The organism is Sphingomonas brevis, assembly GCF_023516505.1.
Classification (GTDB): domain Bacteria; phylum Pseudomonadota; class Alphaproteobacteria; order Sphingomonadales; family Sphingomonadaceae; genus Sphingomicrobium; species Sphingomicrobium breve.
The window spans coordinates 1,169,297-1,283,781 of record NZ_JAMGBB010000001.1 but is presented as its reverse complement, the minus strand read 5'-3'; the positions used below and the strand labels follow the sequence as shown (position 1 = coordinate 1,283,781).

Sequence of the window (114,485 nt, the reverse complement as noted above, 5' to 3'; positions counted from 1 at the left end):
AGTACGTCAGCCAGTTTCGCAACGCCGGCCCCGGTGGCGGCCGCCAGTTGTTCGGCGGCGCTCACTTCGGGATCGACAATATATTTGAGCACGATCCTCGGATCGGAGTTGGCGTTGCCGGCATGAATGCGGCCGATCCGGCCGGCACCGATCACTGCGATATTATGCATCGCCCATTACCCCTTCGAGCCTGATGCGCGTCCCGCTTTTGAATGATCGTTCTGCGGCGTCCGCCAGCCGGAGCGCCCGAAGCGTGTCATGCGGGCCAGTCGAAGGCGCTGCGTTGCCGTCGAGCACGTCAGCAAAATGGTCCAGCTCCGCCCGATAAGCCTCGGCATATCGCTCCGCGAAAGAAAATGGGAACGACGCCCCGTTTCCGCCCGCCTCATCGAGCTTGGAAACGGTCGTACCCGGCAAGTTATCGACGCGCAGGGCTCCCTTGGACCCGAACAACTCGACCCTCTGGTCATATCCGTAGCCGGTCCGCCGGCTATTGCTGATCAAGCAGAGCGTCCCGCCCGCGCTTTTCAAAATGAGTTTCGCCGTATCGATGTCACCAAGCGCGGCGATTTCCTGGTCGATCAAGCAGGCGCCAACCGCAAAAAGCTCGACGAACTCCTCTCCTATCAGCCACCTTGCTGTGTCGAAGTCGTGGATCGTGAAGTCCTTGAACAGTCCGCCACTTCGCGGAATGAAATCCAGGCGCGGTAACGCCGGATCATGATTGATGATGTGAATGGTCTCCAGCGAACCGATCAACCCACCGTCCAGCCGACTCTTCAAGTCCCGCAAGTGCGGATCGAAGCGGCGGTTAAATGCGATGAAGACCGGCTTGGACGATGCCTCGATCCCAGGCAGGGCGTCAGCGAGCGCGGCGGCATCAAGGGACAACGGCTTCTCACAAAAGACGCTTTTACCGGCCCCGAGGGCGGCAAGGACATTCTCGAGGTGCGAGCTGGTCGAACTGGCCACCATCACGGCGTCGATGTTTGGGTCACCCAAGATTTCGCCGTAGCTCGCCGCTGCCGAGGCCGTTTCGCGCGCGACGCTTGATGCCAATTGTTCATTGTGATCGGCGATAGCAGCCAGCCGGAAACGTGGATTGGAGGCGGCGTTCCGGGCGTGCAATTCGCCCATCCGCCCGGCCCCCACCAATGCCACATTATGAACTTTCATTGACCCCAGCCCCGGATTGGAACGATTGTTCCCTTAATTAGCGAATTTGGAATTGCCGTAAATGGCTTTTGATTTCCACGATGAGAATGAATATTCCAGAACTCGAGCGAGGGAATATGGGAAGCAAGATCCGCAAGCCGCCGGCCACCGCAGAGGAGTTCCGAACTCTTCTGCTGCAAGACTATGACGGCCTAAGCAAGCGCCTGAAACAGGTCGCGCGCTATGTGCTGGACGAGCCAAATGAGCTGGCCCTCGAGACGCTGGCGGTGATCTCGGAGCGCTGCGGCGTACAGCCGTCGGCGATCGTCCGTTTCGCCCAGGCATTCGGCTTTTCCGGTGCAAGCCAGATGCAACGGCTGTTCCGGGATGGCCTGCTGTCCGCCAACAACTCCATTGGCTATGGCGAGCGCGTGCGGCGATTCAGTGAATCTGTAAGCCGTACCGCCGCGGGCGAAGGTCTGCTCACCGAGTTCGTCGAGGGAAATATTCTTGCACTGCAGAACCTGAGCGAAACTGTCAGTGAACAGGAAATGCGCGGCGCAGTCGACCTCATTGCCAATGCAGCCGTGGTGCATGTTGCAGGATTTCGGCGCGCCTTTCCGATCTCCGCCTATTTGGCCTATTCGCTCCAGCAGCTCGGCAAGCATGTCCAGTTTATCGACGGCGTCGGCGGCTTGGCCCGGCCGCAGGCCAACTCGATCGACAATAAGGACCTGCTGATTGCTGTCAGCTTCCACCCCTATGCACCCGAGACGGTCGAGTTGACCGAAATCGCTGCTCGCAATGGGGCCAAGATTTTGTCGATCAGCGATAGCCGGGTAAGCCCTGTCGCCAAGTCGGCGAATATCGCTCTCCAGGTGCACGATTCCGAAGTCCGAAGCTTTCGCTCTCTTGCAGCTTCCATGTGCCTGGCGCAGGCCGTTGTGATTGGCTTCGCGTTCGATGCCGAAAGCAATCGCCGGCCCGTCCGCAAGAAGTGAAATGCTCGTTGCGGAATTTCTAATCTTGGAATAGTTGTTTCAAAGGAGCAATTGGGGGCGGCTGACAGCTTTGACCAAATCATTGGACCTGGTTGCCATTGGTCGGTCGAGCGTCGACCTATACGGCCAGCAAGTCGGAGGACGGCTTGAAGACATGGGCTCGTTTGCCAAATCGGTCGGTGGAAGCCCGACCAATACGGCAATCGGCCTTGCGCGACTTGGACTCAAGACTGCACTCATAACCCGTGTCGGCGCAGACCATATGGGCCGCTTCATTACCGAGCAGCTCGAGCGCGAGGGCGTTGAGACAGGGTGGGCCAAGTCCGACCCCGAACGACTGACTGCACTGGTCATTTTGGGCATTCGCGACCGCGAGCAATTTCCGCTTGTCTTCTACCGGGAAAATTGCGCGGACATGGCGCTCGATACGAGTGACATCGACGAGGAGTTTATCGGTTCGTCCAAGGCGGTACTCGTAAACGGGACCCACCTTTCGACGCCTTCCGTTTACGACGCATCTCGCAGAGCGATCGAATTGACCAAGTCAAGCGGTGGGAAGGTCGTCTTCGATGTCGACTATAGGCCGGTGCTTTGGGGCCTTACAGGAAGAGATTTTGGTGAAAACCGCTATGTCGCGTCAGCGGAAGTGTCGGAGCGACTGCAGTCCATCCTGCCCGATTGCGACCTGATCGTCGGTACCGAAGAGGAAATGCGCATCCTTGGTGGCCATGACGATACGATCAGCGCAATCCGGGCGGTACGGCGGCACACCGAAGCCCTGTTGGTTTGCAAGCTCGGAGCCGAAGGCTGTGCTGCCTTCCCGGGAGAAATTCCGACGGAGGTCGAAGACGGACTGTTGGTGCCGGGCTTCCCCGTTGAGGTCTTCAACGTTCTTGGTGCCGGCGACGCATTCATGGCCGGATTCCTGTCCGGATGGCTCAGAGGCCAGGACGTCGGACAGTGCTGCCGCCTCGCCAATGCGTGTGGCGCAATTGTCGTTTCTCGGCACGGCTGCGCCCCGGCGATGCCAACGAGCATCGAACTCGAGAGCTTCTTAAGCCGGTTCGATCTCCCATTCCGGCTCCGTGAAGATCATGACCTCGAGCAATTGCACTGGGCGACGACGAGGCGGACCGAATATCCAGAACTGTCGGTCCTCGCGATCGATCATCGCAGCCAGTTCGATGAGCTGATCCAAGAGCTAGGCTGTTCCCAAGCCCGCGTCAGCCAGTTCAAGCTGCTGGGGCTCGATGCGCTCGATCGCATCGCGGCCAGCGATAGCGGTTTCGGAATGCTTATTGACGATCGCTTCGGATTTGAGGCGCTTACGAAACTCGCGGACCGCAACTATTGGATCGGCCGGCCCATCGAAACGCCGAGATCACGGCCAGTCGAATTCCAAGGAAACGAAGACGTTGGGATTGAGCTTACAGGTTGGCCGGTAACTCACGTCGTCAAATGTCTGGCACATTATCATCCTGACGATCCCCCGGAACTGAGGGAGCGGCAGGAACGCCAATTGCTTCGCCTCTTCGCGGCGTGCCGTCAGACCGGACATGAGCTGCTTCTGGAGATCATTCCTCCTGCTGATTTGACGGTCGACGAGGAAACCACGGCGCGCGCATTGGATCGGCTCTACGATCTGGGTATCCATCCGGACTGGTGGAAGCTGGAGCCGTCCAGCGATCAAGCTGCGTGGGCGAACATCGTCGACGTCATTCAGAAGCGCGATCCGCTTTGCCGGGGTATCCTGATGTTGGGGCTGTCTGCCCCAATTCCTGACCTTATCGCGTCGTTCAAAACTGCCGCACAGTTCCCGTTGATCAAAGGGTTTGCAGTCGGCCGTTCCATATTCCACGACGTTGCGACCGACTGGCTCTCCGACCGGATCGGCGACGACGAAGCAACAGATATGATGGCATCGAGGCTTTCCGCACTTGTAGAGGGTTGGCGCTCGGCACGAGCAGAGTGCGGAGCTGCTCTATGAGCACGATCCGGCTTACGGCAGCTCAAGCGTGCGTTCGTTACCTGGCCAACCAGTATATTGAATTCGAAGGGACGGAAGTTCCCTATTTTGCCGGCGTCTGGGCGATCTTCGGGCATGGGAACGTTGCCGGTCTGGGTGAGGCACTGACCGACGTCCAGGACCTGCTCCCGACCTACCGGGCCCATAATGAGCAGGCGATGGCCCATGCGGCGATTGCCTACGCCAAGCAGATGCGGCGGCAACGGGCGATGGTTTGCACGTCGTCGATCGGACCGGGCGCGACCAACATGGTCACGGCCGCTGCGCTCGCTCATGTGAACCGGCTGCCCGTCCTGTTCCTGCCGGGAGATGTCTATGCCAGCCGCCGGCCTGACCCCGTGCTTCAGCAAGTCGAGGATTTCGGCGACGGCACAGTGTCGGCTAATGACAGCTTCCGCCCCGTTTCGCGCTATTTCGACAGGATCGTAAGGCCGGAGCAACTGCTCGATTCTCTTCCGCGTGCTCTCGCAACCATGTTGGACCCGGTGACCTGCGGTCCAGCGACCCTTGCCTTTTGCCAGGACGTGCAGGCCGAGGCCTTCGACTATCCTGACAGCTTCTTCCAAAGACGCGTCTGGCGCGTTCGCCGAGCCGCGCCGGAGCGTCAGGACATCAGGCGTCTGGCGGAAGCCATCCGGCAGTCCGCGAGACCGCTCCTGATTGCCGGTGGCGGTGTCCATTATTCCATCGCTTCGGACGAATTGGCGAGTTTTGCATCGGCGTTCGGCATGTCCGTTGCCGAAACCCAGGCCGGTAAGGGCAGCTTGCCGTGGGATCATCCGCAGTCACTAGGAAGCATCGGCGTCACGGGCTCCAGCGCCGCAAACTCAGCAGCTGCTGAAGCAGACCTGGTCATCGGGATCGGCACGCGCCTGCAGGATTTTACGACCGGGTCCTGGGCACTTTTCGAGAACCCTCGGGCGACCTTTGTTCAGGTCAATGTTTCCCCTCACGACGCGCACAAGCGCGGTGCATTCGCGCTGGTGGCTGACGCCAAGCTGGTGCTCGATGCCTTGGCGGATGAGCTCGGGGAGTGGCGGCCAAAAGATCGAAATCGCTACACTGGTGCCGTCGCAGCCTGGAACGCATCCTGGGAAACGGTAACAGCCGCCGGGAACGAAGAACTGCCTTCTGATGCCCAGGTGATCGGTGCCGTTTGGCGAACGGTTCCGGAAAACGCCATCGTCGTCGGAGCTGCGGGCGGCCTTCCGGGCGAGCTGCACAAGCTTTGGCGGTCCAGAACCAGCGACGGCTACCACCTCGAATATGGCTATTCCTGCATGGGTTACGAAATTGCCGGTGGCCTCGGAGTAAAGCTCGCCGCGCTGGATCGCGAAGTCGTCGTCATGCTGGGCGACGGTAGCTACCTGATGCTCAATTCCGAGATCGCGACCTCGGTCATGATCGGCGCAAAGCTCATCATCGTCCTGCTCGACAATCACGGTTTCGGGTGCATCAATCGTTTGCAACAGGCTACAGCTGGCGAGCGGTTCAACAATCTCTTGCCCGCTACGTCACGGATCGACTTTGTCGCCCATGCCAAGGCGTTGGGAGCAACTGCGGTGAAGGCAAGCTCCATCGCCGAGCTTGAAGCGGCGCTTGGCCGCGCCTTGGCCGCCGACCAGACCTATGTGGTCGTGATCGACACCGATCCGGAACGGAGCACCGACGCCGGCGGCGCGTGGTGGGATGTCGCGATCGCCGAAGTCTCCAAGCGCAAGAACGTGGCAGAGGCTCGCAAATCCTATGATGATCAGATTGGAAAGGTACGGCGGTGACCATCCGCTTTGGCGTTAGCCCGATTGCCTGGATTAACGACGACATGCCTGAGCTGGGCGGGGATACGCCGCTGGAAAGCGTACTCCGCGATGTTCAGGAGGTTGGTTTCGCGGGCGTAGAGCTGGGCGGCAAATTTCCGCGCGACCCTGCAGAACTTCAGGCGCTGCTCGGCCGCTATGGGCTCGCACTCGTTGGCGGCTGGTATAGCTCCAACCTCCTAGTGCAGGGCGCCGATGCCGAAATCGAAAAGCTGCGTCGTCACCTTGAACTGCTCCAGGCGATGGGCAGCAAGGTGTTCATCATCGCCGAAACCAGCAATGCAATTCACGGGGACCGCAGTCGCGCGCTCAACCAATCTCCGGATCTGAACGACGACGAATGGAATGCGTTCGGCGAGCGGATGACCAAGGTCGCCGATTTCATTGAGAGCGAAGGATTGCGGCTGGCCTATCACCACCATCTCGGAACGGTGGTCGAGAGTGGGGAGGAGCTGGATCGCTTCCTGCAAGTTACGGGTGATGCCGTCGGCCTGACACTCGACACCGGCCACGCCTCTCTTGGCGGAATTGATGCTGTCTCGATTCTAAACCGCTACTCGCAGCGCGTTGCGCATGTGCATTGCAAGGACGTTCGCCGTCGCGTCTTTGAAACCATATTGGGTGGTGGCAGCAGCTTCCTGGATGGCGTGCTCCAGGGAATGTTCACGGTTCCGGGGGACGGCGATCTCGATTTCCAGCCGTTGTTCGATGCACTTTCGAAGAAAGGCTATTCTGGCTGGGTAATCGTCGAAGCGGAGCAGGATCCAGCGCTGGCTGATCCCCGAGCGTTTGCAAAGATCGGACTGGGAACGCTTCGAACTCACGCCCGATTTGCAAGACTGGAGGCGGTCCAATGACGCTTCGTGTCAGGCCCCACACGCCCGCTCCCGACGGATCGGTGCTCGAGGTGACGCCGGAGTCCGCGGGTTGGTCGCACGTCGGATTTCAGGCCGTGAAGCTCGAACCGGGGCAACGTCATGCAGGCGGTGCGCGGGACAGGGAAGCCTGCCTTGTCGTCCTTGCCGGCACAGCTTCAATTCGCGCCGGCGATCTCTCCGTCGAGCGCGCCGGAACGCGGACCAGCGTGTTCGACGACATACCGCCCGCGGCCGTCTACGTGCCTGCGGGCATCGAATATGAGGTCACCGCCGAAACGCCGGTCGAGCTCGCGATCGGCTCGGCTCCCGGGATTGGCCGGGGTGAGCCAAGGCTCATCGATCCTGCTAGAATGAGTCGCGAAGTGCGGGGTCAAGGCACCAATCAGCGCTTCGTCCGAAACATCCTCCCCGAAACCGAGCCCGCCGAAAGCCTTCTTGTAGTCGAAGTTATTACGCCGGGCGGACACTGGTCGAGCTATCCGCCGCACAAGCACGATACCGCTACCGATGGCGAAGAGACCGCGCTTGAGGAAACTTACTATCATCGGCTCAATCCGCCGCAGGGCTTCGCAATCCAGCGCGTTTATACCGACGACCGGTCGATCGACGAGACGATCGCCGTTGAGGACGGCGACGTGGTCATGGTTCCCCGAGGTTATCACCCGACGGGCGCTCCCCATGGCTATGATCTCTATTATCTGAACGTGATGGCAGGGGCGGACCGGCACTGGATCTTCCGTAATGATCCCACCCATGACTGGATCGTTCGGAAATAGCGCCGATGGCAAATCACTCCCCACTCATTGCTGCAATGCTTGAAGCGGCGTTCGCGGCCGGTGAAGGCCTGAAGCGAGACTTTGCCAACATCGCGCAACTTGAGATCCGCCATAAGCAGGGCCTCGACGACATGTTCAGCGAGGCGGACCTGCGCGCCGAGCAGACTGTGCGCGAGCGACTGTCGTCCTTTCGTCAGGACTATGGCTTTCTTGGCGAGGAAGGCGGACTGGTTCCGGGTGCGGATCCCGACAATGTCTGGATTGTCGATCCGCTCGACGGCACGACGAACTTCCTTATCGGCTTGCCGCTTTTCGCCGTAAACATCGCCCTCGCTCATCAGGGAAAGGCCGTCGCAGGCGTTACGCACATTCCCCTGCTAGAAGAAACATTCTGGGCGGAGCGCGGCCTTGGAGCGCACCTCAACGACCAGCCGATCCGAGTGTCTTCCCGGAATAAGATGATCGAGGCGGTACTCGGCGTTGGAATTCCATTCGCCAGCAAGCCTCGCCACGAGCAATTCGCAACCGAGATGGCGCGATTGACACCGCGGGTGTCCGGCATCCGGCGGCTCGGTGCCGCCGCCGTCGATATGGCCTATGTCGCTTGCGGCCGGTTCGACGCCTATTGGGAGCAAAGCGTAAACGCGTGGGACATCGCCGCCGGCGTGGTGATCGTCGAAGAGGCAGGCGGCATCGTCACCGACACGCTCGGCCGGCCGCTGGTTCTCGACAACGGAACCGTGCTTGCCTCGGTCCCGCAACTTCATTCCGAGCTGGTTGGCGCGATCGCCCCGGTAGATGGCTAAACTTCACACCATTGCCCAGACAAAGCTGCTAGTTGCGTCGCTGCTAATCTGCGGCGCAGTCCATGCTCAGGCCCCAGACGCTGCCGGGACACAAGTCTTCGCTCCCGACTTCTTCGCCTCCTCAAAGCCCGCCGACGCCTACGACATGGTTCGCAAGCTGCCGGGGTTCGAGTTGATAGAAGTGGATGACGACGTTCGGGGCTACACAGGCTCAAGAGGGAATATCCTGTTTGACGGAAGGACTCCTTCGGGAAAGCAGGACAGCCTGGAGCAAATGCTGAAGCGCATTCCGGCCGCTTCGGTCCTTCGGATCGAGTTGATCCGCGGCGGAACCAAAGGTGCCGCAACCGGCGGGTTCGACCTCGTCGCCAATATTGTCCGACGACAGCAGGCGGCCAGTTCCGGTGCCGCATCGGGCGGCATCACCGCCTCTGATGAGATCGGAATCAAACCTGACGCCCGGATCGAATATTCGCGCGAGGGAGCCCGGAGCCGACTGGAGACCGCGATCGAATTAGCGACGGAAGTAGACGAAGATTCCGGTGCCGGAGCAATTGTGGAAACCGACCCAGACGAGGCTGTCTCTGAAGTCATTGGCCGTGACGAGCGGGAATATGTTCGGACATTATCAGCGAGCGCCGAGCACAATATTACACTTGGCGACGGCGAGCTCGTAACCAATTTAAGCGGGTCGCGAGCCGTCACGCGAGAGACAATTCGCTCCACCGAAGATGGAATCGAAATTGCGGCGCCGGAGCGAGAAAGGATCTGGAGCGCGGAAGTTGGCGCCCAATATGAGCGGCCGGTAGGCGGGGGCACGCTGGAAGCTATCCTGGTTCAGCGGACGGAATGGCTCGATGCCGACGCGGCAGAAGAGGACGAACTTTTTTCTGAAAACACGCGCAGCAGCGAAACGCTGGCTCGCGCGGAATATCGCCAAGACCATGGCAGTGCGCATTTCTTTGGAAGCATCGAAGGCGCACTCAATAAACTGACCGGTGATGCTAAACTGACGGCCGGGGGCGTGCCGGTACCAATCACCGGTTCCGACGTTGATGTCAGCGAACGACGCGCCGAAGCCGTACTCGGCGCCAACTGGCAAGCAAGCAGGACTCTGGCGTTGGAGACGAGCCTGCGTGCCGAATATTCCGCGATCCGTTCAACCGGCGATTCCTTGCAAGATGATGATTTCCTTTTCTGGAAGCCGCGGCTCCGCGTTTCGTGGGACAATCGCCGCACGCGTGTCCAGGCCACCCTGGAGCGCGAGGCGGCCCAACTCGACTTCGAGGACTTTGTCGCATCGGTCGAGCTGGATCGCGACGATGTTGTGGCGGGTGCCCCATCGCTGACACCGCCGACGACCTGGTCCTTTACGGCATTGGTCGAACAGCGGTTCTGGGACAGTGGCGCTCTGACACTTACCCTCCGCCGCGAAAGGATCGACGATGTCATCGACCGCGTCGTCGTCGAAAGTGGCGGAGAGTTCTTCGATGCGGTCGGCAATATCGGAAGGGGCAACCGGACCAGCTTGCGGGCCGAACTGACGGTGCCGCTTGACCGGATCGGACTCAAGGGGATGGAGATCAGGGCCGACCTTACCTTTCTGAAGAGTCGCGTCACCGACCCGGTCACGGGCGCGAAGCGGTCCATCTCGGAAGACAAGCCATTCGAGGGCGAGTTTCGCTTCACTCACGATCTCCCCGGCGGGAAGTGGAGCTGGGGGTTGGAGGCGTCCCTTTCGGAGAAGGAACGCAAATTTCGATTCGACGAGGTCCGGCGCGAACACACCGGAACTGCCCTTGCAATGCACGTCGAGTTTCGCCCGACGAGCCAGTGGAGGATCCGTGCCGAGATCGAGAATGTCACGTGGAAGGACCTGACCGACGAGCGCGAGAAATATTTAGGCCCGAGGACGTTTGATATACTGGAATCGATCGAAACAAGGCGTATCAACACCGATCCGATTTTCACTTTGAGCGTTCGCCGGGCATTCGGCGCGGGAGAAGGCTAGCGCGGCAAGATTCCAGTCCGCCGCGCGTAATGCTCGGTGGCTTCATGGACGTTGGCGCCGCTTCCATCGTTCGGAGTTGTGAATACGCGCGCCGTAGCCTGGTCGCCGTCAAGCGTCAGGTGGACGTAGCCCCAGATAAGGCCTTTCGCGTAGCTGGTCTTGAGCTCGGGATTGTTGCTGGCCTGGTAAGCCATGAAAGCACTGTTGACCGGCCGCTGCTTCGCTGCTGCGCCTGACACAATTTGCGGCAATGGCGGAAGGTTGCTGCCAGGTACCGCTTTCGCGCAGCTGTCGGTGTGCAGCTCGAGCGTATGCTCATGCCCTGCCAGGTACATGTCGGCATATTTACACATCGTGGGCAGGATCAGCCTGCGAAGGACTCGTGCCTGCTGGAATTTGCTCCCTGCCGACGACCAGATCGGATGGTGCCCCATGACGATCTTCCAACGCGCGGTTGATTGGCGAAGCGACTGCTCGAGCCAGGCGACCATGTTCCGCTCGCCCTCGTTCTGCGGCTTGGTCCACGGTTCCGGCTCTTCGAGCGAGCTACCCGGAAGTTCGCTTCCGTCATCGGCCAGCTCGGCCTCATAGACGGTCTCGCCAGCCAGGAGCACTTCAGTATCCAGGACGAAGATTTCGACGTCGGGCCGGCCCGGCGGGCTCACCCGATAGAAGAGCCCATCCATGTAAAATGGCTTGGTGCTACCCAGATAGCGGACCTCGGCCAGCGCGGCCTCTCGTGACGTCCGCCAGTCGTGGTTTCCCAAAGTCGCATAGATCCGGAAATCCGGCGCGATGCTACCGAAATCCTTGTACGGCTTGAGCAGGATTTCGTCGAAGCGCTTGGAGTCGCTGACGCCGTCGGCGCCTCCGGTCGGTCCGTTGGGGTAGATGTTGTCGCCAAGCATGACGGCAGAGTCGCACTGCGCGGTCTGACAATAGCTGCGCATTGCCTTTGCGACCGGAATCATGCCGCTGGCTGCCACGTAACCCCCAGTGTCGGCGAGCTTGATCATGGCTGAGGGGGCGAACTCTGCGGGCGGCCGCTTGTCCTCGGCCCACTCTTCACGCTCCAACGCAATTGCCTGCTCAAGTGTCAAAGGCGGGTTGCGCTCGTCCGCCTCGAGGTAGTCGAGATCATAGCCATGATCACCGAACAACAGCATCGCATATGGCCGCGATCCCTGAGGCGAGACAGTGTTAGGCGGAACGGTTGTGCAACCAGCGAGAAACAGGGCCGCGCCCAACATAAAGCCACGCATCGAGATTGCCCTTCCGATCATGATCAGTCGCGGAGACGAGTCCGCCAGAGACTTGCTGCAAGCAGCATCGAAACGACGGATGAGCCGATCCAGAACCAAATCACCGGCCCGAAATCGTATATGCGAGTGCCGCCGGCGATCACCATATTCTGGTCGATCAATATGCCCGAGACCTGCTCCTGGATTGCAGCGCCGATGTAGCTGAAGATTCCAACCACGCCCATCGCCGCTCCTGCAGCACGCTTGGGTGCAATATCGACCCCGAAGAGGCCGCCCAGGGACGTCACGAGGCCGGTCAGTCCCATGCCGAACAGGAGCATTCCGACAATCAGCATCGGAGTATTGGTCGGACCGAAGAAAATGATCGCGAGGCCGATCAGCTCAAGTATTGCGAAAAGCAAGTTTGCTGGCGGTCGCCTGGCGCCAAACAGCTTGTCTGACGTGAAGCCGAACGCCACTGCGCCGGCAATACCGGCCAGCGTACTGATCATCAGCAGCGTTCCCGCCATCGTCAGCGAATAGCCACGGGCTTCCTGCAGATAGAGGATGCCCCAGCTGTTGATACCGTAACGGGTGATGTAGGTCGTTGCGCTGGCCAGCGCGAGCACCCAGATCGCCGGGATTTTCAGGATCGAGAATTGGAGAGCAAGCGTGCTTCGCGCGCTCGTCTCGCTCGTCTCGGAATATTGATCTTTCTTCCATTCATTGACCGACGGAAGGCCGAGAGTTTGCGGCCTGTCCTGCATCAGCGCGAATACGCCCACCGCGGTTACAATCCCGATCAGGCCTGGACCCCAATATCCCCACTGCCAGCCAAGGTAGGAAACCAGCCCACCAACGACCAGGAAGGTGAGACCTTCGCCAATGGAGTGAGCCGTGCTCCACACGCCATATGCGCGCCCCCGTTCGCGGTTCGAGAACCAAGCAGTCATGGCCACTACGCCGCCCGGCGCTCCGAAGCTTTGGAACCAGCCGTTCAATCCCCAGATAATCGAGGCCGCCAGCACTGTCGTCGTAAAGCCCATGAGGATGTTGCAAATTGCCGTAAGCAGGAAGGCCGCAGCCAGAAAGCGACGGGCATTGGCATGGTCGGCCAGGAAGCCGTTGGTCAGCTTGCCCAACGCATAAGTGTAGAAAAGCGCCGAACCGATCGTTCCCAACTCGGTGGGAGTGAAAATACCCTGGTCGATCAGCGGCTTCTTCACCACGCCGATCGCCAGCCGGCACATGTAAATCAGGCCGTAGCCAATGGTGATTGCCAGCATCACCCGGATGCGATTGCGCCGGAACAGGCGATCAATGTCCGCCTGGTCCGAGATTCGGGGAGTTTCCGCGCCAGTAGCGAAAGAACGGAGAAGCGAACTCATCTTGCTTCTCCGCTCACGACCGCACCCCAACCCATTTCAGCACACTTTCCGAAATCAGAAGACCAGTCGAGCAGTCAGCATGACCTGAGGCGAAGTTTCCTCATGCTCAACCTCGAAATTGTCCACGTCGCCAGCCTGCTGGTTCTCGATAATTTCAAGGCCGGTATCGCCGTCGAAGTTGCGCTCCCACTGGCGGCTGCGTGCGTCGAGGATGTTGTTGGCGCTCAGGCGAAGCACGAAGTTCTTGCCGAACCGCTTTTCGACATAGGCCTCTAGATTGCCTTGATAGGTTTGGGATTCTTCTTCTCCCAGGAAGGTGCTGACAGACTTGCCCTGCTTGCGGAAGCTGAAGCCGCCCGACATGCCCCAGGACGGAATTTCCTGGGTCACGCCAAAGTTGTAGACATATTTGGGTTGACCATCGAACGACACCTTCATGCCGGTGTTCGGCTCGGTACGCTTCGACCAGATCCTGGTGTAGTTCGCAAATACGCCGGTATCATCGAGGCCAATAAAGCTTAGCGGCGCCGAAAGGTCGAATTCGAACCCGTAGACCTTGCCGTTCCCGACATTGTCATAGGTGTAGATACGCGCCCGTCCCTCATCGCTATCCGGATCCTCCTCGGGGAAGACCGGCACACCCGTATTCACCAATGAGATGAGATCGCGGACCTTGCGATAGAAGAAATTGACGCCGACAACTCCGCGCGGAAGCCGCTGCTCGAGCCCGATGTCGACACCCCATGACGTTTCGAACTTGAGCTCGGGATTACCGACGGTGATGTCGTTATCTTCGGGATCGTCGGTCAGCTGAAACGGTACCACCTGATCGACGTTTGGCCGGCGTACCGTCTTCGCCAAGCTCGCCCTGAACTGGGTGCCGCTTCCAAAGGGCAGCTGGAAATGCACCGACGGATTTAGGTGGAACTCGTTCGCTGACGCACTTTCCTCGTCGGCTTCCGTCAGGTCCTGTCGGATCTTCTGCTTTGACTTGGTGTATTCGGCGCGAACACCCGCCTGCATCTTGGCCTGACCGCCAAGCTTAAATTCGGCGAGCGCGAACCCATCCAGCCGGCTTTCACGATATTTGAATTCGCTTTCTACGATCGACGCATCTTCGTCGTCATTGAGATCCTCGCCGATAATCTGGCCGAACGTCCTGCGTTTCAGCTTGCCGGCAATGCCAGCCTTGATGCTCCAATTGGCCCATTGCTTCTTGATCGAAGCGTCGCCGGAAAACTCCTTATCCAGGATGTCGAGGGCATCGATTTCGATCAGTTCCGCATCATCGGTCAGTTCGAGATCCTCGGCCTCCAATGTGTCGAGATCGAACAGATCGTCATCCAGCTCATAAGTGTTATTCGAACTTTCCTCGTCGAACTGGGAATAGCGGACTTGAACCTCCGCGCTCATTCCGTCGCCCCATTTGGTTTCATAAAGGCCGGACAGACCGTAGTTGAGTTGCTTGAACGGCTCTTTGGCCACTTGGGTCGAGTCGATTTCCCAGCCCTCGTCGAGAATGGGATCTTCTTCATCATCCTCTGGCCGTTCAAGCTCCAGGGTCTGCTCTGTGTCCGTGCGCCTCGTCCGGATAAGGAATCCATCGAAACGAAGCTTGCTCTGCTCGCCTAAGAGGAAGGTAATGTCACCGTTCAATGACAGGTCGAAGCTGCGGCGGGTGTCGAGCTCCTCGGTGCGCTCAACAGCGATTGAGCCGTCGCGGTCGAACGGGCGAAACAGGTCCAAGCCATTTTCACTGTCTTCAAATCCGGGTGAATTGTCGTCGAAGACTTCCTGACGGGCGAGCTTGGGATTGTAGCGCTGCTGAGCGTCGACGGTCAGCGACCAGGCCACGGTTTCCGCTTGGTTGCGGCCTGACCAGGAGACCGCGCCGGATCCCTTGAACGTATTGTCATCCGGATAGAAAAGCAGGCCAGCGCGGGCAATCAGACCGGGCGGTAGGCTTGTGCCGTCTTTCAGAATGATATTGATCGTTCCGCCGATGCCTTGGCTGTCGAGGTCTGCGGTAGGCGACCGGATGATCTCGATCCGGTCGATGATTTCGGCGGGGATTCGGTCGACGAATACTGACCGGTCATTACCGGCTCCCGGAATTGGCCGGCCATTGACGAGGATTTGCGTAAAGCCGGCACCAAGGCCGCGAAGCGCAGGGGCGTCATATTCGCCAATGTCGCTCGTAAAGGCCACGCCAGGGACGCGCTTCAGGGAGTCGCCCACGGAGGTCGGTTCGAACTTCTGGAAGAACTCCTGACCGAACGTCAGCTCCGGGGCGATGGTGTCGGTGCGATTGCGGTATATCCGCGAACCGACGACTACAATGTCGCTCAGGCTGCGATCGTCAGCGGGCTCCAGACCCTGGCTGGTAGGAACGGCAGGCTCACCTTGAGCCTTGGCGTCACCTTCCGCCGCGGTTTCAGCGGCCGGCTCTTGGTCGGGCGCGGGCGGGCCAGCCGCTTGCTGAGCCATCGCTCCTTGCGCCACGAACAACGCGGACGAAAAGAGAAGCACCTGCAGGCGTTGCAGTTTGCGCATCATAGTCTCCCCCTCGTCTCCACTTCTCCGGTGGAGGCAGAATCATGATTGAACAGAAAATTCCAGAATGCAACTATTTTGGAATTGTCCTTGCACGGCGTATGCGTGACGATTAGCTATCGGGCATCTGTGACAGACCGGAGACGGCCAAAATGCGGGTTGGGGTGGGACTTGCCGGGATTGCCGGAATCGCTTGTTTGGGGACCGGAGTCGCGGCGCAAAATGCACCTGCCGTTCCGTCGGTCGAAGCATCGGCTACGATGACGACGCAACAGGGCGGCGCGAACCGCGCGGTCGTCGTCACTGACGGGCCAAGCTCCTCAATTGTCGGGACAGCGGAGTTGGCCGGTCTTGAGATTTACGACAGTGCAGGAAAGCGCACCGGCTCGATTCCGGCGGGCGAAGCGGTTGGAGTCGATGTCCGCTATGGTTCGCTTCCGGGATTTGGCTCCGCTGCTGTCCTGCTTGGTGCCGATGCCACCAGCAATAGCCTGCGCTTCTATCGTGCGCAGGGCGGCTCTCTCACGGAAATCAGCGCCCGCTCCGTGCCGCTCGGCATCGCGGTCGAAGGAGGCTGCCTCTATCGAAGCAGCCAGGACGGCTCGCTTTACGCCTTCGCTCTCGGTGACGGCGGCGAGATCGATCAATATCTGCTGTTCGAGCCTTCCGCTGGCCGCGTCGATGCTAAGCTGATGAGGCGGCTACATGTGGCTTCAACCGTCGAGCATTGCGTCGCCGACGATTCCACAGGGCAACTTTATGTATCCGAGCAGGCGGTCGGAATCTGGCGCTTCAATGCAGAGCCGGAGACCGAGATCCTGCCTGTCCTGATTGACGCGGTCCGGTTGGGCAAGATCAACGAGGAAGTGGGCGGCCTGGCATTATATGATGGCGGCGGTAGCGCGAGGTGGCTGATCGCCTCCAATGCATCGGCGGGCCAGCTTTACGCCTATGATCATGCGAAAGACGACGCCTATGTCGGCGCACTGACGGTAACCTCGGCTGGCGAAGCCGTTCGTGAGCCGGGCGGGCTTTTTGCGACGAGCGCGCCACTTGGTTCAAATCAGGGCGCGCTCATCATCGGTGACGAGGATGGATCGAATTACAAGATCGTACCGTTCGGTAAGATCGCGCAGGCACTCGGCATCAATGCGGGATCGCCTCAACCGCTGATTGCCGCGGTCGCGCCGACACTCCCCATCGTCCATCCTAGCGTTGAGACCGATCCGGTCACAAGCGCAGCTGACGCCGCCGACGACCCGGCAATCTGGGCCAACTCCAGCAACCCGGCAGCGAGCTGGGTGATTGGCACCGACAAGCAAGGCGGCCTTCACGTCTATGACATGCAGGGTAAGTCGCGATTCTTTGCCGCCGATGGAAAGATGAACAATGTCGACATTAGGTCCGACTATCGCTTGGCCGGGCGCGATATTGTCCTAGTGACCGCGAGCGATCGGACGAATAAGGCCATTGCAATTTATTCGCTCGACACGGAGACGGGCGCGCTCACCAATATCGCGGACGGCATACAGCAGACTGGCCTGTCCGATCCCTATGGCCAGTGCATGTACCGCAGCAAACGCGGAAGAACCTATGTCTTCATCAGCGACCCCGATGGACTGGTCAGGCAGTGGGAACTCGTTCCGACCCGCGGCGGAAAAGTTCAGGCGAAGCACGTTCGGGATATCAAGTTCAGCAGCCAGACCGAGGGGTGCGTCGTCGATGACGACAGCGGCACTCTCTATGTCGCCGAAGAAGACATCGGACTTTGGCGGGTAACCGCCGAGCCGGTCAAGAATGCAGCTCCCGTCTCGATCGACAGAATCGCCGACAACCCCAAGCTCAAGGACGATATGGAAGGCGTCGGGCTGTACGATCTCGGTGGAGGGCGGGGCTATCTGATCGTCTCGAGCCAGGGCAACAACAGCTATGCGGTTTACCGCCGCGAGGGCGAGAATGCCTATCTCGGCTCATTCTCCGTAATCGCTGATCCCGCCAAGGGGATCGACGGCATATCCGAGACCGACGGACTGGACGTTTCGAGCGCAAATCTCGGCCCCGGTTTTGAGCACGGGGCAATGATCGCCCAGGACGGTCGAAACATGCTTCCGGTTCAAAACCAGAACTTCAAATATGTCCCCTGGGCGACGATCGCCGCGACACTAAACCTGGAGTCCCGGCGCTGATCCTCGGAGGTGATTGGGGCAAGCCGACTGCCAGTATTGGAGTGACAAAGGGCCATCAGGCTTCATGATTCTAAAGGCCGCTTTCGACCCATTGCGGACATTGGTTTTCAACAGGATAGTGCGAATATGCTCGACCTTGCTCCGCTGGATCCCGGGATTGAGCTTTCCGTCGCCAGCCGCGGCATGTCGAAGGGCATTGCCCAGACCGAAGGGCCGCAACTGATCGTGAAGCCGTTCGTCAAGCTCGGTGACTTCCAAGTGGGCGCACAGTGGAAGAATGTTACCTCGACCGTCGCTGGCGGCGAGGGGGCAGTTTTCGTCGCCTTCGGTCGCGAAGTCGGCGGCTTCCAGCTGACCCTCCAGGCATCGCACAAGTTCCAGACCGGGGTGCACGAACCGACGGACGACCATAGCTGGGAGTTCACCGGTGGCCTCACCCGCAAGCTCGGCAGCATCACCCTGCGCGGCCAAGTCGTCTACAGTCCCGACGACCTGGGATCGGCGAAGCGCTCGCTCTATTGGGAGGCCGGCCCGGCGGTGGACGTCAGCAAGCAGTTCAAGCTGTTCGCCAACATCGGCCACCGCGCCCGCAAATTCGGCGATGACTACACCTCGTTCAATGCGGGCGCGTCGACCACCATCGTCCCCAAGGTGACGCTCGACCTTCGCTGGTACGACACCAACCGCCATGAGTTGGGCGAGAACTTCCACGGGCGGGCAGTTGTGACCGCCAGAATGGCCTTCTAAGTTCGTTTGTCGGTAATGGCCGCTTTCCACCCATTACGGTCATGAGCTGGACCGCGATCGGCGTGTCACGGGTTAATGCGCGGTCGGAAAACCCCACCAAGACAAAGTGTTCACATCGTGTTCGCTCGTCCACACGCCTTTGTCAGTATATCGGATCGCGCCGCTTCCGTTCGCCTTTCCCATACGTGCGAGGATCGCCAGGGTACGGGGGTCGATGATTGCGTACGTTTGATCATCGGTGGTGCGAAGCCAAATCCGGCCATCACCCGTGTCGATGTCGCCCCACTTGAGGTTCTTGCCGACTTTGACTCGGCCCGTCACGGTGCCGCTGGTCGGGTCGATGCGGGCCACGGTGCCGTCGCTCTGCTCTTGTACCCACACGGCTCCCTCGCCCGCGGCCAAAAAGCCGGGTCCTCGGCCAAGTGCGACACGGCGGACTACCCTGTTCGTCCGGGGGTCTATTTGCTGCAACGACTGCTGCGAACTGCTGACGGCCCACAAGGAACCCATACCGAAAGCGAGATAATGCGTTCCCGGATCGACCGACACCGAAGCGACCACCCGATTGCTCAAGGGGTCTATCCGCGCGATCTTCCCGGACGTTTCGCTCGGCACCCAGATCGAGCCCCCGCCGGCAACTACGTTGGTCTCACCATCGGGACTGGCGAGTCCGGTACGCACAATTGATTCTATTTGCCCGGTTCGCCTGTCAATTTTGTAGATAGCCATTTCTTTGCAATCTGCGACCCAGACAGATTGGGAGTGTATCGCCATGGTTCCGCATGGTTGGCGCAGTTGAACGGATGCCAGCCTGCCATCCGTTGACCAATGCTCGACCCGGCTTTCGTTTGTCGCCCACACAGTCGCGCCATCAACGGCCAAGAAGTCCAGGTAACCCGGTGCATTGAGCACGAGCGGCTCAGTTCCGATCTGCCGCGGCGTCGTAGATGCACAACTACCCGTTGCCATTGCAGCTAAAGCGATCGCCAATCTCATCGTACGCCCCCGTTCCATCCGACGAGCTAGCACGGACGGGCTGCTGACACGAATGACCGCTTTCCACCCATTGCGGCCATTAGTTTGACCGCTATCCTCGTGTCGTACTGGGGCGGAGCATGAGTTGAGCTACGATGAGCGACCTGACCTAACCGTCAACTGGAAGTGGCGGCTCGTTATTTTCGGAAGCGTCGTCGTGGTTCTGGCGTCGATTCCGGTGCTAGGGCTCCTCTTTTCATGCATTCGTGGCGACTGCCTCTAATGAATGCCCACATTCGACCCAATGTGGACAACATCGACTAAGGAAAGCGTCGGACGGGAAGGCCCGATCAGCCATAACAGCGGCGTGCCCGGGCCTCTGCGATAATGGGCAAGGTATGGGCCTGCCAGGATTCGAAGGCTTCCTTATATGGAGACTTCACGCCAGCCTTCTTGGCTTCCTCATCCACATATTGGACGATGTCATATTTGCACTTGGCCATGACGGCCTTGGACAATGCTTCGGGGCTGTCCGGGCCCTTCGCATAGAGCAGGGCGTACCGCTCGACGCAGCTGTAGACTTTTCGGGTGAGGTCGGGAGTTTGGGGCGGAAGCTGGGTATAGAGGTTCGGGCATTTGGGCCCGGCAGCCGTGGCAGCTGGCGCAGCCTTGTTCACGACTTTCTGAGCCTCGTTGGCGGATAATTGATTTTCGGTATCAGGCTGCTGAGCCTTACACGCCGAAACGCAAATCATTAGTGCCGCGCTCGCGCAGCATCCGATCCGACCCATGCTTCGTCCCCTTCAGGCAGCATGTTTGCCGTTACTCCGCGATGACAGCCGGACAATCGGGAAGATTACCTAAGGAAGGTGTTCGGACGGCTATCCTGCAGGAAGCGGCCGGGCGCCTGACGCTGGTGCTTCTCTCCGGAACGGCGGCTGCTTGCCGTAAGTCAAATATCGCCAGAGCCATTCTACCGGGCCGAAGTGGAAATGTTTCAGCCAGATCGGGCTGATCACGATCTGAGCCGCCCAGATTGCAAAGACGATGTAGTAAAGCTGGTGCCGTTCTAGCGTCCCCCAATAGCCCAGAAAGACGAAGATTATCAGCGCAACGGCCGAATGGGTCAGGTAGTTGGTCAACGCCATTCGACCGACCGCCGCCATGGCAGTCCTGAACCATGATAACATGCCTGACTTCAGGAAGAGCCCGAGCAGCCCGAGATGTCCGGTGGTTTGTGCCAGCCGCGCGAAGTCATAGGTGATTGCCGTCTGGTGCCTGGCAAGCCCCGAGAAGCCGTGGCTCATCAGCCAGTTCGCCTCGAAGAGATTTAGGGGCATGCCGATCGCGTAACCGCCGACCATCATCGCAAGATAGGTTCTTGTCCGTGCTTCCAGGGTCAGCACGCCCAGTTTGAACAGGGCCATTCCGATCATCATCATCCCGAAGATGTCGAAGAAATTGCGGTATGCGTACCAGGATTGGGCTTCCGCTATTCGCGGTGCTCGGACGCGCAGCGCACTAATGTAACCAGCCTGATTTTCTTCTTTCAGCTTGACGACCCTTTCCGGCGAAGGTCCGCCGCGGGATTCATTCGTCCACTGTTCGATGGCTCCCTTCTGCTGCTCCGATCGCTGGGCGGCCGGTATGCTTTCGGCGGCAACCGCGCGTTTGTGGAGGTCCAGCATATTGTAGGTATCAAGCCCGCTCCAGGCCGCGCCGAGGACGAAGGACGCTATGCCGAGGCCAAGCAATTTCTTGCCGGGCAGGTTGCGGAAGGCAAACAGGAATAGGGCCGTCAGCCCGTAGAAGTAAAGGATGTCGCCGCCCCACAACAGGATCCACGCATTGAATAGACCGAAGGCGATCAGCCAAAGGTTGCGCCGGAAATAGGCGTCTGTGGAATCGGGCCGGCTGGTGAAAAGGATCACGCCGGCTCCAAACAGGATCGAGAACAGGGCCCGCTGCGTGCCTTCAAAGGTCACATTGACCACGAACCAGGTCCAAAGATTGATCCCGGTGTCGCCACCCATCACCCTTGGATTGTCATAGGCAGGGCCCATGCCCATGCCGACGATGTTCATGATGAGAATCCCGAACAGCGCGCATCCGCGAATGAAATCTAGGGATTCGAGGCGCGTCCCGGTTGGCGCCGCAATAGAATTGACCATGGCATCGGCCCCCCTGCGGGACCAGCTATCGACTCATTGACGCTGCTTGGGAATTTAACTTTCGATAAGTGCCGGTTCTTGACAGGAAACAGACATCGGTAAGCGCATTTGGACCGGTATGGGCGGCCACAATCCGCCCATTGCGGACGCCAGAGTTGAATGAGATGTTCCCTCCACGGGGGACATCAGAATGAGCGCAACCGAACTACTGTTCAACCTGTTCACCCTGCTGCTCGGCTTCATTTTGGTTGAGGTGTTGAGCGGGCTGATGCGCACCTTCCGCGCTCGCCTGCCGACGGGGCCTGGCATCAAGGACGATATTCGCATCGGCTGGCTGACGCCGATGCTTGGCGCCTACACGATGCTCAACGTCCTCCAGTGCTGGATAACCTTCTGGGTTTACCTGAAATATCTTCCGACGGGTTACGATACGCTGACCCTCGGGGTGCTCCTTCTCAGCATCTATTATTTCGCCGCCTCGATGATCTACCCCGACAAGCCGCGCGATTGGCCTGATGTGGACGAATGGTTCTGGCTCCACCGGCGGCAGGTGCTGGGGTGCATCCTGGCGGTCAACATACCCTTCATCCTGCCCGACTATATTCTCTGGAAAAGCACCGTCAGCGAGATGGTCGTCAGTTCAACAGTTACGACCATACAGCTGGCGTCGATGCTTGCGGCGATTTTCGCGCGGAAATATTGGATCGTGGCGACCGCCCTGGCCGTGCTGATCGCGGTCCATTTGTCGTTTATTCCGCTGGAAATACTTCACCGGCACGGCGTTTGGTGACGGCGTCTCACCCCGCGGCCCGGTTCATCGCCTCGAGCTTCTCGCGGAGGCTGACGTTGAAGCCATGCTCCAGCGCGTGGCGGGCGTCGGGGTTGGCGGCGAGATAGGCATTGAGCGCTCGGCCCTGCGCGCACCAGAAGCGCGTCGGCTGTGAAAGCGTGACGGTGGCGATCGCCGCCGTTTCTCCGAGCACGGTGGCTTCGCCGACCAGTTGGCCGGGATTGGCCTTGCCGACCAGCTTTCCCTTCACATGGACTTCGGCCCCGCCGTCAGCGAGATAATAAAGCTGGGCCGCTTCTTCGCCCTCGCGGATCAGGACGTCGCCGGGCCGGCCATCCATCCAGATGCCCTGGTCGATCAGGCGTCGCGCCTGGGCGCGTCCCAGCCCGGCCAGCGGGCCGCCGAGCATGCCCTGTTCGTCGGCATTGAACTTGGCAGCGCGGTTGGCGACCAGCCCGCTGGTCGCCTGAACGCCCGCGACGATGAGGATCAGGAACGGCAGGATCGAGCCGAGCAGGCCATGCGCGCTGGCGCCATAGGCCAGGCCGGCGACACCGGCGATGCCGAGCATGACATGGCTGGCAAGCCGGGACCGTACCAGCAAGGCGCCGAGCGCTCCGGCAAAAATGACAATGTACAGGCCGAGCATCAATGTCATGGGCTGTGGCTTACTCTTACGACCTCGCGCTGAAGGTATCGACCAATACGTCGAGCTGGGCCTGGCAATCGGCCCGAATCAGACTTTGCGCCATGCCTTCGAGCCCCGAGGGGATCGGCGCTAGCTGCCGAAGCGTCAACGTAGTCGGCTGGGAAAGGCCGGAAACGTTGATGCGCTTGCCCGTCTTGACCTGGATATCGGCGGGCCAGGACGCCTCCCATTGGTTGGCGCCGAAATGAACCGTCGCGGTCTTGCCGTCGGAATCCGTCAGGGTGACGTCGGCGGCTGCCTCAGCATCGCCGCGATAGAGGGTCAGCTCGCTGGGATTGGCGATGCAGACATTGCCGGTGCGGGTGAGATCGGCTTGCCATACGCTGCGCGTTCCGCCGGTGCCGCGGACCGCCCCGAGCCTGACGCGGCGGGCGCTGGTCCCGGCGGTGCGGACCGCCTCCGGCGCGTTGCTGGCGCTGGCGAGGACGCTGAAACTGCCTGGGCCGTTGAGGGTACGGGTTCCGCGCGAATCCAGCAGGACGACCGTATCGGTGGCCTTGAGCTTGAGCATGTGATTGTCCGGCAGCGCCTTGCCCGGAGGATAGGCCGCGGCCGATGGTCCCGACGAGCGCACCACCAGCACGGCGGCAGCGGCCGAAGTCGAAGCGAGAAGTGCGGCACTTGCCGCGATCAGCAACAGGCGGGCCATTTCATTTCTCCTTGAGCGTGAACGCACCTCCTGGCCCTGCCTCCCTTATCCGGCAGGCAAAGGCCGCCAAGGCCGCGTCATTATCCTGCGTTAAGCAAATTTGCTCGATTTCGTCGAGGGCGGAACGATCCCCGGAGTCGTAAGCGTTCCAAAGGCGGACAAGTTCGGCGCGGAGCTTGGGATCGAAATCGGGAGCCGGCTCCCACACCACAACGGGAGTTTCGCGGCCCGAGAGCACGATCCGCCCCATTGGCCGGTAAATGTCGAGCGTGGTCCGGCTTCGCGCTTCCTCGCTGATCAGTGCGACGGTCTTGAGATATTTATTGGCGCCCTCAAGCCTGGCCGCGCAATTCATGGAATCGCCGAGCGCGGTGTAGCTGAGCCTGCCTTCGCCGCCGAAATTGCCAACCACTGCATCGCCATAATGAAGGCCGACCCGGGTTCGGCCCATCTCATGGCCCGGTTCGCTATAGTCGATCGAGAATTTCTGGGTGAAGGCGAGCATGTCGAGCTGCGCCCTTGCTGCCCGGTCGGCGTCGTCGGCGCGAGCGATCGGCGCGCCCCAGAAAGCGACCACTGCGTCGCCGACGAACTTGTCGATCGTCCCGCCATGATCGAGGACAATGTCGCACATGCCGTCGAGGTAAGCGTTGAGGATCGTCGCGGTCCGGTCCGGTGGAAGCTTGTGGCTGAGCGCCGTGAAACCCTCGATGTCAGTGAACAATGTGTAGATTTCGCGCTTCTCACCGGTCAGCGACAGCTTCTTTGGGTCGCGCAAAATCTGGGCGGCAATGTCGCGAGGCAGATATTTGCCTAGCGCCGATTGGGCGTAGCGGCGCTGCTCCGATCCTACCACCCTGACGGCGGCGCCGGTCGCGGCATAGGCCAGGCCCCAACCGGCAAGCCAGCCGAATGCCGGCAGGCCATAGGTGTCGATGCCGATCCACTCATAATAGAAAGGCGCGAAGCCGAAAAAGGCGAGCTGGCCGACGACCGCCAGCGCGACCACCCATGGCCGGACATCGAGCATTGCCGTGAAGGCGCCGCACAACACGACCAGCACCGCCAAGGCCCAGAGCGCGACCGGGCCCGCCCGATCGGGCAATCGGCCGTCGAGCAGCTGGGCGAGGATGGTGGCATGAACCTCCAGCCCGCTCATCGTCTTGCCGTCGCTGCGCGTCGACGGGATCTCGAATTGATCGACGTCCTGCAACTGGCCGCCGATCAGGATGATTTTCCCGCGCGCCTGGTCGGCAAACAGCGGCACCATCGCCGGGTCGGCGAACAGGTCGATCGGCAGGCTGGTGAAAACCTTTCGCTCCGCATTGAGCGGGGCTCGGAAGTCGACGCTGCCATCATAGCGGTAATCTGGCCGGGCGCCGGCCAGCGCGATAGGCAGGAGGGGCGGCAGGCCGGGCGGCAGCGTGGGCCAGCGGCGAAGCACATTGTCGCTGTCCGGTTCCAGCCTGATCGACGCCTGATGGACCTGTGTGCCAGCCATCTGACGTCCCCAATCATCCATGAAATCCTGCTGCCACTGTTGTATCTCGTCGCGCGCAGTGAGCCGATTGGCATAAGCAATCCACACTGGCGTCTTCATCGCCTTCAAGGCCGCGAACAGCTGCGGATCTTCGGGCTGCGGTTGGTCGATCAAAATGTCGATGCCGATCGCCTTCGCGCCCACCTTGTCGATATTGGCAAGCGCACGGGCAAGGATCGCCCGGTCGAGCGGCGATCGCTTGGCGGTCGCCTTCAACGTATCGTCGATATACGGAATGAGCAGGACCCGCTGGTCTTCGGGAACGGTGCGGCGATCCTCGCCGGACGTTTCCCGCCAGTCGAACAGGGCACGCTCGGCATCCGCGGCGATCGGCAGCTGCCGCTCGAACACTGGCAGGCTGACCGGCAGTTGCCAGCTGTAGCGGGCGATCAGGATCGCAAAGACGATAATCAGCGCAGTGACGATCAGCCGGGCCGGAGGAATCTTGCGCAGCTCTCGAACGACGCCCTCGACCGTCGGCTGGTCGTCGCCGTCCAGCGGGTCAGGGTTGAGCGCCCAGCGGCGGCGCGGCTGGTCCACGCTCAGCGGACTTTGCCTTCTAGATAGTGCATCGCCTTGGCCCCCGTCCCCGACTCGACTGAGTCAATCTGCGATAAAATGCGATGAACTCAAAGGCGCGCGGCCTTGGCCTGGGCCATGGCCAGCTCGGCGAGCGGCTCGGTCAGCGCGGCGGTGGCCTCGGCATGGGCCGAAGATGCACTGCCCCGCGCCAGCCGGCCGCGAATGCCGTGCAGGATGCCGGCGATCCTGAACATCACGAAGACGATCAGATAATCGATGTGCGGAAGCGAACTGCGGCCGGTGCGGCGGCAGTAGGCGGCGACATATTCCTCTTCGGTCGGAATGCCGAGCGCGGCGAAATCCAGTCCATCGAGCCCGGTAAACATGCCGGCCGGCATGCGATACATCATGAGGTGATAGACGAAGTCGGCCGCCGGATCGCCGAGGGTCGACAGCTCCCAGTCCAGCACCGCGGCAACGCGCGCTTCGGCCGGGGCGAAGATCATATTGTCGCAACGATAATCGCCATGAACGATCCGCGCATCGCCGCTGTCGGGCGGAAGATTGTCCTTCAGCCAGCCGGTTAGCCAGTCCATCGCCGGGACTCGGCCAGCCTCGACGTCGCCTTCATATTGCTTCGACCAGCGCGCCACCTGACGCTCGACGAAGCCGGTCGCGCGGCCATAGTCGCCAAGGCCGATGGCGTCAGGGTCGTAGCTGTGAAGCTGGGCGATGGTCGCGTTCATCGCATCGAAATGGGCCGCGCGTTCGGTGGGCGACATGTCCGGGAAGCTCGCTTCCCAGACGATCCGGCCGTCGACCATGTCCATGACAAAGAATGGCGTCCCGACGACGCTGTCATCCTCGCACAGGCCATGGACCCGCGGGACCGGGAAGCCATGGGCGCCCAGCGCGCTCATGACGCGCGCTTCGCGGTCGACCGCATGGGCCCCGGGCAGAAGCTTGCCGGGCGGCTTTCTGCGAAGGACGAAGGCGCGGCCTGACGGGGTATCGAGCCGGTACGTCGGGTTGGATTGGCCGCCCTTGAACTGGCTGACGCTTAGCGGGCCGGCAAAGTCGTCGACATTGTCCGCCATCCACCGTTCCAGCGGGCCAAGCTCGAAGCGCAGCCGCTCGGCTACGTCGCGGGTGCCGGTGTTGGCCTCGGTGCGATCCATCGCGAAAGCATGGAAGCGGTGCGGAGCGAATGCAATCGGCTGACGTTGAGGCGATATGGCTCGACTGGTTCATCTCTCCGACCTTCATTTCGGCGCCCACGACGAGGAACTGGTCACGGCGGTCGAAGAGCGAGCCGACGCGCTGAAGCCCGACCTGATCGTCATTTCGGGCGATTTCACGCAGCGGGCGCGGACCGACCAGTTCGAACTTGCCTGCGCCTTTCTCGAACGGCTGAAGGCAAGGGGCCATGAGGTACTTGGCGTACCCGGCAATCATGACGTGCCGCTGTACGACGTGCTGCGGCGATTCCTGTCGCCGCTGACGCGCTATCGCCGGTTCATCGACGACAGCTTGTGCCCGTTCCACGAACTTCCCGGCGTAGCCGTGCTCGGGATCAACACGGCGCGTTCGCTGACGTTCAAGGACGGGCGGATCAACCAGGGTCAGGTCGATTTCATTCGCGATACTTTCGCCAGGACGCGGGACAATGTTGCGAAAATATTGGTGACCCATCATCCGCTGTTCGCGCTGCCGGTCGGCGACGGACCCGAGCTGGGCAAGGCAATCGGGCGGCAAAAACTAGCGCTTGACGCGATCGCCGACGCTGGGGTCGATCTGCTGCTGGCAGGGCACAACCATCGCGCCTCGTCCCACCACGCAAAACAGCTGATAACCGGAGCGGGCGAGGCGCTTGTGATCCAGGCGGGGACGGCGACCTCGAAGCGGCTGCGCGACGAAGAGCAAAGCTTCAACCTGATCGAGGTCGAGGCTGGCGAAGTTAAGCTGACAGTGCAGGCGTGGGACGGCGACAGCTTTGCCGCGCGCGAGACCGGACGGTTCGTTCAAGCCAACAGGCGGTGGGAAAGCGAGACCGGCCAGCGATTGGCGGAAGCGACTTGAGTCAAAGGGCGGGGCGCGCTTAAGGACGGCTCGTAGAGGCAGGGGAGGTTCGGGTGGACGGCGCGGCAATCGACATGATGGAGCTGCCGCAATTCGACCTTGGCGAATTCGTCCGTCGGGTGCTGGCCGAGGATTTGGGTTCGGGCGGGGACGTCACTTCCAAGGCGACGATCGACGCCAATGCGCGCTTCACCGCCGATATGAATTGCCGCGAGCCGATCGTCGTTGCTGGGTTGGATATCGCGATCGCCTTCTTCCGTGCCTGCGACGGGGAAGTGCGGGTCGAACGGCTGGTCAGGGACGGTGACCAGCTAGCCAAGGGTACGGTACTGGCGCGGCTGGAGGGTAACGCCCGGGCGATGCTGGCGGCGGAGCGCTCCGCGCTCAACACGTTGCAGCATCTGTCGGGGATCGCGACCGTGACTCGGCGCTATGTCGATGCGATCGAAGGCACCGGGGCTACCCTGCTCGACACCCGCAAGACCATTCCGGGGCTAAGGCTGCTGGAGAAATATGCGGCGCGGATGGGCGGCGCCGAAAACCACCGCATGCGGCTGGACGATGGGCTGTTGATCAAGGACAACCATGTCGGGGTGGCCGGCGGCGTGGCGCAAGCTGTCGCCGCGGCCAAGACTTATGGCAGCGAATTGCAAATTCAGGTCGAGGTCGATCGGATCGACCAGATCGAGCCGGCGCTGACGGCGGGCGCGGACCGCCTGCTGCTCGACAATATGAAGCCCGACATGCTGCGCGAAGCGGTAGTGCTGGTCGCCGGCCGGGTGCCACTGGAGGCGTCGGGCGGCGTCAATCTCGACACTATCCGGGCAATCGCCGAGACCGGGGTGAACTATATTTCGGTAGGCAGGATCACCCAGTCGGCGCCGGCGGTCGATATCGGCCTGGACTATGTGCTAAAGGACTAACCATATTTTTTGCGCGCCAAGTAGCGCGGTGCGGCCTATAGGGGCCGCAAACGACTGACGGAGAAGCAATTGTTCAAAGGCTTGAAGCCCATCCTTTACGGTGGCCGCGAAGTGTGGCCACTGGTTGAAGGAGGCAAGGGCGTCTCCGCGACCAACCATGCCAGCTCGGGGGCATGGGCAGCGGCTGGCGGCATCGGTACGGTCTCCGCGGTCAATGCCGACAGCTATGATCCCGATGGCCGGATCATTCCGCAAGTCTACAATGCGCTGACTCGGCGCGAGCGGCATGAGGAATTGATCCAATATGCGATCGACGGGGCAGTCGCCCAGGTCAAGCGCGCCTATGAGATCGCTGGCGGCAAGGGCGCGATCAATATCAACGTGTTGTGGGAGATGGGCGGTGCGCAGCGAGTGCTGCACGGCGTCCTCGAGCGAACCAAGGGCCTGGTCACTGGGGTCACCTGCGGCGCCGGCATGCCCTACAAGCTTAGCGAGATCGCTGCCTCATACGGTGTCAGCTATTTGCCGATCATCTCCTCCGGCCGTGCCTTCAGCGCGCTGTGGAAGCGGGCCTATTCAAAAGCGGCGGAATGGCTTGCCGCGGTAGTCTATGAAGACCCGTGGCTGGCCGGTGGCCACAACGGCCTCAGCAATGCCGAGGATCCGCGCAAGCCGCAGGACCCATATCCGCGCGTCAAGGCATTGCGCGAAACCATGCGCGAAGGTGGCATCGCCGACAGCGTGCCGATCGTCATGGCCGGGGGCGTATGGCGGCTCGACGAGTGGAACGACTGGATCGACAATCCCGAACTAGGGCAGATCATGTTCCAGTTCGGCACCCGTCCGCTGCTGACTCAGGAAAGCCCGATTCCGCCGGCGTGGAAGGCACGGCTGATGAGCCTGGAGGAGGGCGACGTCCTGCTCCACCGCTTCAGCCCCACCGGATTCTACTCCTCGGCGGTGCGCAATCCGTTCCTCCGCAACCTCGAGGCCCGAAGCGAGCGTCAGATCGCCTACACCAAGGAAGCGATCGGCGATCATGCGTTCGAGCTTGATGTCGGGATTGGCACGAAGCGGCATTATTGGGTGACCAAGGGCGATCTGCAGCATGCTCGCGAGTGGTATGGCGCCGGCTTCACCAATGCGATGAAGTCGCCCGACGATACGCTGATCTTCGTCACGCCCGAGGAAGAGAAGATGATCCGCGCCGACCAGGCCGCCTGCATGGGTTGCTTGTCGCAGTGCAGCTTCTCCAGCTGGGCCGACAATGAGAAGAATTCGACCGGCCGGCTGGCGGACCCGCGCAGCTTCTGCATCCAAAAGACGCTTCAGGACATCGCCCATGGCGGTCCCGTCGAACAGAATTTGATGTTCGCGGGCCATGCCGCGTTTCGCTTCAAGAGCGACCCATTTTATTCCAACGGCTTCGTTCCGACCGTCAAGCAACTTGTCGACCGCATCCTGACGGGGGCCTGATGCTTCCTTTTTTCGTCACCCCCGCGAAAGCGGGGGGCCAGCGAAACAGAAATTTCTGGGTTCTCGCTTTCGCGGGAATGACGATATTTTTGGCGGCCGCGGTTGCTGCCAAGGACAAGAGACCCCCTTATTGGGCGTCGATCGCCAGCGGCGAGGCGATGATGCGCACCGGCCCCGGGCGCAATTACCCTGGCATTTGGCTGTACAAGCGGCGTGACCTGCCGGTGCGGGTAATCCAGGTCTATCCGAATTGGCGCAAGATCGAGGATCCGGACGGACAACAAGGCTGGATGCTGGTGACGTTGCTCAGCGACCGCCGTACAGCCGTCATCAAGCCAGGCGGCCCGCGTGACATCCACGCCAAGCGCGATGCAAATTCCCCGGTTCGTTATCGCGCCGAAGCCGGCGTGGTCGGGCGGATCGAGAAGTGCGACGGCAGCTGGTGCAAGCTGCAAGTCGGAAAGCGCGAAGGCTTTATCGCCCAGGGCGACCTGTGGGGCACCGGCGAAAGCGAACTGATCGACTGAAGTAAATTTTCGCTAACTCAAGCGAATTTAACAGTCGATTTCAATAAACAATCACCGATGACTATCGTGTTAACTGAGTGGTTGTTACGCGAATGCGGCTTTGTGTCGGATAGGCGACTTTAACCGTCATCTTTTAACAACAACGTCATAATTGGATGTAAATCTTGCTTGGTGATTTCTTGCAAGTTACAAGCCGGCGGGTCAAAAGTGATGTCGATGCAACATAATTGAATCAAAATCGACTTAGGGTCGCATCGGGATGGAACCCGATGCCTTTCTTGTCGTTGCTGGTTCATCGGACAAAACGCGTCGTGCTCGGTGGCGCCATAAACAGGGGGTTTTCAATGAAGAACTTGACCGTACGTGATCGGCTGCTCGGCAGTGCTGCTACGGGCGTATGCGGTGCCTTAGCGCTGATCGCATTTCCCACCGGAGCGGCGGCGCAGACGACGACCTGCACCCAGACCGGCACAGCCGTAAGCTGCGTCGATGGCGTAACGCCGATCGCGTCTGGCTTTGTCGATGCCACCACCGTGGTCAACAGCGGCGTTAGCGGTCCCGGATTCTTCTCACAGGATCCGGATAGCTCGACGGTCACGCTGGTCAGCGCCGGGAACGGTCCGATCCACACGACGGGTGCCGGTGAATATGGTCTGGCGGCAACCGCAGTCAACGACCTGACCGTCACCTACAATGGTGACACGTCGACGGCGGGCGCAGGCGCCTACGGCTACGCATTCGGATCTGGTGGAACGTCAATCTTCTCGGTCGGCAGCACGACGACCACCGGGGATGGAGCGTTCGGTGTTTATGGCGTCGGAAGCGTCGACACGACCTTGGTGTTCGACAATGTTACGACCAGTGGCCTAGGCGCATATGGCCTTGTCGCCTTTTCGAGCAATAATTCAACCATCGTTGGCGGGAACATCACGACAACCGGCGATGGAAGCCCAGGCGCCTTCGTACAGGCGGGCGGAACTAACGTCCTGACCTTGGGCAATATTTCGGCAACTGGAGCGGGCAGCGCGGGCGTCGTCTCCGTTTCCGCGGGTGACAATACGACGGTTACCGGATCGGTTACGTCCGACAGCGACGGCGTGCTGGTGCAATCTACCGGCGGCAATGCCGTGGCGGTGGTCGACGGAAACGTAAACGTTACCGGCACGGGCTCTGGCATCACAGTTGTCGGCGCCGGGAATGCGACGCTAACGGCCGACAATGTCACGACCGTGGATGGCTATGGCATTCAGGTGCAGGCGCAGGGCGGTGACGCAGCGCTGCAATTCGGCGATGTCACGGCCGCCGGGGACGGCGGCTACGGTGTTTTGGCAACGGCGACCGGCAATGTCTCTATGGCTGGCGGCGATGTGTCGACCGCGGGCGCTAACGCCGACGGCGTTACGGCCGCCGGCGTCGACATCAACGCAACCATTGGCGACGTAACGACCACCGGGGCGGATTCGGAAGGCGTGCTGCTTACCGGCACGGGCGCGGTGAGCGCGTCGGTGGGGAACATTACCTCGACCGATAACGGACTGATCGCCACCGGCGATTCGATCGACGTCACCGCCGGCGATATTTCGACCAGCGAGGATGGCGCGGTCGGCGCATCGACCGTCGCCACGAACGCCAACAGTACGACAGTTGGCGACGTCACGACCCTGGGCGACAATGCAGGCGGCGTCTATGCCGAAGGCGCGACGGTCGACCTGACTACTGGAGCCGTTAGTACGGCTGGCACCAACTCGGTTGGCATCAATGCGGTTTCCAACACTGGCGATGCCGATGTCACTTTCGCCAGCGTCACGACGGGCGACGACTCATCGGACGGCATCGACATCAGTTCAGCCGCCAACGCGACTCTGAATGGCGGGAATGTCACTACGCATGGTGACAGCAGCGACGCTGTCGATGTGAGTGCGATCGGCAATTTCGGCGGTGAGATTGGCGACGTTACGACGACGTCCGCGGATTCGGCCGATGGCGTCCTGATCGACGTAGGCGGCAACGTCGACTTCATCGTGGGCGACATTACGACTGCTGGAGTCGACGCCAGCGGCATTGTGGTCGGGGCTGGCGGCAACGTCGATCTGACGGTCGGCAATGTCACTACGACAGGCGGAAACGCTTCGGACGGCGTGACCATCACGTCGGGTGGCAATGTCAATCTGGCCGCTGGCGACATTTCGACCGCGGGCACGAATAGCGCCGCTCTGACGATCACTGCGCCGGGCGATGTGGTCGCGACTGCTGGCGATATTAATGCGGACGCCAGCTACGGCGCCAGCGTCACCGGCGGTACGGTCGATCTCACGGTCGAAAACGTTACCACCGATGGCGACAATAATTATGGCATCCAGGTGACGTCGACCACCGGCGATTCAACGCTTCACGCCGGTAACGTCACTACCAATCTTTCAAATGCCTTTGGTGTTGACATCAACAGCGCGGGTGCGGTCGACGCGACGGTCGGCGACATCACGACGTCCGGTGACGGCAGCTACGGTATCAACACCGCGGCCGCGGCCGGATTCAACAATTCGACGACAGTTGGCGACGTTACCACCAATGGCGTTGGCGCTTATGGTGTAGCCGCCAGCGGCGACGGCGTCACGCTGGTGGCCGGCGCGGTTTCGACGGGCGGCGCTACGTCCATCGGTGTCGATGTCGACGCAACGGCGGGTGATGCCGACGTAACCGTGGCAAGCGTATCGACCGATGGCGACACGTCGGACGGCGTCAATGTCAACGCTTCGGGCAATGCCATTGTCGACATTGCCGGGGCGGTTGACACCCAGGGGCTCGATTCCGACGGCGTCGTGATTGTCGCGGGTACAACCGCGGACGTTACGATCGGCGGGACCGTATCGACAACGGGTAACGACAGCGAGGGCGTCAATATATCGGCGACCGACATCCTGCTCGATCTCGCCGATGTCTCGACTGAAGGTACGACAAGCACCGGCGTGACGCTGGTCGGCACGACGTCGATCGACGGCTCGATCGGCGATATCTCGACCGACGGCGACGACAGCTATGCACTGAACGCCAATGCTCCGACGATCGACCTCACAGCCGGGGATATCTCGACGCTTGGGGCAAACAGCTACGGAGCCGCCCTCAGCGGGACCACGGTAACTTTCGCGGCAGGCGACGTATCGACCGAAGGCGTGGACGCATATGGCGTCAATTCCTTCGCGAGCGGCGCCAATTCCACGACGGTCCTCGACGTCACAACGCTTGGCGATGGCGCCTATGGTCTCAATACCTTCGGCGGCACGACGAACGTCACGAACGCCGGGGATATCTCGACGGAAGGCACGGACGCCTTCGGTGTCCTAGCCTTTGCGGGAACGAGCAATGTTACCTCCACGGGCGACATTTCTACGCTTGGTGATGGAGCGTTTGGCGCCAATACGTTCGGTGGAACGACCAACGTCACGGTCCTCGGCGATGTCTCGACAGAGGGCACTGACGCCTACGGCGTCGTAACCTTCGCAGGCACCAGCAATGTCACCACCGCGGGCGACATTACGACGCTCGGTGATGGCGCCTTTGGCGCCAACACTTTTGGCGGCACCAGCAACGTCACGTCCGTCGGCGATATCTCCACCCAGGGCGTAAATGCCTACGGGCTGACCACCTTCGCCGGCACGACCAGCACGGTGACGGCCGGCGACATCACCACAACCGGCGACGGTTCGTACGGCGCAAACCTGTTCGCAGTTGGGGCGCTGACGGTGGACATTGGCGATGTCACAACCACCGGCGAGGGCGCATATGGCGTCTTAGCGACCGGGTCCTCGGCCGATGTTACCACCGGCGACATTTCGACTGGCGGAACGACCGCAGGCACCTTGGCGCTCAGCGTCAATGCGCTCAGCGGCAATGCGCTTGTCACATGCGGTGACTTGTCGACCACGGCCGACAGTTCGAATGCGCTGACGGTCACTGCGTTCGGCAATGCCGACGTAACTTGCGGCGACCTCACGACCACCGGCACCGACAGCTTTGGCGGCCTCATCAATGCGACGGGTACGATCGACGGTTCGGTTGGTGACATTTCAACCATCGGCGACGGGTCAGTTGGCCTGCAGCTGAACAGCGTGAATGCAATCACGTTTGAAACCGGCGATGTATCGACCGAAGGCACCGGCGCGATTGGCGTCCAGGTCAACGGCGGTACCGGCGCGGTCGTTCTCACGACCGGCCAGGTCGACACGCTCGGTGACGGCAGCACTGGCGTGTCCGTCACCACCTCCAGCGGCAATCAGACGCTGAACATCGGTGGCTCCAGGGTAGAAGGGGCGGCGACCGATGCGATCGTCGCGACCAGCACCAGCGGCAACATCGTCATCAACGCTTCCGGCGTGACCGATGCGGCCGACGGTACCGGCATCTTCTCGACCACTGCGGGCACTTCGGTGATCAATATCACCGGCTCCGTCAGCGCCTCGGGTCCGTCGGTCAATGTCGACGGTGGCGCCGCGACGGTCAACGTTGCAGCGGGCGGTGTGCTGAATGGGTTCATCGACCTCACCGACAACGACGATGTGGTGAACATCAATGGCACGTGGAACGCGTCGGGGGTCAGCGACTTCCGTCTCGGCACCGACACGCTCAACAACAACAGCAACACGATCAACACGGTCAACGGGACGGTCTTCGACAACCTCGAGATCTTCAACAACGCCGGGTTGCTCAACCTCGGCACGGGCACGACCAGCTTCCCCGACACCACTACCTTCAACAGCACGGGCACGATCCGGGCTGTCGGCGGTGTCACGGTGCTGACCAGCCTCGCCACCGTGGTGAATAATGGCGGGTTGATCGACATGGTCGACGGCGCCACCAACGACCAGTTGACGATTACCAACGCCTATAATGGTACCGGCAGCGCGGAACTGGCGATCGACTACAGCGGGGCCGATGCGGACCTGCTGATCATAGGCGGCGCCACGACCGGATCGACCAGCATCCTGGTCGAGCCAACCGCCGACATCACGATCAATCCGGACGGCGTGATGGTGGTCGATACCACCGACCTCTCGTCTCACTTCACGCTCGGCACGACCAACATCGGCCTGATCGACCTCAGCCTCGAACAGATCGGGACCGATTACTTCCTCAACTCGGTGCCGAATATCGCGGCGATCGAGCCGGTTGTGCTTGGGGAAGTGGCTCAGAACATGTGGTACCAGTCGGCCGACATTTACCGCAATTATGCGGCATTGCGGCGGACCGACCTGGGCGCGGGCCGTACCGGCGGACTGGGCGTCTGGGGCCAGGCTTACTGGAGCCGGGACAAGGTAGACGGCCAAGACTTCACGGTGTTCGACACGAACTTCGAGGTCGACAATCTGGAGACCAAGCGTACCGGCATCCAGGCTGGTGTCGATTACATGGCCGGCAGCAACTTCGTAGTCGGCTTGACCGGCGGCTACGAGCGGGCGGATGCGAATCTCAAAAACTCCGCGTCCGACTTTGAAGCCAAGGGTTGGAATATCGGTGCCTATGCCATGTATGGCGGCTGGACCGGCTTCTATGCCGACCTGCTGGTCAAGTACGACAAGGCCAAGGTCGACTTCGACAATCCGTTGTTCGTCGATGCGACCAATGATCCGGACTTCAAGAGCTTCGGTATCCAGGGTCAGGCCGGCTACCGCTTCGTTTCCGGGTCGATGAACTTCGACCTTGGCGCGGGCATCGCCCACGTCAAATCGAAGATCGACGACTTCGCGGTCGGCACGATCGGCTTCGACTTCGATAGCGTTTCCAGCACGCGCGGGCACCTTAGCGCCCGGGCCGGGTTCGGTAGCGGGATGTTCGCTCCGTTCGTCGAAGCCACGCTGTTCCACGAGTTCGATGGCGACACGGATCTCGATCTGATCAGCGGCACGGCTTTCGACACGATCGAAAGCAAGGGTCGCGGCACCTGGGGCCGTTTGGAAGCCGGCATCGGCGCCCAGAACAGCTCCGGCCCGATCCTGGCTGTCTGGGGCGACCTGGGCGATGTGAGTGGTTTCGGCGTCAAGGCCGGCTGGAGACTTGGCGGCTCGCACGAGGTAGCGGCCCCGCCGCCGCCTCCGCCGCCGCCACCGCCGCCGCCTCCGGCGACGCAGACCTGCCCGGACGGCTCGGTGATCCTGGCGACGGACAGCTGTCCGCCTCCGCCCCCGCCGCCTCCGCCGCCGCCGCCTCCGCCGGAGCCGGAACGGGGCTAAGCCGGGAAGGTGTAAGCCTGCACAAAAGGAACGGCGGCTCCGAAAGGGGCCGCCGTTTCCTTTCTGTCATCCCGGTCTTGACCCGGGATCCGCCTTTTCCTCATTGGTGCAAACACAAGCAGACCCCGGCTCAAGGCCGGGGTGACGAATGGGGGATTGATGAAGCTCTTCATCACACTCGCGCTATTGGGAGTTTCGACCATGGCTCAAGCAGAAGGCATTCAACGGATCGGGGAGCCGATGCTCGGCACGCAGCGGCTGCCCTTCTCCAGCGCGGTCCGGGCCGGCGACACGGTTTATCTATCGGGCGCGCTTGGCATCACGGCTGACGGCAAGCTGGGCGACGGGATGGAAGCGCAGGCACACCTGGCAATGGACAATCTCGGCAATGCGCTGAAGTCGGCAGGCCTCGGCTGGGGCGACGTCGCCAAATGTACGGTGATGCTCGACGATATGAAGGATTGGCCGGCCTTCAACCAGGTCTACGTGACCTATTTCCCCGACGGCAAATATCCGGCGCGAAGCGCATTTGGCGCCGATGGATTGGCCCTCGGCGCCTTGGTCGAGGTCGAGTGCATCGCCTACGATCCGAAATAGCCCTGTCAAGAACTCTTGACTGTCAAACATTCTTTACATACCCATGGGGTATGGAGAATCGAGTCAAGGGTTACCGCGAGAAAATGGGCTGGAGCCAGGGCGAGCTGGCCCGGCGCCTGGGCGTATCGCGCCAAACGATCAACGCCGTCGAAACCAATAAATATGACCCGAGCCTCCCGCTGGCGCTGCGCATGGCGAAACTGTTCGTCGTGCCCGTCGATCAGCTGTTCATCGACCATTGGAACGGGGAGACCGAAGAGTGAGCGGCGTAGCGGAAAAGAATAAGATGCGGGTGTTGATCGGGCAGATGTTTGGCGGCGCGATCGTCGGCGCGATCGCGGTCAGCGCATTCATCGCCTTCGTCGGCAAGCCGCATATGGATCTCAAGGATCCGGCGATCATGGTGACGATCGTCGCGGGCGTCAGCTATGTGCTGATCGGGCTGATTGTCGCGGCCGGCCTCGCCTCACCTAAGGCTGGCGCTCATTTCCTCAATGTCGAAGACGCCGAGGAAATCCGCGAGGAAAGTCCCAAGCTGATCCCGGCGGCAGTCGTATTCGTCCTCACCGGCATCTTCCTGCTGTTGCTTGCAACTTACCGCACAGGGGCGGCGCCCATGGGCCGCGGGATGGTCCTGACTGCCGCTGCGGTCTGTTTCGGCGGGGTCGTCATTGCCGGCTGGATCAGTTCGAAGAGGATCGACGAGCTTACTCGCCAACTGGGTCTGGAAACGGCTGCGGTGACGTTTCAGGTGACGATGCTGTTCCTGTGCATTTGGGGCACGCTGGCTCACCTGGATTACGTCGCCTGGCTGAGCCCGCTCGCGCTATTGTCGTCCGTCGCGCTGCTGCAGCTGCTCGCCAGCTTCGTGATCATTGCCAGGAAGGGCATGCTGATGCCGCGCTAGGCTGCGAATAATGCAGCCAAGGCGCTCAATCCGATCAGGGTCAGCGGCACCCAGCCGATATGCTTGCCCCGGCTGCCGATCGCGTCGATCAGGCCGCTGGCGGTAAAGACAATCCCGGTGGCGGCCAGGCCGATGGCCAGTGCCCGGTCCGGCGCCCAGGCCCAGGCAAGCAATATTGCGGCCAGCACCAGTCCAATCCCACTGGTGAGGTGCCACGCAAAAGGGGTGATGAAGCGAGCGAGCGCATGCTTCATCACCCCTGATTCTTCATCGAGCAACGGGCGGATCAGACGCCGTTGACCAATCACCGAGTGAACGCCCATGGTCGTGGCGAGCAGGACGGCCGATATGGTCAGCGCGGCCTGTTGCATTGCTAAAACCCCGTTTCGCCGCTGCTTTCCGAGGCCTTACGGCTTGACCGCTTCCGGAACGGGAAGGAAGGCGATCCGTGTGACGGTCAGCTTCTCGCCCTTGTCGCTGGTCGTATCGAAGCTCTGGCCGACTTCGGTTGGCGACGTCGTCCAGCAAACTTCGCCTTCCTTGTCCATCGCGCTGGTGAAGCAGGCCTTGCCATCCTTCATCACAGCGGTGCCATGGTCGACATGCTTGTCACCCGACCACGCAACGTAATTGCCGCTGGCATCGATCGTCTCTTTGTGCGCCTTGCCATCGCGGGTGAATTCCCAGCTGGTCTCGTTGATCTGGAAACCGGCTGGAGTCGCCATGTTGGCGTCCGCCGCCACGTTGGCATCCATGGCCATATTCGCGTCCGCCGCGTTCACGTCGTTGGTGGTTTCCGCCGGCTTGTTGCACGCCACAAGCGCCAGTACGGCCAGCGAAGTCATAACGATCCGCATTGCCTCTCTCCCTGTTTAGCGAGGAGGCGCTGTTAGCAGCTTTGCGGCTCTATACCAATTCCACCGCTACGGCGGTGGCTTCGCCGCCGCCGATGCACAGCGAGGCAACGCCGCGCTTCTTGCCCTTGGCCTTGAGCGCTCCGATCAGCGTCACGATCAGCCGCGCGCCGCTGGCCCCGATCGGGTGGCCGAGTGCGGTTGCGCCGCCATGGACGTTGATCTTCTCGTGCGGGATGCCGAGGTCGCGCATGGCGAACATGGCGACGCAAGCGAACGCCTCGTTGACTTCGAACAGGTCGACGTCTTCGACGCTCCAGCCGGCCTTCTTCAGCGCTTTCTCGATCGCGCCCGCCGGTGCGATGGTGAACTCGCTCGGCTCGCGGGCATGAGCAGCCGATGCGACGATGCGCGCCACCGGCTTCAACCCCTTGGCATCGGCGTCGGATTGGCGGGCCAGCACCAAAGCGGCGGCGCCGTCGGAAATCGATGAGCTGGTCGCGGCGGTGATCGTGCCGTCCTTGGCGAAAGCCGGTTTCAGTGTCGGAATCTTGTCCGGACGGCCTCGGCCCGGGGCCTCGTCGGTGTCGACCACGGTCTCCCCGCCACGGCCCTGGATCACCACCGGCACGATCTCGTCCTTGAACGCGCCGCTGTCGATCGCGGCCTTGGCGCGCGACAGGCTCTCGATCGAATAATTGTCCTGATCCTCGCGCGTCAGCTGATACTGGTTGGCGGTTTCCTGGGCGAAAGTGCCCATCGCCCGGCCAGGCTCATAGGCATCCTCGAGCCCGTCGAGGAACATATGGTCATAGGCGGTGTCATGGCCGATGCGCGCGCCCGAACGATGCTTTTTGAGCAGGTAGGGGGCGTTGGTCATCGACTCCATGCCGCCGGCGACAATCACGTCGGCATTGCCGGCCTTCAGCGCTTCCTCAGCCATGATCACCGTCTGCATGCCCGATCCGCAGACCTTGTTGACCGTGGTCGCCTGGACGGACTTGGGCAGGCCGGCCTTGATCGCCGCCTGGCGCGCCGGGGCTTGGCCGAGGCCGGCGGGAAGCACGCAGCCCATGTAGATCCGGTCGATCTCGTCGCCGCTGATGCCGGCGCGCTCGACGGCAGCCTTGACGACTGTAGCGCCGAGGTCGGTGGCGGCGACATCGGCGAGGGCGCCCTGCATCGACCCCATCGGAGTACGGGCGGCGGACAGGATGACGACGGAATCGGACATGCAATTGGCTCCTTAATTCGTCATCGCGAGGAGTGTGGCGACGCGGCGATCCATGGAATGCCACTCCCCGCTTCGGCGGGGCTCGCAATGACGTTGTTGCAGCGCACATAAGCGTGTTGGAGCGCGGGTTCAATTGACCCGTTGCTATCAAGTCGATGCATGATAGGCTGGGCTTCATGAACAGGGAAAAGTTGGCTCTAGCCGCTGGATGCGCGGCATTCGTTGCGGCCGTTGCGACCGCCCAGGCACCGCCGGCAACAACCGCTCCCGCGCCGCCACCTTTCAAGAACCTCCAGGTCTTCCCGAAGGACATCAGCCGGCCGGACCTGATCAACAATATGAAGGGGTTCGCCCAGGCATTGGGCGTGCGCTGCACCCATTGCCATGTCGGGACTGAGGGCCAGCCGCCGACGTTCGACTTCGCTTCGGACGCCAAGCCGGAGAAAGCGACGGCGCGCAAGATGCTGGCGATGGTCCACCGCATCAACGGTCAGGATTTCGGGGTCACCGACTTTTCCAACGTCAAGGTGACCTGCTTCACCTGCCATCGCGGCTCGGTAAAGCCGCTGACGGCGCCGCCGCCGCCCGAACCGGCCCCTGCCGCGCCAGCGCCGAAAGCCAGTTAGCGGGGCTGACAAGACTCGCTCGTCTCTGCTAGCGCGCCCGCGACAGGAGAGAATAAATGAGCGACATGCCCGGCCTCGATTTCGGCCTTGGTGAAATGGCGGACACGATCCGCGAGACGACCGAGCGCTTCGCCCGCGAGCAGATCGCTCCGATCGCCGCCGAGATCGACGAGAAAGACGAATTCCCCATCGCCTTATGGCCGCAGATGGGCGAGCTCGGCCTGCATGGCATCACCGTCGAGGAGGAATGGGGCGGCCTCGGTCTCGGCTATCTCGAGCATGTCGTGGCCCAGGAAGAAGTGGCGCGGGCTTCGGCTTCTGTCGGCCTCAGCTATGGCGCGCACAGCAATCTTTGCGTTAACCAGATCCGCCGCTGGGCCAACCAGGAGCAGAAGGAGAAATATCTCCCCAAGCTGATCAGCGGCGAACATGTCGGGTCGCTGGCGATGAGCGAGGCCGGCGCCGGCAGCGATGTGGTCGGAATGAAGCTCAAGGCTGAGAAATCGGGCAACGGTTATCGCCTCAACGGCACCAAATTCTGGATCACCAACGCACCCTCCGCCGACGTGCTGGTGGTCTATGCCAAGACTTCGCCGGAGGAAGGCAGCCGCGGCATCACCACCTTCATCATCGAAAAGGGCATGGAAGGCTTCTCGATCGGCCAGAAGGTCGACAAGATGGGCATGCGTGGAAGCCAGACCGCGGAGCTGGTATTCGACGATTGTTTCGTCCCGGCAGAGAACATCATGGGGCCGGAAAATGGCGGCGTCGGCGTGCTGATGAGCGGGCTCGATTACGAGCGGACGGTACTTGCCGGTATCCAGCTGGGCATCATGCAGGCCTGCCTCGACACGGTCATTCCCTATGTCCGAGAGAGGAAGCAGTTCGGCAAGCCGATCGGCAGCTTCCAGCTGATGCAGGCCAAGGTGGCGGACATGTATGTCGCGCTCAATTCGGCCAAGTCCTACGTCTACCAGGTCGCCAAGTCGTGCGATGCCGGCCGGACCACCAGGTTCGATGCGGCGGGCGCGATCCTGCTGGCCTCCGAGAATGCGGTGAAGGTCGCCAATGAGGCGGTCCAGGCGCTTGGCGGCGCCGGTTACACCAAGGACTGGCCGGTCGAACGCTATTACCGCGACGCCAAGCTGCTTGATATCGGTGCCGGTACCAACGAGATCCGCCGCATGCTGATCGGGCGGGAACTCATAGGAGCGTAGCCAAAATTGGGCTAAGACGCTCCCCATTAGGGGGGATCGCGATGAGAAATGTCGTGATGTTGCTGGCGCTGGCCGGCCTGGCCGCGTGTCATCCACAAGCCGAAAAAGAGGAGCCGGCCAAGCCGGCGGCGCTTACTTACGAAGGCGGCGACTATAAGGACGAGGCGGCCAAATTGGCGCATGGCGAGCGCCTTGCTACGATCCTCGACTGCACGGGCTGCCACAAGTCCAATCTGCAGGGCCAAAACGTAACCGCCAGAGATCCCAGCTATGGCGAGATGAACGCACCCAACATCACGCTCTTGCTGGCCAAATATAGCGATGACGATTTCAGGCGGTTGCTCCGCGACGGCGTGCCCAAGGACGGGCGCGAATTCTGGTTCATGCCGGTCGAGAGCCTCCAGTTCCTGAGCGATGCCGACCTCGACGCAGTGATCGCCTACCTCCGGACGTTCAAGCCCGAGGGCACGCAACTGCCGCCAATCAAGAAGGGCAAGGGATTTCAGGAGGACCTGGAGCGCGGCTTCGGCAATTCCCAGCAGCAGGTTGCGCGCTACAAGGCCGAGCCTCCGCCCGACCTAGGGCCGCAACATGAATTTGGCCGATATCTGGTCCAGACGACCTGCACCTCCTGCCACAATAGCAAGCTGCAGGGCTATGAGGGCTTCACGCCCAATCTCAACATCGCCGGCACTTATTCGGAGGCCGAGCTGACGCGCCTTCTGACCACCGGCGAGGGCAAGGTGAAGAAGGACCTCGGAATGATGTCCGATGTCGCTCGCAACCATTTCTCTCGTTTCACGCCGAAGGAACGGTCAGCAATCGTCAGCTATATCCTGGACCGGGCGGAGCGGATGCAGGAACAAGTCCACGATTCTTCACGGGATTGAAATCAGGCGTCATCCCGGATCAAGTCCGGGATGACGCCGCCCTATCTACCAAACCTTCACGCGATCCTTGGGATCCAAATAAAGCTTGTCGCCCGGCTTCACGTTGAAGGCGGTGTACCAGGCGTCGATGTTGCGGACGGTGAGCGCGCGGTAGTTGCCGGGCGAATGGCCGTCGGTCGCGATGCGCGCCTTCAACGCCTCGTCGCGCATCTTGGTCGCCCAGCTTTGCGCATAGGCGATGAAGAAGCGCTGGTCGCCGGTAAAGCCGTCGATCACCGGCGCCTCCTTGCCGTTTAGGCTGGCGCGATAAGCCTCATAGGCTGCCTGCAGGCCGGCGACGTCGGCGATATTCTCGCCCAGCGTCAGCTTGCCGTTGATGTGCAGGCCGGGGAATGGCTCGTAACTGTCATATTGCTTGGCCAGCGCGTCGCCTGATTTCTGGAACCTGGCGAAATCAGCCGGCGTCCACCAATTGCGCAGAGCGCCGGTAGAATCGAACAAGGCGCCATTATTGTCGAAGCTGTGGCTGATCTCGTGACCGATCACGCCGCCGATCGCGCCATAATTGAACGCCGCGTCGGCCTTGGGGTCGAAGAACGGCCGGACCAGGATCGCGGCCGGGAAATTGAGGGAATTTTGCACCGGCAGGTTGACCGCGTTGACCAGCTGGGGCGGCATCCACCATTCGGCCCGGTCCATCGGCTTGCCGATCTTGCCAATCTGGTAACGGTACTCGGCAAGGCCGGCATTTTTGACGTTTGCATAGGCGTCGGTCGGGCTGACGGTCAGCGATGAATAATCGCGCCAGCTGTCGGGGTAGCCCACTCCGACGACGATGGTTTCGACCTTCTTGAGTGCTTCCTGCTTGGTCGACGGCGCCATCCAGTCGAGCGCCTGTACGCGCTGGGCGAAGGCTGCCTTGATCTTTTCGACCATGCCCTGGATTTCGGTCTTGCTCTCGGCCGGGAAATATTTGGCCACATAGGCCTTGCCGACCGCATCCTGCAGCTGGTTGCCGACCGCGTTGAGCGCCAAAGCATCGCGCGGCCGCTGCTCCTTGGCGCCTCCAAGGGCGGTGCCGTTGAAGGCAAAGCTCGCGTCGCGGATCGCCTTGGGCAGCACGCTCGCTTGCTGGTTCAGAGTGTGGAACGCCAGCCAGTCTTTCCACGCGTCAAGCGGCTGCGAAGCCACCAGCGCCGACAGCTTCGGAATCGAACCGGCATGATAGGCCTGGAACTTCTGGACGCTGCCCAGTTGCGCCGCGTCTAGCAGCGCTGCCCAGTCGATGCCCGGCGCATTCTTCTCCAGCTCGGCGCGGGTCCAGACCTTGGCGCCCTTGGCGAAATCTTCGCTTTCCTGGCGCGAGACATGGGCCTGGGCGATCTTGGTCTCCAGCCCGATGATGCGGTCGGCCGCGGCGGTGGGATCGGCGTTCCCGGCTTCCTTCATCACTGTTTCGACATAGGTGCGATACTTTGCGCGAAGGCCGGCCATGTCTACATCGCCGCTCAAATAATATTCGCGCTCGGGCATGCCGAGGCCACCCTGCATCAGATAGGGGATCTGCTCTCCCGGCGTGCTGAGACCCTGGGTCACGAATATGCCGAACAGATTGTCGGTCTGGAAATTGGTCGCGTTGAGCGGATCGGTGTCCGCGCGAAGCGTCGAGCCGATCGCGGCTGAGAGCGCGCGCTTGTCGGCGATCGCGGCAATCGCATCGAGGTCGGCCTTGGCCGGGGCCATGCCGGCCTTGTCGATCGCGTCGGTGTTCGCATAGGCGTTGTAGAAGTCGCGGATGCGGGCCTCGTCGCTGCCGGCCGCCGGATTGGACTTCAAAATGCCGTCGATCAGTTCCTTGGCGTGCTGTTCGCGCACCTGGTCGGCGATGTAGAAGCCGCCAACAGAGCTACGGTCGGCCGGTATTTCAGTGGCCTTCATCCAGCCGCCATTGGCGTAGGCGTAAAAATCGTCGCCCGGCTTCACACTCTTGTCCATCGCGGCAAGATCGATGCCCGAGGCGCTGACCGCCGCCTTTTCCGTCTGGTTGTCGGCCGTGCCCTTGCAGGCGCTGATAGCGAGCGCGGGGACAGCGCTGGCGAGCAGCAGGGCGTAGAGCTTGGTGCGCATATTCTTCTCCCAATGGATGCCGGCAGTCTGAAGCCACCGCTTTGCAAGTCGCACTGGGGACGCTACGCGCAGGGCTCCAGAAGGTTTCGACAAACGGGGATGTGACAGGGATGAGCGCACCGCGGCTCGACACGAAGATCGACCTGTCGTCGGACGAGGCGCAGGCCCGCGCCGCACACAACCGCGCGCTGGCCGAGAAGCTCCGCAAGGACGTCGCCAAGGCGGCCAAGGGCGGCAATGAAAAATCGCGCGAACGCCATGTGTCGCGCGGCAAGCTGCTGCCCCGTGACCGTGTCGAGCGGGTGCTCGATCCCGGTTCGCCCTTCCTGGAGATCGGTCAGCTCGCGGCTTGCGACCTTTACCATCGCGAAGTGCCCGGCGCAGGCATGATCGCCGGCATTGGGCGAGTTTCGGGCCGGCAGGTGATGATCGTCGCCAATGACGCGACGGTGAAGGGCGGCACCTATTTTCCAATGACGGTGAAAAAGCATCTCCGGGCGCAGGAGATTGCCGAGGCCAACCGGCTGCCTTGCATCTATTTGGTCGACAGCGGCGGCGCGAACCTGCCGCACCAGGCGGAGGTGTTTCCTGACCGCGACCATTTCGGCCGAATCTTTTTCAACCAGGCGCAGATGAGCTCGAAGGGCATTGCCCAGATCGCCTGCGTCATGGGCAGCTGTACGGCCGGCGGCGCCTACGTCCCGGCGATGAGCGACGAGAGCATTATCGTGCGCAACCAGGGCACGATCTTTCTCGCCGGGCCGCCGCTGGTGAAGGCGGCGACGGGCGAAGAGATTAGCGCCGAAGAGCTTGGCGGCGGCGACCTTCATGCCCGCAAATCGGGCGTGGTCGACCATCTCGCAGAAAATGACGAGCATGCGCTGACCATCGTCCGCGACATTGTGTCGCACCTTGGATCTGAAGCGGGGGCAGGGGTCGAACTACGCGAACCTCGGCCGCCGCTATACGACGCCGAAGAACTTTACTCGATCATCCCCGAGGATGTGCGAGCGCCCTACGACGTGCACGAGGTAATCGCGCGGATCGTCGACGCATCCGAGTTCCACGAGTTCAAGCCGCTGTTCGGTTCTTCGCTGGTATGCGGCTTCGCCCATATCTGGGGCATGCCGGTCGCGATTCTCGCCAACAATGGCGTGCTGTTCAGCGAGAGCGCGGTAAAGGGCGCTCACTTCATCGAGCTCGCCTGCCAGCGGCGCATCCCCTTGCTGTTCCTGCAGAATATCTCGGGCTTCATGGTCGGCGGCAAATATGAGGCAGAGGGGATCGCCAAGCATGGCGCCAAGCTGGTCACCGCCGTCGCCACCGCGACCGTGCCCAAGGTCACCGTCCTGATCGGTGGAAGCTTTGGTGCCGGCAATTACGGCATGTGCGGCCGGGCATATTCTCCCCGCTTCCTGTTCACTTGGCCCAACAGCCGGATCAGCGTGATGGGCGGCGAGCAGGCGGCGAGCGTGCTGGCCACGGTCCATGCCGACGCGGCCAAATGGACGGCCAAGCAGGCGGAGGAATTCAAGCAGCCGATCCGCGACGATTATGAAGCGCAGGGCAACCCCTGGCATGCCACCGCGCGCCTGTGGGACGATGGGATCATCGACCCGGTGCAGACCCGCGATGTGCTGGGGCTGGCGTTTGCGGCCTGTTTGAACGCCCCGATCCCCGACCGGCCGCAGTTCGGCGTGTTCAGGATGTGATGGCCATGATGAAGACCAACTGGACCCGCGCCGAAATCGCGGACCTCTTCGACCTCCCCTTCACCGAACTCGTGTTTCGCGCGGCTGAGGTACATCGGGCGCATCACGCGGCGGGGGAGGTTCAGCTTTGCACCCTCCTGTCGATCAAGACCGGCGGCTGCCCGGAGGACTGCGGCTATTGCTCGCAGTCTGCGCACGCCAAGTCGGGGCTGAAGGCCGAGAAGTTGATGGATGTCGATGCGGTGCTGGCTGCCGCGGCGGAGGCCAAGGCCCATGGTTCGCAGCGCTTCTGCATGGGCGCGGCGTGGCGGGAGCCCAAGGACCGCGACATGGGCAAGGTGTGCGAAATGGTGGCGGGGGTGAAGGCCATGGGCCTAGAGACCTGCATGACGCTCGGCATGCTGACGGCCACACAGGCACGGGCGCTCAAGGATGCAGGCCTCGACTATTACAACCATAATATCGACACCTCGCCCGAGCATTATGGCGAGATCATCAGCACCAGGACCTTTCAGGAGCGGCTCGATACGCTGGAAGAAGTGCGTGGGGCCGGGATCGCCGTCTGCTGCGGCGGGATTGTCGGCATGGGCGAGAGTCGCGACGACCGCGTCGGCTTAATTCACGCGCTGGCGACCCTGCCGCGCCATCCGGAAAGCGTCCCGATCAACGCATTGGTCCCGGTCAAGGGCACGGTGCTGGGTGACATGTTCGCCGGGGAGAGGATGATCGACGATATCGAGTTCGTCCGCACCGTCGCGGTGGCGCGCATCACCATGCCGCGATCGATGGTCCGCCTGTCGGCCGGCCGCGAGAGCATGTCCGAGAGCACCCAGGCGCTCTGCTTCCTGGCCGGCGCCAACAGCATCTTTACCGGCGACAAGCTGCTGACCACCGCCAACGCCGGCGACAGCGCCGATTCCGCCATGCTTGCCAAGCTGGGATTGAAAGCAATGGTGGCCGAGGAGCCGATGCGGATGGAGGCGGCGGAGTGATCAAGTCGCTCCTCATCGCCAACCGCGGCGAGATCGCCTGCCGGATCATCCGCACCGCGCGGAAAATGGGGATCAGAACGATTGCGGTCCATTCCGACGCCGACGCCAAGGCGCTGCACGTCCGCATGGCCGACGAGGCCGTACATATCGGCCCATCTCCAGCGCGCGAAAGCTATCTGGTCGGCGATAAGATCATCGCCGCTGCCAAGGCCACCAAGGCGCAGGCGATCCACCCGGGCTATGGCTTCCTCAGCGAAAACGCAGACTTTGCGGCGGCGGTGATCAAGGCCGGCCTCATCTGGGTCGGGCCGAAGCCTGACAGCATCCGCGCCATGGGCCTGAAAGACGCGGCCAAGAAGCTGATGGCCGACGCCGGCGTGCCGGTGACCCCGGGCTATCTCGGTGAGGACCAGGATCCGAAGCGCCTCAAAAAGGAGGCCGACGCGATCGGCTATCCGGTGCTGATCAAGGCAGTTGCGGGCGGCGGTGGCAAGGGCATGCGGCGGGTCGATACGGCCAAGGACTTTGACGACGCGCTGGTAAGCTGCAAGCGCGAGGCGGCGTCGAGCTTCGGCGACGACCGGGTGCTGATCGAGAAATATATTCTCTCGCCTCGGCACATAGAGGTTCAGGTGTTCGGCGACAGCCATGGCAATGTCGTCCATTTGTTCGAGCGCGACTGTTCGCTGCAGCGGCGCCACCAAAAGGTGATCGAGGAAGCGCCCGCGCCGGGCATGGACGAGAAAACGCGTGAGGCAGTGTGCGGCGCGGCGGTGCGCGCGGCCAAGGCGGTCAATTACGAAGGCGCCGGGACGATCGAGTTCATCGCCGACGCGTCCAAGGGCCTGAAGGCTGACCGCATCTGGTTCATGGAAATGAACACGCGCCTGCAGGTCGAGCATCCGGTGACCGAGGAAATCACCGGCCAGGACCTGGTCGAATGGCAGCTGCGCGTCGCGAGCGGCGAGAAGCTGCCGAGGAAACAGGAAGAACTATCGATCGACGGCTGGGCAATCGAGGCACGGCTCTACGCCGAGGACCCGGCCAAGGGATTTTTGCCGAGCGTGGGGCGGCTCGAACATTTCGACCTGGGCGATGAAGGCCGCATCGAAACCGGCGTTGAAGAGGGCGATGCCATTTCGCCTTTCTACGACCCGATGATCGCCAAGCTGGTCGCCTGGGGCGAGGATCGCGCCGAAGCGATCGGCGAGCTGGCCGGAATCCTGGACGAGGTCGAGGTCTGGCCGGTCAGGACCAACGCGGGTTTCCTGTTCAACGCCTTGCTCGACGATGACTTTGGCGCTGCCCGGATCGATACCGGCTTCATCGAGCGGCAGCTTGGCGAACTGGTGCCCGACCCCGAACCTGACGGGCCGCTGTGGCGTGGCGCGGCAGCGGTTGCGGTGGCCGAGGAGGAAGAGGGCTCGCTCGGCGAACTTACCGGTTTCCGGCTCAATGCCGCGCCAAACGTCAGCGTTGCGCTGGGCCGTAGCGGCAATTTTGAAAGCGTTGCGCTGGAAGACGGCGAGCCGATGGCGGCAGTATCGGGCTTTCGCGACGACGAACGCGTGGTCGTTTTCTACGAGGGCCAGGCTTACGAATTCGACCGCTCGGCACGCGGCAATGTCGGCGCGGCCGCAGGCGACGGCGCGATCCTGGCGCCGATGCCGGGGAAGGTTACCAGCGTTGACGTCAAGCAGGGCGAAAAGGTTGCCAAGGGCCAACGCTTGCTGACGCTGGAAGCGATGAAAATGGAGCATGGACTCGCCGCGCCGTTCGACGGCGTGGTTGCCGAACTGAATGCCGAGGCCGGCGCGCAGGTGCAGGTGGATGCGGTGCTGGTGGTGGTGGAGCCGACAGGGAAATAACCGTCACCCCGGACTTGATCCGGGGTCTGCCTTCCTTCTACCGCCGCCTGAAGAAAAGGCGGATCCCGGGTCAAGCCCGGGATGACGAGGAGAATGAAATGAAAATCGACGGAACAGCAGCAGTCGTTACCGGCGGCGCATCGGGCCTCGGCGAGGCGACCGCGCGGGCGTTGGCGGCGAAGGGAGCCAAGGTCGCCATCTTCGATCGCGACGCCGACAAGGGCGAGAAGGTCGCGGCCGATATCGGCGGTATTTTCTGCGAGGTCGACGTGACCAGCGACGAGAAGGTCGCCGCCGCGTTCGACAAGGCCCGTGCCGCCCATGGGCAGGAGCGGATCCTGGTCAATTGTGCCGGCGTCGCCAACGCGGCGAAAACGGTCGGGAAGGACAAGGCAACGGGCGAGCTGAAGCGCTACCCGATGAACCAGTTCGAGCTGGCGATCGGGATCAACCTGGTCGGATCGTTCCGCTGCATCGCTTATTCGGCGTTCGGAATGGTCCAGACCGATCCGCTCGACGATGGCGAGCGCGGCGTGATCATCAACACCGCGTCGGTCGCGGCCGAGGATGGCCAGATCGGCCAGGCGGCCTATTCGGCGTCGAAGGGCGGCGTGCTGGCGATGGCCCTGCCCATCGCGCGCGACCTGATGAACGACGGAGTGCGGGTAAACACGATCCTTCCGGGCGTATTTCACACGCCGATGGTGGGAATGATGCCGCCCAATGTTCAGGAAGCGCTGGCGGCGCAGGTGCCTTTCCCGAAGCGGCTCGGCAAGGCCGAGGAATATGGCCGGCTGGCGGTGTTCATCGTCGAGAACAGCTATTTGAACGCCGAAAGCATCCGTCTGGACGGCGGGATTCGGATGGCTCCTCGCTAATTCCCGGTCATGCCAGCAAAGGCTGGCATCCATGTCGGGGAATTGCTTCGGCGCTGGGAGATCGGCACACAGATGGACCCCGGCCTCCGCTGGGGTGACGGTGAGTGAATTGGACGAACATATTCTCCTTGAAGCCCTGGTCGTCGCGGCCCGCGTCGCGGGGGCAGAGATTTTGAAGTTGGTCGCGGCCGGCTTCGAGGTCGAGACCAAGAGCGACCAAAGCCCGGTGACGATTTGTGACCGGGCAGCCGAGAAGCTGATCTTGCGTGCCCTGGCCGAGGCCGCGCCGGGCATTCCGGTGATCGCCGAGGAAGAGGTCGCCGCGGGTCGAATTCCCGCTCACGACGACACCTATTTCCTGGTCGATCCGCTCGACGGGACAAAGGAGTTTGTGCGTGGCGGAGATGATTACACAGTCAACATCGGCTTGATCGAGAAGGGCCAACCCAAGCTGGGCGTTGTCCATCAGCCCGTTACTGGCAAGCTGTGGGGCGGGCTGGTCGGAGAGGGCGCCTTCATCGACGAAGGCGGGTCGCGCCGATCGATCTATTGCCGCGAGCTGGGCGACACCCGCGCCGCCATCGCTTCCAAGTCGCATTACAACCAGGCGACCGACGATTATCTCGCCGAGGCGGTCGGCCTTTGCGATCATGTATCGATCGGATCGAGCCTTAAGTTCTGCATCCTCGCGGAAGGGCAGGCCGACATCTACCCGCGCCTGTCGCCGACCAGCGAGTGGGACACCGCGGCAGGGCATGCGGTGCTGGTAGCGGCGGGAGGCCGCGTCGACGGACTCGACGGCAAACCCCTGCAATATGGCAAGGCGGCGTTCCTCAACCGCGGCTTTTGCGCGACAGCCGGGTGGGAAGCTCCGGCGATCGGTCCGTACATGGAACCCTTCGCCGGCGGTGGAGACTTGCCTGAAGGGGTCTAAGTTCGCGCCAGTCGTCAGTCGCCGGTCGGCATGAATCAAGCGCAGCGTTCTATGGTCTTGTCCCGCCTGCCAGCCCTTGCCTCCAGAAAACTCGAAGTTCGGCCCGGATTTCCTCGATCTGGACGCGCAAGAGATCGGCATCGACTTGGTCGATCCGCTCGGCAACCAGCCGATCCAGCAGAATCAGTGCCTCATCCAGTGCCTCGGAAAGCTCGGCGAGCCACAGGGCGCGGATCTCCTCCCGCGGTACGGAGTCCCGCTCCATGACAGTTCCGAGGTCCGGTGGCTTAGCCGGCCATGTTGCGGAGCGTCATTATGGAGGCAATTTCCACTGACATCGCTCCGCTTTCGACGCTAAAACCATCCTGCTCGGTTCCATTCGTCACGAGGTGCAGACGATGAAGGCGAGCGTTTTTCCCGTTGCGGCACGGCTCGATGAATATGGTTCGCCGCCAATCCTGATCGGGGCGTCGTCCGAGCGAGCTGCCCGCCGAGCCGCGGTATCCTTCGGCGAAAATACTCCATATTTTTACGTTGCGGTTGACCAGCTTCTTTCGCGGCTTGACCAGCAAGCCAGCGCCGAAGCCGTCTGGCTCGAGCTCGAAGAAGATACGGAGGCACTCGACCGAATTCTCGATCGGATCGATTCCGAGGTTGGCGCCGGGCATTTTCCGGCAATCATCGCCGCGCCGCGGTCCCTCGTTGACCCGATCGCAGCGCGCGTCCGACATCCAGACATTGAATTGCTGATCGATGGCACGCCGGCGGACCGGGCCGCGGCGCTGGCGCTGGCCAGGTGGCGCAATTCTCGAAAATCTCGCGGCGTCGCCGAGGACGTTTCGCAGGAGCCGAGCGCCGCCAGGCTCCGGCAATTGTCGGATGAAGTCAGCCGGATAGCCGCGACTCTCGCCCGCCTGTCGGTCGGCCCCGATGCGCCCGCAGAACGACCGCAACCGCCGAAGGGCGAAACGCCAAGCATTTCGCTCGACATGGTACGCCAGGTCATCCGTGCGCGTCGTTTGCGCGCCCGCTTCTTCGACGAGGAGCTGTTTGCCGATCCGGCCTGGGACATGCTGCTCGACCTGTTGCAGGCGGAGATTGCGCAGCACCGTGTGCCTGTGTCGTCGCTGTGCATCGCCGCCGCGGTCCCCGCGACGACCGCGCTGCGGTGGATCAAGGCGATGACCCATGTCGGCCTGTTCAGGCGCCGCGCCGACCCGCATGACGGCCGCCGCGTGTTCGTCGAGCTGGCGCCGGCCGCCAGCGACGCGATGTGCCGCTATTTCGGCGAGATCGGCAAGGTCGCTGCTGTTTGACCGCATCGTCATCCCGGGTCGCCTCTTGTTCGATAAATCTGACATAATGGCTGTGCTGGAGCCCGATCAATCGGAACATGATCCGAAATGGACGCAATTGGATCGCGATGACTAGAGGTCAGCGACTGTTCGAGGAGCTGATGCGGTTCAAGCCCGACGGAGTGACTGCCAACGGCTGGGCGGTCACCGCCGGCGTCAGCCGCACCATCTGGGCAGATCTCAGGAGGCACGGCAATCCGTCACGGCGGACGCTGGAAAAGCTGCTTGGCGCGGCGGGCATGACGCTGGCGGAATTCGAGGCGCTAAGGATCGGGCAGGTGGCTCCGAACGAAGCTACCGGGGCCGCGCTGGCCGACCCAAATCGCGGCTGGCGGGATGCCGCCATGCCCGAAATCCCATTGTTCGCTTCCCAAGTTGCCGGCGAGTGGGGCGAGCCGGGCAGCAGGATCGAGCTTTACTCGACCGATCGCGCGAGTCTTGCCGGTGCCGTCGATCGTCCCAGGGTGCTGGCAGCTGACGCGAGCGCCTATGCGGTGACGATGGCGGGCGTGGCGATGTGGCCGCGCTTCCGGGCCGGGAGACACCTGCTGGTGGCGCCCTCGGCCTCGGTCGCCGTCGGCGACGATGTGGTGGTCATGCTGACCGGCGATCGGTCGATGATCAGCGAACTGGTGAGACTTTCGGACGGGAAGATCGAACTGCGCCAGTTCAATCCTGATGTGACGTTTGAGGTTGAGGCGGCCGATGTCGTCTCGGTCCACAAAATCATTGGCGAAGCGATCTAGCGGATCGCGGCTCGGATCAATGTCCCCCGGACATTGATCCCGCCGCGATGGTGGGCGCTGACGGGCTCGAACCGCCGACCCTCTCGGTGTAAACGAGATGCTCTACCAACTGAGCTAAGCGCCCGCACGACGCGGAAAGCGCGCCGATGCCACGGCGCGTGAGGCAGGGCAAGCGCCTAGAGCGCCCGCACCAGCCTTACCGCCACCGCCGCCCACGGCGGATCGGCGACGACGCTTTGGCGGCCGCCAGCCCCTGGCGGCAGCAGGTGCAGCTTGCCATCCTCGCGCCCGATCAGGCGACCGAACAGGAAGCGGCCGGCAGGCCGTGGAACGAGAATGTCGCGGTTGAGCGCATGGGCAAACTCGTCGGGTCCGATCCGCTCCAGCCAGACTTCGTCGCCCGACCGATAATCGCCGTTGCTGGCCGCCACGGTCAGCGCAATTTGACCGGCGCCGACCTTGGGCGGCACAACCAGCGCCTCGCGCTTCGGCGCAACCGCTCCGTTGCCGCCCAGTACCGCCACGACGGGAAGCTCGGCCGGCTCAGGATGGTCGACCAGGTCCGCCGCATCGACGCCGAGCGCCGAGGCGATGCGGTTGAGCCAGCCGACGGAGACGGTACGAGTCCCGGTTTCAAGGCGGCCGATGGTTTGCGGGGTCGTCGGCGGAGTGCAGGCTCTCGCTACCTCGTCCAGCGTCATTCCGCGCGCGCGGCGCACTTCCCTGATCCGCGTAATCATGCCGAGCCTTCCATACGCCTACTAATCTATATCAATTAATTGCGAACCCATATGGTTTTCGCCTGTCCTACAGATTCTCCCTTGTGGCAAGTGAAAAGCGACTCGCGACATTTAAGGAGACCCGCATGACATCCACTGCCGCCAATCAAACCCGCTTGCTGGCCGAACGGCCGATCGATCCGGCGCCTTCCCGCAATCGCCGCTCAGCGCGGTCGGTAACCGTCAACCTCGCGGAAAGCCCGCTGGGATGGCTCCATGCGCGCGGCCATGTCAGCCGCCGCCAGTTCGATGCCGGAGAGCAGCTAAGGATCGATTGGGAGCGGGGCCAGCTTGGGCCGCGCGTGACCATGACATGGGACGCTGCCCCGGTGGCGAGGAGCCGTGGCGGACCGGCCAACCTCCCCGACCTTAGCGGCATGCAACTCGACGCGCGGCGGCGGTTCGAAGGAGCGGTGGCGGAAGCCGGTCCGGGCCTGTCCGACATTTTGTGGCGGGTGGTCTGTTCGGGCGAAGGGATGCGCGATGCGGAGACGGCGCTGGGCTGGCCGGCGCGGGCAGGCAAGCTGGTGCTCGGGCTGGCGCTGGACCGGGTCGCGGACTACTACCGCATCAAGTGACCGACGGGCGCGAATCCGTCTCGTCACCGTGAACATTTGTGAAGTTTCGTGGACCATCAGCAAGCGGGAGTGCCGTCATGATCCTCTATGGTTCGACCATGTCTCCGTTCGTCCGCAAGGTCGCCGCCTACGCGGTTGAGAAGGGCATAGACTTTGAGCTGAGGCCGACCGGGCTCGGCGATCCGGATCCCGAGTTTCGCGCCGCCAGCCCGTTCGGGAAGATGCCGGCGCTGATCGACGGCGATTACAAGCTGGCCGATTCGAGCGCGATCATCCACTATCTCGAAGCCAAATACCCCGAACCCGAGCTGATCCCGGCCGATCCGGAGGAGCGGGGCCGGGTGATCTGGTTCGACGAATTCGCCGACACCTTGCTATTCGCCTGCGGCGCCAAGATTTTCTTCAACAAGGTGGTGGCGCCGCGCTTCCTCGGCCGGGAAGGCGATTTGAACGCCGCGGAAACCGCCGAGCGCGACGAATTGCCGCCGCTGCTCGATTATCTTGAGTCCGTGATCCCCGACAGCGGATATCTGGTCGGAGACCGGCTGACCCTGGCCGACCTGTCGGTCGCCGGGCCATTCGCCAACTTCAGCCATTGCAATGTGACCATCGACAAGGCGCGCTATCCGAAGATCTGCGCCTATGTCGCGACGATCCTCGCCCGTCCGAGCTTCGCCCAATATGTCGAGCGCGAGGCGGCCTACCTGGCCCGCGAAACCGCATAAAGAAGGGCCGCGCTCCGGGGATGAAAGCGCGGCCCAGTTGGTTGGGGTCAGAGTTTACTTGCCTTCGGGAGCGCCCTGGCCGCCCTTGGTGAGGTCTTCATCGTCTTCGACCAATTCGCTGCTGTTATCCTGATCGCCCTGCGATCCGACGAAACCGCTTTCCACTTCACCTTTCTCAGGCGATTGCGAAGCACCCTCGATATCGGTGCGCTGCTGGGTCGCCGTCTCGCCCTGCAGGCCCTCGTCGGGCCGGTCGCTCGACTTGTCCTGGTCGAATTCGGGTTGCCGATCCTGTTGGCCGGTCGGCTGCTGGGTTGCCTCCGACTTGCCGATGTCCGACTCTTGCCCTGTCGTGGGGCTCTTGTCCTGTTCGTTCGCCACTATCGTCACCTTCCTCAAAACAACCCCACGCTCCCTCACAGAACTGGGAAGCGGTGCGCTCGTTCCGGCAGCACCGAAACGAATGCGACGAATGGAGAAATATGTCGGGAAGGTGACAGGCGGGCTGGCGATAATCCGCCATTTCAATGCGGCGATCGCGGCAGGCAGTTGCGACGAACCGACGGCAAAGAAAAAGCCGCCAGGCGAACCTGGCGGCTTGATCTTGTAGAGATCGATGAAGCTTAGGCTTCTTCGCTCTCGCCTTCGCTTTCGCCCTCAGCTTGAGGAGCCTCGGCGGTGGCCTCAGCCGGAGCTTCGGCGGCCGTCTCTTCGGGGATCACGCCCGGTTCTGCGGTCGGATCGAACTCTTCGGTGAAACCGGTCTCTTCGCGCTCGAACATCGATGCCATGACATCGACGCCCTGAGCCTGCAGCTCGGCCTCTTCCGGCGAGCGGGCTACATTGACCTTGATCGCCACCGCTACCTCGGGGTGCAGTGCGACCTTCACTTCGTGCATGCCGATCGACTTGATCGGACGATCGAGTACGATTTGGCTCTTCGACACCTTGGCGCCTTCAGCTTCCAGCGCTTCGACGATGTCGCGAGCGCTGACCGAGCCGTAGAGCGCACCGACGTTCGACGCCTGCCGGATAAGCTGGACGGTCTTGCCTTCGACGTCCTTCGATGCCTTCTCGGCGTCAATGCGCCTGGTGGCATTGTCGGCCTCGATCTTGGCGCGGTTGGCCTCGAACACCTTTTTGTTGGCGTCGTTGGCCCGTAGCGCCTTCTTGTTCGGCAGCAGATAATTGCGCGCGAAGCCGTTCTTCACATTGACGATGTCGCCAATCTGGCCAAGCTTTTCGACGCGTTCGAGCAGGATGACTTCCATCTCTAGCTCTCCTTACTTCACGACATAGGGAAGCAGGCCGATATGGCGGGCGCGCTTGATCGCCTTGGCCAGTTCGCGCTGCTTCTTGGTCGACACCGCGGTGATGCGGCTGGGAACGATCTTGCCTCGCTCAGAGACAAAGCCCTGGAGCAGACGGACGTCCTTATAGTCGATGCGGGGAGCGTCCTTGCCCGAGAAGGGGCAGGACTTGCGGCGGCGGAAAAAGGGACGAGCCATCGCTTAAATCTCCATCTCTTCGCGGCGCGGGCCACGGGTCCGCTCGCGGTCCTGCTTGCGCATCATCGCCGACGGGCCCTTTTCATGGGCGTCGACGCGGATGGTCATGAAGCGGATGACGTCTTCGTTGATGCCGGTCTGGCGCTCCAGCTCGGCCATCGCCGGCGCGGGCGCGTCGATGTCGAGCATTACGTAATGCGCCTTGCGATTCTTCGCGATGCGGTAGGAGAGGCCGCGCAGGCCCCAGGTCTCAGTCTTGACCACCTTGCCGCCATTGTCGGCGATAATCTTGGTGGCGTTTTCCGCGAGCGCATCGACCTGGGCTTGAGCCAGATCCTGGCGCGCGAGGAAAACATGCTCGTAAAGCGGCATGTTTCATGCACCTATGTTTGGCCGATCGCTGGCCCCTGCACCATGCGGGGGCCCCTCCGGCTGTCGTTCAAAGCAATTGCGCCGCGGAGCCCATGGGTCCGCAGCAGGCGCGCCTATGGCCGAAGTTGTTCAGAAAGGCAAGTTAGCAGGTCAGCTCAACCGCGTGAGCGGCGATTTCCCCGTCGAAACCCTTCAGCAACAACTCTCGCGCCTCGCCGAACTTCAAATCATCGTCGTCACAGAGGTCGGTGACGGTGTTGGAAACAAGGATGTGACCCGGATCTGCCTGTGAACAGAGGCGCGCCGCGAGTTGCACGGTCGACCCGAACAGGTCGTTGCCCTGCTCGACAGGTTCGCCGGAACTGATCCCGATGCGAACCATGACCGGAAACTCCGGCCCGGGCTCATTATGAGCGGTGAAAGCTTGCTGGACCCGGCAGGCGAAGCGAACTGCATCCGCCGCGGACAGGAAGGCCGCCATGATTCCGTCGCCAGTGTGCTTGACCTCCCGGCCGCCATTGGCGCGGAGCGCGTTGCGGACAATGCCGTCGTGGACCGAGAGCATCGCCATGGTTGCGCGATTGCCGAAGCGGGACGTCATCTCGGTGGAGTTGGCGATGTCGGTGAACAGGACGGTGCGCACTCCGCAGTCGCGCTGCGTCGGATCAGTAGCACCTGGAATCAGGGCCGCGCCGCCTTCGTTGACCCCGGTATTTCCCAGAAAACCGTCGATCAGGTCGGGATGGACCTCGATAAGCTTTTCCGCGACCAGGCCATGGGCATGGTCATGGACGCAGTGAGCAGCCTCTTCATTGGGCGCCTCGACCAGGCAGAACAGCTTCCCGCAATCCCTGTTGAACCAATATTTCTTATATTCGACGCTATAATCGCCCTGGATTTTCTCATCTTCCCAATGCGCCTTGGCGATGTCCTCCCAAGGAGTTTCCGGATCGATCGAGTGAATATCCATGTACAGCGGCATGGTCACGGCTCCCCCTTGTCAAGACATGGCATACATAAACTTGGATTAGGAGTCAGCCGCCGCCAGCAGATTGCCGTGGCTGGCGACAAATGGCAGAAGCCAGGCCATGGCCACGCACCTCAAAAGCATCCCGACCACCGATCCGCTCGATGATGTCAGCCTGCCCGGCTGGCTCTACTTCGACGATGAATTCTTCGAAGCGGAGAAGCGCGCCTTCCTGCGGGCGGCGCCGCAGGTCGTGTGCCATGAAAGCGAGATCGCCAATCCGGGCGAATGGCGAACGATCGATTTTCTCGGCGAAAGCGTGATTGTCATTCGCGGCGACGACGGAGAGGTCCGCGCCTTCACCAATGTCTGTCGCCATCGCGGTTCGCGATTGCTCGACGAAGAGAGCGGCTGTTCCAAGGTGCTGACGTGCCCATACCATGCGTGGAGCTACGCCCGCGACGGCCGGCTGGTCGGGGTCATGCATCGCCACGAATATCCCGGCCTGCAGACCGAGAAACTGGGGCTAATTCCAGTGTCACTGGAAGTTTGGCGCGGGTTCATTTTCGTCCGGCTCGAGGAAGGTCTGCCGTCGGTCCAAGAGATGATGGCACCCTATGAGCATGAGGTTGCCCCTTATCGTTTCGAGGATTTGCGCGCGATCGGGCGGGTGACGCTGCGCCCGCGCGACCTCAACTGGAAGACCATCGCCGACAATTATTCCGACCATTTGCACATCCCAGTCGGCCACCCTGGCCTCACCCGCCTGTTCGGAAAAAGTTACGCCATAGAGGCACAGGAATGGGTCGACCGGATGGAAGGCGAGCTTCGCGACGATGAGTCGGCCAATCCGTCCGAGCGGGCCTACCAGCGCTATTTGCCCGAAGCAGAGCATCTGCCGGAAAGCCACCGGCGCAAATGGCTTTATTACAAGCTGTTCCCGTGCGTTGCGTTCGACATCTATCCGGACCAGGTCGATTTCATGCAGTGGCTGCCGGTTTCGGGAACGACCAGCGTCATTCGCGAGATCAGCTATGCGCTGCCCGACGCCCCAGATTATCCTTGGCGCCGCGAGATGAAGGCCGCACGCTATTTGAACTGGCGCATCAACCGCAGGGTCAATGCCGAAGACACCGAGCTCATCAGCCGGGTCCAGAGCGGCATGACCAGTCCGACCTATGTTCCCGGCCCCCTCGGCAAGAGCGAGGTCTGCCTCCGCTCTTTTGCCCGCAAGCTTAGGGCAGCGATCCCGGAGGCGCGGCTGGAGAGGTCGCCCGCTCCTGGCTGGCTACGAGGGAATTGAAGCGCATCCACAACAGCACGGGGATGCCGGTCATCAGGAGCAGCAGGCCCCACAGGCTCGCTTCGGTGCCCGCGCCGTAGAAGGTCCAGACCGAGTAGATCGCGCCGACCAGCGCCACGACCAGCATGATGCCGCCGGGCATTTTGCCGGCGACCATCAGGCGTAGCGCGCCGACGGCCGCGACCAGGTAGAGCACCAGCGTTGCAACCGTGGCCAATAGTGCCATGAAGGCAAATAGCTGGGTCAGCCCTTTGGTGTAGTTGGCCGCGACCAGCAGGGACGACAGCGTCGACCCGAGGATTTGGGCACGGACTGGCATTCCGCGGCTGTTCACCTTCCCGAACCATTGCGGGAATACCCCGCGCCGAGCCAGCGTAAGTGGCACCTCGCCTTGCAACAGAACCCAGCCGTTGAGTGCGCCGAGGCAGGAAATCGCGGCGAAGAACACAACGAAGGTAGCGGCCGTCGGTCCCCAGAAGCTGCCAACCAGGGCAGCAAACGGCGCCGGCGACTTGGCAGCAACGTCGGCCGGCAAGAGCAGGAACACCGCGCTCGACGCAGCAAGGTAAATGAGGCCAACCGCCAGGGTCCCGATCAGCGTTGCTCGCGGGATAGTCCGTTCGGGTCGTTGCACCCGGCCGGCGGGCACGGTGGCGCATTCGAAGCCGAGCATTGCCCAAAGCGTCAGCGCCGCAGCGGCGGCAATGCTTGGCGGAGTGACTGGCATCGGCGCAAACTCGGCCGGCTGGTCGCCGCCGCCGATCACTATCAACGCGATGACCATCGCCGCGATCAGCGGCATGATCTTCAGTACGCTGGTCATGATCTGGACCCTGCCGGACACTTGCGCGCCGGTGCAGGCAACTGCGGTGAACAATGCGACGAAGGCGATTGCGGACAGCGCGGGCACGACCGGATTGGCGAAGGCACCGGGCGCGAGCGAACTCAGATAGCTGACCGCGGCGATGGCGATCGCCGAGTTAGTCACCCAGGTGGAAATCCAGTAGCTCCACATGACGAAAAAGGCCGGCGGAGCTCCAAGCGATCGGGAGACATAGTCGTATGGGCCACCGGCGTCAGGCATCGCCTTGGCCAAAGCCGCGAATACGGTCGCCAGGCACATTGCGCCGGCGATGGTGATACCCCAGCCCCAGATGGCGTTCATGCCATAAGGCGCCAGGTTCGCGGGTAGGAGAAAGATGCCCGAGCCGATCATGTTGCCGACAACCAGCGCCAGGCACATCCAGAAGCCGAGTTGCCGTACTTCGCTCGCCTCGTTCATACCGTTCCTTCTCCCCCTGCCGGACTTGGCAATCGTGCCTCACCGTCCTAGTCCGCCCGCGACCTAAGCACAGTTGAACAGGGATTTCGATGCGCGCTTTTCTTTTTCCCGGGCAGGGCAGTCAATCGGTCGGCATGGGAGCGGCGTTAGCCGAGGCCAGCCAGGCCGCCCGCGATACCTTCGGCGAGGTCGACGAGGCGCTTGGCCAGAATTTGGCGAGGCTAATGCGTGAGGGGCCCGAGGACGAGCTGAAGCTGACTGAGAATGCCCAGCCGGCAATCATGGCCCATGCCCTGGCCGTGTTCCGAGTGCTGACAAAGGAGGGTGGCGTCTCACTCGACAAGGCGGCGAATTTCGTCGCTGGCCACAGTCTTGGCGAATATTCGGCCCTGTGCGCCGCGGGGTCATTCGATCTCGCGACCACCGCGACGCTGTTGAAACTGCGCGGACGGGCGATGCAGGCGGCGGTACCTGTCGGCGTTGGAGCCATGGCGGCACTGCTCGGGGCGGACCTCGAGCTCGCGCAAAAGATCGCGGACGCGGCGGCGAAGGGCGAGGTTTGCACGGTCGCCAATGACAATGATCCCTCGCAGGTCGTCATTTCCGGTCACAAGGGAGCGATCGATCGCGCCATCGAGCTGGCGAAGGAAATGGGCGCCAAGCGCGCCTTGCCGCTTCCGGTTTCGGCGCCGTTCCACTGTCCGCTAATGCAGCCGGCGGCCGATGCCATGGCCGAAGCGCTTGGCAAGACAGTGATCGAACCGCCTCACGTTCCTCTCTACGCCAATGTGACCGCTGCGGCTGTGGCCGACCCGGCGGAGATCGAGCGGTTGTTGGTCGAACAGGTCACCGGCATGGTCCGCTGGCGCGAGAGCATCGCCAACATGTTCGCCGCCGGAGTCGACGAATATGTCGAATTGGGCGGCAAGGTGCTCGGCCCAATGGTCAAGCGCATCGCCCCCGATGCGAAGGTGACCAGCGTCGTTACCATCGAGGATATCGAAGCCATCGCCAAGGAGCTCGCATGATGTTTGACCTCACTGGAATGACCGCGCTGGTGACGGGCGCGAGCGGCGGCCTTGGAAGCGCGATTGCAAAGTCGCTGGCGGCGCAAGGCGCCAGGCTGGCGCTTTCCGGTTCCAACCAGTCCAAGCTGGAAGCTTTCGCCAAGGAGCTTGGCGGCAATCATGTCACGCTGGTTTGCGATCTCGGCGACAGCGAGCAGGTCGACCAGCTGGTGCCGCGCGCGGTCGAAGCGCTCGGCCAGCTCGACATCCTCGTCAACAATGCCGGCGTTACCCGCGACAACCTCGCCATGCGCATGAAGGACGAGGAATGGGACCAGGTGATCACCATCAACCTGGAAGGCGCGTTTCGCCTGATGCGGGCGGCAATGAAGCCGATGATGAAGGCCCGTCATGGCCGGATCATCAACATCACATCGGTGGTCGGCGTTACCGGCAATCCGGGCCAGGCCAATTATGTCGCTTCAAAAGCAGGGCTGATCGGCATGTCGAAGGCGGTCGCGCAGGAAGTGGCGAGCCGCGGGATCACCGTCAATTGCGTCGCGCCGGGGTTCATGACCTCGGCCATGACCGACGCGCTGACCGATGCGCAAAAAGAAGGGATCTTGTCGAGGATCCCGACTGGCGCGATGGGCAGCGGCGACGATATCGGCGCGGCAGTGGTTTATTTGGCTTCGAAAGAGGCTGGTTACGTCACTGGCCAGACGTTGCACGTCAATGGCGGCATGGCGATGCCATAATGCAACAGGGCGGCGCTCCGCTGCCCTTGTCGCTTGAAAACACAGACCTATATCGCCCGCGAAACACCAATTTCTCGGATCGCTGGGCAGCGCGTCCGAGGGGGCAAGTAGAGGGTAAGAGAATATGGCAAAAGTGATCGGGATCGACCTCGGCACCACCAACAGCTGCGTAGCGGTGATGGAAGGCGGAAAGCCCAAGGTTATTGAAAATGCGGAGGGTGCGCGGACCACTCCATCGGTCGTGGCCTTTACCAAGGACGGCGAACGCCTGATTGGCCAGCCGGCCAAGCGGCAGGCCGTCACTAATCCGGACAATACGATTTTCGCGGTGAAGCGCCTGATCGGCCGCCGCTTCGACGATCCGATCACCAAGAAGGACACCGAGTTGGTGCCCTACAAGATCGTCAAGGGTTCGAACGGCGACGCGTGGGTCAATGCCGGCGGCAAGGACTACAGCCCTTCACAGATCTCGGCGTTCATCCTGCAGAAGATGAAGGAAACGGCCGAAGCCTATCTTGGGGAAACCGTTACCCAGGCGGTGATTACCGTTCCCGCCTATTTCAACGACGCCCAGCGCCAGGCGACCAAGGACGCCGGCCAGATCGCCGGCCTGGAGGTGCTGCGCATCATCAACGAGCCGACCGCGGCCGCGCTGTCCTATGGTCTTGAAAAGGAAGAGGGCAAGACGATCGCCGTCTATGACCTTGGCGGCGGCACCTTCGACATTTCGATCCTGGAAATCGGCGACGGCGTGTTCGAGGTAAAGTCGACCAATGGCGACACCTTCCTCGGCGGCGAGGATTTCGACGCCAAGATCGTCGAATTTTTGGCCGACAAGTTCAAGGCTAAGGAAGGCATCGACCTCCGTACCGACCGCTTGGCGCTGCAGCGGCTCAAGGAAGCCGCCGAAAAGGCCAAGATCGAGCTGTCGTCGGCCCAGACCACGGAGATCAACCAGCCGTTCATCACCGCCCGTATGGAAGGCGGCGCGACCACGCCGCTTCACCTGGTCGAAACGATCACCCGTGCGGACCTTGAGAAGCTGGTCGCGGACCTCATCAACCGCACGCTCGAGCCGTGCAAGAAGGCGCTTAAGGATGCCGGCATCGCCGCCAAGGACGTGGCAGATGTCGTGCTGGTCGGCGGCATGACGCGCATGCCGCGGGTACGTGAAGTGGTGAAGGAATTTTTTGGCCGCGAACCGCACACCGGCGTCAACCCGGACGAAGTCGTGGCGATGGGCGCCGCAATCCAGGCCGGCGTGCTGCAGGGGGACGTCAAGGACGTGCTGCTGCTCGACGTCACGCCGCTGTCTCTCGGAATCGAGACGCTGGGCGGCGTGTTCACCCGGATGATCGACCGCAACACGACCATTCCGACCAAGAAGAGCCAGACCTTTTCGACCGCGGACGACAATCAGAATGCGGTGACGATCCGCGTCTTCCAGGGCGAACGCGAAATGGCATCGGACAATAAGATACTGGGCCAGTTCGACCTGGTCGGGATCCCGCCGGCGCCGCGCGGCGTGCCGCAGATCGAGGTCACGTTCGACATCGACGCCAATGGCATCGTCCACGTCACTGCCAAGGACAAGGGCACCGGCAAGGAGCAACAGATCCGCATTCAGGCATCTGGCGGTCTTTCGGACTCCGACATCGAGCAGATGGTCAAGGATGCAGAGAAATTTGCCGACGAAGATAAGACGCGACGCGAGGCGGCCGAAGCGAAGAACCAGGCGGAAAGCCTGGTCCATTCGACCGAACAGCAGCTGAAGGAGCATGGCGACAAGGTCGACGCTTCGCTCAAGGAAGAGATTGAAGCAGCAGTGGCCGAAGCCAAGACCGCGATCGAAGGGGGCGATGCCGAAGCTATGAAGGTCAAGACAGAGGCGCTTGCCCAGGCTGCGATGAAGCTTGGCCAGTCGATCTATGAAAAGACCCAGGCGACAGGCGGTGAGGAAGCCGCCCAGTCGGCCGAGGCCAGCGCGGAAGAGGCGCCGGGCGATGAAGAAGTGGTCGACGCCGAATTTTCGGAAGTCGACGAAGACAAGAAGGCCTAAGAGGCCATGATTCGAACGGCGTCGACTGACATTCGGTCGGCGCCGTTCGTCATGGGTGGGGACTGATGGCCACGGATTATTACGAACTGCTCGGCGTGCCCAAGGGCGCCGACGATGCCGCGATCAAGGCTGCCTATCGGAAGCTGGCCAAGGAATGCCATCCCGATCGCCATGGCGGCTGCACCGACAAGGAAGCTCATTTCAAGTCGATCAGCGAAGCATATGAGGTGCTGAAGGACCCGCAGAAGCGGGCTGCCTACGACCGCTTCGGCCATGCCGCATTCCAGAATGGAATGAACGGCCAGGGACCGTTCGGCGGCGGGGCCGGTGGCGGGTTTGAAGGCTTTTCCGACATTTTCTCGTCTATCTTCGGCGAATTCATGGATCCGCGGGCGCAGCGAGCCAGCGCAGCGCGCGGTTCCGACCTGCGTTACGACCTTGAACTGACGTTTGAGGAAGCCTTCGCAGGAGCGGAAAAAACTATTGCCATACAGGCTCTCTCCGGGTGCGAGACCTGCAATGCTTCCGGCTCAACGGGCCAGGCCGCGGCTCGCGCCTGTTCGAGCTGCGGCGGCGCCGGCAAGGTACGCGCGCAACAGGGCTTCTTCGTTGTCGAGCGAACCTGCCCGGGATGCATGGGTTCGGGCGAAATGATCGCCGATCCTTGCACGGCCTGCCAAGGGGAGGGCCGCGCGCTCAAATCGCGCAAATTGAACGTCAATATTCCCGCTGGGGTCGACGAGGGAACGCGGATTCGAGTGGCTGGCGAGGGCGAGGCGGGCATCCGCGGTTCGGCCGCGGGCGACCTCTACCTGTTCGTTCACCTGAAGCGGCATCCCATTTTCGAGCGCGACGGCACGACCCTTATCGCTGAAGCGCCGATCAGCTTCACCGCCGCCGCGCTAGGCGGCTGCATTACCATTCCCGGGATCGACGGCGAAAAAATCGAGCTGAAGATTCCGCCGGGAATCCAGTCGGGCGAGACGTTGCGGCATCGCGGTGGCGGAATGAGCGTCCTCAACGGTCGCGGCCGGGGCGATTTGGTGACGCGCATCCTCGTGGAGACTCCCACAAAGCTTAGCAAGGATCAGCGGGCAATCCTCGAACAGTTCCGCGACACGGAGACCGGGGACGAGTGCCCGGCCAGCAAGGGCTTCTTCAGCCGGATCAAGACCGCGCTGGGCGGTTAGGGACTGAACCCGGGCCCTAGAAAACCCAACCGTTGCGGGCCATCCGCGCCGCGACGCGTTCCGCGAACAGATGAGCTACCGAACGCCGCTCGGCCCCGCATCGGCGGGGCGTTGAATGGTGGGCGGACAGCGTTGCGACCTGCTCGCCATCGATCCGGATCGGCAGCGTCATGGTTGCCGCAATGCCATGGGTTGAGAGGCGATCCCGTTCGTCATCGCTCAAGGCCAGGAACGCAGCTCGATTCAACAGCTTTGGTGGGCCCTCGCCATGCAGCGGGACCGGCTCGGAATCTCGATCGGCGCAATTTCGAGGGACGGAATGCACAATCTCGTCCTCAACCGCGGGCAGTTGCCGGCCGGCCGAGGTAATGATGGCTCCACCGCGGCCGTGCAGGCTCAGCCGATCGAAGCCGGTCAGCGAGCAGAGCTGCCGGACCGCCAGCTCGGCGAGCTTGAGCGGATCGTTGCCTTCAAGGCGGTCGGTCATCGACCTTACCATGCCGATGCCGTCGGGCAGGCGGGGCTCGACCGCCAGTTCGGCTTCGATCAGATAATATCCTTCGTCCCGGCTTGCCCTTACGTCGAGCAGCACGTCGCCCCATTGGACGCCGAAGTCCTGGACTTCGCTTTCGTCGCGCGCCAGCCAGGATATTCGGTTGCGCAAATTATGGATTGCCTTGCTGCCGATCAGGTCCGCCAGGGGCTGTCCAACCAGTGCCGACGATTTGACGTCGCCCAGCATCGACACATTGGCGCTGACAGCCTCCATCTGCCAGTCCGGGCCGACCAGCAGCAGCAGCGCGCAAGGCTGGATTGCGACCACTTAGGCGCCGAATACCCGTTGGAAGATCGTGTCGACCTGCTTCAGATGATAGCCGAGGTCGAACAGCTCCTCGAGCTGCACATCGCTTAGCTTGGAGGTTACGTCGGGGTCGTCCTTGAGAAGGTCAAGCAGCGACAATTGCCCGTCGGAATCCCAGACTTTCATGGCGTTGCGCTGGACCAGTGCATAACTGTCCTCGCGTGACAGGCCGGCCTGGGTCAGCGCCAGCAGCACGCGCTGCGAATGGACCAGGCCGCCCATCCGGTCGAGGTTCTTCTGCATTCGGTCGGGATAGACGAGCAGCTTGTCGACGACGCCCGTCAGGCGGGCGAGGGCGAAGTCGAGCGTGATGCAGGCGTCAGGCCCGATGAACCGCTCGACCGACGAGTGGCTGATGTCCCGCTCGTGCCACAGCGCGACATTCTCCATCGCCGGCACTACGGCCGACCGGACCATGCGGGCGAGGCCAGTCAGATTCTCGGTCAGCACCGGGTTGCGCTTATGCGGCATGGCCGACGAACCCTTCTGGCCCGGCGAGAAATATTCCTCGACCTCGAGTACTTCGGTCCGCTGCAGGTGGCGGATCTCAACCGCCAGCCGCTCGATCGACGAGGCGATCACGCCTAAGGTGGCGAAGAACATCGCATGCCGGTCGCGCGGGATCACCTGGGTCGAGGTCGGTTCGGGCGTCAGACCAAGTTCCTTGGCGACATGCTCTTCAACGGCCGGGTCGATGTTGGCAAAGGTTCCGACCGCTCCGGAGATGGCGCAGGTGGCAATGTCGTCGCGGGCAGCCTTCAGCCGGGCGCGGTTTCGGTCGAACTCGGCATAGGCCTGGGCGAGCTTCAGTCCGAAGGTCACCGGCTCGGCGTGGATGCCGTGGCTTCGGCCGATGGTCGGGGTCAGCTTATGTTCGTATGCCCGGCGCTTCAGTACTTCGAGCAGCGCTTCCAGGTCCTCGATCAGCAGGTCGGCGGATTGCTTCAATTGCACCGCCAGGCTGGTGTCGAGCACGTCGCTGCTGGTCATGCCCTGGTGCAGCCAGCGTCGCTCCGGCCCCAGCTTCTCGCCCGCCCACGTCAGGAAGGCGATCACATCATGCTTGGTCACCGCCTCGATCGCGTCGATCGCCGGCACATCGACTTCGCCCAACACGTCGGCGTCATAGGCCTTGCGGATGGTGGCGGCGTCTTGCGGAGGGATCATCCCGATCTTGCCCATCGCCTCGGCCGCGAAAACCTCGATCGCCCACCAAATCTTGTAGCGGTTCTCGGCCGACCAGATGGCGGTCATCGCGGGACGGGAATAGCGGGGGACCATGTCGTTCCTTGTCTGTCGGCAAATCAGACGGCGCGCCTAGCAAGGGCAGAGCGAGGGGGCAACGATTGGGCGCAGCTTATGACAGATAAGGGTGAAACGTGGACGCCAGGTCGCCCGAAACCGGGGTGCACCTTGAACCGCAATTGGGCGCGGCGTAGCCTTCGACCGAACGGTGGGGGATGCTGCATGAAAGGTCTGGCCCTATTTCTGGCGCTGCTGGCAGCTCCGGCGACCGCGCAGCATCAGCACGAACCGGCCATCGACGCGGTAGCCGGGCCCGCACATTCCTCCGCTTATGCCGAAGGCCTCTACCTTCTTCACAACTTCGAATACGACCGGGCGGCGGTGGCGTTTCGCCGGGCCCAGGCAGCGGATCCAGCCAATGTCATGGCCTTTTGGGGCGAGGCCATGACCTACAATCATCCGCTCTGGGCCTTCCAGGACAAAGACGGCGGGCGCGCGGCCCTGGCCCGGCTTGGCCCGTCGCCGGAGGCGCGCAAGGCAAAGGCCCGCGGAAGCCGCGAAGCCGCCTGGCTGGGCGCGGTAGAGGCGCTATATGGAGATGGCGACAAGCTGTCCCGCGACCGCGCCTACCATGCGAAAATGATGGCGCTTTACGAGGCCGATCCGAGCGATATCGACGCGCGCAGCTTCGCGGCGTTGGCGACGCTGGGGCTTGCCAGCCAAGGCCGCGACACCGCCATTTACATGCGGGCCGCGGCGATGCTTGAGGAGGCCTTTCCCACACATCCGGATCACCCGGGTCTGCTGCATTATCTGATCCACAGCTACGACGATCCGGCTCATGCGCCGCTGGGGTTGAGGGCCGCCCGGCGTTACGCGGCGGTCGCGCCGGATGCGGGACACGCACAACATATGGTCAGCCATATCTATCTTGCGCTCGGCGACTGGAAGGCGGTCGAAGCAACCAATATCCAGGCCATGAAGGTAGTGAATGCGCAGCGGGCCGCGGCAGGCAAGCCGGCATCCTGGTGCGGCCACTATAATGAGTGGCTCGCCTACGCGCTGGACCAGCAGGGCAAGGACAGCCAGGCGCTGGTCGACCAATGCCGCGCGCAAGCGATGGAGGAATTTGCCAAGCGCGACGGCGGGTCAGTCCTTGGGGCGGAGCGCAGCCTGTTCAACAGTTGGGCGTCGATCGCCATTCGTCACGGAGTAGATACCGGGCGTTGGCCGGACTTCGCCGCGGTCCCTGTCGGCGATGGCAACCTGGCAGGCAGGTTCGAGCTGGCATATGGGCAGTTGCTCGCGGCACGTAACGATGCCGCCGTGGTTGATGCGGCCCTTGAGCAGCTCCGCCGCTACCGCGATCGGATTGTCGTCGCCATGCCGCGCGAAAGACCCGACGATCATGAAAGCAGCGCCTGGCTCGACCGGGCCGTTGCCCAGGGCGAGGCCGTTGCGGCACTCGCCCACGGCGCCAGGGATACAGGACTGCAATTACTTGCCGCAGCTGCCGCCGCAGAGGCAGCATTGCCCCAACCGTTCGGCCCGCCCGTTCTCGCCAAGCCCAGTGCCGAATTGTTGGGAGACGAGCTTCGGGCAATGGGTCGAAAGGCGGAAGCAGCGGATGCATATCGCCGCAACCTGACAATGATGCCTATGCGGCAGATGTCTTTGGCTGGACTCGAAAAGCTGCGTTGAGCGCGCCAGCTTCTGGCCGAAATGCGTTGAAAGCGGACGTTGGCTCTTCGGTTTGCATCTGCGCCATTCAATAATAGAAGGCAGATGACTGGGGCGCGCATGTCGGACGTTTTTGTCTCGTACAAGGCCGAGGACCGGGTCCGGGTATCCCCACTTGTGGAGGCGCTCGAGGCTGAGGGACTGTCAGTCTGGTGGGATGCTCATATCGGCGGCGGTGACGAGTGGCGGGACTCGATCCAGCAGCAGCTGGATCAGTCGAAATGCGTGATCGTCGTCTGGAGCAGGCGCTCAATCGGACCAAAAGGTCATTTTGTCCGCGACGAGGCTACGCGGGCGCAGCGCCGCCACGCCTATCTGCCGGTCCGGATCGACAAAGTAGACCCGCCTCTGGGCTTTGGCGAAATTCAGGCGATCCCGATCGTCCGCTGGAAAGGAGATCGCTCCGATCCGCGGTATCAGGCGGTCCTGGCGGCTGTGCGCGCGATCGTTTCGGGTGCTCCCAGGCCGAATCATGTGCATTTCGAAAGTCCGGGTGTCAGCCGTCGCGCCATAGTGGCCGGCGGGGCAGCTGCAACCGTGGTTGCCGTTGCCGCCGGCTGGTTCGTGCTGAAGCCGTCCGCGGCGCGCGCCCATAGCATTGCGGTCCTTCCATTCGCCAATTTGAGCGGAGATCCCGGCCAGGCCTATTTTTCGGATGGAATGGCGGAGGAGCTGCGCAATGCCCTATCCCGCATAGCGGGCCTCACCGTCGTCGCCCGCACATCATCGGAAATGCTTCGCGATGCCGACGCCAAAATCGCGGCGCGCAAGCTCGGGGTCGCCAATATCCTGACAGGAAGCGTCCGAAAGTCGCCATCAACCATTCGCGTCAACGCCCAGTTGATTGACGGCGATAACGGTATGGAGCGCTGGTCGGACAGCTTCGATCGGCCCTTGGGCGACGTCCTGCAAATCCAGACCGGCATCGCGGAAAGCGTCGCTCAGGCGCTCAGCATCAGGTTGGCGGGCGACGACCGTGCCGTCCTGGAAATCGGCGGCACTCGAAATCCGGACGCGCAGGATTTGTATTTCCGATCAAGTCCAGAACGTCTCAACGACACGGAAGCCGGCGCGAATGAGTCGCTGCGCCTCCTCAACGAGGCAATCGCACTGGATCCCAATTTTGCCAAAGCATACGCCCGAAGGGGGGAGGTGCTTAGAGTCAAAGCGAACGTCCATGCGCTAACCGCAGCGGAAGGGAAGCGGGAAAACAGGGAGGCGCTGGCATCGGTGAACCGCGCGATCGCCATCGCTCCGGAGCTGGCGGAAGGATATGCCGCGCGAGCCAACATCCTGCGAGAGCAACTCAATCTTGGCGGCGCCCTCGCCGATCTTAAGAAGGCGGATGCGCTTCCGGGCGATGATGTTGCTGTCCTGCGCGCTTATGCGAACCTGCTCGGCCAGTCTCGCCGGCACGACGAAGCGCTTAGGATGGCGGAGAGGGCGACAAGTCTGGACCCGCTAAATCCCCTTTCGCTTGAGGTGCAGGCCTACGCCCTTTATCGCGCTCGTCGCTTCACCGAGGCGGCCGCAGTTGCGCGCCGATCGCTGCAGATCGCCCCCGGTCGCCAGACAGCCCGCCGCGTCCTCGCAAATGCGCTTTTGTGGTTGAAAAGGGATGCTGAGGCCGCGGCCGAGTATCGAAAGCTGGAGCCGGACCATTATTACCGACTCCTTGGCGAAGCCGTCCTCGCCATTCGAGCCGGAGATCGTGGGGGCGCGCTGGAGCGCTTGGGTCGCATGCAAAGGCTCTACGGAGATTCTACGCTCTATCAGTATGGAGAAGTTTACGCCCAGCTCGGCGATGTCGATCAAGCGTTCAAGGCGCTGCAAGCGGCGCTGCAAACACGGGACCCGGGACTGGCCGGCATGAGAGTCGACCCATTCCTTGACCCGATCCGGCGCGACCCACGCTTCAGGGAAATCGAGTTCAAGCTTAACTTTCCCAGTTGATTTGCGCGTCACTGCCAATCCGGGCCTGTGCCCGCATTGGGCCGAAAGCGGTCATTAAGTTCCGCAGAACGTAGGCTTCCCATCTCCAACGAAATCGCAGCCCCGTTTTATCTCGTCGCGGATCATGGTGCATGAGTTTTGAGCGTTGCACGGCGGATGCGTCGCAGGCGAAACTTGAACGCATTGTCCAACCAGCGCGGCTGACGCTGAAACACCAATTTCTGCCGAGCACGAGCGTTGAGCAATTGACCGTTGAGCATCAGGAGCTGGTGGAGCATCGGCGCACGCGCCAGGCGCGGCCAATACGAAGAATGCGACGCAAACCATTCTACCCATCTGCGAAGCATCGCACCCGCTTTTGATGACCGCAAGGAGTGGAAAGCGGGTACTGCATCGGAGCGCCCTACCAGTCGAGCCTGGTCATCAGATAAGCGTAGGTGACGATCCCATCCCAAAGATTCTGAATGCGCGCATTCTCGTTGGGCGCGTGCTGATTATTGTCGTGGTTGGCGATGGGTAGCACGACGATCGGCGCTTTCAGCACATCAGAGAATAGATAGATTGGAACGCTGCCGCCCATCGTCGGAAGAACGGCGGGGCGCCGGCCCGCGGCGTCGCCGACCGTCGCGATCACTGCCTTGGCAAAAGGGGCGTCCATGGGCGTGCGAAGGGCGGGATAACCTCCACGCCAATCGAGCTTGACCAGCTTTCCATTGGCTCGCCGGGTCGCGGCATCAGGGTCGCCGTGGATGACCTTCCATCCCTTGGACGTCAGATAGGCCTCGACTTGGTCCTTCACCCGCTCAGGCGTCTGATCGGGCACCAGCCTGAAATCCATTGAGACCATGGCCTGGGAGGGTATTGCCCGCGCGCCATCACCGGCGCGAAGGCCGACTATGTTGAGCGCCGGTCGCATGGTGCTTGCGGCGAGCCCCTCGGTGCCTTCGGTCCGGCCAAGGGAATATTCCTCGCGCAATTCCTCCTCGACCGATGGCAGATGATCGATCGCCGCCCGCTCGGCAGGGCTTGCCGCACGCACGTCCGCACTGAAGTCGGGAATGAGAATTCGGCCATCCGGATCGCGAAGTTCCGAAATCAGCTCGACCGCGAGCATCGCCGGATTGGGCGCCCAGTTTCCATAATGTCCACTGTGTAGCGGCCGTGACGGACCGTAGACCGTCGCCTCTACATCAACATTCCCGCGCGCGCCGAAATAGAGCGTGGGCGATCTCGATTGGTGGAGCGGGCCGTCGCCAATCAACCAGAGATCGGCCTTGAGCAAATCGCGGTTGGTCTCGAGCGTTGACCGCAACCCCGGCGAGTTTAGTTCCTCTTCGCCCTCCCAGAAGACCTTGATGTTGATGGCCGGCTTTTGCCCTTTCGCGCGAAGCGCATCGAATGCCGCGAGAAAGGCGACGATCGACGATTTGTCGTCGCTGGCCGCGCGACCGAACAGGCGCCATTCCGGATCGTAGGGCGGCGCCCTGCCTTGCCAGTCAATCGTCGCTGCCTGAGCGCCGGGCCCCGCCTTCATGACTGGATCGAAAGGGTCCGTGCGCCACGTTGCAGGGTCCACCGGCTGTCCATCATAATGGGCGTAGAAGACAACGGTGCGTTTCGCGCCGGCCGTATCCAAGCTGCCGAACACCGCTGGCGGCGACCCGGCCGGTCCCGGCAGGAGCCGCGCCGCGAAGCCGCGAGCCTTCAGTTCAGCTTCCAGCCTCGTTGCCATCTTCGCAAGCCCGTCAGGTCGGGCAGCGACACTCGGGATCGCGGTCAACTCGGTGAGGTGGTTGATAATCTGTCGCTCATGGGCGGATCGCCACGCCTGGACATCGGCTTTCAGGTCGGAACCATGAGCCTGACCTGTCCACGCCAGCATTGCCATGCTGACTGCCACGACACCTGATCGCATCTGCACGGCCCCCGTTCTGGCACCGGCATATCACACCCAGCCGTAATGATCGCAATGGGTGGAAAGTGGTCGTTAGATAGGCGGCCCGTAGGCGTTGCTGCCCCTTGTAAAGCGAGCTAGCATCGGCCCAGCTCTGCGGGGGCTGCATGGTGGACGTTTTCCTGTCCTACAAACGCGAGGATGCCACGCGCGTGGGCAATCTGGTCGCTGCGCTGCGCGAGACCGGACTCGACGTCTGGTGGGACGAAGACATCCCGCCGTCGGCGCCATGGGAAGCCACTATTGAGCAGGCGCTTAGGGCCGCCAAGGCAGTCATCGTGTGCTGGTCACCTGCAAGCGTCTCAAGCGAGAATGTGCGGTCCGAAGCCCGCGTGGCGCGCGACGATGGACGGTTGATCCAGGTTTTTGTGGAGTCCTGCAAGCCGCCGTTATTCTTCGGCGAGCGGCAGGGTGTCGACCTTTCGAGGTGGCGCGGCGATGGGGATGACCCACGGATCGCGCGTATAGTCGAATGCATACATGAGGTTGCCGGTGGCGAGCCAGTGGCAGCAAGCGAGCAACCGAAGGCACGATCGTTCGGACTTCGGGGGCTTACGAGGCGGCACATCTTCGGCATTGTTGTCGGCATCCTTTTCCTGCTCGGCGCAGGAAGTCTGATTGCCTGGCGGGTGGCGATTGCGCGTCCGCCGCCTCAAATTGCCGTCCTTCCGTTCGAGGACCTGTCGCCGACGCACGACAAGGCCTATTTCGCAGAAGGCGTCGCAGAAGAAATCTTGAGCACTTTGGCATCGGAGAAGGGCATAAAGGTGCTGGGTCGCAGCTCAGCTCGGCAAATCGCACGCGACGCAGATCCAAAGGTCATCCGCGCTTCGCTGGGCGTCACTCATTTGCTTGAAGGGAGCGCCCGATCCGATGGCAATCGGTTGCGAATGAACGTGCGGCTGATCGACACTTCCGATGGCTCACGGCTGTGGGAGGAAGAATATCACGGCAGTCTCGGAGATGTCTTCGCCGTTCAAGATCAAATTGCCGCTGCAGTTGTGAAGCGGCTGAGAGGCACATTTTTCGAAAGCGCCGTCAAGGAAGCTCCAGTCACCAGTGTTGATGCCTACCAATCATATCTCGCAGCGCGCGCCCTAATGCGCGAACCCAAAAGAGAAACGCTCACACAGGCTTGGCACATTGCTCGTCAAATCGTTGACTCTCACCAAGATTATGCGCCGGGGCATGCCCTCTTGGCTGCAACGACTTGGCTCCTGGCCGACGACCCATATTCTTATGGCACCATTCCGGTCGACAAGGCGCGTCGCGTGGCAGTCAGCCATGCTCAACAGGCAATCCGCCTCGCTCCCAACCAAGCGGATGGCTATGCCGCCCTCGGGCTGGCCTTGCTTCCTCCCGCCTCCTTTGCACCTTTGAGGAAGGCCATTGTGCTAGACCCAAGCCGATCATCAATTCGAAACAATCTCGGGATCGACCTCAATCTTCTTGGTCGTAACGACGAAGCATTTGACCAATATCGCTTGGGCGTCGAAATCGATCCACTGTCGTCCGCAATGGTCAATCGCTACGTCGCCTCACTTGCCGCATCTGGGCAAGGCGAAGCGGCGTTTCGCGCCATCGACACATACGTTCGGCGAGGTGGCGACAAAGCGCAGGCATGGCGCTTCCGTGGCTTCGCAAACAGCTTGCTCGGCAATGAGTCCGAAGCAATTGCGGCACGGCTGCGAGGCCTCGCCCTTGATCCGCAGCTACCTTACCAAACTGAGTGGTTGGCGATGCAATTCAATTTGCTCGGCTTCGACGAGCAGGAAGCCCGATACCGCGCCGGGCTCTCTCCCTATCTTCAGCTCTTTCTTGCAGACGACCGCGGTGCCCTTAGGGCACGCGCGCTTCGTGATGGAGCCAAGTCTTGGTCCGCAAATAAGTTCGAGTACGCGATCTTCTCGCTTGCCCGCGCACGCGATTGGCCCGCGATCGCCCAAGTCTATGATGTCCGACCGCCAGACTTGCGTGATCTCTGTGTTCGGACTCCAAATTTCGCTCCGTTCATCGCGATGGCGTTGGAGCGCCAAGGACGAGCATCTGAAAGCGCACACATTCTGGGCTGCGTCCAACGTAACCTGACACAGCAACTAGCGTCGCCTTACCGGTCCCCTGATGATGCGCCTGGCGAGCCGGAGCTGTGGCAGGCGAGCCTGTTCGCCCTGCGCAGCGACAGTCGCGCCTTCAGCTGGCTCAGCAAGGCTGTTACGCGCGGCTGGCTTGGCCAATATTACTCGGGCAGCCTATCGGACTGGCCCCAGTTCGATAAATTGCGTGGTGATCCTCGCTACACTGAAATTCAGCGACGAATGGATGCGAGGATTGCGAAGGAGCGCGCCAGGGTCCTGGCCATGCGGGGCCAATTGCCCCCGCAAACCTGATGTCGGATATGCAAGTGCCCGCAATGGGTGGAAAGTGGTCGTTAGCTGAAATAGCATCAGCGGATGATGTCGTGGCCAGGGCCTCCTCGTCGAACGCCCCGCTCCCTCCTCGATGGTGTCGCGGACGCGGTCGCCAACCGGCTGGGGGTGTTGAACTTGCGTCATCGTTCGGCGCTGGTCGGACTGGCTTCAATTGACGGCCAATCGCTGGTCCGCGAAATCTTCGATCTGATCTCGCGGAACTACGACGTGGCGGGGGCAACGGGGAATAAAGATCGATCCAAGCAGAACTGGCGCTGGCACAGTCTCCAGCCTCAGATCTCCTCGCACAATCGTAGCCCGGAAGTTGTTGTCGAACGCGCCATCGCCGCCGCCTGCCTTGAACTTGGGAGATCGGACTGGGCAAACCAGATCCCGGTCGCTTCAGGCTTGATCCCTGGTGCTGGTGACGGGCGCCGGGCCATCGATCTCGTCAGACGACATAGCGCTCAGCATTTTGAATTGATCGAGCTCAAAATCGCCAGCGACACGCCGCTTTACGCGGCGGTCGAGATCGTCGGTTATTGTTGCCTCTGGCTGATCGCCCGAAACGACAGGCCAAAAAGGGTCAGCCCTTTGCTCGAGGCCACCGAGATCGGCCTGAGCGTGCTGGCGCCGACAGGCTATTACGAGCGCTATTCGCTTGCAGATGTCGAACGCTCGTTCGATCAAGGCATTGCTGCGCTGGGCCGTTCGCACGGGATCGCAATGTCCTTTTCCTTCCTGCTCCTTGATGATCGAATCCGGCCCGCGGAAATGCCGCCTCCCCAACCGCTCCTCGACCTTCTCACATCGCCGCACCGGCTGTTTCCAAGGTGACCTTGGGACTTTTCCTGCCGGGCGTACCCGAAGACCATATTCGGGCGCGAATGTGCCTGGCGGGCGGCAATGAGATTGATAGTGGAAAATTCGCCCACCCCGAGAGTTCGGCGGCATTGGCTGCCAACACATTTGGCTGGTTCATTGAACGCCCGGCGCTGCTTCCGCCGCTTCCGGGCATCGAGGGTGCGTGGCCGGCAATGCGAGTGGAGGTCGAATATTGCGCACGATTCCCATGGAGCGGCGGAAGGCACCCCTGGCTCGACGCAATCGTCGTGACCGAGACGCATCTTGCTGGCGTCGAATCGAAGAGGTTCGAGCCCTTCCGGGATCGCAAGCTTGTCAGCTTCTCGCCGGCTTTCCGCGAATATGACTGGGGGAGCGGGATGGACCGATATTCAACCCTGCGGGACATGCTGGCGAATGGCGATCTGGCCTATCGTCATCTCGATGCGGCGCAGCTCATCAAACATGCCTATGGCTTGACCACCGAAGGGCGACGCCAAGGCTTGAAACCTCACCTCGTCTACGTATTTGCCGAGCCGGAGGCCCGTGAATCCCAAATTATTCCCCATGACGATCACCTCCGGCATCGCGCCGAATTAAGGGACTTTGCCGAGCGAGTTGATGGCGATGAGGTTGGCTTCAGCTTCACGAGCTATTGCGATTGGCTGTCCGGCGCCGATGGCGCAGCCTTGGAACATGCCGCCGCGGTACTTGGCGCCTACCGCCCATAAGCGGCGCGTGGCACCTCAGTTCGTTGATCTAAACGACAATTTGTGACCGTTATGGGTGGAAAGCGGACATTAGGAATGCAAGGTCATTCTGCCCGCTCAATCGTCTAACGAAGCCAACCGATTATCGCCAAGATCGCTCCCACCACGCTGAGGCTAAACGCTGCCACAGTTGCGATTGCCGCCAAATTCGCGCGGCGACTGTCTTGTTCGAGGCGCCCCGCAATATGTGCGAATTCCCGCTGGCGAGAGGCGTTCCACCATGCGGCTCCCGATGCGAGAAGGACCAAGGTGCCGATCAAGGCGATTATATAGCTAGCGCTTTGCATTCGATGATCTAACAAATTTAAGTATAAAAAGGATCCAGTCGTTATTAAAATAATATCTAGTCCGAAGAATTCTATAGACATGAAATAATACTCTTTGATTTATTTCAAGATTTACCTTGCAAAAGAGCGATGCTGTGTTAACTTGACGTTGCTACCAGTCGAAAACGACGGTCTTGGGCGCTAAGTCGCACCTACCTCCCTCCTTAACGTCTCCTAGCGGCAGGGCGCCAATCTCGGCGCGTGCCAACAAAGGAACTCACCATGAAGTATTTTGGAACCGTGAAGTCATTTGACGCCATCAAGGGCCTCGGCGAAATCAAGCCGGAAACTGGCGGTGACATGCTTGGCTTCGAGCGCAGCGCATTCTCGTGGGAAAATGATAGTGTCCCGACGGTCGGCCAGCGTCTGTCCTATGACGTTGGGACCTCCAAGGAGAGTCGTCCCTGCGCGCTGAACCTCGCGACCATCTAAGCCGCGATCTGAAAAATTCGTCGCGCGGAGGGACGCCCGATTTCGGTCGGGCGTCCTTCTTCGTTTCAGGCGGCAACGGGCAAGTGGGATTCGAACGTCGAGCGGGTTACCGCCACGGCTAGACCCGTGGGTGATGAAGTTTCCGAAATCTGAGCGTCGAGCTGCTTCGCCAGTGCCGCGATCAGGGCTGTACCGAGGCCGATTGAGCTATTTGAATTCTCGCCCAGCAATCGGCCGCCGCCATTGTCGGACACCGTCAGCTTCCAATCTGACCGAGCCTTTTCAAACGTTACGCGGATGCGCGCCGATGTGCGGGCCTGTGGAAATGCATATTTGATGGCGTTCATGATCAACTCGGTAACGATCAGGCCGACACTGACAGCGTGACTGCTGGGTAACGTGCCGTCGTTGGCTGCCGCGACAATTTCGACATCCTGCTTGGGCCCTACCATTGACGAAGCCAGCCCCGCGCTCAGCTTCGCCAGATAAGGACCCATTTCGATTTCCTCGATGCCCTCGGACGCGTTTAGATGGCTCTGGACGGCAGCGACCGACATCACCCGCTGGTGCGCTGCGCGCAGCTCGTTCTTGGTCTCCTCGGACGACACCGAACCCGCTTTGAGCAGCAGTATGCTGGCGATGATCTGAAGGCTGTTAGCGATCCGGTGCTGCATTTCGCGCAGCAAGGTTCTCTGCTGCTCGAGCAGTTCTTCGGTATGTTCCAGCAGCTTCTGCTTTTCCTGCTCGGCGATGCGCCTTTCGGTGATATCCTTGATCGCCAGCAGGACCATGTGGCTGACGCCCCCCTCGTCTCGGATTGGAAGGGCGTTGAGCTGGAAAGTGCGTTTGCCAAGCCTGGCGAAATCCTGCTCGAACTCGAAGCTTTCCATCGCCGCATGCTCGGGGAGCACCGCCGCGAGCAGCTGGCGTAGGCCCGGAATATCCCATCGCCCGCCGGAGAGGTCGAACAGGGATCGCCCATGGGCCTTTGCAGGATCCTCGTCGAACACCTCGTAAAAGCAGCGGCTTCCGGCGAGAAGATACATCCTGTCGTCAAGGACAAGGAAGGGTTCCTTCAACGTGTCGACGATCGCCAACGCAAGCGATTGCGCCTGGGCCAGATCGTGAAGCTGTTTCATGGAAATGCTCCATCAGGCGGGAGCGTCGCACTTCTCTCAGCCACCGGTTCGCCTTGCAATGGCCGGTGATGGAATGCGCAATACGCTGATTGAGGCATGAAGACGAGTCGTCCGTCGGGCCTCGCATCCCGTTCCGGGGCCGGTTCAAGGTTTATGGATCGATGGTGAGCGTTCGCATGGATCGATTCGACACCGCCGGCCGGATCGTGTCCGCTTTGCAATCGAGAGATTGGCAAGGTCGAATTCGGACACTCAGCTAATGACCGCAATGGGTCGAAAGCGGACGTTGGCGAACTAGCGCGAAGCGCGTTGCCGGTGCTACGGGAGGAACAGCAGAAGGAGGGGCTATGATGAGATCGCTATTGTTACTTTCGGTCACGGCGCTGCTGCTGCCTGCTTGCCAAGTCGCCGAGAAACCCGCCAACGACGCCGCCGAGGTTACTAGTACCGCCGCTCGCGACACTGGCGCGGATGAGCAGGCGATCCGCGGGAATGTCGATCGTTGGCTCCAGCTCGTTAAGGCCAAGGATGCCGCAGGCATTGCGGAACTCTACGTCGACGATGGCGCGGTGATGCCGCCCAATGGTCCCATCGGCAAGGGGCGGACAGCAATTCAGCAGACCTGGGCGTCGATGATGAACACGCCCGGCTTCGATCTGACGTTCGTTCCGGAACAGATCATTGTGTCATCGTCGGGTGACATGGCACTCGATCGCGGGACGTATAAGCTGGCGGTTGCACCCGACGGCACCGCGCAGACCGACACCGGCAAATATGTGGTCGTTTGGCGGAAGATCGGCGGCGAGTGGAAAGCCGCCGCGGACATCTTTAACAGCGATCTGCCAGCCAGCGGAGGCTAAAGCCAGGCGGGGGCCACATCGTTGCCAGGGGCCCGTGCGAAGCGTGAAAGCCTTCCCCAACATCGCCGAGCATCGGCTGACGCCCCGGCCGAGAGGCGGCTACCTAGGCCGCTAATGACTGCAATGGGTCGAAATCGGCCATAGCGGCGTGCCAGGCCTCGCGCGTCGGTCCGCGACAGGGTATCATCCGCTCATGCCAGTTGCGGACGATGAGCTATTGCAAAGCATCGGCCTTAGCCCGATCGCCACCGTGATCAGCAACCCTCGCCAGGCTGACAATCCGATTGAGGCGGCAAACGCCGCGTTCGGTGCGCTAACCGGCTATTCCGAAAGCGAGATCGTCGGTCGCAACTGCCGCTTTCTGGCAGGCGAGCTGACCGAACCGTGGATTACCGACCGGATCCGTGATGCAATCGGCTCTCGCCGGCCCGTGCTCGTCGATATCCTCAATTATCGCCGGGATGGCAGTCCGTTCCGCAACGCCGTGCTGATTAGCCCATTGTTCGACGGGGACGGCAATCTTGCATGGTTCCTTGGGTCGCAAGTCGATCTAGGGTCGGACTCCCCCTCGACTTTCGACGCTCGACGAGCTCACGCAGTGTCGCTGGTCAAGTCACTACCACCACGTCGCCGTCAGGTCCTGGGACTGATGGCGCGGGGGCTGCTCAACAAGCAGATAGCCTGGGAGATCAAAATCAGCGAAAAAACGGTCAAGATGCACCGGGCACTGCTGCTTGAGCAGCTGGGCGTCGATACGTCGGCGGACGCAATCCGCATCGCGATCGAGGCAGGGCTCTAGATGCAGCATAAAGGCCGTATGGAGCCGGCTCGCCGTCGTTCCTAACTCCTGAACCAACTCCCCGCGCGGGAGAAGACAGGAGCTTATCCATGACCAACACTTCCAAGATGCTAGCGCTCGCAGCGGCTGCGGCTCTAGCCATCCTGCCAGGTCCGGCGTCCGCCGGTAGCGGTACCAAGGGCAACCTCGTGGCCGCCGCCATGAAATCAAAGGATCACACGACGCTTGTTGCCGCGGTCAAGGCAGCCGGCCTTGTCGATACTTTGGCGAGCGCAGGGCCCTTCACGGTTTTCGCGCCGACCGATGCCGCTTTCGCCAAGTTGCCGGCCGGCACGGTTGACGGCCTGCTGCAACCCGCCAACCGCAAGCAGCTGCGCGCCGTGCTGACCTACCATGTCGTGCCGGGCAAGGTGACGTCTACCGAACTGATCGACATGATTGGCAAGAGCGGCGGAAAGGCCACCCTGACGACCGTCCAGGGCGGCACACTCTCTGCCAGCCTGTCGGGTGGCGCGGTGCTGATCACCGACGCAAAGGGCGGAATCGCCAAGGTTACGGTTGCAGATCTCGTCCAATCGAACGGAGTCATCCACGTCACCGACGCCGTCTCTCTCCCGATGTGACGGCGGCCGCATCTCTCACAAGTTTCAGGAGCTTCTCGATGAATATTCTCAACAAGCTAACATTGCTGCTATTGATCGTCGGCGGCCTCAATTGGGGCCTCGTCGGCCTTCTCGACTTCGACTTGGTAGCGGCGCTTTTCGGTGACATGAGCCTGCTCAGCAGGATCGTTTATTCGCTCGTCGGGCTGTCCGCGCTTTTCCAGCTCATTCCGCTGTTCGCGGGTGAAGGCTCAAGCAAGGGCGCGGTTCGCGCGTAAATTGAAGAATGGATCGGCGCTCCTGCTAGCGGGGGCGCCGAAATCCAACGGTTGGCAATGGCGGCGACGATCGTCGTCCAATGACCGCAATGGGTCGAAACCGGTCATTGGCGGGCAGGCTTCTATTTAATCCGCAATCTCACTAGGGTTTATTTCTCGATGCCGGCAGGGGGGTTGGCCGTGAATGAACCGCAGGCGCTGGATAGCGAAGACCGCGAACTGTCGCGGCCCGTATTCGTCAGCTACGCGACCGCGGACCGCAAGGAAGCGCTGTCCGTCTGCAAGGGGCTTGAGCGGCGCGGCACGCCTTGCTGGATTTCAACGCGCGACGTCGCGCCCGGCGAGAATTACCAGGAAGCAATCGTCCATGCGCTTCGGGATGCGCGGGCAATGGTGCTCGTATTTTCCGAAGCGGCGAACAACAGCGACGAGATCAAGAAGGAGCTGTCGCTCGCAAGCCGCTACCACATCCCCGTAATGGCGCTCAGAATCGAAGACGTCGAACCCCATGATGCCTTCGCCTATGAGCTTTCGACCCGGCAATGGATCGACGCATTTACCAGCTGGGACAAATCAATCGACTCCCTGGTGCAGCATATCGGGAAGGTCTCGCACGCACCTTCCGGCAATGGCTCGGTCGAGCATGCGACCTCGCACAGGCGGGCCAAATCCAAATCGAACCGAACGCTGATGGCGGCCGCGGCTGCGGCCCTTCTGCTGGCTATTGTAGCGGGTGCATGGTGGGCATTTCGGCCTGCATCCGTCGCAGCCCACAGCATGGTCGTGCGGCTGACCGGCTTTTCCAGCCTGTCACCCGACCTGCCCAAGGGAATGCCCGACGCGATCCGCGACGAGATCATCGCTGCATTCAACGACGACGGAGTAGTCGGCGTTTCGACGGCCAGTGCTCCGCCGCCGGGAAATGCTCCGGCCTATGCGCTCAGCGGCACGGTTCGGCATGACGGCGACAAGATCAAGGTGAACGTGCGCCTCACCGACGAGCGTTCCGCCACGACCTTGTGGTCCAACATCTTCAGCTACGACAGCGACGACGCGGCGCGCATTCCGCGTCACGTTGCGGTCGACGCAGGGAATATGACGCGATGCGGCCTGTTCGCCGCTTCAACCTATCCCAAGGCACTCCCGAACCCGGTGCTCACCGACTATCTCAGCTACTGTCACAATGCGGGCTATGTGCAATATGAGCCTGGCAAGGCGCTCGACCTCGCGACGAAGGTCGTGGCCGCCGTGCCGGACTTCTCATGGGGCTGGTCCGCCGTTGCGGTGGCGGCAGACATGAATGGTTACGACAATCCAACCGGTCCCCGCTACGCAGCCTTCGAGAAGCAAGCGAGCGAGGCAGCAGACAAGGCGATCGAGCTAGACAAGACCAATAGCGAAGCGCTCCTGATCAAGGCTTGGCAGACAAAAGCCGGCGACTTTGTCACCAGGGAGAAATGGTTCCAGGCTGCGCTCGCGGCTCGCCCGCTCGCCTGTGGTTGCGAGCATCATTCTTACGGCAACATGCTCTTGGCCGTAGGCCGCACTGCCGCTGCAGCAGACGAGTATCGCCGCTCGACCGACGTGCTGGCGCTTGATTCAAACTCGCAGTTAAACTTGGCCGAGGCGCTCCTTTTGCAAGGCAAGACCGACCAGGCCAAGTCTCACATCGAATCCGGGATCGAACTGTCATCGGAGCCGGGCGTTAAAGAGAATATCGACACGTTAGCCGCCGCCATTACGGGCGACTATGCGGCTGCCTTGACCGCCTTGCAAAGCCCCAAGCTTGATCTGCCGGGGCCAATGAAAGCCGCTCTCCGCACGGGATTCCAGGCCATGGTGTCGGGCAATTCCGCGAACAAGGCGCAAGCGGTGCAGACGCTCATGGCGCTGCCGCCCGATATGAAGCGGCGCAGGGTCACGACACTGCTCGGGGCGCTTGGTGCAAAACGCGAGGCACTGCAGCTTGTCGGCGAGAATTTGAGGCTCGGACGAACCGATGCGGCCAGTTGGCTGTTCATGCCGAGCATGGGCGGTGCGATCCGCGATCCCGAATTCCCGGCGTTCGCGACGAAGTACGGACTGATGACCTACTGGAAAACGACGCACACCAAGCCGGACCTTTGCTCGGCGAGGGACGCACCTTCATTCTGCCAGCTGATCTGAAGGCCTGCCCGGGGTCGAAACGGTCCATTACGCCAGTGACCGCAATCGGCGAAAAGCCGACGCAGCTCGGCCGAATTGTCCGCGACCTAATTGATTAGGAGTCTGCCCTGAACCGGCCTAGGGTCCGTTCGGGACGACGCCGCACTCGCTGGCGCTTCCGCCGATCAGGCGACGCCGCTCCCAGTTGTGGAAGCACAAGCTTTCGCGACAAGGGGAGTCAAGCAACATGCGCAAAACTATGTTGGCCGCGTTCGGCGCGGCGACGATGCTGTTCGGTTATCCGGCTGCGGCCCAGGATATTCCGCTTGTATCCGGTAGCTACTGGAGCGTGACCGAAGTCACGATCAGCGACGGTCATTTCTCGACCTATGCCGACTTTCTGGCTTCCGATTATCGCAAGGAACAGGATTTCATGAAGTCGAAAGGTTGGATCAAGGACTATTACATCCTCGGCAACAACAACAAGCGCGCTGGCGAGCCGGATCTCTATCTGGTCCAGATTTTCGATCACATGACCACTCCAGCCGAAGATATCTCCCGCGAGAAAGAGTTGAACGCTTTCTTGGCGCAATCCACACGTCAGGGCGAAGCCGGCAGTGGCGAGCGGGCAAAATATCGGACCATTGGCGGCACCATGCTGCTGCGGGAGCAGCGCTACAGGAAGTAGCATCTCAGTGCCCGGGACGCCGTGAATTGCGCGGCGTCCCGCTTGGCCTCGGTCAATTCGATTCAACGGCCGCCGGTAGCGCCGCATGAGGCGTCACGAACCTCGCAAAATGGCACCTGAATCCATGACCCTTGTGAAATTACGGCGCTTAGATCAGGCCCATTGCCTTCATGCTGCTCCGTCCTTGTGAGCCGACGATGACATGATCGTGGACCGTGACGCGCATGTGGCGGCCGGCCTCGATCAGATCCTTGGTCAGGCGGATGTCCTGGCTGCTAGGGCTTGGATCGCCGGACGGATGATTGTGAACGATGATGATCGCAGTCGCACCCAGCTGGATCGCGCGGCTGATGACTTCGCGGACGTGGACCGACGCTTCGTCCACCGAACCGCGCCACATCGCCTCATTCGCCAGCAGCATATTCTTGGCGTTGAGAAACAGGACGCGGACCTCTTCGACCGGTGAATGGGCCATGGCCGCCTGCAAATAATCGCCTAACGCGTCCCAGCTCGACAGGATCGGGCGTCCCTCCACCCGCGTCTCGAGGAGGCGCAGGGCCGTGGCCTCGGCTATCTTGAGCGCCCCGATCACGCCGTCGCTCAGGCCTTCGCGGCGCAAGGCGTCCGCATCTGCCGACAGCAGCGCGCCGATAGTGCCGAACCGGGCGATCAATGATTTGGCCTGGACCTTCGTGTCGCGGCGGGGAATGGCCAGGGTCAGGAGAAATTCGACCAGCTCATGATCAAGCAGCGCTTGGCCTCCGCCGTCGAATAGCCGCCGGCGGAGGCGGGCGCGGTGTCCAGAGGAATGGGGGCCGGCTGAAACGTCCGCTGAATCGGCCACGCAAAATCCCTCATTGCAATGACCGAGCGGAAACGAGGCTAGGCAAAGCGCGTTACTCATGCAACGCCGCATCGATGCGGATACGGAACGGTCGTCAATGAGAGAGGTTTATAGGCCCGGATGAGCCCCGGAAATGACGATCGTCCGATTGAACGCGTCGAACGTGCCATGGAGCATGAGGGGCTGGTCCAGCACGTCTATGTCCACGATCGCAAGGGATGGCATTGGGCCTGGCGGCTGACCAAGCTTGGGCTGTTGTTCTTCCTAGTGCTGTTCATCCTTGCGGCGCTGATCATCTGGATTTGGCGCAAGCCCATTGCCGACGACTATATCCGGGGCGAGCTGGAGAAGCGCGGGGTCCAGGCCAGCTACACGATCGATAAGGTCGGCTTTCGCACCCAGCAGGTCAGCAATCTGGTTATCGGCGATCCGGCACGCCCCGACCTTACCGTGCGTCGCGCAATCATCGAGATCGACGTCAAATGGACCGGGTCGGTCAAGCCGTATCGCATCGTGGCGCGCGGGGTGCGGCTGAAGGGAAAGCTGCTGCCTTCCGGTAAAGTCAGCTGGGGGCAGGTGGACAAAATGTTGCCAGCGCCCAGTGGCAAGCCGTTCCGCCTTCCGGACTTAACGGTCGACCTCAAGGATGCGACGGTCGCCCTGACGACGCCATATGGAGTGATGGGCTTCGCGGTAGAGGGGCGAGGCAATCTTTCCGGCGGGTTTGCCGGCAAGCTCGCCGCCTCATCGCCCGGCCTGGCATTAGGTGCGTGCAGGCTCGGCCGGTTCCGCGGCCTCGTCGACATCGGTGTTACCGCTCGACGGCCGCAGATCCGTGGCCCGATCGGCAGCGAGGGACTCAACTGCCCGGCGAGCAATCTCCGCCTCGTCCAACCGAGAATGGAGATCGACTCCAGCTTCGCCGAAGGCCTCGACAGCTTCCGCGGCCGTGGGCGGCTTGGGATGGCTTCGTTCAATGCCGGCGAGAACGGCCTTGCGGGCATCAATAGTAACCTCAGCTTCGCCGGAACGCCGCGTGAAATTCTCGGCAGGATCAATTTGGCGGCGCGGCAAGCTCGCCTGGACCGGATCGTCGCCGGCCGAACCCGCTTCGACGGCCGTTACAAGCTCGATTCCCGGCATGGGGCAATCACCGTGCTCGGCAATTATTCGGCAAATACGGTCAGGGTCGAACAGTCGCTATTCGCCATCCTGACGGCACCCTTGGCCTCGATGGAGGGGACGCCGCTGGGCCCGGTCGGCGGCGCGATTTCCCGAGCTATTCGCGCCGCCGCGGGCCGGTTCGACGTCGATGGCTCCTTGCGCCTGATCAACCAGCCCGGCGGTGGGGGAATTCGGATCGAAGCGGCAAGTGGCGTCGCTCCGACGGGAGCTCGGGTCGCGGTAAGCGGCGGCGATGGGGTTACCTATTACTGGCCCGCCAACCGCCTCCGGCTGGACGGGAATTTCGCAGTGCAGGGTGGCGGCCTGCCAACTTCGCGAATCGTGTTGCGCCAGCCCCGCAGCGGCGCTCCGATGAACGGCTATGCCGACATCGCGCCCTATGCTGCCGGAGGAGCCAGGGTCACGCTGGGTACGATCCGCTTCGCCGGACGACCGGATGGCTGGACCGAGGTCAGCACAGTGGCGCTGCTGGATGGACCCATTTCGAACGGCCGGGTCGCGGGGCTGCGCGTGCCGATCTCGGGCCGCTTCGGCAACGGCGGGGCCTTGCGCTTTGGCGAAGCCTGCATCGACACGCGCTTTGCCAGTTTGACGATGAGCTCGCTGGTGCTTGGTCCGACCCGGCTGCCGCTGTGCCCGGTCAACGGCGCGTTGCTTCAGCGCGCGCCGGGCGGCTCGGTGAAGGTTGCCGCGGTCACGCGCGATGTGCACCTCAACGGGCGCCTCGGCCAATCGCCATTCGCGCTGACCGCTGGTGAAGTGAGGCTGCCTGACATCAAGGCATTTGCAGCCAGTAGGGTCGCGGTTCGGATGGGCCATTCCGATGCGCCGGTATTGATCAACGCCAGGGAGGTTCGCGGCAACAGCAGCGGCACGGGAACCGGCGGCACCTTTGCCGGAGCGGATGCGATTATCGGCAAGGTTCCGCTGCTGCTGAGCGACGCCGCGGGCAAATGGAACGTTCGTGGCGGCGACCTGGATCTGACGGGCGGGCTGACAGTCTCCGACCGCGCCGACCCGCCGAAATTCTATCCGCTCCGCAGCGACAACATGCATTTCACGCTGGCGAACAGCCGCATCAATGCGACCGGGACACTCAAGCATCCGGACAGCGGGACCAGGATTTCCGAAGTCACGATCACTCACAACCTGGCCTCGGGCGATGGCAACGCGTTGCTGGACGTGCCGGGAATTGTTTTCGGCAATGCGCTGCAGCCAGAGGAGATCACGCGCCTGACCCAGGGCGTCATTGCCCTGGTGAACGGGCGGTTCAGCGGGCAGGGCCGGATCAACTGGAACGGGTCCGGCGAGTTGACGTCGACCGGCGACTTCACCGCCCACGACATGGACCTTGCCGCCAGCTTCGGCCCGGTGACCGGGATGAACGGGACGATCCACTTCACCGACTTGCTCGGCATGGTCACCGCGCCCGGCCAGGTGATGGCGCTGAAGACCGTCAACCCCGGCATTTTGGTCGAGGACGGCGAAATCCGCTATCAACTGCTGCCCGACCAGCTGGTCAAAATCGAGCGCGGCGAATGGCCGTTCATGGGCGGCCGGCTAATCCTCCAGGAGACGATCCTCAACTTCGGTCGCCCGACACCGAAGCGGCTGACCTTCGTAGTGGTCGGCCTCGACGCCAAGACTTTCGTCGACTCAATGGGTTTTGCGGAGATTTCCGCCACCGGCACATTCGACGGCGTGCTCCCGATGATCTTTGACGACGCAGGCGGCCGGGTTGTCGGCGGGCGGCTCGACAGCCGCGAGGGTGGCGGGACCCTGGCCTATAACGGGGTCGTCAACAGGGCGAACCTTGGGACGATGGGCGGCCTCGCGTTTGATGCACTGCGCGACCTCCGGTTCCATTCGATGATCATTCGGCTGGACGGCTATCTCGACGGTGAATTTGCGACCCGGCTGACGATCCAGGGTGTCGGGTTGGGCAATACCAGCACCCAGCGGTTGATTCGCTCGCTCAACAGCATCCCGCTGAACTTCAATGTGACGATCAAGGGGCCGTTCCGCGCGCTGATCGCCACCGCCAAGAGCTTCCGTGATCCGACCGAGGTGATCGAGCCGGCGCTTCCGCGGCCGCTCGATGAGGTGCCGGGCATCACGGTCGAGACTCGGCGCCGGGAGGAAAGCCAGGAGCAGACGCAAGGCCCGGTCGAACAAAAGGTCACGCCGAACCCAACGAACCAGCAATGAGGATAAGGACATGAAACGACCAAGACTCTTGCCCGCGGCCTGCGCGACGGTGCTGATGTTGCCGCTCAATGGCTGCATTTCGCTTTCGACGCCCGAGAAGCCGATCGAAATCAACCTGAACGTTACAATCCGGCAGGAAGTGCTGGTTCGCTTGCAGCGCGATGTCGAGCAGCTGATTCAGCAGAACCCCGAAGCATTCCCGCAGCAGCAGCCCAAGCAATGAGGAAGCTGGTCCTCATTGCGGTCGGCATCGCGGGCCTGGCCGCGCCGGCATCGGTTCCGGCGCAGGATCCCGCGGCCATCGTCGCGGCAAAGCGGGCCGGCCAGATCGGCGAGCGCTATGACGGTTACATTGGCTATGTCGGCGTTCCGTCGGCGGCACTTCGGCGCGAAGTCGACGCCATCAACATCCGCCGCCGTTCGCTTTACTCCGGACTTGCGACCCGCAAAGGCGTATCGCCGCAGGAAGTCGGCATCACGGCGGCCTGCAGCCTGCTTCGGCGAATCAATGTCGGCGAATATTATCTATCGGGACAGGGCGGATGGCAGCGCTATGCCGTTGGCCGGAATCCGGTACCCGATTACTGCGGCTGAGCTTCAAAATTCTCACGATATTCCGAGCGGATTGCCGAAATCAGGTCGCCGGTTACCGGTAGCTCAATCTCATAATCGCCCTCGGCATAAGGACCCGCAACATAGGGGTCCGCGACCATCACCAATCGTTCGAACCTGCCGTTCCCGTCCTTGTCGGTCGGAATGATCGAAATCTCGCTGAGCTTGGGGCATTCGTCGAACATGCCGCTGCCGCCGACCGGCTCGCCGCGCTTTTCCTCGCGGGCCTTGTTGAGCGCATCGCACCAGGGCTGGGTCAGCAGCCGCTCCATATTCTCGGCCGTGGTGAACAGGGTTGGCAACTCGACCTGCTTGCCCAGCCTGCGATCCCAGAGCAGCGCGCTGGAACCATAATTGCCGTGAGCGCCGCCCGTATAGGAAGCGACATCGACCCTAAGGCTGAGCAGCCCGCCGGTGGCGCCGGCCGTCTTATAGTCGGTCGATGAGCTATACGGATTGAAAGGGAAATCCTGTCTTGCGCGTTCCGCCTTGTCGGACTCGGCATTGGCCAGAAGCTCGGCCTTGGTCTTGTCCATCGCGGCACTGAACTGCGCCACCAGCTGGGGCACCGCGGCAACTTCGGCCGACCAGCCGTAGTGGAACTCGAGCAGGTCGTTTTTCTCATCGAGCGCGAATGCCTTGGCGGCGGGCTGGGCTGGTTTCGTAGCAGGCGCCGGCCCCTCCACCTGATTGGCTGGCGGAGTTGCTTGCTGGCCGCAGGCGGCAAGAAGGACGGCTAGCGGGATAGCGGCTCTCATAAGGTCTACTCTGCCATGCCCACCCGATGCGGCCAAGCGGTCATGCGACGCGGTTGACTATTGCCATGCCCCTTCATAAAGGGGCGGCGCCTTGGCGGGCTAGTCGGCCGCCATGATCCTTGCCTTTCGCGCGGCTGCTTTTCGAGCTTCGCTGCGCACAGATTGGAGTGATAGGGCCATGGCTGAAGACGAAACCGAAGAGGCCGCGAAGCTTCCACCAGATGCGCGGCTGGAATCGCTCGATGAGCGGCTCGACCGGGCGCAGCGGCGCGAAGCGGAAGAGGCCATGAAAAATAGGGTCGACCCCAATATGCGGGTTACCCAGCTTGTGATTGGCTATCTGATCGGCGGTCCACTTGGCGGAGGATTGCTGGGTTGGGGACTGGACAGCCTGTTCGGGACGAAACCCTTGTTGACGTTAGTGATGCTGTTCCTCGGTTTCGGGGTCGGCGTCAGGAGCATTCTACGGATTGCTAAAAACACGCCGGGGCAACCCCCCAGCACTGGAATGTAAGAGGTAACTGTGTCCGGCAAGATCGACCCGATGCATCAGTTTACAGTGGAACCCTTGGTTCCGCTGCACATCGGTAGCTATGACATCAGCCTGACCAACAGCGCGGCGTGGATGTTGGCCACGCTCGCCATCATCGGCCTGTTCATGTGGGGCGGGATGAAGCGGCAGATCATACCGGGCCGCTGGCAAATGGCCGCCGAGGGAGTTGTCGGGTTCATCGACGATTTGGTGAAGGTGAACATCGGGCCGGAAGGCAAGAAGTTCACGCCGTTCCTCTTCTCTCTGTTCGCCTTCATTCTGGTCGCGAATTTCCTCGGGCTGCTTCCCCTGGCGATCGTTCCCGGCTGGCATGCCTTTACCTCGACCAGCCACTTCAGCATCACCGGCCTGCTGGCGATCATGAGCTTTTCGCTAGTGCTGATCATCGGTTTTTGGCGGCACGGCCTGCACTTCTTCTCGCTGTTCGTGCCGCAGGGCACGCCCTGGTACATGCTGCCGCTGATCATTCCGATCGAGATTGTCTCGTTCCTGGTCCGTCCATTCAGCCTCGCGCTTCGACTGTTCGTCGCGATGATGTCCGGTCACATCCTGATGGAGGTGTTCGGAAGCTTTATCGCCAACGGTTTTGGATCGGGCAGTGCGGTTGGTTTCGGCGTCGGTCTTGTCAGTTTCCTGTTCGTCGTCGGGGTCGGCATGCTCGAGCTGCTGATCTGCGCACTTCAGGCATATGTTTTTGCGCTGCTTACGTCGCTTTACCTCAACGACGCGATCAACCTTCACTAGAAAATCCAAGTCACCAAAGGAGTTACAGATGGACCTTCAATCTGCGAAAATGATCGGCGCCGGACTTGCCGCGATCGGCACGGGCGCTGCCGCCGTCGGCGTCGGCTACGTGTTCGGCTCGTTCCTTCAGGGCGCGCTGCGCAACCCGGCGGCCGCTGACGGCCAGCAGGGCCGCCTGTTCCTCGGCTTCGCACTGGCCGAGCTTCTGGGCCTGATGGCGTTCACCATCGCCCTGCTCATTCTCTTCGTTTTCTAAGTCGTAATGGCCGGGGGCGCCGGTTCGGCGCTCCCGCCAAGACGGGATAAAGAATGCCTCAACTCGCCCAACTTCCTGAGATTTTCTGGTCCCAGTTTTTCTGGCTGGCGGTGGTCTTTGGCGTCATCTTCTTCGCCATTGGCCTTGGAATGGTGCCGAAAATCCAGTCGACGGTCGATCAGCGCGACCAAAAGATGGCAGATGACCTTGCTGCTGCCGAACGCGCAAGAATCGAGGCAGACGCCAACGAAGAGGCCTTTCGGCTTCGCATGGACGAAAGCCGGGCCGAGGCGATGAAGACCACAGCTGCCGCCAAGGCGCAGGGTGCGAAGGCTATTGAGCAAAAAGTCGCCAAGGCGGACGCGGCAATCCAGGCCAAGCTGGACAAGGCCGCGGAAGCAATTCGCGCAAGCCGCACCGAGGCGCTGGCCAATATTGAGGCGGTTGCAAGCGAGCTGGTGCAGGACATCGCAAGCAAGGTTGCCGGGCTCAAGGTGAGCCGTGACGACGCGACCAAGGCCGTGAAGGCGGAGCTGACCCATGGATAAGCCGGCGGAAGCTACGACGGTCGCCCATACGGAGGCGGCGGGCGGCCATGAGGCCGAACCCAATGCATTCGGTTTGACCCCGCCCTGGTTCATCGCCGCGGCGATGATCGTCGTCATCGCAATCCTTGTCTGGAAGAAGGTCCCATCGGCCATCGGCAAGGCGCTGGACAAGAAGATTGCGGCGATTCGCGACCAGCTCGATGAAGCGGCGGCGCTGCGCAAGGAAGCCGAGGCGCTAAAGCGCGAATATGAAGCCAAGGCGGCTTCTGCCGACGCCGAGGCTGCCGCAATGGTCGAGCGGGCCAAAAGCGAGGCCAAGGCGATCGTCGCCAAGGCGGAACACGACGCCAAAGCGCTGGTCGAACGCCGCAAGGCGATGGCCGAATCAAAGATTGCGGCTGAAGAGCGTGCCGCGATCGACGAGTTGCGCGCAACTGCCGCGAAGGCTGCAACCGCGGCTGCCGCCAAGCTGATTGCCGAGCGCAACGACGCCAAGACCGACCAAGCCCTGGTCGACCAGGCGATCGGACAGCTGACCAGATAGGTTTCTCGTCATTGCGAGCGGAGCGAAGCAATCCAGCCTGGATTGCCGCGTCGCCTTCGGCTCCTCGCAATGACGACTACTGCTGGTGCGATCCGCCGGGCGCGCTGACGCCTTCGAGCGCCCGTTGCGCCGCCTCGCCGCGAGCTTCGCGTGACAAATCGCCCAGGCTGACGATGCCGCACAGCCGGTCATCGGCATCGAGCACCGGCAAGCGGCGAACCTGTTCCTCGCTCATCCGCCGAGCGACATCCTGGATGTCGTCGTCTTCGCGGGCGCAGATGATGCCGTCGCTCATTAGTTCGCTTACCGGCGTGTCTGGCCCGCGGCCCTCGGCGACACCGCGAACGGCGATGTCGCGGTCGGTAATCATACCGACCACCCTGTCGCCCTCGCACACCGGGATCGAGCCCGCGTCAGCGCGGAGCATGAAGCTTGCCGCCTCCCGCGCGGTCTGGTCGGCGCTGATGGTCTCGACCTCGGTGGTCATCACTTCGCTGATTTTCATGGTAGCCCTCCTTTGGAACAGTCGCCGTCAAAACGAACGGCGAGGAGAGCGGTTGCCGCCCTTATGGCACGTTTTCAGTCAGCAAGTCGTATGTCGCGACCATCTCGTCCTTCTGGTTGAAGACCTCGACTGCCCAGCGGACCACGCCGGTGTCCTCGCTTTTCAGCGACTTGGAGCGGACAGTGAGTTCCACCCGCATCGAATCCCCCGGATAGAGCGGGGTCAGGAAGCGGAGGTTTTTAAGGCCCGTATTGGCCAGCACCGGGCCCGGATCGGGATCCACGAACAGGCCGGCGGCGAAGCTCAGGATGAGATAGCCGTGAGCCACGCGGCCCTCGAAAATTGGCGAGGCCTTGGCCGCTTCGTCGTCCATGTGGGCGTAGAATGTATCGCCGGTGAAATGGGCGAAATGCTCAATATCCTCAAGCGTTACGGTGCGGCTCTTGGTCTTGAGCGTATCGCCAATCTCCAGCTCCGCCATGCGGCGCCGGAAGGGGTGCTGGGCGATCTCATGCTTGGGGCCGCCAGGTATATATTGCTCGCTAATCGCGGCGATCATCGCCGGAGTCGACTGGATCGCGGTGCGCTGCATGTAATGCTTTACGCCGCGGATGCCGCCCATTTCCTCGCTTCCCCCCGCGCGGCCGGGACCGCCATGGACCAGGACCGGGAGCGGGGAGCCATGACCAGTGGACTCGGCGGCATTGTCGCGGTTCAGGACCAGCATCCGGCCATGATAGGCGGCTGCGCCCTGAATAAACTCCCGTGCCGCCTCGGGCGAATGAGTGAATAGCGAAAGCGCGAGGCTGCCCATTCCGCGATTGGCCAGAGCGATGGCGTCGGCCAAGTCTCGATAAGGCATGACTGTGGACACCGGGCCAAACGCCTCGACATCATGGACTGCGCCATTCGCCCAGGGATCGTCGCTGCGGAGCAGGATCGGCTCCATGAATGCGCCGCCGGAAACGCCTGGCGTTGCGTCAGGATTGCCGGCGACGATACGGGCCCCCGATGCGGTCAGCTTGGCGATTTGTGATCGGACATCGTCACGCTGGCCGAGCGAAACGAGGGCGCCCATGCGGCTTTCCTTGTCGCGCGGGTCGCCGACCTTGGTGGCTACGAGCCGGTCACGGATCGCCGCCTCGACCGCGTCGAGATGCTCGGCCGGGGCCATGGCGCGGCGGATGGCAGTGCACTTCTGCCCCGCCTTGACCGTCATCTCCGTGACCACTTCCTTGACGAACAGCTCGAACTCGGGCGCCCCCGGCGCCGCGTCGGGTCCAAGCAAAGAGGCGTTCAGGCTGTCCTGTTCGGCGATGAATTTGACGCTTTCGCGCTGGACTGTCGGATGAGAGCGGAGCTTGAGCGCGGTCGAGGCCGATCCGGTAAAGCTGACGACATCCTGGCCTGTCAGATGGTCGAACAAATCGCCGACACCTCCGACGATCAGCTGCAACGATCCGGGCGGCAGCAGCCCGCTCTCGGTCATTACCCGAACTGCCGCCTCGCACAGATAGGCAGTGGCGCTGGCCGGCTTTACGATCGCCGGCATGCCTGCAAGCAAAGTCGGGGCGAGCTTTTCGAGCATTCCCCATACCGGGAAATTGAACGCGTTGATGTGAACCGCCGCACCCTGCAGCGGGGAATAGATGTGCTGGCCGACAAAGCTGCCGCCCTTCGACAGCGGCTCGACCGCGCCGTCGAGCAGGACATGGGCGTCGGGAAGCTCGCGGCGGCCCTTGGACGAAAAGCTGAACAGGGTTCCTGCGCCGCCCTCGATGTCGATCCAGCCGTCCTTGCGGGTCGCGCCGGTCTGGTAATTGAGTTCGTACAGCTCTTCCTTGCGCGCCATGATGGCGAGGCCGAGCCCCTTGATGATCCGGGCTCGCTCGTGGAAAGTCAGCTTGCGGAGGGCAGGCCCGCCAACGTCGCGGGCGTGGCGCAGCATGCCGCCGAAATCGAGCCCGCCGGACCCAGTCAATGCAACCGGCGAGCCGTCGATAGCGCTTGCGATCTCGGTGAGATTGCCCTCGCCGGGTTGCCATTGGTCAAAGGCATAGTTGAGCAGCTTGAGAGTCTTCATGCGCCTCCCTTAGAAGAAGGCACCCAATCATGAAACAGAGGCGGCAATGATCGACCCGGTAAGGCCAATCCAGCTGAGCGATATTGAGGATGCGCGGATCAATGTCGCCGACACGGTATTGCGGACGCCATTGGTAAAGCTGGAGCTCGGAAGCGGCGCTCCCGAGGTTTGGCTAAAGCTGGAGAATCTGCAGCCAACCAATTCCTACAAGATTCGCGGCGCAGCCAATGCCGTAGCCCGGCTTACGGACGAGGAGCGGGCGCGCGGCGTTTGGACGATCAGCGCCGGCAATGCGGGGCAGGGCGTGGCCTTTGCTGCACGAAAGGCGGCTATCGCCTGCTCGGTGGTGGCGATCGAGACGGCGCCGCAGACCAAACTCGACCGGATGCGGGCGCTGGGCGCGACAATCATGCCGGTGTCCTACGAACAGGCGTGGAAAGCGGCCGAGGCCCACGCGTTCGAGGGCTTGGAGGGCACCTTCATCCATCCCTTCGACAGCCACGATTTCATTGCCGGCCATGGCACGATGGGTCTGGAAATAGTCGAGCAGCTTCCAACCGTTGGGACGGTGATTGCAGCGATCGGCGGGGGCGGCCTGATTACCGGCGTCGGCAGCGCGGCGAAGGCGCTGCGACCCGGGGTAAAAGTGATTGGCGCCGAGCCGGAAACTGCATCGCCCTATGCCTATTCCTTGGCGCAGGGCGCGCCGAGCAAATTCCCCGACTGGCAGGCGTCCTTCGTCGATGGCGCCGGCGGACAAAGCGTCACCGCACGGATGTGGCAGCGCATGCAGCCGATCGTCGATGGCACGATCACCGTTACGCTCGATCAGACCAGGGATGCGATGCGCCTGATCGCGGAGAAAACCCGTACGATAGCGGAGGGAGCGGGGGGACTTGCGCTCGCCGCGGCGCTCACCGGCCAGGCCGGCGAAGGGCCAATTGTCTGCGTCGTCTCGGGCGGCAACATCGATTTGGCCAAATTCAGCGAATTGGTCGCCTGATTAGCGGCCCTCAAATTTGGCCGGGCGCTTTTCGAGAAAGGCGGCGACGCCTTCGCGATAATCATGCGTGAAGCCCAACCGGCGCATCTCGTCGCGCTGCAATTCCAGTTCCTGGTCGAGCGTTCGGCTCCAGCTTGAACGGATGATCTGCTTGATCGCTGCGAGGCCGAGGGGCGGAAGCGATGCCAATTTGGTCGCGACGCCGTCGACTTCGGCATCGAGTTGGTCGTCATCGACAGCTTTCCAGATCAGTCCCCATTCCGCGGCCTTCTCGGCCGGAAGCGGCTCGCAAGTAAGTGCCAGGCCCAGCGCCCGCGCTTGGCCAACCAACCGGGGCAAATGCCAGCTTCCACCGCTATCGGGGATTAGGCCCAGCGCCGAGAAGCTTTGGATGAACTTGGCCGACTTGGCGGCAATGACCAGGTCGCAGGCAAGCGCAATGTTCGCGCCTGCGCCGGCGGCAACTCCATTGACCCGGGCAATGACCGGTTGCGGCAGGGCAGCAAGCGTCCGGACCAGCGGGTTCCAGCTTTCCTCCACCGTTTCGCCGAGGTCGACCGCCTCGCCCGGCGCGACCGCCCGATCATTGAGGTCCTGACCCGCGCAAAAGCCGCGACCGGCCCCGGTCAGCATCACCACCCGGGCATCGCCGAGGTTGGCAAGAGCGTCTCTCAACTCGGCGTGCATGGCCTTGGTGAAGCTGTTCAGCCGGTCTGGCCGGTTGAGCGTGATGCGGGCGATGCCATCGGAGTTGGAGAAGAGGAGGGATTCGTAAGCCATGGTCTCTGACTAGCATCGCCTGTCGCTCGCCGGGAGGGGTCGTGGTTAACGGCTTCTTCACCACAACTCCGTATCGGTTCAGGTTGGATCCAATTCTGGGCTGCTTGTGACGATCATTTCGCGCGCTCTCTGGAGGTTGTCTGCATTCGCTCTTCTGGGCGCGATGCCACTCGTTCCCGCGAGTGCAGCGCAGATCACCATCCAGGCCAACGCCAATGTCGTCAAAGCACTGACATTCATTTCCAAGCAGGACCTGGATTTTGGCATTGTTATGCCGGCCGCTTCCGGGACCACCACGGTTTCGATGAGTATGGCTGGCGCCATAAGCTGCCCGGCGGCGGCTACGTGTACGGGCGCTGCCCGACCCGCGATCTTTAACGTCCAGGGCAGCAACAAGGGTGTGGTGCAAATCATTGTCGCGCCATCGGACCTCGTGAATGCCAGCAATTCAACGACGATCAGATTTACGCCCACGGCACCGAGTACGATCACGCTGACCAACTCGGGCGCCCCGGGCACCGATTTCAACATTGGCGGCTCGATCGCGATCCCGTCCACCGCTGACGGGACTTATATTGGGAACATCGAAGTCACCGCCGACTATCAGTAGTTTGAAGCGCGGGGCCGGAAGCGCTACATCGACCATATGTACACCACCGAGCTCAACAAGAACGTCAAGCCGATCGAAACCGCCGAGGACCCGGAGCTCGTCGCAGCTTTCGAGGCGCGGGTCGCCGCCGACGAATTCATCGAGCCCAAGGACTGGATGCCGGAAGCCTATCGCAAGACGCTGGTCCGGCAAATTTCACAGCACGCGCATAGCGAGATCGTCGGCATGCTGCCGGAGGGGAATTGGATCACCCGCGCCCCGTCACTGCGGCGGAAGGCGATCCTTTTGGCCAAGGTGCAGGACGAAGGCGGGCACGGGCTTTACCTCTATTGCGCCGCGGAAACGCTCGGCACCAGCCGCGAGGAAATGGTCGAGGCCCTCAATTCCGGGAAGGCCAAGTACAGCACCATCTTCAATTATCCGACGCTGACCTGGGCCGATATCGGCGCGATCGGCTGGCTGGTCGATGGCGCCGCGATCATGAACCAGGTGCCGCTGCAACGTACCAGCTACGGCCCCTATGCCCGCGCCATGGTCCGGGTGTGCAAGGAAGAGAGCTTTCATCAGCGCCAGGGCTATGAAATCATGATCGCGCTGGCCAATGGGACGCCTCAGCAGAAGCGGATGGCGCAGGATGCGCTGAACCGCTGGTGGTGGCCTTCGCTGATGATGTTCGGCCCGCCCGACGACAACTCGCCCAATACCGAACGGTCGATGCGCTGGCGGATCAAGCGCGAGACCAATGACGAGCTTCGCCAGAAGTTCGTCGACATCACCGTTCCGCAGGCGGATTTCCTCGGCCTCACTGTCCCGGATCCGGCCGTCTTATGGAATGAGGCCAAGGGCGGCTATGACTTTGGCGAGGTCGACTGGGAAGAATTTTACGCGGTGGTTCGCGGTGAGGGCCCGGTCGCCAAAGAGCGGATGAAGGCCCGCAACGAAGCCTGGGACAACGGCGCCTGGGTGCGCGAGGCCGCCGCGGCCTATGAAGTGAAACGGCGGGCGAAAGCAGCCGCTTGATTTTTTCTCGTCATTCCCGCGAAAGCGGGAACCTAATTTTTCTTTTCTGGGTCCCCGCTTTCGTGGGGATGACGAAAGGTGGGATGAAATGACCGACTGGCCGCTATGGGAGGTGTTCGTTCGTGCGAAAGGCGGTCTTAGCCATCGTCACGTTGGCAGCGTTCATGCTCCTGACCCGGAGCTCGCGCTCCGGCACGCGCGCGACACCTACACGCGGCGGCTCGAAGGAGTGAGCCTGTGGGTGGTGAAATCGACTGACATCGTTGCCTCCGATCCTGAGCAGGCGGGCGAGCTTTTCGAGCCGGCCGAGGACAAGATCTACCGCCACCCAACCTTTTACGACATCCCAGACGTGGTGAAGCACATCTGATGGCGAGCGCGCCAACCATCGAAATCGACGCCGCGCTGGCCGATTATTGCCAGCGGCTGGGAGACGATGCGCTAATCCTCGGGCAGCGCCTCAGCGAATGGTGCGGCCATGCGCCGGCATTGGAAGTCGACCTCAGCCTCGCCAACCTGGCGCTCGACCTGATCGGGCAGGGGACCAACTTCCTCGGCCTGGCCGGCGATGCCGACAATTTGGCCTTCCACCGAGATGTGCTGGACTGGAAGAATTGCCTGCTGGTCGAGCAGCCCAATGGCGATTTCGGCCAGACGATCGCTCGCCAGCTATTATTCTCAACGTGGCAGCACATGCTCTACCAGCGCCTGGTCGGCTCGAAGGACGAGCGGATCGCTGCGATCGCCGCCAAGGGCGTCAAGGAGGTCGCTTATCACCGCGAACTGTCGGCGGATTGGGTTATCCGCCTGGGAGACGGCACCGAGGAAAGCGCGCGGCGCATGGCCGCGGGGCTGGACTGGTGTTGGCGCTTCATCCCCGAACTGTTCGAAGTCGATGAAATGCTTGCCGGCCTGATCGAGCGCGAAATAGCCGTCGATCCGCGGGAATTCGAGGATGAATATCGCTCGGCAATCGCGACGGTGCTGGCTGAAGCCAAGCTGGACCCGCCTGCCGACCAGCGGCCCATCCTTGGTGGCCGGAGGGGCCATCACAGCGAGCACCTCGGCCATTTGCTGGCGATAATGCAGCATCTGCCCCGAACCTATCCCGACGCTGCCTGGTAATGGCTGAGCATTTCTACTCGCTTCGAGTGGCGGAGATCGTTCCCGAAACCGACGAGGCTAATTCGATCCGTTTCGAGGTTCCGCCGGAGCTGAAGGATGCCTTCCGTTTCAGGGCGGGCCAGCATCTGTCGGTTCGGGCCGAGATCGGCGGCGAGGAGGTTCGGCGCAATTACTCGTTGTGCGTCGCGCCCGACGAGGACCAGCTCAAGGTCACCGTCAAGCGGATCGCCGGCGGTGTCTTCTCCAACTGGGTCGGCGATAATCTAAGGGCGGGCGACACGCTTGACGTGATGAGCCCGCACGGCTCCTTCACCGTCGAATTCGATCCAACGAAGTCTCGCCATTACGTCGCCTTCGCGGGAGGTTCCGGAATTACCCCCGTCATGTCGCTGATCAAGACCGCACTAGGTTCCGAGCCGCGCAGCCGCTTCACCCTTTTCTACGGCAATCGCGATTCAAACTCGGTCATCTTCCTCGAGGCTTTGGCGGCATTGAAGGACCGCTACATCGGCCGGTTCGAGCTCTATCATTTCCTCAGCGACGAGCAGGGCGACGTCGAGCTGTTCAACGGCATGCTCGACCGCGAAACCTGCGACGACGCGCTTGACCACCTCGTCAGCGATTCAGGGGCAGTCGACGCCTGGTTCATCTGCGGCCCCGGCCCGATGATGGATGCCGCCGAGGCAGCACTGAATGCCCGTGGCGTGGCCAAGGACCGTATCCATATCGAGCGGTTCCTTGCGGGCCGCCCCTCCGCTGCCCTGGCAGCGCAGATGGCGCAATTGCAGGAGAAGGCAGCGGGGCTGACGGTCAGCGTCACGCTCGACGGGCGGACCCGCAAGGTCGAGTTCAGCGAGGCCAATATCCTCGACAGCGCGCGCGAGGCGGGTTTGCCCGCGCCATTTGCCTGCAAGGCGGGGGTGTGCGCCACGTGCCGCGCCAAGGTCACCAGGGGCAAGGTTGAAATGGCGGCGCGCTATGGCCTGACTGACGAGGAAATCACCGCGGGCTATGTCCTGACCTGCCAGTCGGTGCCCGTCGGCGAAGGAGTCGCGGTCGACTATGACGCCTAGCCGTCATCGCGAGGAGCGGAGCGACGCGGCGATCCAGCAACTGGATTGCTTCGCTACGCTCGCAATGACGGCAATCTCGCGCTAGAGCGAAAAAATGCTGGACGAGCCGACCATGACGAGCAGCAACGGGGGCGCTCAATTCTTCGATGCGCTGGGCGACGTGCAAAGCGATTCGCTACTGGCCCTGATTGCCATGGCCAATGCCGACACCAGGCCCGACAAGATCGATGTTGGGGTTGGCGTCTATCGTGATGGCGCCGGAAACACTCCGATCCTGCGCGCGGTGAAGAAGGCGGAGCAACTGCTGTGGAATAGCCAGCAGACCAAGAGTTACGTCGGCGGACATGGCGACCGGCGATATACCGAGCTCCTTCGGCCGATCGTGCTCGGCCGCCATGCCGACGACGAACGCATTGCGGGACTTCACACGCCGGGCGGCTGCGGAGCGTTGAGCCTTGGCTTCAAGCTGGTCGCCGCGGCCCATCCGGACGCAAAGGTCCATGTCGGAACGCCGACTTGGCCCAACCATGTTCCCGTAATCGAGGCGGCCGGGCTCAACATCGTTCAATATCCTTATTACGAGCGGCTCCAGACTTGCATCCGGTTCGATGCCATGATGGCTGCGCTCGAAAGCGCCGACCGAGGTGATGTCGCGCTGCTCCACGGCTGCTGCCACAACCCAACCGGCGCCGACTTGAGCGACGACCAGTGGCGCCAGGTGGTCGACGTCGTTTCGCGGCGCGGGTTGATCCCGTTTGTCGACATCGCTTACCAGGGGCTTGGGCGCGGCTTCGCCGAAGATGCCGCCGGGCTGCACGCACTGTTCGATGCCTGCGACGAGGTTATCGCCTCGCAGAGCTGCGACAAGAATTTTGGGGTCTATCGCGATCGCGTCGGCTCGCTGTGGCTCAAGACCGGCAATGCTGCCGGGACCAAGCGGGCAATGGACCATGTCGTCCAGATCGCGCGCGAAATGTGGTCGATGCCGCCCGATCATGGTGCTGCTGCCGTTCGGATCGTGCTCGACACACCCGAGCTGCGCGCCGACTGGGACGCCGAGGTCGGAGAGATGCGCGACCGCATCAACCGGATTCGCGGTGCAATCGCCGCGGCTGATCCGCGCCTGGCCTATATTGGCGGGCAATTCGGCATGTTTTCGATGCTGCCGGTGACTCCCGAGCAGGTCCGAAAGCTGCGCGAGGACCATGCGATCTACATGGCCGACAGCGGCCGCTTCAACGTCATCGGCATGGCCGACGCCGCCATCGAGCGCTTCATAGCCGCTGTCGTCGAGACCATTAATGGCTGACTTGATGGCTGCCGAACCGGAGCCCGACTTTAGGGCCGATCTTGGCGTGGACTGGGCTGAAGTAGCCCGGCTCGTGGTGACCAGCCGGGCGATGGACGAGCTTGAGGAAACCCGGCTCGTTCCCGAGAAGAAGGTTCTCTACCAGTTTTCGGCCCGCGGCCATGACGTGGCACAGGTCATTCTTGGCATGCACCTGCGCGATGGCGACGCGGCCTGTGGCTATTACCGGTCGAGGCCGATGCTTCTGGCTCTCGGCGTGCCGCTGGCCGATGCGTTGGGTTCGGGCATGGGTCTGGCCGGCGGCTACAGCGACGGCCGCGATATCGGCGTGGTGTTCAACTATCCCAATCCGGGTGGCGCTCATGCGCTGCCGATGTGCGGCGGAGTAGGCGCACAATATACCCCGGCCGCCGGCTGGGCGCAGGCGATTGCCTACAAGGCCAGGGTATTGGGCGAGAAGGACGATGGGGCTATCGCGGTGGTGCTTGGCGGCGACGCCAGCTGCGCAACAGGCGGATTTTGGTCCGCGCTAACAATTGCGACTACACAATCTTTGCCACTGCTATTTTATATTGAGGATAATGGCTACGGCATCTCGGTGACGTCGGATTACCAGACGCCCGGCCGCGATATTGCCGCCAACCTCGCCAGCTTCAAGAATCTGGCCATCTGGAACGGCGACGGCACCGAGCCGGAGGAAGCCGAGCGGCTAATCGGCGAGGCAATCGGCCATGTCCGCGCGCGCAAGGGGCCGGCGCTGATCCGGCTGACCGTGCCGAGGCTCGAAGGCCATAGCTTCCAGGACACTCAAACTTACAAGTCCGAAGCGGAAGTTAAGGCCGAATGGGCGCGCGACCCGCTGCCCAAGCTCAGGAAATTCGCCTCCAGGCTCGACTGGGATTTGATTGAGGCATCGGTCGCGCAGGAGGTCGAGTCCGCCCGCGCCGAAGCGGAGGCGCGGGGAGTATCGTCGCCTGATCGCGTGACCGACCATGTCTATTTCGATGGTGAAGCCAGCCAGGTGGGCGGCGGAGCTGGTCTCAGCCTCGACGATGCGACCGATCTGCCGCAACCCGAAGGCCAGCGGATCAACATGGTCACCGCCATTCGCCGGGTGCTCGACCAGGAGCTTGAGGCCAATCCCAGGGTGCTGCTGTTCGGCGAAGACATTGGCCCCAAGGGCGGCGTCCACGCGGTGACGCTCGGCTTGCAGGACAAATATGGCGTCGACCGGGTGTTTGACACCTCGCTCAATGAGGAAGGAATCATTGGTCGCGCGGTCGGCATGGCGCTGGCCGGACTGATGCCGGTGCCGGAGATTCAGTTCCGCAAATATGCCGAACCGGCGACTGAACAGATCAATGATTGCGGAACGATGCGCTGGCGAACCGCCAACCGCTTTTCCGCGCCGATGGTGCTGCGCATCCCCGGCGGCTTCTTCAAATGCGGCGATCCGTGGCACAGCCAGACCAATGAGGTGGCGTTTGTCCATAATCCGGGCTGGAAGGTCGCGGTGCCGTCCAACGCCGAGGATGCTGTCGGGCTGCTGCGTGCCTCGCTGCGCGGTAATGACCCGGTGATCTTCTTCGAACATCGCGCCATGCTCGACGACAGTTGGGCGCGGCGGCCGTGGCCGGGCGACAGGTTCGTCCTGCCGTTCGGCAAGGCCAAAAGGACCCGCAACGGCGACAAGATCACGATTGTCAGCTGGGGCGCCATGGTGCCCCGCTGCGAGGCGGCCGCGGAAGGCATCAGCGCCGATGTGATCGACCTGCGTACCCTTCAGCCCTGGGACCGGGAAATGGTGCTCGAAAGCGTCCGCCGCACGCGTCGCTGCCTGATCGTCCACGAAGATCTGCGTACCGGCGGTTTCGGGGCGGAGATTGCTGCCGTCGTTGCTGATGAAGCATTCCTCGACCTCGACGCGCCGGTGGCGCGCGTAACCATGCCGGACGTGCCGAGCCCACATCATCCCAAGCTGATGGAATGGGCCTTGCCGACGGTCGGCAAGATCCGCGCCGAGATCGACCGGTTGGTGGGCTTTTAGATGATCGACGTTCGCGTTCCCGACGAGCAGGAAGGCACGAAGGCGGTCGTCCGCGCCTGGCTTCGCAGGGTCGGCGACCTGGTGTTCGAGAATGAGCCGCTGGTCGAGCTTGAAACCGACAAGGTCACTCAGGAGGTGCCGTCGCCTGCTGCCGGCGTGCTGACGGAGATTTTGCTCGACACCGACGATGAGGCCGAGCCCGGCGCGCTACTTGCCAAGATCGATCCGGCAGGAGAAGCCGCGAGTTCCCCGGCGAAGGCCGGGGCCCAGGGCGCTGCGTCAGCAGCGCCAGTCGGCGCTCCTGGACCCCGGCCTTCGCCGGGGAACGGTGAGACCCGGCTGTCCCCCTCGGTCCGCCGAGCGCTGCTACAGCATAATATCGATCCATCGCGGATCGACGGCACGGGCCGTAACGGCCGCATCACCCGCGACGATGTCGATCGCGCGGTCGCTTCGGCGACGATCAGCAGCGGCAAGCCGGCAAGCGGCCCGTCGAGCCAGTTCAGCGCGCGGGACATTCCGCACGACCGGATGCGCCTGAAGATTGCCGAGAATATGGTCCGCGCGGTCAGTGAGGCACCGCACGTCACAGCCCTGTTCGAAGCCGATTTCTCCGCCATCGCGGCGCACAAGGCCGCCATGGCAGCCAAGGGCGTCAGGCTCAGCTATACCGCCTACCTAATCAAGGCATCGGCTGAAGCGATGGCGGTCGCGCCGGCGATCAATGGGCGTTGGGAGGAAGATCGGATCGCGGTCGCTCCGAGGATCAACGTCGGAATTGGTACGGCGCTCGGCGAAAAGGGCCTGGTGGTGCCGGTGGTCAAGGACGCCGGGGCGCTCAGCCTGGAGGAAATAGGCCGCAAGCTTGACGATCTCACTGCCCGGGCGCGTTCGGGCGACCTTGCCGCGGCCGATGTGTCGGGCGGCAGCTTCACCATTTCCAACCATGGCGTGTCGGGCAGCCTGCTCGCCTCGCCGATCATTCTCCACGCCGGCCAGGCGGCAATCCTCGGGGTCGGCAAACTGGAAAAACGCGTCGTCGTGCGCGAGGTGAATGGGCAGGATGCGATCCTGGTCCGGCCGATGGCCTATGTCACGCTGACCATCGATCATCGCGTGGTTGACGGCCATCAGACCAACGCCTGGCTGACCCGGTTCGTCGAGGTCCTTGAAAACTGGCCGGCGGCCTAGCCCTCGGCTGGGACCTTGGCTTTAAATTTTGCGGCTTCTTCCGACCCGGCCGTAGCGTTGCCCGGACTATAGCTATGCGCGCCAGTTCCAGCGAGATGGCCGCCCTGGACGATCAGATATTCGTCGCGAATGGGCCGCCCTTCCAGGAAACATTCGAGGATTTCGCGCGTCCCTGCGGCATAGCGCGCCTGGGCCGACAGCGTCGTTCCTGAAATATGCGGCGTCATTCCGTGGTTGGGCATGTTGCGCCACGGATGGTTGCGCGGTGCTGGCTGTGGGAACCAGACGTCCCCGGCATAGCCGGCCAGCTGCCCGCTTTCGAGCGCCTCGGCGACGGCGTCGCGATTTGCGATCTTGCCGCGAGCGGTGTTCACCAGGAAGGCGCCGCGCTTCATCCGCGCGATCATCGCCGCATCGAACAGATTCTCGGTTTCCGGATGCAGCGGGCAATTGATCGTCACCACGTCGCAATGCGGAACCATGTCGGCCGGTGACTCATGCCAGGTCACGCCCAATTCCCGTTCTACTTCCAACGGAAGCCGATGCCGGTCCGTGTAATGTAAGTGGACGTCGAACGGCTTCAATCGCCGCAGGACGGCGCTGCCGATTCGGCCGGCTGCGACAGTGCCGATGTGCATGCCCTCAATGTCATAGGATCTTGCGGCACAGTCCGCGATGTTCCAGCCGCCTGCCTTCACCAGGTCCCACGATTGCAGATAATTGCGCGCCAGAGACAGGATCATCATCACGACATGTTCGGCGACGCTGATCGAGTTGCAGTAGGTGACTTCGGCAACGGTGATCCCGCGGTCGATGGCTGCCTGCAGGTCAACATGGTCGGAGCCGATCCCCGCGGTGAGGGCCAGCTTCAAATTCTTCGCCTTGGCGATGCGCTCGGCTGTCAAATAGGCGGGCCAGAAAGGCTGGGAAATGACAACGTCGGCGTCGACCAGCTCTCGCTCGAATTCGCTGTCGGGACCGTCCTTATCCTCCGTGACGACTAAGCTATGGCCATTTCCTTCGAGGTAGGAACGGAGGCCCAACTCGCCCGATACACAGCCAAGCAATTCGCCGGGCCTGAAATCGATGCCGTTGGGCGTCGGCAACATTTGCCCATCAGGGTAGCGGTCGAGCACGGGAATGTCGTCGCGCGCATAGGTTTGCGGCATTCCGTCAATCGGGTCGTCGTAAAGGACGCAGAGGATCTTGGCCATTTCGGACACCTTCCCAAAAAGGAACGGTCGCACGCGGCACAAAAAAGCAAAATGGCGCACCCAACATGAATATGATGGGCACTCATCTCATTGGGAAGTTTCGGTGCTGATAGTCAAGTAATGGCCGCAATGCGGCCTTCCCGATCGTTACCGCACGACGGTTTCGATGATCGAAGGCGGCTGTTCGTTCGGTTTTAGGGCCAGGCAATGGGTGGAAAGACCGGCGCCAACGCTCTTTCCAACTGCCGAGCGGCTAGCCCAAGCCTGCGGCCTTCGCCAGACGCTCGCGCAAGCGTCTCATGCAATTCACGGTGCTCAGCGGCGATGGATTTTGGCGTGCCGATCATGGATTCGACCACCGAGGCATTATGGTAGCTCGAATGATCGCTGACTTGGCTATCGGCTGGGAACGCAAGAATGCTTGCCAAGCCCATTAGGATGATTGCCGAGCGCGCAACGAAACTAGGGGATCAGTCCTCCGCCTTGGTTATTTCAGACGCCGTCATCTGGCCGCCAGAGCGATGCTCGAAGGACTCGGCAGTTCTAAGCGTGAATGCGTCAGGGTCATAAATGTGAATGGCGTAAAGCGCCCCAGTCACGGCCGCTGCTCCGAGGAGAAATGCCATCGGTCCAGGCCGCCTGGCGTCCATTGCAAGCGGGTGCCGCTGCTTAGGTTTGGTGCCATCAATCATTGCTCTCACCAGATTTTCTCGTGAGAGTAGAGAGGTGAACACCACGGCCAGCACGTGAACGGCGACCAGCGCGAGAAGTGTCCAAGCCACGACCTCGTGCAGATCCTCGCCCGCCTCGCCGAGAAATGCCCCGCTCCAGATGGTTACAGCCACCAGCAGGAGCAAAAGGATGACTGCGATGGCGCCTAGCGGATTATGACCGACTGTGGGTTCGACTTTTCCCTGCACAAACCCTCTGAGATGATGCCTAATCCCGCTGAAGTTGAGGAAATTGGCAAACCGGCTGTGCTCACCGCCGACGAACCCCCAGACTAGCCTGAAAATGAGAAGCGTAGCCGCCACCCATCCAGAAAGTACATGCCAATCATTCAGGCCGCTGTCTTCCTCAGAGGATAGGAATGCGATTGCGATGGCGATGACCAGAATCCAATGGAAAAGCCTAAGTGGAAGGTCCCAAACCCTTAGTCGCTCTCCAATCTGTGAAGCCGGGCTGCTCATACGTCCTCCGAATGTATTAGTGTTAAATGCACTTGGCTTTGGCGGCTATGATCTGAGTCAATTGATTTTCGAGTAACTGTGCAAAACTTAACCAATGACGAAAGCGCCAATACAAACTCGAGGCGAACAGATGCTGGCGCTCAGGCGCAAGCGCATGGCTGCATCCCCGCCAATCCTCAGAGGCGGCTTCAGGCCGTTTTTCCTGGGCGGGGCGATCTGGGCTGTTATCGCTCTGGTTATCTGGCTGGCAGTGCTCGCCGGGCAAATTACCTTGACTTCCGCATTCGACGCCGTCGCATGGCACAGGCACGAAATGCTGTTCGGTTTCGTCGGCGCGATAGTTGCCGGTTTCCTGCTGACTGCCATTCCCAACTGGACGGGCCGACTGCCCATCGCGGGCGCGCCTCTCGCTGGCCTGTTCGGCCTGTGGATGGCGGGCCGCTTTGCCATGCTGTTTTCGGCGGAGCTCGGGCCCGTTGCCGCAGCGATCCTCGATGTCGGCTTTTACCTGCTGCTGGTGCTCGTCGCCGCACGTGAAGTGATAGAAGCCAACAATCGCAACGTCCCGATCGTCGGGCTGGTGCTGCTGTTCGGCGTGGCCAATGCGCTCGATCATCTGGCGGCAGCCGGCTTCGCCATCGATCCGGCATTGCCGTGGAAGGTGGCGGTGGCGCTGGTCACGCTGATGATCTCGCTGATCGGCGGCAGGATCGTGCCGTCTTTCACCCGCAACTGGCTCGCCAAGCGCGGCGTCATTCAAGGTCTGCCAGGTCAGCCGGGCCGGTTCGACCTGGCGGTTATCGGGCTAACGGCGCTTGCCCTGCTCGCTTGGATCGCTGCTCCAGCGGGCTGGCTGCCGGGCGTGCTACTGGGCATCGCCGCGACGGCCCAGGCCATGCGGCTAGCTCGTTGGAAGGGGTGGAAGGCGGTGGCCGATCCGCTCGTGCTTATTCTCCACGTCGCCTACGCGTGGTTGCCCGTGGGGCTCGCGCTGCTGGCGGCGGTCGAGCTCGGCACGCCTGTGCCGCAGTCTGCGGCGATCCATGCGCTGACGGCAGGCGCAATGGCGACGATGATCCTTGCAGTCATGACCCGTGCCACTCTTGGCCACACCGGTCGAGAATTGCGCGCCGGGCCTGCTACGACGGTCATCTACTTTTTGGTCACCCTCGGCGCTCTGTTGCGCGTCGCAACGTCGCTTGGCGCGCTCGACTATCGCATGGGCGTAGATGTCGCGGGCCTTTGCTGGATCGGTAGCTTCCTGCTGTTCATCGGTTGCTACGGCCCCATCTTGTTCGCCCCGCGTATCGGCGAGCGAGACTAGCGGAGCGCGCGATGCGCTAGATCAATTCGCTCGCCCGGCGACGAGTTAGCTTCTCTCCATCGAAAGTGGGAGGGGTCGATGAGCTTTGACGTCGCGCTGGCCGGGGAAATCTGGGCTGCAAAATATCGCTTCGTACCAACCGAGGGCGAAACCGATGTGGATTTCGCGGCAACGGCCGACCGCGTGGCCGCCGCGTTAGCCGAAGCCGAAGCTCCGAATGCCCGTGACCACTGGCGAGGCCGATTCCGAGAATCGATGCTCGATCTTCGCTTTCTCCCGGCGGGTCGAGTCATCGCCGGGGCAGGCACCGGCCGGTCGGTGACCTTGTTCAATTGCTTCGTGATGGGAACGGTGCCCGACAGCCTGGGCGGCATCTTCGATCACTTGCGCGAAGCCGCGCTGACCATGCAGCAGGGTGGCGGCGTTGGGATCGACTTTTCGACAATCCGGCCGAATGGCGCCGCGGTTGAGGGGGTTGGCGCCGAGGCCTCAGGCCCGCTGTCGTTCATGGATTGTTGGGACTCAATGTGCCGCACGGTCCATTCGGCTGGTCAGCGGCGGGGCGCGATGATGGGCTGCTTGTCGATCGACCATCCCGACATCGAGGCGTTCATCGACGCCAAGCGAGATCCTCAACGGCTCAGGAACTTCAACCTGTCGGTGCTGGTCAGCGATGACTTCATGGCCTCGCTCGGTGCCGATTCCGAATGGGCACTGCAATTCCAGGGCAAGAGCTACCGGACCGTTCGCGCGCGCGAGCTGTGGGAACGATTGATGCAGTCGACGTATGATTGTGCGGAGCCCGGTGTGATTTTTATCGACCGGGTCAATGCGGCCAACAACCTTCGGCATTGCGAAACGATCAGCGCCAGCAATCCCTGCGGGGAGCAGATGCTTCCGCCTTACGGTGCCTGCCTCCTCGGATCGATTAACCTTGCCCGGCTGGTTGAGTGCCCGTTCGAGGAAGGAGCCCGGATTGACGAAACGAATTTGGCCGAGCTCACCGCCACCGCTGTGCGGATGCTCGATAATGTCATCGACGTCTCGCGCTACCCTCTCCCACAGCAGGAAATGGAGGCAAAGGCAAAGCGGCGCATCGGACTGGGCGTAACCGGTCTGGCCGATGCACTGCTCTTCTGTGGCAAGATCTACGGCAGTGGCGATGCGGTCGAGCAAACCCGGCGATGGTTGGCCATTATCAAACGTGAGGCCTATCGCGCATCGGCTCGGCTTGCCGGCGAAAAGGGGCCTTTCCCGCTTTATGACGAGCTGATGCTCGAGACTCCCAATCTCCAGTGCCTGGACGAGGAGACGCGGGCGCTAATCACGCAGCATGGATTGCGCAACGGCTGCCTGACTTCCATTGCGCCTACCGGTACCACGTCACTGCTGGCCGGTAATGTCTCGTCGGGAATCGAACCAGTGTTTGCCTATTCCTACGAAAGGCGAATCCTGCAGCCCGACGGCAGCGCCCGGTTCGAGTCCGTCGAAGACTATGCCATGCATGTTTGGCGGCAGGTTCGCGGCGATGCTCCACCTCCTGCCGATTTGTTCGTGAGCGCCCAAACACTGAAACCGTCCGATCATTTGGCGATGCAGGCCGCGGCCCAGGCACTGGTCGACAGTTCGATTTCCAAGACCGTTAACTGCCCCGAGGACATATCGTTCGAGGAATTCGCCGACATCTATGTCGAAGGCTATCATCTGGGCTGCAAGGGGCTGACGACCTACCGGCCCAACGCCGTCACCGGATCGGTGCTGAAGCTGTCCGCCAGCGAAACCCCCGGTGGCGACATTCGTGACGGGCCGCAACTCGCTGAACGGGCCGACGCGATGCATGGCACGACCTACAAGCTGAAATGGCCCGAAAGCGCGCACGCCGTTTATGTGACGATCAACGATCTCGAAGCCGGCGGCGACCGGCGCCCGTTCGAGATTTTCGTCAATTCCAAGAACATGGAGCATTATGCCTGGACCTTGGGCCTGACGCGCATGATCTCGGCGGTCTTCCGGCGCGGCGGCGACGTTTCGTTTGTGCCCGAAGAGCTCAAGGCCGTGTTCGACCCGAGGGGCGGGGCATGGATGAAGGGGCGCTATGTCCCGTCGCTACTCGCGGCGATCGGTGAGGTTATCGAGCGGCACATCGGTCAGGCGATCGATGACAGCGGCCCCAGGGCGGATGCGCCGGTCGCCGGAGCAATCACGAAACCTTCCTGCCCGCGGTGCGGCGCGCCTGCCCTGATCCGGGTCGAGGGATGCGACAAGTGCCTTGAATGCGGCCATTCGAAATGCGGCTGACTTGATTCAGATCACGTGGGGGTCTTCAAGAGTGGCTTAGCCGAATCCTCGTTTGACGTCGGAGTCGAAGCGGGATGGAAGCAGTGACGGCCATGGTGCCTGGATCAATGGTCGACAGCTTCGGCCGCAGGATCGACTATGTCCGCATTTCGGTAACAGACCGCTGCAACCTGCGCTGTCGCTACTGCATGGCGGAGCATATGCAGTTTCTTCCCAAGAGGGACGTCCTGACGCTTGAAGAGATTGTCGAACTTGGCGACATTTTCATCGCCCGTGGTGTACGTCGCATCCGCCTGACTGGCGGCGAACCACTGGTCCGGCGCGGGGTCGGAGAGCTGTTCCGCGCGCTCGGCAGTCGTATCGGCAACGGCCTGGAGGAAGTCACGCTGACCACCAACGGCGTGCTGCTCGGACAATTCGCCGCCCTGCTCGCCAATTCGGGGGTTCGCCGGGTTAACGTCAGCCTCGACAGCCGCCGCCCCGACCGCTTCGCCCACATTACGCGTGGCGGCGAGCTGGGCAGCGTGCTTAGGGGTATCGCCGCAGCGCGGGACGCGGGTCTCGGAGTCAAGATCAACATGGTCGCGCTAGCCGGGCTCAACGACGATGAGTTCGAGGAGATGCTGCTGTGGTGCGACGGCGAGGGGCTTGATCTCACGCTGATCGAGACCATGCCACTGGGCGAAGTCGAGGAAGACCGGACCTGCCATTACCTGCCGCTCGATGCGGTCCGGCGCGGGCTCGAACAGCGCTTCACTCTAACCCCGTCGCTTGGTCGCACCGGCGGCCCGGCGCGCTATTATGAAATATCCGGGCTGTCAGCTCGGCTCGGCATGATCACGCCACTGAGCGCCAATTTCTGCGCCGGATGCAATCGGATTCGGGTCGCCGCCACCGGCACCGTTTACGGGTGTCTGGGTCACGACCAGAAAGTCGAGCTTCGCGACGCGTTACGGTCCGGCGGCGCGGAAGCGGTCGACGCGCTTCTCGATCGGCTGTTGGCAGGCAAACCGAAGGGGCATGACTTCCGCATCGCTGCGGCGCGGCCGGCGGTCGCGCGCCACATGAGCGTCACGGGCGGCTAGGGGGAGGGCGGAAATGATCTTGATCAAAGTCCCGGCCCGGCACCTCGGCCAGATAGGCCCAGCGAATAGCTTTGCGAAGGATCGATCCGATGACCGCTGTCGTGGCTGAAGCTCCCACAACCGGCGCCAACCGCGCCCTGTGGACCAGCACCGCCGCCTTCACGACCTGCTTCGCCGTTTGGACGATCTTCTCGATCATCGGCATCGGCGTGAAGGACCAGCTGGGGCTCAGCGAAACCCAGTTCGGCCTGCTCGTCGGCACTCCCATCCTTACCGGCTCGCTAATCCGGGTTGTCCTGGGCGTGTGGGCCGACCAGATCGGCGGACGGCGGGTATTCGCGGGCGTCATGGTGTTGGCGGCGATCGCCACCTTCCTCACGTCTTATGCGGACACGTATGGTGAGTTGCTGGTTGCCGCGCTGGGCGTCGGGATCGCTGGCGGCTCGTTCTCGGTCGGCGTCACTTATGTCTCGAAATTCTTTCCGCCGAAGAAACAGGGCACGGCGCTCGGCATCTTCGGCGCCGGTAATGTCGGGGCGGCAGTCACCAAGTTCCTAGCGCCATTCGTGATGGTGGCGGCCGGATGGCCGGCCGTGGCGCAGGTCTGGGCCGCGGGACTTGTGGTAATGGCGGTCATATTCCTCGCGCTCACCAAAGAAGATCCCGAACAGCAGGCCCGGGTCCGCGAGGGTCGCAA

The 114,485-nt window shown here is 62.0% G+C and carries 104 protein-coding genes and 1 tRNA gene (2 of these 105 running past the window's edge); 69 read left to right on the top strand and 36 right to left on the bottom strand.

Annotated elements, in window-relative coordinates; translation table 11 throughout:
* Window positions 1-170, bottom strand: partial view of an inositol 2-dehydrogenase gene (gene iolG / locus LZ518_RS06590; RefSeq protein ID WP_249915214.1) — the 5' end (the start) only. It extends 820 nt beyond the left edge of the window; 170 of the gene's 990 nt are visible here — the first part of the coding sequence; it begins with the start codon at window positions 168-170; its stop codon lies off the left edge, out of view.
* Complete coding sequence (gene iolG / locus LZ518_RS06585) at window positions 163-1,176, bottom strand: inositol 2-dehydrogenase (protein WP_249915213.1); 1,014 nt, start codon at window positions 1,174-1,176, stop codon at window positions 163-165. The genes iolG (LZ518_RS06590) and iolG (LZ518_RS06585) overlap by 8 nt, the downstream gene beginning before the upstream one ends.
* 86 nt (window positions 1,177-1,262) lie before the next feature.
* Here iolG (LZ518_RS06585) and LZ518_RS06580 point away from each other — a divergent pair, with 86 nt between their 5' ends.
* The 7 genes from LZ518_RS06580 to LZ518_RS06550 all read left to right on the top strand — a co-directional run bounded on the left by LZ518_RS06580 (window position 1,263) and on the right by LZ518_RS06550 (window position 10,470).
* On the top strand, window positions 1,263-2,156 hold the full coding sequence (locus tag LZ518_RS06580; protein ID WP_249915212.1) for a MurR/RpiR family transcriptional regulator: 894 nt from the start codon (window positions 1,263-1,265) through the stop codon (window positions 2,154-2,156).
* Between the two features lie 70 nt (window positions 2,157-2,226).
* Complete coding sequence (locus LZ518_RS06575) at window positions 2,227-4,143, top strand: bifunctional 5-dehydro-2-deoxygluconokinase/5-dehydro-2-deoxyphosphogluconate aldolase (protein WP_249915211.1); 1,917 nt, start codon at window positions 2,227-2,229, stop codon at window positions 4,141-4,143.
* Window positions 4,140-5,960: a 3D-(3,5/4)-trihydroxycyclohexane-1,2-dione acylhydrolase (decyclizing) gene (gene iolD, locus LZ518_RS06570; protein WP_249915210.1), complete on the top strand. Its 1,821-nt coding sequence runs from the start codon at window positions 4,140-4,142 to the stop codon at window positions 5,958-5,960. The genes LZ518_RS06575 and iolD overlap by 4 nt, the downstream gene beginning before the upstream one ends.
* Window positions 5,957-6,856 carry a myo-inosose-2 dehydratase gene (gene iolE, locus LZ518_RS06565; RefSeq protein ID WP_249915209.1) on the top strand — a complete coding sequence of 300 codons (900 nt, stop codon included), beginning with the start codon at window positions 5,957-5,959 and terminating at the stop codon, window positions 6,854-6,856. The genes iolD and iolE overlap by 4 nt, the downstream gene beginning before the upstream one ends.
* Complete coding sequence (gene iolB, locus LZ518_RS06560; RefSeq protein ID WP_249915208.1) at window positions 6,853-7,653, top strand: 5-deoxy-glucuronate isomerase; 801 nt, start codon at window positions 6,853-6,855, stop codon at window positions 7,651-7,653. The genes iolE and iolB overlap by 4 nt, the downstream gene beginning before the upstream one ends.
* 5 nt (window positions 7,654-7,658) lie before the next feature.
* Window positions 7,659-8,459, top strand: a complete 801-nt coding sequence (locus tag LZ518_RS06555) for an inositol monophosphatase family protein (protein ID WP_283938166.1) — start codon at window positions 7,659-7,661, stop codon at window positions 8,457-8,459.
* Window positions 8,452-10,470 carry a TonB-dependent receptor domain-containing protein gene (locus tag LZ518_RS06550; RefSeq protein ID WP_249915206.1) on the top strand — a complete coding sequence of 673 codons (2,019 nt, stop codon included), beginning with the start codon at window positions 8,452-8,454 and terminating at the stop codon, window positions 10,468-10,470. Before LZ518_RS06555 ends, LZ518_RS06550 begins: the two co-directional genes overlap by 8 nt.
* Here the strand turns inward: LZ518_RS06550 and LZ518_RS06545 are convergent.
* Genes LZ518_RS06545 through LZ518_RS06535 form a run of 3 tightly spaced genes read right to left on the bottom strand, consistent with a single transcriptional unit; the run spans window position 10,467 to window position 15,655 of the window.
* Entirely contained in the window at window positions 10,467-11,732 is a 1,266-nt protein-coding gene (locus LZ518_RS06545; RefSeq protein ID WP_249915205.1) for a metallophosphoesterase, read from the bottom strand. The two genes, LZ518_RS06550 and LZ518_RS06545, sit on opposite strands and share 4 nt — an antisense overlap.
* A 23-nt stretch (window positions 11,733-11,755) precedes the next feature.
* Window positions 11,756-13,099 (bottom strand): MFS transporter, encoded by a 1,344-nt coding sequence (locus LZ518_RS06540; RefSeq protein ID WP_249915204.1) that lies wholly within the window; start codon window positions 13,097-13,099, stop codon window positions 11,756-11,758.
* Window positions 13,100-13,153: 54 nt separating this feature from the next.
* Window positions 13,154-15,655 (bottom strand): TonB-dependent receptor plug domain-containing protein, encoded by a 2,502-nt coding sequence (locus tag LZ518_RS06535; RefSeq protein WP_249915203.1) that lies wholly within the window; start codon window positions 15,653-15,655, stop codon window positions 13,154-13,156.
* Between the two features lie 149 nt (window positions 15,656-15,804).
* On the opposite strand from LZ518_RS06535, the gene LZ518_RS06530 reads away from it, so the two are divergent.
* On the top strand, window positions 15,805-17,838 hold the full coding sequence (locus LZ518_RS06530) for a phytase (protein ID WP_283938165.1): 2,034 nt from the start codon (window positions 15,805-15,807) through the stop codon (window positions 17,836-17,838).
* Window positions 17,839-17,964: 126 nt separating this feature from the next.
* Window positions 17,965-18,585 carry a TorF family putative porin gene (locus tag LZ518_RS06525; protein WP_249915201.1) on the top strand — a complete coding sequence of 207 codons (621 nt, stop codon included), beginning with the start codon at window positions 17,965-17,967 and terminating at the stop codon, window positions 18,583-18,585.
* A 72-nt stretch (window positions 18,586-18,657) separates the two neighbouring features.
* On the opposite strand, the gene LZ518_RS06520 is transcribed toward LZ518_RS06525, so the two are convergent.
* The 3 genes from LZ518_RS06520 to LZ518_RS06510 form a co-directional block, all read right to left on the bottom strand.
* Window positions 18,658-19,581, bottom strand: coding sequence for a Vgb family protein (locus LZ518_RS06520; RefSeq protein WP_249915200.1), 924 nt, complete (start codon window positions 19,579-19,581; stop codon window positions 18,658-18,660).
* A gap of 329 nt (window positions 19,582-19,910) precedes the next feature.
* A complete protein-coding gene (locus tag LZ518_RS06515) occupies window positions 19,911-20,237 on the bottom strand; it encodes a hypothetical protein (RefSeq protein ID WP_249915199.1) in 327 nt (108 codons plus the stop codon).
* Between the two features lie 204 nt (window positions 20,238-20,441).
* On the bottom strand, window positions 20,442-21,731 hold the full coding sequence (locus LZ518_RS06510; RefSeq protein ID WP_249915198.1) for a DUF418 domain-containing protein: 1,290 nt from the start codon (window positions 21,729-21,731) through the stop codon (window positions 20,442-20,444).
* Between the two features lie 190 nt (window positions 21,732-21,921).
* On the opposite strand from LZ518_RS06510, the gene LZ518_RS06505 reads away from it, so the two are divergent.
* Window positions 21,922-22,521, top strand: a complete 600-nt coding sequence (locus LZ518_RS06505) for a hypothetical protein (RefSeq protein WP_249915197.1) — start codon at window positions 21,922-21,924, stop codon at window positions 22,519-22,521.
* A gap of 7 nt (window positions 22,522-22,528) precedes the next feature.
* On the opposite strand, the gene LZ518_RS06500 is transcribed toward LZ518_RS06505, so the two are convergent.
* From LZ518_RS06500 to LZ518_RS06485, 4 genes are all read right to left on the bottom strand, one after another.
* Entirely contained in the window at window positions 22,529-23,179 is a 651-nt protein-coding gene (locus LZ518_RS06500; RefSeq protein ID WP_249915196.1) for a cyclic nucleotide-binding domain-containing protein, read from the bottom strand.
* Between the two features lie 16 nt (window positions 23,180-23,195).
* Window positions 23,196-23,879 (bottom strand): hypothetical protein, encoded by a 684-nt coding sequence (locus LZ518_RS06495; protein WP_249915195.1) that lies wholly within the window; start codon window positions 23,877-23,879, stop codon window positions 23,196-23,198.
* A gap of 1 nt (window position 23,880) precedes the next feature.
* Window positions 23,881-25,959: a CHASE2 domain-containing protein gene (locus LZ518_RS06490; protein WP_249915194.1), complete on the bottom strand. Its 2,079-nt coding sequence runs from the start codon at window positions 25,957-25,959 to the stop codon at window positions 23,881-23,883.
* A gap of 89 nt (window positions 25,960-26,048) precedes the next feature.
* Entirely contained in the window at window positions 26,049-27,119 is a 1,071-nt protein-coding gene (locus tag LZ518_RS06485) for a phosphotransferase family protein (RefSeq protein WP_249915193.1), read from the bottom strand.
* Window positions 27,120-27,174: 55 nt separating this feature from the next.
* Here LZ518_RS06485 and LZ518_RS06480 point away from each other — a divergent pair, with 55 nt between their 5' ends.
* The 8 genes from LZ518_RS06480 to LZ518_RS06445 all read left to right on the top strand — a co-directional run bounded on the left by LZ518_RS06480 (window position 27,175) and on the right by LZ518_RS06445 (window position 38,674).
* Window positions 27,175-28,020 carry a metallophosphoesterase family protein gene (locus LZ518_RS06480; RefSeq protein WP_249915192.1) on the top strand — a complete coding sequence of 282 codons (846 nt, stop codon included), beginning with the start codon at window positions 27,175-27,177 and terminating at the stop codon, window positions 28,018-28,020.
* A 74-nt stretch (window positions 28,021-28,094) separates the two neighbouring features.
* On the top strand, window positions 28,095-28,943 hold the full coding sequence (nadC, locus tag LZ518_RS06475; protein WP_249916517.1) for a carboxylating nicotinate-nucleotide diphosphorylase: 849 nt from the start codon (window positions 28,095-28,097) through the stop codon (window positions 28,941-28,943).
* 69 nt (window positions 28,944-29,012) lie between these two features.
* Entirely contained in the window at window positions 29,013-30,419 is a 1,407-nt protein-coding gene (locus LZ518_RS06470) for an NAD(P)H-dependent flavin oxidoreductase (RefSeq protein ID WP_249915191.1), read from the top strand.
* Window positions 30,420-30,496: 77 nt separating this feature from the next.
* Window positions 30,497-30,946 carry an SH3 domain-containing protein gene (locus LZ518_RS06465; RefSeq protein WP_249915190.1) on the top strand — a complete coding sequence of 150 codons (450 nt, stop codon included), beginning with the start codon at window positions 30,497-30,499 and terminating at the stop codon, window positions 30,944-30,946.
* A 344-nt stretch (window positions 30,947-31,290) separates the two neighbouring features.
* On the top strand, window positions 31,291-37,170 hold the full coding sequence (locus tag LZ518_RS06460) for a hypothetical protein (protein WP_249916580.1): 5,880 nt from the start codon (window positions 31,291-31,293) through the stop codon (window positions 37,168-37,170).
* A gap of 159 nt (window positions 37,171-37,329) precedes the next feature.
* Complete coding sequence (locus LZ518_RS06455) at window positions 37,330-37,767, top strand: RidA family protein (protein WP_249915189.1); 438 nt, start codon at window positions 37,330-37,332, stop codon at window positions 37,765-37,767.
* Window positions 37,768-37,817: 50 nt separating this feature from the next.
* The gene (locus tag LZ518_RS06450) at window positions 37,818-38,030 is read left to right on the top strand and encodes a helix-turn-helix transcriptional regulator (protein WP_249915188.1); all 213 of its coding nucleotides are present in this window, start codon (window positions 37,818-37,820) and stop codon (window positions 38,028-38,030) included.
* Window positions 38,027-38,674: a hypothetical protein gene (locus LZ518_RS06445; RefSeq protein ID WP_249915187.1), complete on the top strand. Its 648-nt coding sequence runs from the start codon at window positions 38,027-38,029 to the stop codon at window positions 38,672-38,674. Before LZ518_RS06450 ends, LZ518_RS06445 begins: the two co-directional genes overlap by 4 nt.
* Here the strand turns inward: LZ518_RS06445 and LZ518_RS06440 are convergent.
* The 3 genes from LZ518_RS06440 to LZ518_RS06430 are packed head-to-tail and all read right to left on the bottom strand — an operon-like array spanning window position 38,671 to window position 40,762.
* Complete coding sequence (locus tag LZ518_RS06440; protein ID WP_249915186.1) at window positions 38,671-39,045, bottom strand: hypothetical protein; 375 nt, start codon at window positions 39,043-39,045, stop codon at window positions 38,671-38,673. The two genes, LZ518_RS06445 and LZ518_RS06440, sit on opposite strands and share 4 nt — an antisense overlap.
* 36 nt (window positions 39,046-39,081) lie before the next feature.
* Window positions 39,082-39,531, bottom strand: coding sequence for a hypothetical protein (locus tag LZ518_RS06435; RefSeq protein ID WP_249915185.1), 450 nt, complete (start codon window positions 39,529-39,531; stop codon window positions 39,082-39,084).
* Between the two features lie 49 nt (window positions 39,532-39,580).
* On the bottom strand, window positions 39,581-40,762 hold the full coding sequence (locus LZ518_RS06430; protein ID WP_249915184.1) for a thiolase family protein: 1,182 nt from the start codon (window positions 40,760-40,762) through the stop codon (window positions 39,581-39,583).
* 176 nt (window positions 40,763-40,938) lie between these two features.
* Between LZ518_RS06430 and LZ518_RS06425 the strand changes: the two genes are divergently transcribed.
* From LZ518_RS06425 to LZ518_RS06415, 3 genes are all read left to right on the top strand, one after another.
* On the top strand, window positions 40,939-41,388 hold the full coding sequence (locus LZ518_RS06425; RefSeq protein WP_249915183.1) for a c-type cytochrome: 450 nt from the start codon (window positions 40,939-40,941) through the stop codon (window positions 41,386-41,388).
* Window positions 41,389-41,453: 65 nt separating this feature from the next.
* Window positions 41,454-42,605, top strand: coding sequence for an isovaleryl-CoA dehydrogenase (locus tag LZ518_RS06420; RefSeq protein ID WP_249916516.1), 1,152 nt, complete (start codon window positions 41,454-41,456; stop codon window positions 42,603-42,605).
* Between the two features lie 41 nt (window positions 42,606-42,646).
* Window positions 42,647-43,495 (top strand): cytochrome c, encoded by an 849-nt coding sequence (locus LZ518_RS06415; RefSeq protein WP_249915182.1) that lies wholly within the window; start codon window positions 42,647-42,649, stop codon window positions 43,493-43,495.
* A 45-nt stretch (window positions 43,496-43,540) separates the two neighbouring features.
* Here the strand turns inward: LZ518_RS06415 and LZ518_RS06410 are convergent, their stop codons facing one another.
* Window positions 43,541-45,676: a M13 family metallopeptidase gene (locus LZ518_RS06410; RefSeq protein WP_249915181.1), complete on the bottom strand. Its 2,136-nt coding sequence runs from the start codon at window positions 45,674-45,676 to the stop codon at window positions 43,541-43,543.
* Window positions 45,677-45,732: 56 nt separating this feature from the next.
* Between LZ518_RS06410 and LZ518_RS06405 the strand changes: the two genes are divergently transcribed.
* From LZ518_RS06405 to cysQ, 5 genes are all read left to right on the top strand, one after another.
* Entirely contained in the window at window positions 45,733-47,334 is a 1,602-nt protein-coding gene (locus LZ518_RS06405) for a carboxyl transferase domain-containing protein (RefSeq protein WP_249915180.1), read from the top strand.
* Window positions 47,334-48,326, top strand: a complete 993-nt coding sequence (gene bioB / locus LZ518_RS06400; RefSeq protein ID WP_249915179.1) for a biotin synthase BioB — start codon at window positions 47,334-47,336, stop codon at window positions 48,324-48,326. Before LZ518_RS06405 ends, bioB begins: the two co-directional genes overlap by 1 nt.
* Window positions 48,323-50,194, top strand: a complete 1,872-nt coding sequence (locus LZ518_RS06395) for an acetyl/propionyl/methylcrotonyl-CoA carboxylase subunit alpha (protein WP_249915178.1) — start codon at window positions 48,323-48,325, stop codon at window positions 50,192-50,194. Before bioB ends, LZ518_RS06395 begins: the two co-directional genes overlap by 4 nt.
* A gap of 98 nt (window positions 50,195-50,292) precedes the next feature.
* Window positions 50,293-51,072: an SDR family oxidoreductase gene (locus LZ518_RS06390; RefSeq protein WP_249915177.1), complete on the top strand. Its 780-nt coding sequence runs from the start codon at window positions 50,293-50,295 to the stop codon at window positions 51,070-51,072.
* Between the two features lie 100 nt (window positions 51,073-51,172).
* Complete coding sequence (cysQ, locus tag LZ518_RS06385) at window positions 51,173-52,006, top strand: 3'(2'),5'-bisphosphate nucleotidase CysQ (protein ID WP_249915176.1); 834 nt, start codon at window positions 51,173-51,175, stop codon at window positions 52,004-52,006.
* A 49-nt stretch (window positions 52,007-52,055) separates the two neighbouring features.
* On the opposite strand, the gene LZ518_RS06380 is transcribed toward cysQ, so the two are convergent.
* Window positions 52,056-52,271 carry a hypothetical protein gene (locus tag LZ518_RS06380; protein WP_249915175.1) on the bottom strand — a complete coding sequence of 72 codons (216 nt, stop codon included), beginning with the start codon at window positions 52,269-52,271 and terminating at the stop codon, window positions 52,056-52,058.
* A 133-nt stretch (window positions 52,272-52,404) separates the two neighbouring features.
* Here LZ518_RS06380 and LZ518_RS06375 point away from each other — a divergent pair, with 133 nt between their 5' ends.
* The gene (locus tag LZ518_RS06375) at window positions 52,405-53,322 is read left to right on the top strand and encodes a winged helix DNA-binding protein (RefSeq protein ID WP_249915174.1); all 918 of its coding nucleotides are present in this window, start codon (window positions 52,405-52,407) and stop codon (window positions 53,320-53,322) included.
* A 107-nt stretch (window positions 53,323-53,429) separates the two neighbouring features.
* Window positions 53,430-54,107 carry a S24 family peptidase gene (locus LZ518_RS06370; RefSeq protein ID WP_249915173.1) on the top strand — a complete coding sequence of 226 codons (678 nt, stop codon included), beginning with the start codon at window positions 53,430-53,432 and terminating at the stop codon, window positions 54,105-54,107.
* A 48-nt stretch (window positions 54,108-54,155) separates the two neighbouring features.
* Here the strand turns inward: LZ518_RS06370 and LZ518_RS06365 are convergent.
* Window positions 54,156-54,231, bottom strand: a tRNA-Val gene (locus LZ518_RS06365).
* Between the two features lie 52 nt (window positions 54,232-54,283).
* Entirely contained in the window at window positions 54,284-54,847 is a 564-nt protein-coding gene (locus tag LZ518_RS06360; protein WP_249915172.1) for a helix-turn-helix domain-containing protein, read from the bottom strand.
* A gap of 125 nt (window positions 54,848-54,972) precedes the next feature.
* Between LZ518_RS06360 and LZ518_RS06355 the strand changes: the two genes are divergently transcribed.
* Both LZ518_RS06355 and LZ518_RS06350 read left to right on the top strand, forming a co-directional pair.
* Entirely contained in the window at window positions 54,973-55,464 is a 492-nt protein-coding gene (locus LZ518_RS06355) for a DUF6456 domain-containing protein (RefSeq protein WP_249915171.1), read from the top strand.
* A gap of 77 nt (window positions 55,465-55,541) precedes the next feature.
* Window positions 55,542-56,189 carry a glutathione S-transferase family protein gene (locus LZ518_RS06350; protein WP_249915170.1) on the top strand — a complete coding sequence of 216 codons (648 nt, stop codon included), beginning with the start codon at window positions 55,542-55,544 and terminating at the stop codon, window positions 56,187-56,189.
* Between the two features lie 54 nt (window positions 56,190-56,243).
* On the opposite strand, the gene LZ518_RS06345 is transcribed toward LZ518_RS06350, so the two are convergent.
* Window positions 56,244-56,570 (bottom strand): hypothetical protein, encoded by a 327-nt coding sequence (locus LZ518_RS06345; protein WP_249915169.1) that lies wholly within the window; start codon window positions 56,568-56,570, stop codon window positions 56,244-56,246.
* A gap of 91 nt (window positions 56,571-56,661) precedes the next feature.
* Here LZ518_RS06345 and LZ518_RS06340 point away from each other — a divergent pair, with 91 nt between their 5' ends.
* Entirely contained in the window at window positions 56,662-56,799 is a 138-nt protein-coding gene (locus LZ518_RS06340; RefSeq protein WP_249915168.1) for a hypothetical protein, read from the top strand.
* Between the two features lie 13 nt (window positions 56,800-56,812).
* Here LZ518_RS06340 and rplI read toward each other — a convergent pair whose 3' ends face one another.
* The 4 genes from rplI to LZ518_RS06320 form a co-directional block, all read right to left on the bottom strand.
* Complete coding sequence (gene rplI / locus LZ518_RS06335; RefSeq protein ID WP_249915167.1) at window positions 56,813-57,460, bottom strand: 50S ribosomal protein L9; 648 nt, start codon at window positions 57,458-57,460, stop codon at window positions 56,813-56,815.
* Between the two features lie 12 nt (window positions 57,461-57,472).
* Entirely contained in the window at window positions 57,473-57,697 is a 225-nt protein-coding gene (gene rpsR, locus LZ518_RS06330) for a 30S ribosomal protein S18 (RefSeq protein ID WP_119533295.1), read from the bottom strand.
* Between the two features lie 3 nt (window positions 57,698-57,700).
* Window positions 57,701-58,069, bottom strand: coding sequence for a 30S ribosomal protein S6 (gene rpsF, locus LZ518_RS06325; protein ID WP_249915166.1), 369 nt, complete (start codon window positions 58,067-58,069; stop codon window positions 57,701-57,703).
* A 142-nt stretch (window positions 58,070-58,211) separates the two neighbouring features.
* Window positions 58,212-59,051, bottom strand: a complete 840-nt coding sequence (locus tag LZ518_RS06320; protein ID WP_249916515.1) for a nickel-binding protein — start codon at window positions 59,049-59,051, stop codon at window positions 58,212-58,214.
* A 106-nt stretch (window positions 59,052-59,157) separates the two neighbouring features.
* Between LZ518_RS06320 and LZ518_RS06315 the strand changes: the two genes are divergently transcribed.
* On the top strand, window positions 59,158-60,339 hold the full coding sequence (locus LZ518_RS06315; RefSeq protein ID WP_249915165.1) for an aromatic ring-hydroxylating oxygenase subunit alpha: 1,182 nt from the start codon (window positions 59,158-59,160) through the stop codon (window positions 60,337-60,339).
* On the opposite strand, the gene LZ518_RS06310 is transcribed toward LZ518_RS06315, so the two are convergent.
* Entirely contained in the window at window positions 60,272-61,621 is a 1,350-nt protein-coding gene (locus LZ518_RS06310; protein ID WP_249915164.1) for an amino acid permease, read from the bottom strand. The genes LZ518_RS06315 and LZ518_RS06310 overlap by 68 nt on opposite strands.
* A gap of 89 nt (window positions 61,622-61,710) precedes the next feature.
* Here LZ518_RS06310 and fabD point away from each other — a divergent pair, with 89 nt between their 5' ends.
* From fabD to dnaJ, 4 genes are all read left to right on the top strand, one after another.
* Window positions 61,711-62,649, top strand: coding sequence for an ACP S-malonyltransferase (gene fabD, locus LZ518_RS06305; protein ID WP_249915163.1), 939 nt, complete (start codon window positions 61,711-61,713; stop codon window positions 62,647-62,649).
* Entirely contained in the window at window positions 62,649-63,386 is a 738-nt protein-coding gene (gene fabG, locus LZ518_RS06300; protein ID WP_249916514.1) for a 3-oxoacyl-[acyl-carrier-protein] reductase, read from the top strand. Before fabD ends, fabG begins: the two co-directional genes overlap by 1 nt.
* 124 nt (window positions 63,387-63,510) lie before the next feature.
* On the top strand, window positions 63,511-65,445 hold the full coding sequence (gene dnaK, locus LZ518_RS06295; protein WP_249915162.1) for a molecular chaperone DnaK: 1,935 nt from the start codon (window positions 63,511-63,513) through the stop codon (window positions 65,443-65,445).
* A gap of 65 nt (window positions 65,446-65,510) precedes the next feature.
* Window positions 65,511-66,635: a molecular chaperone DnaJ gene (gene dnaJ, locus LZ518_RS06290; protein ID WP_249915161.1), complete on the top strand. Its 1,125-nt coding sequence runs from the start codon at window positions 65,511-65,513 to the stop codon at window positions 66,633-66,635.
* 16 nt (window positions 66,636-66,651) lie between these two features.
* On the opposite strand, the gene LZ518_RS13540 is transcribed toward dnaJ, so the two are convergent.
* Window positions 66,652-67,458, bottom strand: coding sequence for a GAF domain-containing protein (locus tag LZ518_RS13540; protein WP_249915160.1), 807 nt, complete (start codon window positions 67,456-67,458; stop codon window positions 66,652-66,654).
* Window positions 67,459-68,778: an adenylosuccinate lyase gene (gene purB / locus LZ518_RS06280; RefSeq protein ID WP_249915159.1), complete on the bottom strand. Its 1,320-nt coding sequence runs from the start codon at window positions 68,776-68,778 to the stop codon at window positions 67,459-67,461.
* Window positions 68,779-68,964: 186 nt separating this feature from the next.
* Between purB and LZ518_RS06275 the strand changes: the two genes are divergently transcribed.
* Together LZ518_RS06275 and LZ518_RS06270 are read left to right on the top strand one after the other, a co-directional pair.
* On the top strand, window positions 68,965-70,443 hold the full coding sequence (locus LZ518_RS06275) for a hypothetical protein (RefSeq protein WP_249915158.1): 1,479 nt from the start codon (window positions 68,965-68,967) through the stop codon (window positions 70,441-70,443).
* A gap of 99 nt (window positions 70,444-70,542) precedes the next feature.
* Window positions 70,543-72,435 carry a TIR domain-containing protein gene (locus LZ518_RS06270; protein WP_249915157.1) on the top strand — a complete coding sequence of 631 codons (1,893 nt, stop codon included), beginning with the start codon at window positions 70,543-70,545 and terminating at the stop codon, window positions 72,433-72,435.
* A gap of 403 nt (window positions 72,436-72,838) precedes the next feature.
* Here the strand turns inward: LZ518_RS06270 and LZ518_RS06265 are convergent, their stop codons facing one another.
* Complete coding sequence (locus tag LZ518_RS06265; protein WP_249915156.1) at window positions 72,839-74,323, bottom strand: M20/M25/M40 family metallo-hydrolase; 1,485 nt, start codon at window positions 74,321-74,323, stop codon at window positions 72,839-72,841.
* 173 nt (window positions 74,324-74,496) lie between these two features.
* Between LZ518_RS06265 and LZ518_RS06260 the strand changes: the two genes are divergently transcribed.
* The 4 genes from LZ518_RS06260 (at window position 74,497) to LZ518_RS06245 (ending at window position 79,168) form a co-directional block, all read left to right on the top strand.
* Window positions 74,497-76,776 carry a TIR domain-containing protein gene (locus tag LZ518_RS06260; RefSeq protein ID WP_249915155.1) on the top strand — a complete coding sequence of 760 codons (2,280 nt, stop codon included), beginning with the start codon at window positions 74,497-74,499 and terminating at the stop codon, window positions 76,774-76,776.
* A gap of 156 nt (window positions 76,777-76,932) precedes the next feature.
* Window positions 76,933-77,634 carry a hypothetical protein gene (locus tag LZ518_RS06255; protein ID WP_249915154.1) on the top strand — a complete coding sequence of 234 codons (702 nt, stop codon included), beginning with the start codon at window positions 76,933-76,935 and terminating at the stop codon, window positions 77,632-77,634.
* Complete coding sequence (locus LZ518_RS06250; RefSeq protein WP_249915153.1) at window positions 77,631-78,371, top strand: PGN_0703 family putative restriction endonuclease; 741 nt, start codon at window positions 77,631-77,633, stop codon at window positions 78,369-78,371. The genes LZ518_RS06255 and LZ518_RS06250 overlap by 4 nt, the downstream gene beginning before the upstream one ends.
* A gap of 587 nt (window positions 78,372-78,958) precedes the next feature.
* Complete coding sequence (locus LZ518_RS06245; RefSeq protein ID WP_249915152.1) at window positions 78,959-79,168, top strand: cold-shock protein; 210 nt, start codon at window positions 78,959-78,961, stop codon at window positions 79,166-79,168.
* Window positions 79,169-79,233: 65 nt separating this feature from the next.
* Here the strand turns inward: LZ518_RS06245 and LZ518_RS06240 are convergent, their stop codons facing one another.
* On the bottom strand, window positions 79,234-80,307 hold the full coding sequence (locus tag LZ518_RS06240; RefSeq protein ID WP_249915151.1) for a sensor histidine kinase: 1,074 nt from the start codon (window positions 80,305-80,307) through the stop codon (window positions 79,234-79,236).
* Between the two features lie 347 nt (window positions 80,308-80,654).
* On the opposite strand from LZ518_RS06240, the gene LZ518_RS06235 reads away from it, so the two are divergent.
* The 6 genes from LZ518_RS06235 (at window position 80,655) to LZ518_RS06210 (ending at window position 85,679) form a co-directional block, all read left to right on the top strand.
* A complete protein-coding gene (locus LZ518_RS06235; RefSeq protein ID WP_249915150.1) occupies window positions 80,655-81,167 on the top strand; it encodes a YybH family protein in 513 nt (170 codons plus the stop codon).
* Window positions 81,168-81,360: 193 nt separating this feature from the next.
* Window positions 81,361-81,966, top strand: coding sequence for a PAS domain-containing protein (locus tag LZ518_RS06230; RefSeq protein WP_249915149.1), 606 nt, complete (start codon window positions 81,361-81,363; stop codon window positions 81,964-81,966).
* A gap of 89 nt (window positions 81,967-82,055) precedes the next feature.
* Window positions 82,056-82,589, top strand: coding sequence for a fasciclin domain-containing protein (locus LZ518_RS06225; protein WP_249915148.1), 534 nt, complete (start codon window positions 82,056-82,058; stop codon window positions 82,587-82,589).
* Between the two features lie 38 nt (window positions 82,590-82,627).
* A complete protein-coding gene (locus tag LZ518_RS06220; protein WP_249915147.1) occupies window positions 82,628-82,846 on the top strand; it encodes a DUF378 domain-containing protein in 219 nt (72 codons plus the stop codon).
* 180 nt (window positions 82,847-83,026) lie between these two features.
* Entirely contained in the window at window positions 83,027-85,012 is a 1,986-nt protein-coding gene (locus tag LZ518_RS06215; protein ID WP_249915146.1) for a TIR domain-containing protein, read from the top strand.
* 226 nt (window positions 85,013-85,238) lie between these two features.
* Window positions 85,239-85,679 (top strand): hypothetical protein, encoded by a 441-nt coding sequence (locus LZ518_RS06210; protein WP_249915145.1) that lies wholly within the window; start codon window positions 85,239-85,241, stop codon window positions 85,677-85,679.
* 148 nt (window positions 85,680-85,827) lie between these two features.
* Here the strand turns inward: LZ518_RS06210 and radC are convergent, their stop codons facing one another.
* Window positions 85,828-86,523, bottom strand: a complete 696-nt coding sequence (gene radC, locus LZ518_RS06205) for a RadC family protein (RefSeq protein WP_249915144.1) — start codon at window positions 86,521-86,523, stop codon at window positions 85,828-85,830.
* Between the two features lie 120 nt (window positions 86,524-86,643).
* On the opposite strand from radC, the gene LZ518_RS06200 reads away from it, so the two are divergent.
* From LZ518_RS06200 to LZ518_RS06190, 3 genes are read left to right on the top strand one after another with little or no spacing between them, the layout of a single operon-like run.
* Entirely contained in the window at window positions 86,644-89,916 is a 3,273-nt protein-coding gene (locus LZ518_RS06200; protein WP_249915143.1) for an intermembrane phospholipid transport protein YdbH family protein, read from the top strand.
* Between the two features lie 10 nt (window positions 89,917-89,926).
* On the top strand, window positions 89,927-90,139 hold the full coding sequence (locus tag LZ518_RS06195) for a YnbE family lipoprotein (RefSeq protein ID WP_249915142.1): 213 nt from the start codon (window positions 89,927-89,929) through the stop codon (window positions 90,137-90,139).
* Window positions 90,136-90,510 carry a YdbL family probable chaperone protein gene (locus tag LZ518_RS06190; RefSeq protein WP_249915141.1) on the top strand — a complete coding sequence of 125 codons (375 nt, stop codon included), beginning with the start codon at window positions 90,136-90,138 and terminating at the stop codon, window positions 90,508-90,510. The genes LZ518_RS06195 and LZ518_RS06190 overlap by 4 nt, the downstream gene beginning before the upstream one ends.
* Here the strand turns inward: LZ518_RS06190 and LZ518_RS06185 are convergent.
* The gene (locus LZ518_RS06185; protein ID WP_249915140.1) at window positions 90,498-91,286 is read right to left on the bottom strand and encodes a DUF4163 domain-containing protein; all 789 of its coding nucleotides are present in this window, start codon (window positions 91,284-91,286) and stop codon (window positions 90,498-90,500) included. The two genes, LZ518_RS06190 and LZ518_RS06185, sit on opposite strands and share 13 nt — an antisense overlap.
* Before the next feature lie 178 nt (window positions 91,287-91,464).
* On the opposite strand from LZ518_RS06185, the gene LZ518_RS06180 reads away from it, so the two are divergent.
* The 5 genes from LZ518_RS06180 to LZ518_RS06160 are packed head-to-tail and all read left to right on the top strand — an operon-like array spanning window position 91,465 to window position 93,931.
* Window positions 91,465-91,800 carry an AtpZ/AtpI family protein gene (locus LZ518_RS06180; RefSeq protein ID WP_249915139.1) on the top strand — a complete coding sequence of 112 codons (336 nt, stop codon included), beginning with the start codon at window positions 91,465-91,467 and terminating at the stop codon, window positions 91,798-91,800.
* 30 nt (window positions 91,801-91,830) lie between these two features.
* Window positions 91,831-92,583: a F0F1 ATP synthase subunit A gene (locus LZ518_RS06175; RefSeq protein ID WP_249916513.1), complete on the top strand. Its 753-nt coding sequence runs from the start codon at window positions 91,831-91,833 to the stop codon at window positions 92,581-92,583.
* A gap of 28 nt (window positions 92,584-92,611) precedes the next feature.
* Window positions 92,612-92,839, top strand: a complete 228-nt coding sequence (locus tag LZ518_RS06170; protein ID WP_249915138.1) for a F0F1 ATP synthase subunit C — start codon at window positions 92,612-92,614, stop codon at window positions 92,837-92,839.
* A gap of 53 nt (window positions 92,840-92,892) precedes the next feature.
* The gene (locus LZ518_RS06165; RefSeq protein WP_249915137.1) at window positions 92,893-93,387 is read left to right on the top strand and encodes a F0F1 ATP synthase subunit B family protein; all 495 of its coding nucleotides are present in this window, start codon (window positions 92,893-92,895) and stop codon (window positions 93,385-93,387) included.
* Window positions 93,380-93,931, top strand: coding sequence for a F0F1 ATP synthase subunit B family protein (locus LZ518_RS06160; RefSeq protein WP_249915136.1), 552 nt, complete (start codon window positions 93,380-93,382; stop codon window positions 93,929-93,931). The genes LZ518_RS06165 and LZ518_RS06160 overlap by 8 nt, the downstream gene beginning before the upstream one ends.
* Window positions 93,932-94,007: 76 nt before the next feature.
* Here LZ518_RS06160 and LZ518_RS06155 read toward each other — a convergent pair whose 3' ends face one another.
* Both LZ518_RS06155 and paaZ read right to left on the bottom strand, forming a co-directional pair.
* Window positions 94,008-94,436, bottom strand: a complete 429-nt coding sequence (locus LZ518_RS06155) for a CBS domain-containing protein (RefSeq protein WP_249915135.1) — start codon at window positions 94,434-94,436, stop codon at window positions 94,008-94,010.
* A 61-nt stretch (window positions 94,437-94,497) separates the two neighbouring features.
* Window positions 94,498-96,519: a phenylacetic acid degradation bifunctional protein PaaZ gene (gene paaZ / locus LZ518_RS06150; RefSeq protein ID WP_249915134.1), complete on the bottom strand. Its 2,022-nt coding sequence runs from the start codon at window positions 96,517-96,519 to the stop codon at window positions 94,498-94,500.
* A gap of 46 nt (window positions 96,520-96,565) precedes the next feature.
* Between paaZ and LZ518_RS06145 the strand changes: the two genes are divergently transcribed.
* Window positions 96,566-97,522, top strand: a complete 957-nt coding sequence (locus LZ518_RS06145; protein WP_249915133.1) for a threonine ammonia-lyase — start codon at window positions 96,566-96,568, stop codon at window positions 97,520-97,522.
* On the opposite strand, the gene paaG is transcribed toward LZ518_RS06145, so the two are convergent.
* On the bottom strand, window positions 97,523-98,302 hold the full coding sequence (paaG, locus tag LZ518_RS06140; protein ID WP_249915132.1) for a 2-(1,2-epoxy-1,2-dihydrophenyl)acetyl-CoA isomerase PaaG: 780 nt from the start codon (window positions 98,300-98,302) through the stop codon (window positions 97,523-97,525).
* A gap of 106 nt (window positions 98,303-98,408) precedes the next feature.
* On the opposite strand from paaG, the gene LZ518_RS06135 reads away from it, so the two are divergent.
* From LZ518_RS06135 to LZ518_RS06100, 8 genes are all read left to right on the top strand, one after another.
* Window positions 98,409-98,912, top strand: coding sequence for a DUF4402 domain-containing protein (locus tag LZ518_RS06135; protein WP_249915131.1), 504 nt, complete (start codon window positions 98,409-98,411; stop codon window positions 98,910-98,912).
* Between the two features lie 36 nt (window positions 98,913-98,948).
* Window positions 98,949-99,932, top strand: a complete 984-nt coding sequence (gene paaA, locus LZ518_RS06130) for a 1,2-phenylacetyl-CoA epoxidase subunit PaaA (protein WP_249915130.1) — start codon at window positions 98,949-98,951, stop codon at window positions 99,930-99,932.
* Window positions 99,933-100,020: 88 nt separating this feature from the next.
* The gene (paaB, locus tag LZ518_RS06125; protein WP_249915129.1) at window positions 100,021-100,302 is read left to right on the top strand and encodes a 1,2-phenylacetyl-CoA epoxidase subunit PaaB; all 282 of its coding nucleotides are present in this window, start codon (window positions 100,021-100,023) and stop codon (window positions 100,300-100,302) included.
* The gene (gene paaC / locus LZ518_RS06120) at window positions 100,302-101,057 is read left to right on the top strand and encodes a 1,2-phenylacetyl-CoA epoxidase subunit PaaC (protein WP_249915128.1); all 756 of its coding nucleotides are present in this window, start codon (window positions 100,302-100,304) and stop codon (window positions 101,055-101,057) included. The genes paaB and paaC overlap by 1 nt, the downstream gene beginning before the upstream one ends.
* The gene (paaE, locus tag LZ518_RS06115) at window positions 101,057-102,130 is read left to right on the top strand and encodes a 1,2-phenylacetyl-CoA epoxidase subunit PaaE (RefSeq protein WP_249915127.1); all 1,074 of its coding nucleotides are present in this window, start codon (window positions 101,057-101,059) and stop codon (window positions 102,128-102,130) included. Before paaC ends, paaE begins: the two co-directional genes overlap by 1 nt.
* A 94-nt stretch (window positions 102,131-102,224) precedes the next feature.
* On the top strand, window positions 102,225-103,439 hold the full coding sequence (locus tag LZ518_RS06110) for an aromatic amino acid transaminase (RefSeq protein WP_249915126.1): 1,215 nt from the start codon (window positions 102,225-102,227) through the stop codon (window positions 103,437-103,439).
* Complete coding sequence (locus LZ518_RS06105; RefSeq protein WP_249915125.1) at window positions 103,432-105,486, top strand: alpha-ketoacid dehydrogenase subunit alpha/beta; 2,055 nt, start codon at window positions 103,432-103,434, stop codon at window positions 105,484-105,486. Before LZ518_RS06110 ends, LZ518_RS06105 begins: the two co-directional genes overlap by 8 nt.
* Window positions 105,487-106,677 (top strand): dihydrolipoamide acetyltransferase family protein, encoded by a 1,191-nt coding sequence (locus LZ518_RS06100; protein ID WP_249915124.1) that lies wholly within the window; start codon window positions 105,487-105,489, stop codon window positions 106,675-106,677.
* On the opposite strand, the gene LZ518_RS06095 is transcribed toward LZ518_RS06100, so the two are convergent.
* Together LZ518_RS06095 and LZ518_RS06090 are read right to left on the bottom strand one after the other, a co-directional pair.
* The gene (locus LZ518_RS06095) at window positions 106,674-107,891 is read right to left on the bottom strand and encodes an NAD-dependent formate dehydrogenase (RefSeq protein ID WP_249915123.1); all 1,218 of its coding nucleotides are present in this window, start codon (window positions 107,889-107,891) and stop codon (window positions 106,674-106,676) included. The two genes, LZ518_RS06100 and LZ518_RS06095, sit on opposite strands and share 4 nt — an antisense overlap.
* Before the next feature lie 470 nt (window positions 107,892-108,361).
* Window positions 108,362-109,081: a cytochrome b/b6 domain-containing protein gene (locus LZ518_RS06090; RefSeq protein WP_249915122.1), complete on the bottom strand. Its 720-nt coding sequence runs from the start codon at window positions 109,079-109,081 to the stop codon at window positions 108,362-108,364.
* 154 nt (window positions 109,082-109,235) lie between these two features.
* Here LZ518_RS06090 and LZ518_RS06085 point away from each other — a divergent pair, with 154 nt between their 5' ends.
* The 4 genes from LZ518_RS06085 to LZ518_RS06070 form a co-directional block, all read left to right on the top strand.
* On the top strand, window positions 109,236-110,405 hold the full coding sequence (locus tag LZ518_RS06085; RefSeq protein ID WP_249915121.1) for an NnrS family protein: 1,170 nt from the start codon (window positions 109,236-109,238) through the stop codon (window positions 110,403-110,405).
* Window positions 110,406-110,483: 78 nt separating this feature from the next.
* A complete protein-coding gene (locus tag LZ518_RS06080) occupies window positions 110,484-112,703 on the top strand; it encodes an adenosylcobalamin-dependent ribonucleoside-diphosphate reductase (RefSeq protein WP_249915120.1) in 2,220 nt (739 codons plus the stop codon).
* Window positions 112,704-112,777: 74 nt separating this feature from the next.
* The gene (gene moaA, locus LZ518_RS06075) at window positions 112,778-113,788 is read left to right on the top strand and encodes a GTP 3',8-cyclase MoaA (protein ID WP_249915119.1); all 1,011 of its coding nucleotides are present in this window, start codon (window positions 112,778-112,780) and stop codon (window positions 113,786-113,788) included.
* Between the two features lie 89 nt (window positions 113,789-113,877).
* A protein-coding gene (locus LZ518_RS06070; RefSeq protein WP_249915118.1) for a nitrate/nitrite transporter crosses the window boundary here: on the top strand, window positions 113,878-114,485 show its start. Its footprint extends 2,128 nt past the window's final position; the window shows 608 of its 2,736 coding nt (coding positions 1-608); it begins with the start codon at window positions 113,878-113,880; its stop codon lies beyond the right edge, outside the window.

Excerpts from the sequence above, each read along its gene's own strand:
- iolG (WP_249915213.1), bottom strand. The coding sequence starts at position 1,176 with ATGAAAGTTCATAATGTGGCATTGGTGGGGGCCGGGCGGATGGGCGAA.
- LZ518_RS06580 (WP_249915212.1), top strand. The coding sequence starts at position 1,263 with ATGAATATTCCAGAACTCGAGCGAGGGAATATGGGAAGCAAGATCCGC.
- iolD (WP_249915210.1), top strand. The coding sequence starts at position 4,140 with ATGAGCACGATCCGGCTTACGGCAGCTCAAGCGTGCGTTCGTTACCTG.
- iolB (WP_249915208.1), top strand. The coding sequence starts at position 6,853 with ATGACGCTTCGTGTCAGGCCCCACACGCCCGCTCCCGACGGATCGGTG.
- LZ518_RS06555 (WP_283938166.1), top strand. The coding sequence starts at position 7,659 with ATGGCAAATCACTCCCCACTCATTGCTGCAATGCTTGAAGCGGCGTTC.
- LZ518_RS06550 (WP_249915206.1), top strand. The coding sequence starts at position 8,452 with ATGGCTAAACTTCACACCATTGCCCAGACAAAGCTGCTAGTTGCGTCG.
- LZ518_RS06545 (WP_249915205.1), bottom strand. The coding sequence starts at position 11,732 with ATGCGTGGCTTTATGTTGGGCGCGGCCCTGTTTCTCGCTGGTTGCACA.
- LZ518_RS06540 (WP_249915204.1), bottom strand. The coding sequence starts at position 13,099 with ATGAGTTCGCTTCTCCGTTCTTTCGCTACTGGCGCGGAAACTCCCCGA.
- LZ518_RS06535 (WP_249915203.1), bottom strand. The coding sequence starts at position 15,655 with ATGATGCGCAAACTGCAACGCCTGCAGGTGCTTCTCTTTTCGTCCGCG.
- LZ518_RS06530 (WP_283938165.1), top strand. The coding sequence starts at position 15,805 with ATGCGGGTTGGGGTGGGACTTGCCGGGATTGCCGGAATCGCTTGTTTG.
- LZ518_RS06525 (WP_249915201.1), top strand. The coding sequence starts at position 17,965 with ATGCTCGACCTTGCTCCGCTGGATCCCGGGATTGAGCTTTCCGTCGCC.
- LZ518_RS06520 (WP_249915200.1), bottom strand. The coding sequence starts at position 19,581 with ATGAGATTGGCGATCGCTTTAGCTGCAATGGCAACGGGTAGTTGTGCA.
- LZ518_RS06510 (WP_249915198.1), bottom strand. The coding sequence starts at position 21,731 with ATGGTCAATTCTATTGCGGCGCCAACCGGGACGCGCCTCGAATCCCTA.
- LZ518_RS06505 (WP_249915197.1), top strand. The coding sequence starts at position 21,922 with ATGAGCGCAACCGAACTACTGTTCAACCTGTTCACCCTGCTGCTCGGC.
- LZ518_RS06500 (WP_249915196.1), bottom strand. The coding sequence starts at position 23,179 with ATGACATTGATGCTCGGCCTGTACATTGTCATTTTTGCCGGAGCGCTC.
- LZ518_RS06495 (WP_249915195.1), bottom strand. The coding sequence starts at position 23,879 with ATGGCCCGCCTGTTGCTGATCGCGGCAAGTGCCGCACTTCTCGCTTCG.
- LZ518_RS06485 (WP_249915193.1), bottom strand. The coding sequence starts at position 27,119 with ATGGATCGCACCGAGGCCAACACCGGCACCCGCGACGTAGCCGAGCGG.
- LZ518_RS06480 (WP_249915192.1), top strand. The coding sequence starts at position 27,175 with ATGGCTCGACTGGTTCATCTCTCCGACCTTCATTTCGGCGCCCACGAC.
- nadC (WP_249916517.1), top strand. The coding sequence starts at position 28,095 with ATGATGGAGCTGCCGCAATTCGACCTTGGCGAATTCGTCCGTCGGGTG.
- LZ518_RS06465 (WP_249915190.1), top strand. The coding sequence starts at position 30,497 with ATGACGATATTTTTGGCGGCCGCGGTTGCTGCCAAGGACAAGAGACCC.
- LZ518_RS06460 (WP_249916580.1), top strand. The coding sequence starts at position 31,291 with ATGAAGAACTTGACCGTACGTGATCGGCTGCTCGGCAGTGCTGCTACG.
- LZ518_RS06455 (WP_249915189.1), top strand. The coding sequence starts at position 37,330 with ATGAAGCTCTTCATCACACTCGCGCTATTGGGAGTTTCGACCATGGCT.
- LZ518_RS06450 (WP_249915188.1), top strand. The coding sequence starts at position 37,818 with ATGGAGAATCGAGTCAAGGGTTACCGCGAGAAAATGGGCTGGAGCCAG.
- LZ518_RS06440 (WP_249915186.1), bottom strand. The coding sequence starts at position 39,045 with ATGCAACAGGCCGCGCTGACCATATCGGCCGTCCTGCTCGCCACGACC.
- LZ518_RS06435 (WP_249915185.1), bottom strand. The coding sequence starts at position 39,531 with ATGCGGATCGTTATGACTTCGCTGGCCGTACTGGCGCTTGTGGCGTGC.
- LZ518_RS06430 (WP_249915184.1), bottom strand. The coding sequence starts at position 40,762 with ATGTCCGATTCCGTCGTCATCCTGTCCGCCGCCCGTACTCCGATGGGG.
- LZ518_RS06425 (WP_249915183.1), top strand. The coding sequence starts at position 40,939 with ATGAACAGGGAAAAGTTGGCTCTAGCCGCTGGATGCGCGGCATTCGTT.
- LZ518_RS06420 (WP_249916516.1), top strand. The coding sequence starts at position 41,454 with ATGCCCGGCCTCGATTTCGGCCTTGGTGAAATGGCGGACACGATCCGC.
- LZ518_RS06415 (WP_249915182.1), top strand. The coding sequence starts at position 42,647 with ATGAGAAATGTCGTGATGTTGCTGGCGCTGGCCGGCCTGGCCGCGTGT.
- LZ518_RS06405 (WP_249915180.1), top strand. The coding sequence starts at position 45,733 with ATGAGCGCACCGCGGCTCGACACGAAGATCGACCTGTCGTCGGACGAG.
- bioB (WP_249915179.1), top strand. The coding sequence starts at position 47,334 with ATGGCCATGATGAAGACCAACTGGACCCGCGCCGAAATCGCGGACCTC.
- LZ518_RS06390 (WP_249915177.1), top strand. The coding sequence starts at position 50,293 with ATGAAAATCGACGGAACAGCAGCAGTCGTTACCGGCGGCGCATCGGGC.
- LZ518_RS06380 (WP_249915175.1), bottom strand. The coding sequence starts at position 52,271 with ATGGAGCGGGACTCCGTACCGCGGGAGGAGATCCGCGCCCTGTGGCTC.
- LZ518_RS06375 (WP_249915174.1), top strand. The coding sequence starts at position 52,405 with ATGAAGGCGAGCGTTTTTCCCGTTGCGGCACGGCTCGATGAATATGGT.
- LZ518_RS06370 (WP_249915173.1), top strand. The coding sequence starts at position 53,430 with ATGACTAGAGGTCAGCGACTGTTCGAGGAGCTGATGCGGTTCAAGCCC.
- LZ518_RS06360 (WP_249915172.1), bottom strand. The coding sequence starts at position 54,847 with ATGATTACGCGGATCAGGGAAGTGCGCCGCGCGCGCGGAATGACGCTG.
- LZ518_RS06355 (WP_249915171.1), top strand. The coding sequence starts at position 54,973 with ATGACATCCACTGCCGCCAATCAAACCCGCTTGCTGGCCGAACGGCCG.
- LZ518_RS06350 (WP_249915170.1), top strand. The coding sequence starts at position 55,542 with ATGATCCTCTATGGTTCGACCATGTCTCCGTTCGTCCGCAAGGTCGCC.
- LZ518_RS06340 (WP_249915168.1), top strand. The coding sequence starts at position 56,662 with ATGGAGAAATATGTCGGGAAGGTGACAGGCGGGCTGGCGATAATCCGC.
- rplI (WP_249915167.1), bottom strand. The coding sequence starts at position 57,460 with ATGGAAGTCATCCTGCTCGAACGCGTCGAAAAGCTTGGCCAGATTGGC.
- rpsR (WP_119533295.1), bottom strand. The coding sequence starts at position 57,697 with ATGGCTCGTCCCTTTTTCCGCCGCCGCAAGTCCTGCCCCTTCTCGGGC.
- rpsF (WP_249915166.1), bottom strand. The coding sequence starts at position 58,069 with ATGCCGCTTTACGAGCATGTTTTCCTCGCGCGCCAGGATCTGGCTCAA.
- LZ518_RS06320 (WP_249916515.1), bottom strand. The coding sequence starts at position 59,051 with ATGCCGCTGTACATGGATATTCACTCGATCGATCCGGAAACTCCTTGG.
- LZ518_RS06315 (WP_249915165.1), top strand. The coding sequence starts at position 59,158 with ATGGCCACGCACCTCAAAAGCATCCCGACCACCGATCCGCTCGATGAT.
- LZ518_RS06310 (WP_249915164.1), bottom strand. The coding sequence starts at position 61,621 with ATGAACGAGGCGAGCGAAGTACGGCAACTCGGCTTCTGGATGTGCCTG.
- fabD (WP_249915163.1), top strand. The coding sequence starts at position 61,711 with ATGCGCGCTTTTCTTTTTCCCGGGCAGGGCAGTCAATCGGTCGGCATG.
- fabG (WP_249916514.1), top strand. The coding sequence starts at position 62,649 with ATGTTTGACCTCACTGGAATGACCGCGCTGGTGACGGGCGCGAGCGGC.
- dnaK (WP_249915162.1), top strand. The coding sequence starts at position 63,511 with ATGGCAAAAGTGATCGGGATCGACCTCGGCACCACCAACAGCTGCGTA.
- dnaJ (WP_249915161.1), top strand. The coding sequence starts at position 65,511 with ATGGCCACGGATTATTACGAACTGCTCGGCGTGCCCAAGGGCGCCGAC.
- purB (WP_249915159.1), bottom strand. The coding sequence starts at position 68,778 with ATGGTCCCCCGCTATTCCCGTCCCGCGATGACCGCCATCTGGTCGGCC.
- LZ518_RS06275 (WP_249915158.1), top strand. The coding sequence starts at position 68,965 with ATGAAAGGTCTGGCCCTATTTCTGGCGCTGCTGGCAGCTCCGGCGACC.
- LZ518_RS06270 (WP_249915157.1), top strand. The coding sequence starts at position 70,543 with ATGTCGGACGTTTTTGTCTCGTACAAGGCCGAGGACCGGGTCCGGGTA.
- LZ518_RS06265 (WP_249915156.1), bottom strand. The coding sequence starts at position 74,323 with ATGGCAATGCTGGCGTGGACAGGTCAGGCTCATGGTTCCGACCTGAAA.
- LZ518_RS06260 (WP_249915155.1), top strand. The coding sequence starts at position 74,497 with ATGGTGGACGTTTTCCTGTCCTACAAACGCGAGGATGCCACGCGCGTG.
- LZ518_RS06245 (WP_249915152.1), top strand. The coding sequence starts at position 78,959 with ATGAAGTATTTTGGAACCGTGAAGTCATTTGACGCCATCAAGGGCCTC.
- LZ518_RS06240 (WP_249915151.1), bottom strand. The coding sequence starts at position 80,307 with ATGAAACAGCTTCACGATCTGGCCCAGGCGCAATCGCTTGCGTTGGCG.
- LZ518_RS06235 (WP_249915150.1), top strand. The coding sequence starts at position 80,655 with ATGATGAGATCGCTATTGTTACTTTCGGTCACGGCGCTGCTGCTGCCT.
- LZ518_RS06230 (WP_249915149.1), top strand. The coding sequence starts at position 81,361 with ATGCCAGTTGCGGACGATGAGCTATTGCAAAGCATCGGCCTTAGCCCG.
- LZ518_RS06225 (WP_249915148.1), top strand. The coding sequence starts at position 82,056 with ATGACCAACACTTCCAAGATGCTAGCGCTCGCAGCGGCTGCGGCTCTA.
- LZ518_RS06220 (WP_249915147.1), top strand. The coding sequence starts at position 82,628 with ATGAATATTCTCAACAAGCTAACATTGCTGCTATTGATCGTCGGCGGC.
- LZ518_RS06210 (WP_249915145.1), top strand. The coding sequence starts at position 85,239 with ATGCGCAAAACTATGTTGGCCGCGTTCGGCGCGGCGACGATGCTGTTC.
- LZ518_RS06200 (WP_249915143.1), top strand. The coding sequence starts at position 86,644 with ATGAGCCCCGGAAATGACGATCGTCCGATTGAACGCGTCGAACGTGCC.
- LZ518_RS06195 (WP_249915142.1), top strand. The coding sequence starts at position 89,927 with ATGAAACGACCAAGACTCTTGCCCGCGGCCTGCGCGACGGTGCTGATG.
- LZ518_RS06190 (WP_249915141.1), top strand. The coding sequence starts at position 90,136 with ATGAGGAAGCTGGTCCTCATTGCGGTCGGCATCGCGGGCCTGGCCGCG.
- LZ518_RS06185 (WP_249915140.1), bottom strand. The coding sequence starts at position 91,286 with ATGAGAGCCGCTATCCCGCTAGCCGTCCTTCTTGCCGCCTGCGGCCAG.
- LZ518_RS06180 (WP_249915139.1), top strand. The coding sequence starts at position 91,465 with ATGGCTGAAGACGAAACCGAAGAGGCCGCGAAGCTTCCACCAGATGCG.
- LZ518_RS06175 (WP_249916513.1), top strand. The coding sequence starts at position 91,831 with ATGCATCAGTTTACAGTGGAACCCTTGGTTCCGCTGCACATCGGTAGC.
- LZ518_RS06170 (WP_249915138.1), top strand. The coding sequence starts at position 92,612 with ATGGACCTTCAATCTGCGAAAATGATCGGCGCCGGACTTGCCGCGATC.
- LZ518_RS06165 (WP_249915137.1), top strand. The coding sequence starts at position 92,893 with ATGCCTCAACTCGCCCAACTTCCTGAGATTTTCTGGTCCCAGTTTTTC.
- LZ518_RS06160 (WP_249915136.1), top strand. The coding sequence starts at position 93,380 with ATGGATAAGCCGGCGGAAGCTACGACGGTCGCCCATACGGAGGCGGCG.
- LZ518_RS06155 (WP_249915135.1), bottom strand. The coding sequence starts at position 94,436 with ATGAAAATCAGCGAAGTGATGACCACCGAGGTCGAGACCATCAGCGCC.
- paaZ (WP_249915134.1), bottom strand. The coding sequence starts at position 96,519 with ATGAAGACTCTCAAGCTGCTCAACTATGCCTTTGACCAATGGCAACCC.
- LZ518_RS06145 (WP_249915133.1), top strand. The coding sequence starts at position 96,566 with ATGATCGACCCGGTAAGGCCAATCCAGCTGAGCGATATTGAGGATGCG.
- paaG (WP_249915132.1), bottom strand. The coding sequence starts at position 98,302 with ATGGCTTACGAATCCCTCCTCTTCTCCAACTCCGATGGCATCGCCCGC.
- paaA (WP_249915130.1), top strand. The coding sequence starts at position 98,949 with ATGTACACCACCGAGCTCAACAAGAACGTCAAGCCGATCGAAACCGCC.
- paaB (WP_249915129.1), top strand. The coding sequence starts at position 100,021 with ATGACCGACTGGCCGCTATGGGAGGTGTTCGTTCGTGCGAAAGGCGGT.
- paaC (WP_249915128.1), top strand. The coding sequence starts at position 100,302 with ATGGCGAGCGCGCCAACCATCGAAATCGACGCCGCGCTGGCCGATTAT.
- paaE (WP_249915127.1), top strand. The coding sequence starts at position 101,057 with ATGGCTGAGCATTTCTACTCGCTTCGAGTGGCGGAGATCGTTCCCGAA.
- LZ518_RS06110 (WP_249915126.1), top strand. The coding sequence starts at position 102,225 with ATGCTGGACGAGCCGACCATGACGAGCAGCAACGGGGGCGCTCAATTC.
- LZ518_RS06105 (WP_249915125.1), top strand. The coding sequence starts at position 103,432 with ATGGCTGACTTGATGGCTGCCGAACCGGAGCCCGACTTTAGGGCCGAT.
- LZ518_RS06100 (WP_249915124.1), top strand. The coding sequence starts at position 105,487 with ATGATCGACGTTCGCGTTCCCGACGAGCAGGAAGGCACGAAGGCGGTC.
- LZ518_RS06095 (WP_249915123.1), bottom strand. The coding sequence starts at position 107,891 with ATGGCCAAGATCCTCTGCGTCCTTTACGACGACCCGATTGACGGAATG.
- LZ518_RS06090 (WP_249915122.1), bottom strand. The coding sequence starts at position 109,081 with ATGAGCAGCCCGGCTTCACAGATTGGAGAGCGACTAAGGGTTTGGGAC.
- LZ518_RS06085 (WP_249915121.1), top strand. The coding sequence starts at position 109,236 with ATGGCTGCATCCCCGCCAATCCTCAGAGGCGGCTTCAGGCCGTTTTTC.
- LZ518_RS06080 (WP_249915120.1), top strand. The coding sequence starts at position 110,484 with ATGAGCTTTGACGTCGCGCTGGCCGGGGAAATCTGGGCTGCAAAATAT.
- moaA (WP_249915119.1), top strand. The coding sequence starts at position 112,778 with ATGGAAGCAGTGACGGCCATGGTGCCTGGATCAATGGTCGACAGCTTC.